The following is a 97,309-nucleotide window of genomic DNA, read 5'->3' on the forward strand; positions in this document are numbered from 1 at the left end:
CGTGTCGGACCATAGCGTGCCGCCGGGAACGGTTCACGCCGGCCCTATCCGATTCCCGCCAACTGTCGACCACGGACAGTCATCAAAAGCCGCTGGACGATGGCATCCCGCATCGGAGCCACCACGCTCCGTGGACGCCGTCGCGCCGGCGCCGATCCCGGAAAGTCCTGCTCGGACAACCCGGGGCGAGCCACCCACCGCCGCGCCGATCAGCACCGCCACCTGCGCATACGCCCCAGGCCACCCGGTACCGGAAAGGCGGCGCCGCCGGCACCGGCCGGCCGCACCATCCGCACCCAACAACCGACACTACGAGTGACCAAAAAAGTGGACCGCGACCTACCCATTTGGGCGCGCCGCGGTCCACCGGAAACGTACGACCGGAAGATCAACCAGCCCGGCGGCGCGCCCGACGCGCCGCCAGCTCGTCACCCACCGACTCCGACGACTCCGACGACTCGGCAGCCGGCTCCCGCGCACCCGTCGACCCCTGTCCACCCACCGGCTCCGCCGGCAGATGCGACAACGAACCCTGGATCTCCTTGAACGCGCCGCCGATCGCGATGCCGAACACCCCCTGGCCGCCCTGCAACAGGTCGACCACCTCCTCCGGCGACCGGCACTCGTACACCGACGTCCCGTCGGAGATCAACGTGATGCCCGCCAGATCCTCCACCCCGCGCGACCGCAACGCCTCGATCGCCTTGCGGATGTTCTGCAACGACACCCCGGCGTCCAGCAGCCGCTTCACGACCTTCAACACCACCAGGTCGCGGAAGGAGTACAACCGGGACGTCCCCGACCCCGACGCGTCCCGCACACTCGGCACCACCAGACCCGTCCGGGCCCAGTAGTCCAACTGCCGGTAGCTGATACCCACCGCGGAACAGGCGGTCACCCCGCGGTAACCCACGTCGCCGTCACCGACCGGCTCAGCGGCCACACCCGGCTGCTGCCGTTCCGAACTCGGACCAGGATCTCGCGGCTCGTGCATCCGGACAACCTCCCCGCCCGTGCGGTGACACGTCGTCTCCCCGTACGTGCACCCCTCGACAACCGCAACCCTATAGCGGTCCCCAGGACTTACCACGCAGGAAGCACCACGACACGCCGCGCAGTCACCAGGAAGATCAACAACAGCGGCCCGCCGCCACCACCGTGACCGCCGCCGCACCACGACCGGGCCCACCAGCCCGACACCACTCAGCCCGCGAAGTCCTCCGGACGCACCTGGTCCAGGAACTCCCGGAACTTCTCCACCTCGTCCTCCTGCTCGTCCGGGATCACGATCCCCGCCTCACTGAGGACCTGCTCAGCACAACGAATCGGAGCCCCGACCCGCAACGCCAACGCGATGGAATCGCTCGGCCGCGCCGACACCCGCACGCCGTCACCGATCAACAGATCGGCGTAGAAGACGTTCTCCTTCAGCTCGGTGATCTCCACCGCTCGCAACGGCGCCTGCAGCGCCGCCAGCACGTCCCGCAACAGATCGTGCGTCAACGGCCGCGCCGGCTTGACCCCCTGCTGCTCGTAGGCGATCGCCGTCGCCTCGACCGCGCCGATCCAGATCGGCAGATAGCGGTCCCCCTCGACCTCCCGCAGCAGGACGATCGGCTGGTTGCTGGGCAGCTCCACCCGAACTCCGACCACGCTCAGCTCGCGCACCGCCGCCTCCGTGTCGTCGTCGCCTATGGCACCGCGCCCTTCCCTGCACGGTACACGGACCGCGACACGAGAGTCCCATGCGCTACGTGCACCACGCCCCGCCGGAAAGGGGTTACCCCGGCAAGCCTACGACACGCTTCCCGGCACAGATCTTTCCGCGCCCACCGACGGCAAAGGGCCGGGCGCCCCCACGACACCCGACCCCACACACCTCAACGACCCAACGTCGACCGCAGCCCCACCCGCACCAGAGCCGCGTGCAACTGCTGCGACAACGCCAGCAACTCCCGCGCCGTCTCCGCCGCCCGGGCCCGCGCCGCCGGATCACTCTGCCGCACCAACGGAGCCACCAACTGCGCGAACAGGCCAACCTCCCGATCGGCCGCCGTCCGGTAGCCCCGCAGATGCCGCGGCTCCAACCCGTACGCCGCCAGACCCGCCACCGCCCCCGCGATGATCAACGCATCCGCGTCGTACCACCCCGGCGGATCGGACACCAGCACACCGAGCCGCTCCAACTCCACCAACGTCGACTCGTCGATGCCGCTCCGGGAAACCAGATCAGCCCGCCCCAGCCGCACCTCCGACGACTCGGCGGACTTCTCCACCTCCCGACCCGGCACCTCACCACCGGGACCCACGGCCACCAACGCCGGCCGCTGCCGCCCCGGCGCCGCACCCGACGCGTCCCACTCCGCCAACTGCTCACGGATCACCCGCAACGGCAGATACTGGTCCCGCTGCGCGGTCAACACGAACCGCAGCCGCGCCACATCGTCCCAGCTGTACTTCCGATACCCCGCCGGCGTCCGCTGCGGCTCCACCAGGCCCTCGGCCTCCAGAAACCGCAACTTCGAGATCGTGACGTCCGGGAACTCCACCCGAAGCTGCGTCAACACCTCACCGATACTCATCAGCGGTGTGGAACGCGCCGCCCCGGGCGGCGTCGAAGCCGCAGGCTCGTTCACCCCCGGCCGGCCCCCTCCTCCGGACGCGGACCGGCGATGAACACCACCCGGAACTTACCGATCTGCACCTCGTCACCATTGCTCAACGTGGCCGCCTCGACCCGTTCCCGGTTCACGTACGTGCCGTTCAGGCTGCCCACGTCCCGCACCGTGAACGTGCCACCGTCGCGGTGGAACTCGGCGTGCCGCCGAGAAACCGTCACGTCATCGAGGAAGATGTCACTGTCCGGGTGCCGCCCGCTCGTCGTCACATCGTGGTCCAACAGGAACCGGGCACCCGCATTCGGACCCCGACGAACCACCAGCAGCGCCATACCCGGCGGCAACGAACCGGACATCCGGCTCGGCACCACATCGGTGTCCGGCCCCTCCAGCACTTCGTCGAGCGAACCGAGATTGAGCGTCGAAGTGACGTCGAGTGGGGGGAACTCGTCGTCTGGCCGCGTCATGGGGACCACCTCACGGATCTGTTCGGTCGGCGTCGGGTAATGGCGGGACTGGCCGCCGGGCAGACACACACCCGGCGGCTGGCTCCCCGGTGCCCGGGAAGGCGCATTCCACAACGCTCAACTATTGGGTTCTCGGTCGACTGGGCGAGCCTAGCCAGCGCCGAAATACAGGGCAACCGGACGCGCGGAAACAGCCCCACCGCCCGGAACGACAAGTCAGCTCTCGGTGAGCTCGCGGTACGCGCCAGCGGTCAACAGACCCTCGACCGCCGCCGGATCCTCCGGGGTGATCTCCAACAACCACCCCGCACCGTACGGATCCGTGTTGATCACCTCAGGGGTGTCGGCCAACGCCTCGTTACGCGCCGCCACCGTGCCACTCAACGGGGCGTAGATCTCCGACACGCTCTTCGTCGACTCGATCTCACCCAGCGGCTCACCCGCCGCCACCACCGCACCCTCGTCCGGCAACTGGACGAACACGATGTCACCCAGGGCATCCTGCGCGAAGTGCGTGATGCCGACCCGGACGGCGCCACCGCCGCCCCCGGCCACCCACTCGTGCTCGGCGGTGTACCGCAGATCCTCAGGAATCACCAGCTGCGTCCTTCATCCATCGGCACCGGAAGACCGGCGCGGCCAGACCGGTCAGGAAACCGGCCGGGCGTGATCCAGCTTGATCGGCGCGTGCAGCTGCGAAACCTCCACAACCTCACGATCCACTGGCGTCACGTTACCGCCGGCCTCCTGCACCGACGCGACCACCCCGCCGGGAATGTTCAACGCCGTACGCATCGTCGCCGGATCCCCGATCACCGTGATCGTGTACGGACCACTCAGCCGCCGCCCGTCCACCACCAGACCACCACCACCCTCGGCGTCCACGAAGTACGTCGACGCGATGATCCGCACCGCAGTCCGGTCCACCCCGGCGATCTGCATCGCCTCCGCACCCGCGCCCCGCAACTCCTGCACCGCGTCCAGGATCCGGGCCGCGGAGATCGCCTTGTCCGGGCCCACCGGGCCGTCGAACCGCACCGACAGGCCCGGCCCTACCGCCGGCAACGTCCCCGCCAGGATGCCCAGCTCGTCCGCCCGCCGCGTCGCCTCCTCCAACGCCGCCTGCCGACCCTGCTCACCCGACCGCAACTGGCGCTGGCTCTCCTCCAGCGCCGCGATCTCCTGCCGCAGGCGCCGCTCCCGCGAATCCAGATCCGACGAGATCCGGACCAGGTCCTCCTCCCGCGTGGCCGCCAGCGTCGGATCCGTCGACGTCGTCTTCAACTGCACCACCAGGGTGAACCCCAGCAACGCCAACAACACCGCGATCATCGCGCCCGCCGACGTCCACCGCCGCGCCGCCGGCGCCTTCTTCGCCGCCGCCGCGGGCCCGTCACCCGCCGACTCCTCGACCTCCCGCTCGTCCGGCTCGGGCTCCGCGGGCGCCAACGGGCTCAACTCGTCCGGATCGGGCGCGTCCGGGCGCGGATCCGGCTCACCCGCCGGACCCGTCGGCCGCCCCGGCGCAGCCGGCGGCCAACCCGTCCCCGTCTCCCTGTGCTCCTCGCTCATCGCCTCGAACCCTACGCCCGGAACAGGTGCCGACGGATCGCCGCCACATTTCCGAAGATGCGCACCCCGAGCACGACGACCACACCGGTGGACAACTGACCACCCACCCCGAGCTGATCACCCAGATACACGATCAGACCCGCCACCAGCACGTTCGAGATGAACGACACCACGAACTGCTTGTCGTCGAAGATCCGGTCCAGCTTCGCCCGCACGCCGCCGAACACCGCGTCGAGCGCCGCCACCACGGCGATCGGCAGGTACGGCTGCAACGCCGCGGGCACAGTGGGGTCCAGATACACCCCGAGCACCACACCGGCGAGCAACGCCAGCACCGCGATCATCGGCCACCTCCGGAGGGGCTGGGAGACGTCCGCGAGCCGGACGGCCCGGGACTGGTCGAACCGGCGACACCCGAACCCGACGACGACGGGCTCGGACTCACCGAGGGCTCGGCGTAGCGTAGCCGCGGCTGTGACGCGGCCGGCAGGGTGAGGCCGTCGGCGTCCTTCACCCCGAAGGACAACCCGGTGGACTTCGCCACCCAACGCATCGAGTTCGCCGCCGAGCTGTCCTCGAACCGGTCCCGCATCGAACCCGGACCGATCGCCGACACCTCGTACGGGCTCGTCACCGGCCGGTAGTCCACCAGGATCGCCTCACCCGCCGACCGGATCGTCGACGTCGCCGTCAACCGCTGCCCGTTGATCGAGACCGCCTCGGCGCCCGCCGCCCACAACGCGTTCGCCACTGTTCGCAGGTCGAAATAGAGCACCCGGGACGGACCGGCGTCCGTGCCCGTCACCGCGTCCTTGCCCGTCACCGCGTCCTTGTCCTGCGCCCGGTCGGCCAACCGGACCACCACGCCGTCACCGCGCACCCGTCCCAGCCCGGTCCCCGCCTCCAGGTTCCGCAACCGGGACGCCTCGGAGCCGCCCAGCGCCGCGTCTCGCTGCCGGCTCACCTCCTCGCGCAGCTCGTCCGCGCGCGCGGACAGCCGGTCCGTCTCGGCCTCGCGCTGCTTGATCTCCGCGATCAGCCCCGCCCGGGCCTTCGCCCGACTTGGCTGCTCCGCAATCGTCTCCCGGTACGCCACAGCGAACAGGAACCCGATCGCCACGACCACCACCAGGCTGACCGGACGGGCCAGCAGTTGCCGCAACCGCGACGGCGGCTGCCTCCGGCGCCGGGCCGCCGCGTCGCCGTAGCCGGGGTCGAGGGGGTTGCGGAACAGTTCGGTGAGAAAGTCCGGCGTGTACACCCGCGCCGACGGGTCACGGCTCTCCCGGGGCGGCGCGCTCACGCCGCCACCCCCGCCCGTCGGGCCCGCATCGCGCGCACCAGGCGGCTGGCCTGTACCACGTACATCGCTCCGGCCACCCAGTAGAGCACCAGGCCCCACCAGGCCAGACCCCAACCGATCGCGCCGGCCACGGTGGCCGCGCCCGGCGCGGCGGCGGCCAGCAGCAGGATCGGGAACGCCGCCAGCAGCAGGAAGGTGGCCGTCTTACCCACGTAGTGCACCGGCGGTGGGCCGTACCCGTAACGACGCAGCACCGCCAGCGACCCGAGCAGCAGCAACTCGCGGGCCAGCAGCGCCGCGGTGAACTGCCACGGCACCACCTCGCGGGCGGTGAACGCCAGCAGCGTGGCCAGGATGTAGAGCCGGTCGGCGAGCGGGTCGAGCAGTTCCCCGAGCCGGCTGACCTGCCGCATCCGGCGCGCCACCCAGCCGTCCACCCAGTCGCTGGTGCCACCGATCGCCAGCACCACGATCGCCGTGACGTCGGCCCGCACCACCAGGAAGAGGTAGAGGAAGAGCGGTACGCCGACGAGCCGGACGAAGCTGATCAGGTTGGGCAGGGTGAGGACACGGTCTCCCACGACCGCCGTCGTACCGCCCGGAGCCGGGTGCTCCGACGGAGCCGGCCGACGCGCCACCGAACCCTCCCTTCGCAGCACGCTCCGGCGGCCGACCGTGATCGGCCGCTCCTCCAGGCTCGTGCGCGTTGCCGGCCGGTCAGCGCCGGCGCCCTCCCCGATGCGGCCCACGATCGAGTCGATCATGGGCCGGCCAGTTGCGCTGCCACTATATCGGGCTGCGCGAAGGCGTTCCTGTCCCGCTTTCGGCGTGGCAGGGGTGTGTGGTGCCGCACACCCCTGCGGGCCGTCCTAGGACACTAGCTGGATGAACGGACCGACGGAACCGCCGGTGCGACGAGGCGCGGGTCAGGCCGTCCGGACGGTGGAGTCGGAACCGGCGGCGGGGGCACCCAGCGCGGCCGCCTGACTGAACGCCACGAGGGCCAGCAACAGCTCGTGCTGCACCCGATTCGGCATCCGGTCCAGCACCGCCTGGACCGCCTGGTGCCGCCGATCCCTCAGCTCCCCGAGCAGGGTCTCGGCGGCGGTCGTGGGGACCAGGCGCACCTCGCGCCGGTCGCGCGGATCGGCCACCCGGCGCAGCAGGCCGACCGCCTCCAGCCGGTCGCAGAGCCGGCTCGCCGAGGACGGTACGACGTCCAGCAGCTCGGCCAGGCGGTTCACGTTGGTGTGCGGGTGGGCGATGACCAGGGAGAGCACCCGCAGCTGCGTCGGCGAGACGACGTTGTGCCGCGCGGTGGCGGAGTCGAGCACACCGACGAGCGCCTCGGCAGCCGTGTCGATGGCCGCGGCAAGATTCGGAGGTCGCTCCACCCGCTGTCCCCTGCGATCGTCCCGCTCGTGTTCCTCGCCGGTCCGGTTACCGCCGGCCCGCGTCGTCGGCTGGGCTGGAACCGCGCCAGTCCAGGCAGACGACGACCGCGTCGTCGCGGAGGTCCGCGTCGGCGTGGTACGCGTGCAGTTCGCGCATCACCGTACCAACTGCTTCGGTCGCCGGCTGCAACCGAGTCGACCGCATCGCTCGCGCCATGGCCTTTTCCCCATACGGTTCCCGGCCGTCCGACTGCGCCGCGTACACCCCGTCGCTCACCACGAACAGCCGGTCCCCCGGCTTCACGGTGAACTCCTGCACGTCGTACCGGGTCTCGGCGAACATGCCCAACGGCAGCTGCTGCTCCAGCGAGATCGGGCTGACCGTGCCGCCCCGCAGCCGCAACACGTGCGGGGAACCGGCGTCCACCGCCCGCACCACACCGCGCCGGGTGTCCAGCTCCAGCAGCAGCGTCGCCACGTGCCGGCCACCCCGATGCTGGTAGAAGATGGTGTCCGAGGCCAGCTCGGCCTGCTCCACCAGGCTGCCGCCCGAGCGCCGGGCGTTGCGCATGGCGTTGACGCTGACCGCGGTGAGCAGCGACGCGGCCAGGCCGCTGCCGGTGCCGTTGAGCACCGTCAGGGTGAGCCGGTCTCCGTCGACCGACCAGTCGAAGTGGTCACCGCCCACCGTGTACGCCGGTTCGAGCTGCCCGGCCAGCACGAAGTCGCCGTGCGTGACGCTGCGGCCGGGCAGCAGGTCCCACTGCATCTCCGCGGCCATGCTGAGCCGCTCCCGCCGGCGGGCGCGCCGGTAGCGGTCGGTCTCGCGGTCCGCGGCCCGCAGGGCCACAGCCAACTCGTCCGCGACGTCCCGGACCATCTGGACGGTCGCCGCGGCCGGGGTGTGCGGCAGCTCGACCAGCAGCACGCCGAGCCGCTCTCCCCAGACCGACAGCGGCAGGTAGACCCGGCAGCGGCCGTCCTCGTCGCTGTCGTGTACCGGCTGTTGGCTGCTGAAACAGCGCTGCGCCACGCCCTGCCCGGTCAGCGAGCCGCCGTCGGCCGGGTCCGGGGCGAGCACCGGCCAGAGCCCGCTGAACCGGTAGTCGGCGATGAACACCTCGGTCCGTGAGGCACCGAGCGTCGTACGGAGTGCCCGGTCGGTGGTCTCCGCCAGCTGGTCGGGCGGCGCCGCGCGCAGGGCGCGCGCCACCTCTCCGGGCCCGTGCGGCATGCTCCTCCTCCGAAGACGACTATTGCTGTAGGGCAAGCATCATACGGAGGACGTGCGACACCCCGACGCCCCGGCTCCGGACCGGCCGGGAAGGCACCGGGCGGGCACCGGCCGGTCGGGCCACGGACCTGCGCGAACGGCCGGTGCCCGCCGCCCGCCGAGACCGGCCGCCGGCCGACCCGGACGGTGACGGGTCGGCTCAGCCGGCCGGCTTCACGGCGACCGCGCCGTAGAAGGCGTCCGGCACCGCCTCCGGCGCAGCCTCGGCGCGCCATGCGGCGACCGGCACGATGCCGTCGGACGTCGGCTGCCAGCGCCCCAGCAACGGCGCGAACGCCGCAGGCGGCCGCATCCGGAACGCCGGCCCCATCATCGCGAGGGCCTCCGGGTAGGCGCGCAACTCCTCGGCGTCGAAGTCGATCGCCAGGAAGCTGCCCGGCGCGACCGCCTCGAACAGCTCGTCGAGAGTACCGGCCAGGGTGGTGTCGTCGAGAAAGGCGGCCAGCCCGAGGAAGACCAGGCCGACCGGCCTCCTCCCCCACCGGGCACGAACCGGTGCAGCTGGGCCGGATCGATCGTGCCGATGTCGGTGGCGTCGCCGAAGCCGTACCCCGCCCGGTCACTGCCGGCGAGCAGGCGCTGGCCGAGCCGGACGGTCACCGGATCCACGTCGGTGTACAGCACCGTGGCGTCCGGGACCACCTCGTGCACGTTGCCGCGGGACGGCACCCCGGCCCCGAAGACCAGGAAGCCGTCCACGCCTTCGTCGGCGATCGACCGGACCGCCCGGCCGAGGAAGTCGCGCAGCGACCGGAAGATCGCCGCCGCACAGGGGCCGTACGCGCCCTCGAAGGCCCGGGCCGCGGCCACGTCGACCGGGAAGTGGTGCTCGCCGCCGAGCCAGAAATCGATCATGCGGGCGGTGCTCGGCTGGTCGGGCTCGACCATCGACGAGGCTCCCTTCCTCGGGCGGTGCACGCCAGCGCACCGACGGGGTCGGCTGCGGCGGTATCGCCCCGGTGAAACCGCGCTGGCCGCGATACTGGCCGCGGGCGGGCGGTCAGGGAGGTACGGGTGAACTCGGCGAACGGCGCGGCGGTGGTGGTCGGCGTGGACGGCTCGGAGCCGGCGCTGCGGGCCGTACGCCTGGCGGCCGGGGAGGCCACCCGACGGCACCGGCCGCTGCGGGTGGTGCACGGGTTCATCTGGCCGTTGCTGCGCGTGTCCGTGCAGGCGCCCGCCGGAGGGCCGCCCGGCGGTGGCCTGCGGCACCAGGCGGAGGAGATCGTCACCGCTGCGGTCGCCGAGGCGGAGGCCGCGGCACCCGGGCTGCGGGTCTCCGGAGAGATCATCGATGGCGAGGCGTCGGCCGCGCTGCTCGGCGAGGCCCCCTCGGCCGCCATGATCGTGGTCGGCGATCGGGGGCTCGGCGGTTTCGCCGCCCTGGTGGTCGGCTCGGTGGCGATCCAGGTCGCCGCGTACGCCGACTGCCCGGTCCTGGTGGCGCGCGGCGCGGGCCGCCCGGCCGGCCCGGTGGTGGTCGGGGTGGACGGCTCGGCGCGGTCCCGCCCGGCCGTGGAGTTCGCCGCCGAGGAGGCGTCCGTGCGGGGCGCCCGGCTGCACGCCGTGCACGCCTACACCCACCCGGTCTCCGTCGGGCCCGGCGACATGCAGCCGCTGGTCTACGAGGAGGGCCAGCTGCGCGGCGAGGAGGACCGGATCCTGGCCGAGTCGCTGAGCGGGTTGGGTGAGCGCTGGCCCGAGGTGCCGGTGACCCGTGAGGTGACGCACGGGCGGCCGGTCGGCGTGCTCACCGAGGCCTCCCGCACGGCCCAGCTGATGGTCGTCGGCGCGCAGGGCCGGGGCGAGCTGACCGGGCTGCTGCTGGGTTCGGTGAGCCAGGGCGTGCTGCACCACGCCGACTGCCCGGTCGCCGTGGTCCGCGCCCCCGGCTGAACGGTTGGTCCCGCGCGGGGCGGGTAGACGGTCGCATAGCCACTGCGACCGGAGGAGGCAGGGATGCCAGGACCACGGCCGGGCAGCAACGCGTACGACAAGGAACGGTCGCGACTGCGCGATCTGATCGAGAATTCCGGGCGCGCCGCCGACCAGGAGGCGAACCAGGTCGCGAACCGGATCCTGCAGGAGGACCGCGGCCAGCGCGGCATCGTCCGGGGCGAGCGGACCTTCGGCCCCAAGGGCGAGCGTGAACCGGGCGACCCGAAGTGAGGGCCGCCCCGGTGGTCGACGGCGCCATCGCCGGCGCCGTCGGCAGCGCCGCGTTGAACATCGTCAGCTACCTGGACATCGCGGTCCGGGCCCGCCCGGTGAGCAGTACGCCGGAGCGGACCGCGGGCCGCCTGGCGGATGTCGCGCACGTTGACCTCGGGCCCGGGGAGCAGGGGGCGAACCGCCGCTCCGGCCTCGGCCCGGTGATCGGTTACGGCATCGGCATCGCCGCCGGCGCCGTATTCGGCGTGTTGGCCGCCCGACGCCGAATACCGCTGGCCGCGGCCATCGGCCTGCTCGGTGGTGGGGTGATGGCGTCGTCCGACGGGTCGCTGGCGGTGCTGGGGGTCAGTGACCCCCGGACCTGGCGGCGATCGGACTGGGTGTCGGACCTCGTACCGCACCTGGCATACGGGATGGCGGCCGCAGCCACCTGGTGGAGGCTGCGGCCGCCGTCGCGGCGGGGCCGTTAGCTTCGCCGGTTGCTCTCGTCCTCGGCCACCGGCTCGCCCGCCGGACCGTACGGCGACACCTGCCCCTTCGGGACCGGCCGGCCGACGTCCGCATTGGACGTCCCGCTGTTGCGCGGGCTCCCGGCCGCGCCGGGACCCTTGCTGTCCTGGCTGGTGGCGCCCCGGTTGTTGCGGCGGAACTCCTGCTGCTGCGGATTGACCACGGGTCTCTCCTTCCCGGTGGGAGCGCACGGCGTCGGCCGCGCACGTCACCCGGGTACCCGCCGCCGCCGGGCACATTCCGACCCCGGGCCGGCGTCTGGACCGGCCTGGCAGGGGTACCCGGCAGGGATGCCGAACGATCGGAACGTGGCGCGGGTGCTGCTCGACCGGCAGGGTCGCACGTACGCGGAGGAGGGCGGGATCCCGCTCGCCGACCGGCCCGGGCCGCTCTACCAACTGCTGGTGCTCAGCATGCTGCTGAGCACCCGGATCCGGGCGTCGGTGGCGCTCGCCGCGGCCCGGGAGCTCTTCACGGCGGGCTACCGCACGCCGCAGGCGATGGAGGCGGCGAGCTGGCAGGACCGGGTCGACGCGCTCGGCCGCGGCCACTACCGGCGCTACGACGAACGCACCGCCACCATGCTCGGCACCGGCGCCCGGCTCTGCCTTGACCGGTGGCACGGGGACCTGCGCCGGATGCACAAGGAGGCGGACGGGGACCGCACCGTGCTGCGCCGGCTGCTGACGGAGTTCCCCGGCATCGGCCCCACCGGGGCGGACATCTTTCTGCGCGAGGCGCAGACGGTCTGGCCGGACGTGCGCCCGTACGCCGACCGGCGGGCCCTGACCGGGGCCCGGCGGCTGGGCCTGCCTGCGAACCCGAGCGGGCTGGCCGGCCTGGTCGGCGAGGGCGAGTTCGGGCGGTTGGCGTCGGCGCTGGTCCGGGTGGCGCTCGGCGAGGAGTCGGCGGGCGAGGTCAGCCGGACGGCGGCCGCCGCCCGCTGAGGGCTACTTGGCCGCCGGCTTGGTGAGGTTCCAGGCCAGCGCCGAGGCGAGCAGCGCCAGCAGCACCACACCGCCGGAGATGCCACCCTCCCCGCCGTTCTGGCGATTCCCGGTGGCTCCGAAGTAGATGACGGCGAGCCCGGCGAGCAAGGTGATGAACGTCCGGAATCCTCGGTCTCTCACGCCCGCACGATACGACCGTTCCGGACGGTTTCGAGCCGTTTCGCGCAAGATTCCCCGACCGGAGCCGGTGTCACCGCTCCGGGCGGCCGGCGGCCGGGCCGCGCGCGGGTCCCCGCCCGGCCAGCCGGACCAGGACGTCGGGGGTCGGCTGAGCAGCCACACCGCCGGCCGGGACAGCCGGGCCAGCCGGTCCAGCAGCGCGGCGCTGAGCAGCGCCCAGCGCCGGACCGGCTCGGCCCAGCCGCCGCAGCTGCCCCTCACGCAACGTCACCAGGGCCATCGCCATCTCGCTGCCGGAGAGCGCCGGGCTGATCAGAACCAGGATCAGCACCAGGGCGAGCTGACCGGCCATCAGTCGTTCTCCAGGTCGTCCAGGGAGATCGCGTGGGTCATCAACCACCGGGCCAGCGCGGACATCCCGAACAGCCACAGCGGCGCGGACTCGGTGGTCCCGTTCGTGGCGAAGATGGCGAACCGCAGGTCCGGTGCCCGGTACGCCTCGATCCGCCACTTGTGGTTCTTGTCCCGCCAGACCGCGGAAGGGTCCATGGCGTCACCGTAGGTGACCGGGTGGGCCGCCGACGCCACTTCCGTCAGCGGGGCGGGGCCACCACCTCACGGGCGTCGTCCGGCAACCGGCGGGTGGCGCCGCGGCGGTCCAGCAGCTCCAGCAGGGGCACCGCCACCCGCCGGGTGGTGCCGAGGGCCTGGCGGGCGGCACTGAGCGTGAACGGCTGCGGCAGCCGGGCGAGCACCCGGACCGCGTCGTCGAGCGCCCCGGGCAGCAGCACCACGTTGTCGGCGAGTCTCAGCAGAGCGCCGGCCCGCACCGCCGCGCCGATCTCCCGGGGGCCGAGACCGAGGTCGATCAGGCGGTGCGCCTCCGGCGCCTGGAACGGCCGGTCGCCGTACTCGGCGCGGACCCGCTCGACGGCGCGGGCGACCGGGTCGGGCAGCGCGTCGGCCACGGCGGCGGTGACCCGGCCGGACCGCAGCCGCAGCGGCGGCCGCAGCAGCGCCTCGACCAGGGCGCGGTCGGGCAGGCCGAGACGCTGGCGCAGCACGTCGACCGGCACGCCCGGTTCGAGGGGGTGCTCCCGGCCGTACCGGGCGACCTCGTCGGTGAGGCGTGCGCCCAGGGCCCGCCAGTGCGCCGGATCGGCCAGCCAGTCCCCGGCGACCGGGGGGCCGGCCACCCTCACCCCCATCCGGGTCAGCTCGCCGGCCCGCACGAGGTGCCGGCGACGCAGCTCCCCGGCGAGGTCGGGCCTACCGTCGAGTCCGGCGAGGACGGCGGCCCGGGCGACGGCGGCGCCCCGCCGGCGCAGCGGCGGCGGGTCCACGTCCAGCACGGTCACCCCGCCGGCCACATGGTGCCGGCCGGGATCGCGCAGCAGGGCCCGGTCGCCGATCAGCAGCGGCAGCGGGCGGGACAGCCGTAGCCGCACGGTGTCCGGGCCGAGCGGGCGGACCCGCACCGGCACGGCGGCGGAACCCACGTGCAGGGTGAGGGTGGCCGGCAGGTCGGCGGCCGGGTCTCCGGCGAGCCGCACGTCGAGCAGCTCCGTCAGCCGGAACCGTCCTGGACTGAGCAGGGCGTCGCCCCGGGCCACCCGGTCCCGCGACACGCCACGCAGATTCACCGCGACCCGGGCCACCGCGTCGACCTCGACCCGGGCGGCGTTCAACGAGTGCAGGCCCCGGACCCGTACCTGCTGCCCGGTGGCGGCCAGTTCGAGCTGGTCGCCGACCCGCAGCCGGCCACCACCGAGCGTGCCGGTGACCACGGTGCCGCTGCCCCGGATGGTGAAGGACCGGTCCACCCACAGCCGCACCGGGGCGTCGAGCGCCGGAGCGGGCAGCCGGGCGACGAGCCGGTCCAGGGCCGCGCGCAGCTCGGGCAGGCCGGCTCCGCTGACGCCGCTGACCGCCACCGCCTCCACCTCGCCGAGGGAGGTCGCGGAGATCTCCTTGCGGGCCCGGGCCAGGGCCGGCCCCGGGTCGGCCAGGTCCGCGCGGGTGACCGCCAGCAGCCCGTACGACACCCCGAGCGCGTCCAGGGCGGCCAGGTGCTCGGCGGACTGCGGCATCCAGCCCTCGTCGGCCCCGACCACGATCAGCGCGGCCGGAACCGGGCCGACCCCGGCGAGCATGTTCGGCACGAACCGCTCGTGCCCGGGCACGTCGACGAAGGCGACGGTGCCACCGGAGGGCAGGGCGGTCCAGGCGAAGCCGAGGTCGATGGTCATGCCCCGGCGGCGTTCCTCCGCCCAGCGGTCGGGATCCATCCCGGTCAGCGCCCGGACCAGGGTGGACTTGCCGTGGTCGACGTGCCCGGCGGTGGCGAGGACCCACACGGTCAGCCCCCCACCCGCAGCACCGCCGCGCGGAGCGCCTCGTCGGCGCCGGCCGGCACGCAGCGCAGGTCGAGCAGGAGCCGGCCGTGCAGCACCCGGCCGAGGATCGGCGGTTCGCCGGTACGCAGCGGCTCGGCGTACCGCTCGGGCAGGCTCAGCGCCCAGGAGTCGAGTTCCACGCCAGGGGCGCCACCCCCGCCGACCACGGCGGCGCTCGGCACGACCTCGGCCTTGCAGCCGTCCTCGCCGAGCCGGTCGCGCAGCCGTTCGGTGCGCTCGCGCTGGGCGCCAGGCTCGGCGTGCAACGCTTGGCGGGTGGGCGTGGTCGGGCCGTGCAGGGTGGCGGCGAGCGCGGCCAGGGTGAGCTTGTCGACCCGCAGCGCCCGCGCGAGCGGGTGCCGGCGCAGCCGCTCCACCAGGTCGGCCGCGCCGAGCAGCAGCCCGGCCTGCGGGCCGCCGAGCAGCTTGTCGCCGCTGGCGGTGACCAGGTGGGCGCCGGCCCGCAGGGTGCTCGCGGCGTCCGGCTCGTCGGGCAGCAGCGGGTCGGGGGCGAGCAGGCCGGAGCCGATGTCGGCGACCACCGGAACGCCGAGGGTGGCCAACTGCCGGACCGGCACGGCGGAGGTGAACCCGCTGACCACGAAGTTCGACGGGTGCACCTTGAGCACGAAACTGGTACGCGGCCCGACGGCCGCGGCATAGTCGGCGAGGGTGGTGCGGTTGGTGGTGCCGACCTCCCGCAGCCGCGCCCCGGTGCACTCCAGCAGGTCGGGCAGGCGAAAGCCGTCGCCGATCTCGACCAACTCGCCGCGACTGACCACGATCTCCCGGTCGGCCGCGAGGGCGGTGGCGGCGAGCACCAGGGCGGCGGCGCCGTTGTTGACCACGTGCACCGCGGGCGCGTCCGGCACGGCGGCGGCGAGCGCGGCGAGCGTGTCCCGACCGCGCCGGGCCCGCCGTCCGGTGCGCAGGTCCAGCTCCACGTCGGTGTGCCCGGCGGCGGCCACGAGGGCGTCGACGGCGGCGGCGGACAGCGGAGCACGGCCGAGGTTGGTGTGCAGCACCACGCCGGTGGCGTTGAGCACCATCCGGGGCGCCGGCGCGGGCAGGTCGGCCAGCGCGGCGTCGCGTACCTCGCCGGGGCTGATCTCGCCGCTGCGGGCACGCTGCTGGGCGCGGACGATGGCCGCCTTCACCCGGTCGCGGCCGAGCGTGCCGACAGCGGCGGCCAGCCCGGGATCGGCGAGCAGCGTGTCGGTGCGCGGCACCCGCCGCCGCGGGTCGGCCTCACGCATCGGGTCAGCCCCCAAAATGTCGCTTGGCGGAGACGGACGGGAATCGAACCCGCCTGGCCCGGGTCCCGGACCACACCGGTTTTGAAGACCGGGAGGGGCACCAGCCGCCTGAACGCCTCCAACCAGCACTTAACCACATGCGGTTTCCGCCCGCCCGCGGAGGGCGCAGCCCGTCCCGGTTCAGGGTCCGGGCGTCTGGAAGTGGGGTCGCGGGCGGCCGGGCGCCGTGGGCAGCCGGGTGATCGGCGGGAGCACCAGCGAGACGAAGGCGAGGATGCCGATGACCGTGAACGGCAGCGTGTAGCTCTTGCCGCTGGCGTCGTACAACACGGCGGTGAGCAGCGGACCCACCACTCCCCCGAGGCTCCAGGCCACGATCATCGCGCCGTAGATGCCACCGGCGTTCGGGGTGCCGAAGTAGTCGGCCGCGGTCGCCGGCATCGTGCCGAAGCCGCCGCCGTAGGCGAGGTACACCAGGGCGGCGAGCAGCGCGAAGAGCCAGAAGGCGGCCGCGTGCGGCAGGATCAGGAAGCAGACGCCCTGCAGCGCGAGCATCCCGAGAAACGCGGGCATCCGGCCGATCCGGTCGGAGAGCCACGCCCAGGCCACCCGCCCGCCGCCGTTGAACAGGCCGAGGATGCCGACCAGTCCGGCGGCGGTGGCGGCGCTCGCCCCGGCGACCGCCTGGGCGGCGTCCGCAGCCTGGGAGATCAGCGCGATACCGCAGGTCACGTTGAGGGTCAGGATCAGGGTGAGCAGGTACCACTGCCGGGTGCGCAGGGCCTCGCCGAAGGTGTAGACCCGGGTGCCGGCGACCGCCCGGCCGCCGACCGCCGGGGTGAAGCCGGGAACCTGGTACCCGGTCGGCGGGTTGCGGAAGAAGGACGCCCCGAGCAGCACGGCAACCAGGTAGGCGACGCCCAGGGGCAGGAAGACGCTGGTCTTGTGGTTGGTCCCGGCGAGCAGCGCCTTGGCCACCGGTGCGGTGATCACCGCGCCGAAGCCGAAGCCGGCCACGGCGATGCCGGTGATCAGCCCGCGTCTGTCGGGGAACCACTTGCTGAGCATCGCGATCGGGGTGATGTACGCGGCGCCGAGCCCGATGCCGCCCAGCACCCCGTAGGTGAGCAGCAGCAGCCACAGCTGATCGCTCGACGACACCAGCGACGCCAGCATGGTGCCGACGGCGTAGAGGACCCCGCCACCGAGCGCCACCGGCCGCGGCCCCCGGCGGTCCTGGATGCGCCCGCCCACCAGGCTGCCGATGAAGATGGTGCCGATCGCCACCTCGAACGGCAGCACCACCTCGGCCTTGCTCCACCCGAACTCGGCCTGCAGCGGCTTGTTGAACACGCTCCACGCGTACACCGCGCCGAGCGCGAGCTGGACGAGCACGGCTGCCAGCACGAGACCCCATCGGCCCCGTGTCGGCTGTCGACCGCGCGAACCCGCGGCTGTTGTGGCCATGAGCGGTACCCCCGTATCGGCTCATGGGCCTGGCGCCTCGTTACGTGTCGACCCCCGGATTCGGGCCGGCGCCCGGCCCGCTGACGTCTGATGTCCCCTGCTCCCGCCGCTTTACGCGTTCGCGCTGCGGGACCACGGTGTACTTCGGGTCCTTCGCCGAGGCGACCCCACCGTGGAAGATGCCGAACCGGGTGCAGACCGAGGCGGCCAGCAGGGCGCCGCCGGACAGCGCCGAGATGACCCGGCTGCGGCGACCGGCGAGCGCCCCGGCGACGCCCGCGGCGGTCAGCGCCCGTCCGGCGCGCAGCAACCTGCCGGCAGTGCCGGTGCCGTACGGCTCGCTGAGCAGGCCGAGCCGGTTCTCGACCCGGTGCGAGCCCCACAGTTCCAGGGCCGCGCCGGCGACGGCGAAGCGCCGTGCCGGGCCAGCCTGCGCGGTGGGCGCGGCGAGCAGGCCAACGCCGGCGCCGCTGGCCAGGGCGCTGCCCGCGAAGATGGTCGGCAGTTCCGGGTACGCCTCGTGCCAGGACGGCACCGCCGTGTCGGCGAGCAGCACGCCGGTGTACGTGGCCAGCGCCGGCGCGGTGGCCGCGGCGAGCAGCCCCGCGGCCTGACCGGCCGGGGGCAGCAGTTTGCGGCCGAGGCCGAGCAGCCCGCGTTCGGGCAGCCAGGGCGCGGCCTCGGCGGCCGCGGCGATCCCGGCGGCCGGGCCGAAGGTGGTGAGGATCCAGGTGCCCACGCTCATCGGTGAGGTCAGCTTCGCCATCCGCAGCATGTGGTGGAACCGGCTCGGCCTGCCCAGGTCGTGGACGAGGAAGTACGCGCTGGCGGTGACCGCCGCCAGCGAGGTGACCCGGCCGGCGCGGCGCAGCGCCGGCCGCCCGGTGAGCTGCCCACCCGCGGCCAGCAGCGAAGACCCGGCGGCGAGGCCACCGGTGAACAGGTACGCGGCGATGTCCCACCGCCACACCGGGGCCTTGAGAATCGGCCGGCCGTAGTAGGAGGTGAACTCGGCCGGCGGCACGGTCAACTGCTCCCCGCCGCCGCCCTTGCGGCCACGCCGTCGGGGCTCGGCCGGCGCGACATCGCGCGGCGGGTACGGGGCCAGGCCGCGGTCGCGGGCACCCCGGTCGGAACGGGCCACACCCGTGCCGGTGCCGGTGGCCCGGCTGCCCCGCTCCGAGCCGGCCGGGACCGGTCCGGTGCCGTTGCTCGCCGGCCGCCCGTTGCGCGGGGCGCCGGGCTCGCCCGCCCGGACGGCGGGAGCGCCACCGGGCGCCGGCGTCATCTTCGGGCCGTGCCCGGGGTGCCGGCCCGGCCCGCCGAAGCGCTCGGGCCCCTCCGCGGCGAGCCGCTCCCGGAACCGGCGGAACAGGTCGCCCACCGGGGCGCGCTCCGGACTCACGATGAACCTCCGACGAACGCGGCGACGGCCGCCGCCGCCATGGCCAGGGCGGCCAGCCCGGCCCGCTTCCACATCCGCGGCAGGTCCCGGGTGGTGACCACCGGGTCCGGCGGCAGGCCGTACACCTCCGGCTCGTCGAGGAGCAGGAAGAACGCGCCGTCACCGCCGACGCCGTCGGTGGGGTCGTGCCCGTAGAGGCGGGCCTCCGGCACCCCCCGCTGGTGCAGCGCGGTGACCCGCTGCGCGGCGCGCTCCCGCAGCTCCGTTAAGGGGCCGTACTGGATGGACTCGGTCGGGCAGGCCTGCGCGCAGGCGGGTGTCATGCCGGCGCCGAGCCGGTCGTAGCAGAGCGTGCACTTCCACGCCCGGCCATCGCCCTCACGCTGGTCGATCACCCCGTACGGGCAGGCGGAGATGCAGTAGCCGCAGCCGTTGCAGATGTCCTCCTGCACGACCACGGTGCCGAACTCGGTGCGGAACAGCGAACCGGTCGGGCAGACGTCCAGGCAGGCGGCGTGGGTGCAGTGCTTGCAGACGTCCGACATCATCAGCCAGCGGAAGTCCGTCCGGGACTCCGCGTCGGTGGCCCGTCCGGGCGGCTGCGCGCCGGGCATGCCGAGGAACTCCGGTCCGGCGGCCATCCGCGCGGCCGCCTCCGACCGACCCGGGGGTACGCCGGGATCGGTGCCGGTGTGGTTCACCGTGCCGGCGGCGGTGGCGGCGCTGGCCGGGCTGGCCGCCGGGCCGGTCGGGTCCCCCTCGAACGGCGGGGTGCGGTGCCCGGCCGGGCGCGGCTGCTCGATGAAGGCGACGTGCCGCCACGAGTTGGCGGTCAACGCGCCGGTGTTGTCGTACGACATGCCGAGCAGGTCGAAGCCCGACTCGGGGACGGCGTTCCACTCCTTGCAGGCGACCTCGCAGGCCTTGCAGCCGATGCAGACGCTGGTGTCGGTGAAGAACCCCATCCGGGGGCCGGCGTCGACCCAGCCGGCGTCCGGCGCCGGGTCGAGCGGACCGTAGAGGCTGTTGGTGTCAGGCATCCCCGCCCCCGTCGTCCCGCGCCGCCTGCTCGGGTGACTCCTCGGTGTGCTCGCCGGCGGCGGGCCCGCCGACCGCGTCGGTGGTCACGACCGGCACCTTCCGGTTCGGTGTCATGCCGGCCCGCCGCTGGTAGTCGCCGACCAGGTCGAGCAGCGCCTGCCCGGTGGGCCGCCGGCCGGGCCGGACGTCACAGGTGCCGACCTTGCTCTCCTGGATGAGCACGTTCGGGTCCAGGGTGATGCCGAACAGGTCGTTGGCCGAGTCGCCGGTGACCAGGCCCTCGGTGCCGAAGTGGTACGGCAGCCAGAGCTGGTGGATCGTCCGGCCGTCCACCCGTAGCGGGGTGAGCCGGTCGGTCACCAGCACCTTCGCCTCGATCACCGCGCGCCCGCTGACCAGGTGCGCCCAGCCCAGGTGCGCCAGCCCGGCCTCGGCGGCCAGTTCCGGGGAGACCTCCACGAACATCTCCGGCTGGAGTTCGGCGAGCGGTCGTACGGTGCGGCTCATCCCGCCGGCGGTGTGGTGCTCGGTGAGCCGGCTGACCGTGAAGACGTACGGGAAGACCTGGGCGTGCGGCTCCGGCGGGCTCGGGTTCATCCGGTTCACCGGGTGCTCGTAGATCTTGCGGGTCGGGTTGGCCTGCTGCCCGTACAGCGGGTTGCGCAGCGGGGACTCGGCCGGCTCGTAGTGGGTGGGCAGCGGGCCGTCCAGCAGCCCACTGGGCGCGTAGAGCCACGCCTTGCCGTCGCTCTGCATGATGAACGGGTCGTCACCGGCGAGGGCCTCCGGGCCGGAGGCGCCCTCCGGCGGCCGGTACGTCGGCGGCTTGGTCTTCTCGAAGTCCGGCACGTCGCGGCCGGTCCACTCGCTCCTGTCCGCGTCCCACCAGACGTATCGCTTCCGCTCGCTCCACGGGCGGCCCTGCGGGTCGGCGGAGGCGCGGTTGTAGAGGATGCGCCGGTTCGCCGGCCACGCCCAGCCCCACTCGGCGGCCACCCAGTCCTGCTCGTGCCGGGACTTGCGGCGGGCGGCCTGGTTGACCCCGTCGGCGTAGACGCCACTGTAGATCCAGCAGCCGATCGCGGTGGCGCCGTCCTCCTTCGCATCGAGGAACGAGGACAGCGGGCGGCCGGTGGCCACCTCGTACCCGTTGATCTCCTTCAGCACCGCCTCGGCGCTCGGCTCGGCGTGCGGACCGTGCGTCGGGTAGTCCCAGGTGAGGTCGAGCAAGGCGCGGTCGCGCGGATTGGTGGAGGCGGCCAGCTTCTCCCGCAGCACCCGGCCGAGGTGGTAGAAGAACCACAGCTCGGACCGGCAGTCACCCGGCGGGTCGAGGGCCTTCTCCCGCCACTGGAGCAGTCGCTGGGTCTGGGTGAAGGTGCCCTCCTTCTCCACGTGCGAGGCGGCCGGCAGGAAGAACACCTCGGTGCGGCACTCCTCCGGCACGATCTCGCCGGTGGCCACCTCGGGGCTGTTCTTCCAGAACGTGGCGCTCTCGATCATGAACAGGTCGCGGACGACCAGCCAGTCGAGGTTGGCCATGCCGAGTCGCTGGGCGCGGCCGTGCGCCGAGCCGACGGCCGGGTTCTGGCCGAGCAGGAAGTAGCCCTTCACGTGGCCGTCGATCATGTTCAGCACCGTCTGGTACGTCCCGTGGTCGCCGGTCATCCGCGGCAGGTAGCCGTAGCAGAAGTCGTTCTCCGGCGTCGCCGCGTCACCCCAGTAGGCCTTGAGCAGACTGGCCGCGAAGGCTCGCGCGCTGCCCCAGAAGCCCTTCTGCCCGGGGTGGCGGATCCGGTTCACCCAGTCGTCGAAGGTCGCGTGGGTGGCGTGGTGCGGCATCGGCAGGTAGCCCGGCAGCAGGTTGAACAGGGTCGGGATGTCCGTGGAACCCTGGATGCTGGCGTGCCCGCGGAGGGCCAGCACGCCGCCGCCGGGGCGGCCGACGTTGCCCAGCAGGGTCTGGATGATCGCCCCGGTCCGGATGTACTGCACGCCGACGCTGTGCTGGGTCCAGCCCACCGAGTAGACCAGCGCGCCGGTCCGCTCCCGGCCGGAGTTCTCCGTCCAGGCGCGGGCCAGTTCGAGGAACTTCTCCTGCGGGATGCCGCAGACCCGCTCCACCATCTCCGGGGTGTACCGGGAGAAGTGCCGCCTGAGGATCTGGTAGACGCAGTGCGGGTGCTGCAGCGTCTCGTCGCGCTGGACGTCCGCCGGCAGCGGCATTCCGTGCGACTCGTGCCGCATGCCCGCCGCGCTGTCGCGCTCCCGGCCGGTTCCCCTGATCCGGGTGCGTTCCTCGTGCCCCTCGTACTGCCAGCTGGTCTCGTTGTAGGAGCCGGTCTCCGGCTGGTAGCCGGAGAAGAGGCCGTCCAGGTCCTCGGTGTCGGCGAACTGCTCGCTGACGATGGTGGCGGCGTTGGTGTACGCCAGCACGTACTCCCGGAAGTCCAGCTCGTTCTCCAGGATGTACCGCACCACGCCGCCGAGCAGCGCGATGTCGGTGCCCGCCCGGATCGGCAGGTACGTGTCGGCGACCGCGCTGGTCCGGGTGAACCGCGGGTCGATGTGGAAGACCTTGGCCCCCCGCTTCCTGGCCTCCATCACCCACTGGAAGCCCACCGGGTGGGCCTCGGCCATGTTCGAGCCCTGGATGACGATGACGTCAGCGTTGGCCAGGTCCTGCTGGAAGACTGTCGCGCCGCCGCGACCGAAGCTGGTCCCCAGACCGGGGACGGTGGCGGAGTGTCAAATCCGGGCCTGGTTCTCGATCTGCAGTGCCCCGGCCGCCGTGAACAACTTCTTGATGAGGTAGTTCTCCTCGTTGTCCAACGTCGCCCCGCCGAGGCTGGCGATGCCGAGCGTCCGGTTCAGCGGCCGGCCCTCGTCGTCGACGTCCTCCCAGGTCTCGTCGCGGGCGGCGAGGATCCGGTCGGCGATCATGTCGAGCGCGACGTCGAGATCCAGGTCCTCCCACTCCGTGCCGTACGGCCGGCGGTAGCGGACCTTGGTCTGCCGCAGCGGGCTGGTGACCAGGCTCTTGCTGGCCGAGCCCTTCGGGCAGAGCCGGCCGCGGGAGATCGGGCTGTCCGGGTCGCCCTCGATCTGGGTGACCTGACCGTCCTTGACGTACACCCGCTGCCCGCAGCCCACCGCGCAGTACGGGCAGACCGAGCGGGCCATGCCGTCGGCGGTCTCGGTGCGCGCGCTCAGGGCCGCCGATCGGCCCGATCGGGCCGCCGCGCCCCGACCCAGCGGGTCCGTGCCGGTGAGCTGCCGGTAGACCGGCCAACCCTGGATGAAGGTCTTCACACCCATCCCGGAACACCCTCCCGTCCCCGCCCGCGGAGCTGACCTCATGAACACTAGGCCAGCCGGTGAAACGGCGCGACCGGAGCCGCCAAACGGCCCGTCCCGGAGACCGGTCGGCCGGTCGGCGTCGGCGCGACGGCCGGACCATGAAGTCGAGACTGTCTTCAGTCAGGCATCCGACAGCAGAAGCCCGACCTGTGGTTGATCATCGACGGCATCCGGTCCGACGGGGAGGTCGTGGTGGCAACCGAGCTGATGCGCGTACGCACCGACGACGGCGACGAGGTCTTCTTCGAGATTCACCGCCGCGAGACCGGGTTCGGCGAGGCCGGTCTCGACGAGGAGAAGATCGTCGAGGCCCGCAAGCGGTTCGAGACCGGCCTGCGGGAGATCAACGTGGCCGCGCAGAAGGCGCTGAACACCTTCCGCGCCGCCGTGCACCGCCCCGACGACATCGAGATCGAGTTCGGGGTGAACTTCACCGCCGAGGCGGGCGCCGTGTTCGCCAGGACCGGGATGGACGCCCACCTGACGGTCAAGCTGACCTGGTCCGCCAGGCCGACCGGGGGCGAGGCCGCCCGGCAGTGAACCACCTACCGCGATGGCACGCGCGGGTCGCGGCCGCGACCCGCGGTAGCGGCTTCCTGATCGACGACCGGCACGTCCTCACCTGCGCGCACGTCGTCGGCGACCGGCCGGCGGCGACGGTGTCGTTCCTGGCCCTGGGCCGCGATCACAGCGTGCCCGGCACCGTCGTGTACCGCGGCCCGTGGACGCCCGGGGCCGGGGAGGGCGACGTCGCGGTGGTCCGCCTCGACGAGCTGGTCGGGCTGGAGCCGGCCCGGCTCGCGCCGCTGCACGCCGTGGAGATCTTCGCCGAGCAGAAGCTGGCCGCGTTCGGCTTTCCCAGCGGGTACACCGGCAGCGGCCAGATCTCCTACTTCCGCGCCGACCCCCATCCGCGACTGGCCGGCCGGGCCTGCCAGACGACGCCCGTCGACGACACCGGGTTCGTGCTGCGGGAGGGCTACAGCGGATCGGCCGCGTACGTCTGCGGCACGGACGAGGTGATCGGCATGGTGATCTCCGCGGACCGCGACGGCACGAGCGGAAGCGGCGTGATCCTGCCCGTGGACGAACTCCACCGGCAGTGGCCGCAACTCGCCGAGCGGATCCCGCTCGGGCCGTTCGGCCCGGCGCCCTACCGGGAGCTGCGCGACATCCTCCACGACGTCCACCTGCCGGAGGCGCACGCGCTGCTTTTGGACGTGCTGGCCGGGCACCCCGCGCCGCCCGCCCCCCGCCGCCGGCTGCCCTCGGTGCTGGCCGTGGCGGAATTCCTCGCGGTCATCACGACCTACACCGACGAACAAGTCCGTGATCTGGTCGTCGGGCTGCTCCGGGAGGTCGGCAAGCGGGTGCCCGAACGCCGAGAGGCCCTGCACGGCTGGACCGGCCAACACGGCTGGGGCACCGACCGCACACCGGCGGCCGTGGCGCTCGCCGACGAACCGGCCCGGCAGGGCTGGGTGGTGGTGCGAATCGCTCCTACCGGCGGCTCCCGCCGGCTGTGCCACCTCACCATCTGGACCGCGACCGGCCCCGACGGCGAGCTGGACGAACCGGTCCTCGACGAGGAGGTCCCGCGGGCGAAGGTCCGGGCCGCCGTCGAACGGTCGCTGCCCGGGGCGTACGCCCGGCTGCCCCTGTCCTGCGAGACGATCGGCGTCGAGTTCGTCCTGCCCCGGGGCCTGCTCGGCTGGGAGGTGGACACCTGGGCCGGCGGGCTGGACGTGCCGCTGGGCTGGCAGGGGCCCGTCGTGGTGCGGGACCTGGAGTGGTTCGACTCCCCGGCCCCGCACGAGATCGAGAAACGGGCGCGGCGCCTGCGCGACGACCCCGGCACGTTGGACACCATGATGCGGTGGCTGGAATGCTCCACGCCCACCCTTGAGCCGCAGAAGTTCCAGGCGTGGCTGTGGGTGAACCCCCCGCCGGTCGCGCTCGGCCTGGCCGGGCCGTGGGCCGCCGACCAGCACATCCACCGGGCAGTGGCCAGCGGGGTGCCGGCGCTGCTGTGGCGGCGCGCCGCCTGCGACGTGCACATCGAGGCGACGACGGCGTGCGCGGGCACCCGGTTCCGGGCCGAGATGGTCGAGCGGCTGCGCGGACTGCGCGGCGACGACCTGCCCACGCAGATCCGCGATCTGCGCGCCGAGGCGGGGCTGAGCGACGATCCGGAGCACTGTGGGCGGGACGTGACACTGCTGTGGGACGAACCGCGGCGGAGGCCCGCCGCGCTGGGCTTCGCGGAGTGAGGAGCGGACGTGTCCGAGCGACCGGGCTGGTGGATCTACGAGGGGACCGGCGTCCCGCACGACGGCATCGAGCGGCTGCCCGACCCACCGCCCTGGCGGGTGTTCGACGCCGACGCCACACCCACCGCCCCGCAGGTCGACGAGACCCCTGCCGACGCCCTGCGCGGCGACCGGTACCGGCCGGACCGGGAGACCGTCGAACTGGTCAACGCGGCGGTCTACCTGCGCCGTCCGCTGCTGGTCACCGGACGACCCGGCACCGGGAAGTCCACCCTGGCGTCCGCGATCGCGCACGAGCTGAGACTCGGCCGTCCACTGCGCTGGAACATCACCAGCCGGGTCACCGTCAAGGACGGCCTCTACCAGTACGACCCGCTCGCCCGGCTGTACCAGACGAAACGCGGCGACGCCGGGACGGAGGACCTCGGCCGGTTCATCCGCCTCGGCCCGCTCGGTACCGCCCTGCTGCCGGCGGACCGCCCCCGGGTGCTGCTCGTCGACGAGGTCGACAAGGGTGACCTGGACCTGCCCAACGACCTGCTGACGATCTTCGAAGACGGGTCCTACGAGATCCCCGAGCTGGTACGGCAGGCCGACCACTCGCCCGACGCGTCGGTGATGACCGCGGACAGCACCGTGCGGGTACCCGTGCACAACGGCCAGGTGCGCTGCCGGGCCTTTCCGATCATCGTGATGACCAGCAACGACGAGCGCGAGTTCCCGCCCGCGTTCCTCCGCCGCTGCATCCAGGTGACCCTCCCTCAGCCCGACGCCGAGAAGCTCTCCGCGATCGTCGGCGCCCATCTCGACGACCTCGCCCAGAGCAGCGCCGACCTGATCCGGCGTTTCCTCGACCGCCGCGACCCGGGGGATCTGGCCACCGACCAGCTGCTCAACGCGATCTACCTGACCGACCAGGCGGGACGGTCCGGTGGGGTGGACCGGCTCCAGCTCGCCGAGAAGGTCATGGCTCACCTGTCCCGCCGGTCCGATGACGGTTGACCGGCTCCTTGCCGCGATCACCGCGGTCGGTGGCGACCCGACCGGCCGGGAACTCGCCGAGGCGCTCTGGCTGAGCCACCACCTGCGCCCGCGGGGCCCCACCGTCGCGGCGTCGCCGGACACCGCCGACCACGCGGAATTGCCGGAACCCGGCGAGGTCGCGCCGGAGCCGCCGGCCCCGGTCGCCGACGCCGCGCCGGAGCCGCCCCCCGTGCCCGCGCCGCCCCGGCCGGCGCCCACCAGCCTGCACGTGCCCCCGGCCGAGCCGGGAACCGTCCGGGCCAGCGAAATCACGGTGCCCGGATCGATCGCGCTCGCCGACCGCCTGGGCCTGCAACGGGCGCTGCGCCCGCTGACGCGGCGGGTCCCGTCCTCACGCGAGCACATCCTCGACGAGGAGGCGACGGTCCGGGCCGCCGCCGAGCACCTGCTGATCGACCGACCCTGGCCGGCGGTCATGGTTCCGGCCACCGAAAGGTGGCTGGACCTCGCCGTCGTGGTGGACACCAGCGCGTCGATGGCCATGTGGCGGGAGCTGGCCACGGCGGTGGCGGGCACCCTGGCCGGGTCGGGCACGTTCCGGCAGGTCGGCCGATGGCGCCTGAACCGTGACGACGCCGGCCGGGCGGTGCTGTCGACCTGGCAGGGCGAGCCGCGTCACGCCGCCGAACTCGTCGACCCGAGCGGCCGGCGGGTCGTCCTCGTGCTGAGTGACTGCGTGGACCGGTCCTGGCACACCGGCGACGCCGGTGCCCTGCTGCACCGGTGGGCCCGGCACGGTCCGGTGGCCGTCCTGCAACCACTGCCCGAGCGGATGTGGTCGCGTACCGCCGGACGCACGGTGGCGGGCCTGCTCAGCGCGCCCCGGCCCGGTGCGCCCAACACCGACCTACGGTTCAGCCCGTTCGACGGGCTGCCGGCACCGCGCGGCACCGTGGTGCCGGTACTGGAGATCGCTTCGCCCTGGGTGGGCCGCTGGGCCCGGCTCGTGGCCGGCGCCCCGGCGGTCACCGCGGCCGTCACCGTGGTCACCGGCGAACCGGAACACGCCGGCCCGGCGCGGCCCGGCGCAGCGCCGACGCCGGCGCAGCGGGTACGCCAGTTCCGCGCCGCCGCCTCGCGCGAGGCGTTTCAGCTCGCCGGCTACGTGGCGATGAGCGAACCGGTGCTGCCCGTGATCCGCTACATCCAGCAGGCCATGTTCCGCCGGTCCACCCCGGCTCAGCTCGCCGAGGTGCTGCTCAGCGGGCTGTTGCGGGTGGTCGACGCGCGCGCCGGCCGGTACCGGTTCGTCGAGGGGGTGCAGCCGTTGCTGCTGGACACCCTGACCCGGCCCGAGCTGTTCCGGGCCGGTGAGCTGCTGGAGCAGCTCTCCCGGTCGGTACAGGCCCGGATGGGCGTCGCCCGCGACCACTTCACCGCGCTCAGCCCGGGACCCGGCAGCCCCGGCGTCGCCTCCGACAGCCGCCCCTTCGCCGTGGTCAACAGCGTCGGGCTGGCCCGCCTCGACCGGTCCGGGTCGCGTCCGGGCGAGCCCGGGCCGGACCCGACCGACGACACACCTTCCGCCGCGGACCCCGACGACGGCACGCCGACCGGTGCGGAGAGCCCCGCCGACAGGGCGGCCGTCCCCGGATCCGAGCAGGCCGGTCCGGGTGCCACCCCGGGCGACCTGCTTGCGCCGCAGCGACGGGTGGTGCGCTGCACCGGCCGGGCGACGGAGCTGGCCGAACTGGACCGCTGGTACGACGCCCGGGGCACGTCGGTGCGGGTGCTGACCGGTGGACCGGGCGTCGGCAAGACCAGGCTGGTGGTCGAACTGCTGACCCGGCACGACGCGGCGTGGCCGGCCCGGGCCCACCCCGGGGCGGACCTCCACTGCACGCTCCCGCGCGCCGACGGTGCTCGGATGGTCGTGATCGACCGGGCCGAGACCCGCGCCGACGTAATACGGCGGGAACTGGCAGCAGCCGCCGCCGGCACGCCGGTGCGCCTGCTTCTCGTCGCCCGGGCCACCGGCGACTGGTGGCAGGAGCTGCTGCGGGCCGACCCGACAGGGCTGGTCCGCGACGCCCCCGTGCACCGGCTGGCCCCACCCTGGCCGGCCGGCCGGGAGCGGCAGGACGCGTTGCGTCACGCATTGACCGACCTCGCCACCGCGCTCGACAGCGCCGGCGGCACCGACCACTGGCGTCCGCACGCCGAGGGGTTGCGGCTGCCCGATGTGAGCGACGACCGGTACGCCGCGCCGGTCACCCTGCACCTGGCGGCGTTGCGGATGCTCGTACGCACGCTTCCCGGGCCGACGCCGGCCGTCCTGTCCCGCGCCGTGACCTGGGCCCTCACGCAGGAGCGCCGGTACTGGGAGGCCACCGCGGTCGGCGCGCAGATCTCGTACGCCCGGCCGGGTGAACTCGACGAGTACGTCGCAGCCGCCGCACTGTACGGCGCCGCCACCGCCCGCGACGCCCACGAGGTGATCGGCCGGCTGCGCCCGGAGCAGACCGCGGACCGGGCAACCCTGCACCGGTTGGCGAACTGGCTGCACGAGCTCTACCCCGACGGCGCCGGCGGCTACTGGGGAACGGTCAAGCCGGACGACCTCCGGTTCGAGATCGCCGTACCCGCCGTCCGGGCCAACCCCGCCGTCGTCACCGACGTCCTCGCGGATCGTCCCACCGACCAGCTCCGCCGGGCGATGCAGGTCCTCGGCCCGGGGTGTCACCGGGAGCCCTGGCTCGCCGAACCGCTGTGGCGGGTGGTGGGCGACCGGCCGGCGCTGCTGCTCGCCCTGCTCGAACAGACCCGGTCCCGGACCTCGGTGATCCCGCCCGCGCTGGTCGACCGGCTGCGCCGGTTGGTGGCGGACCCGGCGACCCCGGAGTCCGCGCTGCGGGCCGTCGCCGACGGCCTGCCCGATCCCGCGGTCCTCTTCGCCGACCAACCCGCGCCGGTGTCGGAACGACTCGTCGCGGGCATCCGGCGGCTGGACGGCTGGGACCGGCAGCGGCCGTGGCTGGCCGAGGCGCTGACCCGGCACCGGGAGCGGCTGCTGGCCGACGGGTCCTTCAGCGAGATGACCGCCGTGCTCGCCGAGGAGGTGGAGCTGCGGGCGCGCCTGGCCGACCGCGCCCGGCCGCCGGCCGTGGAACGGCTCGGGCGGCGGCTGGCCGGCACGCTGGACGCGCAGGCCGAGCACCTGTTCCACGCCGGGCTGACCGTGCAGGCGCTGAGCGCCGCCAACCGGGCGGTCGCGCAGTACCAGCGCCTGCCACCGCGCGCCGAGGACGGCTCCCTCGCCCTGCTGTGCGCCGCCGAGGTCCGGCGGGCCCGTCTGCTGCACGAGCTCGGGCGTACCGAAGAGGGCCTGGAGGCGGCCCGCGCGGCGGTGACGCACGGCCGTGAGCTGGCCGCGGCGGAGGCGCGCCCCGGCCCGGCCTCGCTGCTGGCCGGCGCGCTCGCCGCGCTGGCCGCGCTGCACCGGCTGCGGGGTGAACCCGCCGCCGCCGTCGCCGCCGAGAACGACTGCGTACGCCACCGGCGGGAACTGCACGCCGCCGATCCGGCGTCGCACACCGTGGCACTGGGTCGGGCCCTGCTCCGGCAGGCGCTGGACCTCGCGGACGTCGGCACGCCCGAGCAGGCGCTACTCACCTGCGACGAGGCGGTTACCCTGTACCGGGCCGCGACCGACACCGGGTTGCCGGTGGCCGAGCTGGCCAGGGCCCGCTACTGCCAGGCGCTGCTCCTGCGCGACCTCGAACGGCGGGGCGAGGCCGTGGTCGCGCTCCGCGAGGTGGTCGTCCTGCACCGGCGCCTGGCCACCGCCGACCCGGGCCGGTACGGTGCCGACCTGGCCGAGGTGCTGCGTCAGCAGGCGCGGGTGCTCGCCGAGACCGGCCTCGCGGACGCCGCCATCGAGGCAATGACCGAGGCGTGCGACGTGCTGGCCCGACTGTTCCGCGACAACCCGGCCGACGATGCCCTGCGCGCCCGGCTGGTCCAAGGGCACCAGGAGCTCGCCAGGCTGTGGGAGCGGGTGGGCGACCGGACGGCGGCCGAGCGGCACCGGGTCCGGGCTCGACTGTTGCGCGAGGGCCCGGGCACCGGCGGGCGACCCTAACGGGAAACGCCGAACTCGCCCCAGGCTTCCGCGGACACGTCGTTGCCCCAGAGGGCCCGGCCGGCGCCAGCGGCGATCGTCGCCACGGTGCGCACGTACGACAATTCGTCATCCGTGAAACCGTCACGCTTGCGCCGGTCGGTCATCGTGGCGAATGCGGGCTCGTACCGGGGCAGGTCCAACCGGTCAAGCTGCACCGCCAGCTCCGCGGTTTCGGCGGCCGCCAGCCAGCCGTGGATGCCCTCGGAGACACCGAACTGGTAGCCAGCCCGGGAAGCTGGCTCACGACTGGCCAATGGACCAGCCGAACACCTTCCACACCGCCCAGCAGGCGTCCAGCACCTGCGCGGCCCACCGGCCCGCCCCCTGCGGCAGCCCCACCCACGCGGCCCAGGCCGCCAGCGCGATCGTCGCGGCGCCGGTCACCCCCAGGATCACCAGGCGGTACGCCCGGTACGACGAGGGCAGGTCAGCGGAGCGCACGAAGGGCCTCCCCCCGGATCAGGCGGTCGCCGCGCAGCAGCCACCGCAGCGGCTCCGCCGAGTCCTGATCACCCCGGCCGGCGAGAAAGAACCCCACCTCGGCGAAGTCCCGGGTGGCCGCGACCACCAACTGGTCCAGACCCTGCCCGTCCAGCCACGGCCGGAGGTGATCGCGCTCCGGCCGTGCCGCCAGGGGCAGCCGGTCGGCCCCGGTCACCACGACGGCCAGCCGGCACCGGCCGGTGTCCATCCCCCGGTGCCGCAGGCCGGCCACCACCACCTCGTACGCGTCGACCGGATCGGACCGGGGCGGCGCCGACCCGGCGCCGGCACTGGTGACCACGGAGAACGCGTCCAGAACGAACACGAAGTGACGCGTCTCGTGCAGGTACGCGTACGACCGGCAGACCACCGGGTCGTCCAGCCCACGGCCGGGCGCGTCGAAGAGCTGGATCCGCTGGTCCGCGCCGTGGCTCCGAAGGGTCACGGTCACCACCTCCGGCCGGAGCCGGTCACCGCCGCCGGTTCGCCGACTGACCGTGCGCCGGTCAGGTGGAAACCGTGCGACCAGCCCGGTGACCATGGCTTCGACCAGTGTGGTCTTGCCGGCGCCGGCCGCGCCGAACAGCGCGACGCGGACCTCGGTGCTCCGTCCGCTGCCCGCCGCGAGGCGGGTGCCGCACTTGGGACAGGCCGCGGCCAGCCGGGCGCCCGCGGCCGCCGCCCGTACCGGTAGCAGGGTCCCGCAGCCGCACCGCCGGCGCCACAGCCCGCGCAGGCCGGGGCGCAGCATCCGGTGCCGGTCGGCACCGGCCGGCGTCTCCTGCGGGTGCTCACCGGGGCACCGGTACTCCGGCAGGTCGATGAGGAAATAGCAGCGTGGACAGCAGATCTCCGTGCCGCGCCGCAGCTGCCTGCGGTGGTCGGCCACCCGCAGCAGCCCGGTGCCGGCCACCGCCACCAGCCAGGCGGGCACCGCGACCAGCACCACGACCAGGCTGAGCAGGAGCAGGGCGGCCACGGCGCCGACGGTGAGGCCGGCGAGCCCGGCGGCGGGCAGCGTGAGCAGCGGCCAGCTGAGGATGACCGTCCAGGTCCGGGACCGGGCCGTGGCGTGCGGGCTGTCGGGGTCGAGGTCCGGGTCGATCAGGCGGAGATGGTAGCGGCGCATCCGGGGCAGGGCCCGCCAGCTACGACTCCACAGCCCGGCGACGTGATCGCGGCAGCGCTCGACGACCTGCCGCAGGTCGTAGCCGGCCTGCCGGTGGGCGTAGTGGACCCAGGCGTAGTCCTGCCGGTACCGCCCGAACCGGCCCCCACCCTCCCCGGTGAACTCGTCACGCGGGGTGCGGACGCGGGGCGGGTCGGTCAGCCCGCCCAGTACGCGCGTCGCCTCGACCAGGCCCAGCACCAGCCCGGCGAGGCCGCCGAGGAGGAGGGCGAACAGGGCCAGCGGCGCCACCGTCACCGCGGCCAGAAGGTAGCCGGTCAACGCCAGGCAGGCGGCGAGCATCAGCAGGACCGCGGCCGGGGCGGACACCGTTCACCGCCCGTCCGGCCGCAGCCGGCGGAACAGGCCCCGTCGGGTCGAACGCACCAGCGCCTTCCACCGCGCCGACCACATCGGTCCCACCCCGTCGACCTGCGTCGTCATCTCGTCCAGCCGCTTCTGCGAACAGCGGGCCACCACCACCCGAACCTGCCGGTCCAGCTCGGCGTGGGTGCCCGCCTGGATCATCGCGGCCATCTCCGCAGACTGCCGCTCGACGTTGACCAGGACGAACGCCAGCGCCACGTGGGCCGGCCGGGAGTTCGCCATCAGTTCCCCGCGGAGCTTGCGGGAGCACGCCTCGGTGAGCTGGGGCGCGTGGGTGAGGACGGCGAAGGCCGCGGCGGCCATCGGCGCGCCGACGATCGCCTCGCACAGCTCCGGCATCCGGGCGTCCACCAACGGCGGCGGCACCCGCACCGCCGCCAGGTTCAGGATCCCGACGTCAGGCCGGACACTGAGCACCTGGTCGAGCACCGCGGACAGCGCCAGGTGTCCCTGCACGGCGCGATCCACCTCGGGTGGCACCACCCAGAGGCCGTGGGCCGCCAGGGCCCGCACCGCCTCCACGTACTCGGGGTCGGCGCGGTAGCCCAGCACCGCGGCGCCCAGATCGGCGAAGATGCGGGGGTCCAGCGGGGCGCGCGGAGGCAGCATGCGGCGCAGCAGGTCGGCCTCGGCCAGGTTGACCGGCCGGCCGGTCCAGATCACTGCGGCGGTGCGGTTCACCATCGCCACCTGGTGCCGCGCCTGCAACGCGGTGCGCAGGCACTGTTCGATGAGGTCGTACTGCTGCGGCGGGGGCAGGTGCCGCAGGGCGGCGGCCACCACCGCGGCGTCCAGCGGCTGCTCCAGCCGCATCGGCTCCCGCAGCAGCACGTCCCACCACTGGTCGCCGAGCGTCTCGGCGATCTGCGGTTCCGCCGTCAACCGCTGGCCCAGTTCGTGGCGCAGCACCCGCAGGATCTCCTCCGCGCAGGCCCACAGCTGCGGCTGGTACGGGTGCTCCGGATGGTCGGCCCAGTCGAGGACGAAGCGCTCCACGCCCGGGCGCAGGTCGGCGACGAACGGCCGCAGCCCGAAGCGTCCACACAGCCGCAGCAGCGCGTCGAACCGGGCGGGCCGGGCCGCGCGGAGCGCCTCGGCGAGCGGGGCGACCGCCCGGGCCTCCTCCACCCCGGACCAGCCGTCGGGTGCCGGCGGGGCCGGCTCGGCGAGCACCCGGCCCGTCGCCAACGCCTCGCGCCGTTCCGCGTCGATCAGCGCGGCACGAACCGCCACCCCCCGGTGCGGGAAGGTGACCGCCCGGCTGGCCCTGTCGAGGTCGCGCAGCACCGCGGCCGGCCACTGGTCGGCCGCCTCCACGAGCAGGTCCACGATCCCGCCGCCGTACCGGCGGACCAGCGACGGTGGCCCTTCGCGCAGCCAGGTGACCAGCCGCCCGACCTCCGGCCGCCCGGGGCGGCGGTGCAGGATGGCGGCCAGCGCCACCGCCATGCCGGCCTCGCCGGACAACCCGGAGGCGGCCGCCACCTCCACCGCATCGACCACGTCCAGCGGGTCCTCGGTGAGAAACAGCTCGGTCCAGCGCCGCGCGGCGGGATCCTCGACGGACCGGCTCCACGCGTGCCGGACCAGGTCCACCACCAGGTATCCCTGGTCGTTGTCGAGGCCGGCCGCCGGGCCGGCCCAGTCGGGGTGCACCGCCAGGATCCGCTGCGGTGCGTACGCCGGGTCGAGGGTGAACACCTTGAACCCGATCCGCAGCGCCTCCTGTTGGGGCAGCAGCAGGGTCACCGCGGTCACCCACCGCAGCACCACCGCCGGCTCGGGTGCCACGAAGAGGATCCGCCGGCCCGGCCCGTCCGCGTTCAGCAAGGTCGACAGCAGGGCGGTGAGCAGGTTGTCGCCGTCGGCGGCCGCCCGGACGAACGCCTGCGCCTCGGCCGCGCCGAAGGAGCCCGGCTGCCAGCCCGCCTCCAGCGGCGGACACCGGGTGCCGGCCGCCGGTTCGGTGGTCCAGAAGGGCGCCTCGAACAGCTGGGCTGGCCGCACCAACCCGTACGAGGCCGGGTCGCCGGTCACGACGGCATGGGTGAGCTGGTTGCCCTCCCGGCCGCCGACGCTCTCCCGTCCCAGGTAGACCCCCATCGCGGTGGCCAGCAGCCCGTCCCAGACGTGGGCGAAGGACACCGGGTACGCGCTGACCGGCCGCCGCTCCCGCATCCACCGTGGCGGCGGCTCGTACAGGAGGTTGCGTTGCACCACCGACTCCGCGCCGCGGTCCGCACCGGCGGACCGGGACTGGAACTGCAGTCCCGGCGCGCCGCGCAGGCCCTGCCCCTCGCGGCAGTCGGTGTAGATCAGGGTTTCGAAACGTCCGGTCATTCCGCCCTGCCGCAGGGCACGACGCCGAAGCGGCGGAGGCTGAGCAGCCAGAGCAGCGGCTCGTCGACCCGGTACGGGCTCACACCCCCGCCCTCGACGAGGGCATTGTCGTAGTCGGGCGGGGCACCCAGGGCGGACACGAAGAAGTACCGGAAGGTCCGGTAGTTCTGCCGCAGGTGCTGCTCGATGTCCCCGCCCTGCCACTTGTCCAGCAGCGCGGCGACCTGCTCGTGGGTGGCCCGGCCCAGGCGCTCGTCGTACAGCGGAGCGCGTCGTGGCTCCTGGCACAGCGGGTGGTCGCGTCCCAGCACGTCGAAGAAGGCGTCCATCTTGGCGAATGCGACCGCGACGGGCTTGCTGATCCGGTCGCTGCCGCCGACCCCGTTGCTGGCCCGCAGGCTCTGGGTGAGCCGGTCGACCACGGCCATGGTCTCCTCGGTCGAGCGGATCGCCGACGCCGGCAGCCGCAGCCGCTCCCGGGCGTCCGGCAGCATGAACGGGTCGAGCAGCAGGATCAGGCCGTCCGCCGCACCGATGTACGCCAGGTCCTGCGCCCCGCTGAGGGTCCCGACGTCCTCCCCCGCCGTGTCGTGGAAGGAGAGGTAGCTCGTGCGATAGGAGGTCCGCCCCCAGCGGCGACGCTCCCCCCGCCACTCGAACACCAACGGCTCGCGCCGCCCGTCGACGCTCTGCGGGGTCGCCTCGAGCAGCTTGTGCTCGGTGAACATCCGCTCCACGTTCTCCGCGAGCCACTCCCTGGACGACTCGAACCCGCCCTGGCGGTCGCCGGTCATCCGGATGTCCGCGCCGAACCGGCGACGCAGGTGGGCGGAGCGCAACTCCTTGGCCAGCACGGTCAGGTAGACGCTCTTGCCGGTGCCCTTGCCACCGAACATGGCGATCATCGGGCTGAACGAGTCCCCGAAGTTGGGCGGCAGCGGAGTGTGGCACTCGGGGCACGCCCGCACCCCGGTGCGGCCCCGGCAGTCCGGGCACCAGGCGAGCCGCACCGGTCGGACCCGTTGGCTGCGTGGCGGCGGAAAGGTGGGCAGCACGGGCTCCTTGAACCCGGTCATCCGCCTCCGGGCGTCGTCGACCCGCTTCCGGCACCCGTCATGGTCGGCATCCCCCCGTCCCAGGCACTGGAACCACAACGCCGCGCCGTCGATGCGCTGATAGCAGTACGGGCACGCCACCTTGGCCAACTCAGGTCACCTTCATCGATTCGACAGCGGGAAGGGCGACCACGATCGGCACCGGGCCGCGGACGAAACACCGGATCCAGTGCGGGTGCGCCCGCCGAGGCAACGGCGGCACCAGCACGCTCACGTCGTACGGCTCACCGGGGCGCAGGTCCACCGGCCCACGCTCGGTGAGCACGGTGCCCTGCGCCGCGTCCTCCGGCATGGTGGGCTCCGCGCCGAGCACCACGGTCGCCACGACATCGCTCAGCTCGGCCTCCGCCCGGAGCCGGACGGTGACTTCCCGCCGCCCCACGTACCAGCGCCAGTGCCGGTTCAGCGTGTACGAGACGGACACCGGCCGCGGCGGCAGCATGACCTCCCGCGGCGGGGACAGCACCTCGTCGCCGGCGACGTCGGTCATCACCGTCACCCGGAAGGCGACGGGCTGGGTGACGGCGGGCACCCGGAAGCCGTTCGCCCCGGCGTACGCGGACCGGCTCACCTCCCGTCGCTGCACCCCGTCGGGCGCGGGCCACTCGACGACCGCGTACCGGGACCCCCGGGGCCAGATCCAGGTGACCACGACGTCGTCCCCGCGCCGCTCGGCCCGCAGCCGCCGGACCGGCTCGGCGATCCCGAGCGCGACGAACCGGCCCACGGTCACCCACTCCCGGTCCACCCGGAACGGCACGTAGAGGTGGTAGCCGACGGGCACCTCCGCGGTGAGCCGTACCTCGCCGTCGCCGTGCTCCATGCGGCCGGCCAACTCCACGCCGAACTCGTCCAGCGCCGCCCGGGGAAGGGCCGTTCCGGCGGCCCATGGCGGGGGCGTGCCGGAGCGGCGGATCCGCACCCGGTCGCCGCCGGAGTCACGCCACGACACTCGCACCCGGCACCGGTCGTCCCGGGCGCCTAGCGCCGCGACGGTCACCTCGGGCACGAGGTGCGGTGGCCCGGAGCGCTCGACGGCGGGCCACGCGGACCCGGCCGCCACGACATCGGGCTGCCCCGGTGCCGATGCGGCCGTCGCCGATCCGGCGCCCGGGCGCCGGACGCCACGGCGGTCCCCGGGGACGGCCGTGGTGGTCGCGGTCGGGTCGTCGAGGCGCGCCAGGAGGAACTGCCGGGCCTCGGCCCGCCAGGACGCGTCCACCGCGTCGGCCTCGACCGCCCCCGACGCGTCCGGCATGCGCTCCACCGCCGGCGTCGCCCGACTCCCCGCGTCCCGAACCCGGTTGCGCATCGCCGTTGGCCCGGTCTCGGTGCCCGAAGTGGCTACGCCCTGCTCCTGCCACCAGGCGGGGTCGTTCATGAGGTCACCGACGGTGCGGGCCAGTTCCTCGTCCGCCCGGATCAGCAGTCGGCAGATCTCCGCCCGGCTGTCCGGCCCGACCGCGCGGTCGTGCCAGAACCGACGGATGACGGCAAGGTGTGCGGCCAGCTCGGCGGCTGTCCATCCGGGCTCCACCGCGTAGCGGACGGCGAGGTTCCCGGCGGGGAGACGCCCGTGCTGGCCCCGCAGCGGCTTGATGACCTCGCGGTCGTAGCGGTCGGCGTCGAACGCCATGGGCTCAGCTGGAACTCGACGGCCACGGACCGAAGCGCGGTGATGTGCCGCCACGGTTCACATCGGACCCCCACCGACATCCCTGCACGTCAATGAGATCATCACAATCGCGAGGCTGATCACAAGCAACTGTCGGCGGCTGGACAGTGACCGCGACGGCTTCCCGCTCTCCGGCGGCTGCGCAGACAGTTCCGCCCCCGGCCGGAGCCGGGGGCGGAACTGAGGTCGGTGTGCAGGTCGCCTCTCGGCGAGTGGCGCGACGCGGCTCCAGCCGGACGGTATTCCGCGAAGGCAAATTGGGTGAGGCCCGGGGACACTGGACACACCGACGCTCTGCACAACGACCGGCCACGGCCCGGTGTTCCTGGCCGCCGCGTGTCCGCCGTCACCCCACCACCGGGCGGACGCGGTGACGTTTGACCGATTCCGGCCCGGGTAGCTGACCGGCGTGACCGACGACGCGCCCGTGACCGAGCCGCCGGGCACCCGGCCGCTCGACGAACTGCTCGACGACATCTACCACGGCCAGGAACGAATCAGTCAGGCGGACATCTACCGCCGGGCGGTAGCCGCGGAACTTCCCGCGGAGCTGCTCTCCCGGATCGCCGCGCTCCCCGAGGGCGAGTACGCGGTCGACGAGGCGGCCGACCTGCTGGGCGGAACGGTCGCCTGACCGTACGACGGAGAGGACAGTGGGATGACCGACCGCGGTCAGGAGCAGCGGCACCACATCGAGGCGCTCGGTGAACCACCGTCGGCGCCGGACCCCTTCGACGACCCGGACTTCGCCCGCGAGCACTCGGAGACCGCCGTCGCGGACGAGATCATCACCGGCGAGGACCAGGACGAGCGGGAGCCGGAGGCGTCCCGCGGCTGGGCCGGCGAGGACGGCGGCACCACGCCCACCTGATCCACCGGTGGTCGGCGACACCGGCCCCGCTGCACGTGGTCACTCCTCGTGATGTCCGCCCTCGGCCGCCTGCTGGGCCACGGCGTACCCCATCTGGAGGAAGTCGGAGGCGGCCACCGCGGTCAACGCGGTGGCGACCAGCCGGGTCAGCCGGGGGGCCAGGACCAGTCCCGCGGTGAGCCCGGTGGCGATCCAGACCGCCAGGCAGAACGGGCAGCTCACCAGCTCGCCGAGCGCGTGCCGGGTCGGGCTGCCCTGGTCCCGGACCTGCTCCATCACCTCGCCGCTGCCGATCGGGTGGTCGTAGCGGGTGAACGGCGCGCGGAGCGGGCTGGTGATCGCGTCCTTGGACAGCATCCGGCTGAGCTTGTGGGTCGCGACGGAGAGCAGCACCACGTCACCCGGCGACGGCCGCTCCGGTACCGGCCGCCCGGTCGCCCTGACCAGGCCCACCAGGGACGCGGTGACGGTCGCGTAGGTGCCCATCGCCTTGACGTACCCCTCCAGCGGCCGCTGCTCGTGCGGCGCGTACGCCTGGCGCAGACGCGCCAACTTCTGCTTCAGGCCACTCCCGGTCACCCGGCCTCCTCGGTTCTCGTCACGGAGCCGGCTCAACCGGCGGTCAGGTTGTCGGCCACCTCACGGGCGAGGTTGGCCAGGATCTCGTCGGCCAGTCCGTGGCCCGCGCCGGACAGGTCCAGCCGGACCCGGGCGCCGCCGGCATCGGCCGGCTCGACGTCGATGTCCGCCGCCCAGCCGGCCGCGGCGCAGCTCCAGCGGGCTCGCATCTCCTCCGCGTCGACGACCTCAACCTGTTGCGTACCGGTGTGCCGTAGCGGCTCGGGCAGCCAGGCGGCCACCCGAGCCGGGTCGGTGGCGGTGTTGAACACCACCTCGGGCGGCGCGGACATGCCGCGCTCGGCGTGCGTGCCCATCAGGCTTCCCGCAGTCGGCTCGGGTCGACCTCGCGGCCCGGGTGCCGGGCGAGGTATTCGGTCTCCAGCTCGGCGGTGCGGCGCAGGTGGTTGGCGAGCGCGGAGTCGGTGGCGTGCCGCAGCGTGTCCAGCCGGGTCCGGTGCAGGCTCTGCATCTCCCGGATCAGGTCCTCGTCGCCCAGCTCGGCCGGGTCCACCCCGAGCAGTTCGCCGTCGACGTCGCCGGTCCGGGCGTGGTCGCCGTCCCACTCGGGCATCCGCTGCTCCGGGCTGGCGTCGCCGGTCCAGCGTACTGATTCGGTCATCGTCGCCCCCTCGTCTCGTTCGGGCTGGCGTCTAGACGGATGCCCACCGCCGGTGCCACCAAACCCCGCCACCTACGACACCGCGTCGGAGACGGCGGCCGGCCCCGGTACCCTCGATGGCATGAAACGGCTCTGGACACCGGCGTGGATCGCCCGCCACGTGGCCATGGTCGTGCTGGTCGTGAGCTTCCTCGGGCTCGGTTGGTGGCAGGTCGCCCGGGCCGCCGGGGGCAACACGCTCAGCTTCGGGTACGCGATCGAGTGGCCGGTCTTCGCCGGCTTCGTGATCTTCGTCTGGTGGCGTGAGGCGCGGCACGCGCTGCGGGACAGCCCCGACCGGCCGGCCACCCCGGCGCCGCCGCCGGCCGCCGGGCCCGGGCCGGCCACCGCCACCCCGGCGGTACGCCGACCCGTGCGGGTCAGCCGGGTGCCGGCCGCCCCGGCGGCGGAGGACGGCGACCTCGCCGAGTACAACCGCTACCTGTCATGGTTGAACGCCAACCCGGGCGCGAGGCCCGGCGACTATCCCGGCTGACGCCGGCTTCGGAAGGACGGACGACGGTGGGCGGAGCCCTTACCCGGTACCGCGTGATCGCCTGGATCGTGGGCGTGGCGCTGGTGGTGCTGGTCCTGATCGGCATGCCGCTGAAGTACTTCTTCGACAGCCCGACCGTGGTGGCCGTGGTCGGCACGGCACACGGCTGGCTCTACATGATCTATCTGGCGCTCACCTTCGACCTGTCGCGGCGGGCCGACTGGCCGCTGAAGCGGATGCTGCTGGTGATGCTCGCCGGCACGGTGCCGTTCGTGTCGTTCTACGCCGAGCGCCGGGTAAGCCACTGGCTGGCCGATGCCGACCGGCCCCGGACCCCGGAGCCGGTCGCCGGCTGACTCAGCGGTTCGGCCGCCATATCCGGGCCGAGGCCAGCGGGTCCTCCCAGCCGCCCAGCCGCACCCCCTCCCGGGCCCGCTGGAGCGCCCGGGTGACCTGGCCGAACTGCCGCTCGTCGTCGCTGGTGAACAGGAGCACCTCGGCGCCCCGGTGCAGCCCCCACAGCTCGTACGCCGGGGGTCGCCAGCGGTCGCCGATCAGCACCAGCAGCAGCGGCAGCAGGCCGACCGCGCCGAGCATCAGGTACGCGCTCGCGGTGAGCCGTTGCAGCCCGCCGGTGAACCCGAGCAGCACCCCGACCGCGCCGATCAGCGCGGCGCTCACGCCCACCGCGCGCAGGGCGAGCCGGTCGTGCGGCCCACGGGTGGTCCAGACCTGGGCGAGTTCGGCGACCGGCCAGCTGGACCGGCCGACCGTGAACCGTTCGGCGGTGACCACGATGCCGGGTTGGGCGTAGAGGAGGGTCGGGTTGGCCGCCCGGCGTGGTGGGCGGGTGGTGGAGCCATCGGTCTGCACGGCGTCCTCCCAGGGGTCGCGCGCCGGGTGCTCGCGCCACCGCTGACCTGTATCGATTGCCGTGGCGGGATTCCCGGCTCCGCGCCCCATTGTGTGGCGCACGCGCCACCCCGGTCGGGCGTTTTCCCTGGCCATCGAGGCCCACCCGGTCGACGATGCCGCCCCGAAAATAGAGCCGATTTCAGCTCTTATTCGGATATAGCACTGCGGGCTATGGCGACATCCGCCTGGAACGACGAATCGGGCCAGCCACGCCAACCACCCATCCGGCGCGCACACCACCACCCTTCATCGACGAAACGGTCACGAGGTGTCACTGTCACCATGTTCACTTTCTGACCCTTTGCCAACATTCGCCCCTGCTTCAACTCCCACCCGCTCCCGTCTCGGGTTAGGTTGTGCAGGCCGGTCCGGTCGACCGCCATCCACCGGGGTGGCCCCGGGCCGGTGTCGCCGGGGGACCGCACCGCGGGGCCCGATGACCGTGGGAGAGGAGCTTTCCGCTCTTGTCGTCCTTACGGATTCTGCTGCGCACGCTGGCGGTGATCGGCCTCTCGGCCGTGCTCATCGCCCCGGCGTCGGTGGCTCGGGCCGAGCCCACCCCCGCCGAGCTGACGAAGCAGATCGAGAAGTCCTCGACTGAGCTGGAGCGAATCGTCGAGTCCTACAACAAGCTCAACGAGGAGATCAAGGCCAACAAGGCCACCGCAGCCGGCCTGCAGGCCAAGATCGGCCCGTTGCAGGCGCAAACCGAACGGAGCCGCGCCGACGTGGGGCTCCTCGCCGTCACCGCGTACAAGACCGGCGGGATGCGGACCGCCCGGGCGCTGCTGGAGCCGGGTGGGTCGACCTCCCTGCCGGAGCGGCTGGGTGCCCTGGACCAGTTGGGCCGGCAGCGCCAGGAGACGATCAACGGCTTCACCGAGAACCAACGCCAGCTGATCGACCAGAAGACCGACCTGGACACCACTCTGGCCCGGCAGGCCGCGCAGGCGAAGCAGCTCGCCGCGGGCAAGAAGAAGATCGAACGCGACCTCGCCAAGCTGTACGAGCTGCGTCGGCAGGCGTACGGCCGGGCCACCGAGGCACCGGCGAGGTCCAGCTCCGCCGGGAGCGCACCGGCCATCTCCGGCTCGGCCGGCGTGGCGGTGAAGTACGCGTACGGGGCGATCGGCAAGCCGTACGTCTACGGGGCCGACGGCCCGGACGGCTACGACTGCTCCGGGCTCACCCTGGCCGCCTGGCGGGCGGCGGGCAAGTCGCTGCCGCACAACGCGGCGATGCAGTGGGACGCCACCGCCCGGATCAGCCGAAGCTCACTGAAGCCCGGCGACCTGGTCTTCTATTCAGGACTCGGGCACGTGGCGATCTACGTGGGCAGCGGCCAGATCATCGACGCGCCGAGCGCGGGCCGCAACGTCAGCAAGCGGGACATGAACATCATGACCATCGCGGGCTACGGCCGGGTCGGCTGACCCCCTCGCACACGGCGAACGGCCGGCGTCCCCCTATCGGACGCCGGCCGTTCGTGTGTCAATTGATACCAGCTCAGGCCGCCTGCAGCCCCTCGGCGCGGGCCAGCTCGCGGAGCCGGCCGAGGGCCTGGATCTCCAGCTGACGGATCCGCTCCCGGGAGAGCGAGAACCGCGAGGCGACCTCGGTCAGCGAGTGCTCCCGGCCGTCCTCCAGGCCGTACCGGGCCCGCATGATGCCGGCCGAACGGTCGTCGAGGTGGTTGAGCAGCCCCTCGATCCGCTGCCGCTCCAGCCCGGTGAGGACGATCTCCTCCGGCGACGGGGCGTCACTGTCGGCGACCAGGTCACCGAGGTTGGTGTCGCCGTCGTCGCCGACCGGGGTGTCCAGCGAGACGGTGTCCTGCGACCAGCGAACCAGCTCGTTGACCCGCTCGACGGTCACGCCGAGCGCCGTTGCGATCTGCTCCGGCTCCGGGTCGCTGCCCAGCTCGCGGGTGAGCTGCCGGGCCACGTTCCGCATCCGGTTGACGTCCTCGACCAGGTGCACGGGCAGCCGCACCGTCCGCTCCTGCTGGGCGATCGCCCGGCTGATGGCCTGGCGGATCCACCAGGTCGCGTAGGTGGAGAACTTGTAGCCGCGCTCGTAGTCGAACTTCTCGACCGCCCGGACCAGGCCGGTGTTGCCCTCCTGGATCAGGTCCAGCATGGGCATGCCCGAGCGCACGTAGCGGCGGGCGATCGACACGACCAGTCGCAGGTTGGCGCGGATGAACAGGTCCTTCGCGCGCTCACCCTCGACGACCAGCCGCTGCAGGTCCTCCCGGTCGACGCCGGCGGGGACGCGGTCCTCGCCGAGCAGGTGCTCGGCGTAGAGGCCGGCCTCGATCGCCTTGGAGAGGTCGACCTCCTTCGCGGCGTCCAACAGCGGCGTCCGGGAGATCTCGTGCAGGTAGACGCCAACCAGGTCCCGCTCCTCGGCGACCTCGTCGGTACGCATGCCGATGTTCTTGTCCACGATTGCCACGGTCCCCTCGCTCGCGCCGGTTGCCCGGTTCCTTGCCATCCCCACGTTCATCAGCCTTCCCCGTAACCTCCGCTGTGCCCGTAGGTGCTGACACCTACACAACAGATGAGACGCGCCGGGGATTCCATGTCGTGAGTCGAAACTGTCACGAATGCCTGAGTAGTAGCTGAGAGCCCGGTCCATGTTCGCTGTCAGGGCCCCTGCTCGGGTGGCTCGCGTACGCCCTGGTGGGCAGGGCGCAGGAGCAGCGGAATCAGCGTCCGCCCATGGAATCGCACCATTGCGAAATCCATGAACACAGCGATCCGCGTCACCGCGTCATTGCGACCCTGGTCACTGCCAGATACGCGTCCGCGGACCGGTCGGTTCAGCCATGGTTGAGGATTACCCCACGCCTGGATGAACAATCCGCAGCCGCGAGGACGTCCCGGAAGACAGCGTGACGCGCGTCGCACCCCGGGCGGGGGCGGTGGGGTGGGTGGAGCGGTCGGGACGGCTGCGGACCGACCGGCGGGGCCCGCTGCGGGGCGGGGAGGTCAGGAGGCCAGCAGGGCCAGCGCGCCGCGTACCTGGTCGGCGGAGCGGGCCAGCGCGGCCCGGGCGGCGGAGACCCCCGCCCCGGAGACGAGCGAGACCAGGGCGGTCTTGAGGTCGCCGTCGGCCTCGTGCAGCGCGGCCTGGCAGACCTCCTCGGCGCAGCCGGTGGCCTCCATCAGGATCGAGATCATCCGCCCGCGCAGCTTCGCGTTGGTGGCCACCATGTCGATCATCAGGTTCGAGTAGACCCGACCGAGGCGCACCATCACGGCCGTGGAGAAGGTGTTGAGCACCAACTTCTGCGCGGTGCCCGCCTTCATCCGGGTCGACCCGGTGACCACCTCGGGGCCGGTGTCGACCCCGATGAAGACGTCCACCGCCGACGCGGCGTCGGCCTCCGGATTGGCGCAGAGCAGCACGGTCGAGGCCCCCTGGGCCCCGGACGCGCGGAGCGCCCCCAGGACGTACGGGGTGCGCCCGCTGGCGGCCAGGCCGACCACCAGGTCGCCGGGGCGTACGCAGTCGGCGGCCTGGGTGGCCCCGCCGCGCTCGTCGTCCTCGGCGTCCTCGACGGCCCGCCACATCGCCTCCGGCCCTCCGGCCAGGTGGGCGCAGAACCAGTGCTGCGGCGAGTTGAAGGTCGGGGCGAGTTCGGCGGCGTCGAGCACGCCGAGCCGGCCGGAGGTGCCGGCGCCGAAGTAGTGCACGCGGCGCCCGCCGCGCAACGCGGCCACCGCCAGATCGACGGTCTCCGCGATCTCGTCGAGGACGGCGGCCACCGCGGCCGGCACCCGCCGGTCCGCCTCGTTGATGACGGTGAGCACGTCCCGTGTCGACATCAGGTCGAGATCGACGCTGTGCGGGTTGCGCCGCTCGGTGGGCGCGCCCACCCGCACGGCGGGCCGCACCGCGGCCGCCTCGTCTGGCTCCACCGTCATGCCCGCCTCCGCCCGGCGCCCACCCGGTGCGACTGGACCGCTTCGGCCGTCGCCTCCAGGGCCTTCTTGGCCCTGGCCCGGCTCCGGGCGGCCACCCCGACGAAGAGGCAGTCGACCACGGTGAGCTGGGCCAGCCGGCTGGCCATCGCGCCCGAGCGGTAGGTGGTCTCGCGGGCGGCGGTGGTGAGCACGTGGTCGGCCACCTCGGTGATCGGCGACCGGGGGAAGTTGGTCAGGGCGACCGTGGTGGCGCCCCGGGCACGGGCCTGCTCCAGCACCTCGATGACGTCGGAGGTGGTGCCGGTGTGCGAGATGCCCACCGCGACGTCACCCCGGCCCAGCAGGGCCGCCGAGGTCAGTGCGGTGTGCACGTCCGGGAAGTAGAAGGCGGTCCGGCCGATCCGGTGCAGCTTCTGCTGGAAGTCGGAGGCGACGAAGCCGCTGGCACCGGCTCCGTAGACGTCGATCCGGCCGGCCGCGGCGATCGCCTCGACCACCTGCTCGCAGACCGCCGGGTCGAGCTGCTCGGCGGTTTCCTCGACGGCTCGGGCGTCGTTGAACGCGATGGTCGCGATGATCTGCGCGAGGTCGGCGCCGGGCGGGATGTCGCCACCGACCACCCGGGCGTCCGGCGGCTCGATCCGGCGGGCGGCCTCGGCGGCGAGCCGGATCCGCAGCTGGGGGTAGCCGTCCATGCCGACCGACCGGCAGAACCGGATGACGGTGGCCTCCGAGGTCTCGGCGGCGGTGGCGAGGTCGGTGATGGTGCGCCGGGCGGCGTCCGCCGGGTCGGCGACGACCAGCCGGGCGACCCGCTGCTCGGCCGGGGACAGCGACGGGAGCAGGCCACTGATGTGGACGATCAGTCCACCGGGCTCGTGACTCGCAGAAATCTTCGGACTCTTCGCCACGGATGAAACTTACTTTCACGAGGCGTGACCGTCAACCATGACGGCGCGTATCGGGAAAAGTACCGCCTTCCGCGCGGGCCCCACGCGGCAAGGGTCCCATTCCCGCAGCCCGGCCGCCTCCTCCGGTCCGGTCGACTCGACCACGCCGGCCCACCACCGGGTCGGCCGACGTCCACGCCGCACCGGCCGGACGGCCGGGCTCGGCCGCCGGACGGCCGGTCCGATCGGCCGGGCCCGGACGGGGGGGCATCCACCAGGCCGAACCGACCCCGGCCACCGCCGCGCCGGGCGGGCCGCTAGCGTGTGGCCATGACGGAGCGCACGGTGCTGGTGACCGGGGGCACGGGTGGGCTGGGTGGGGCGGTCACCGCCGCCTTTCTACGGGCCGGCTGGCGGGTGGTCGCACCGGGACGGGAGAACGCCGGGACGGCGGCGTCGTCCGGACCGGCCGCGGTCCGGCGGCAACTCCAGCTCGACGGATCCGAAGCCGCGCCGCGACCTCAGGCCGCCGCAGAAACCGTCGCCGCGGACCTGCTGGAGCCCGCCGGGGCGGCGCGGGCCGTCGAGGCGGCCACCGCCGACCCGGCGGCACCGCTGCGCGCGGTGGTCAACCTGGTCGGCGGGTACGCCAGCGGCGGGCTGGTGCACGAGACCCCGGTCGCGGAGTTCGAGCGGATGCTGCGGATCAACCTGCGCCCGACCTACCTGGTCACCCAGGCGGCGTTGCCGCACCTGGTGGCGGCCGGCGGCGGCGCGGTGGTCTGCGTCTCGGCGCGGGCGGCGGTGGCTCCCTTCCCCGGCGCGGCCGGCTACGCCACGGCCAAGGCCGCGGTGCTCGCGTTCGCCAACACGGTCGCGGTGGAGTACCGCCCGCGCAGGGTCCGGTGCAACACGGTGCTGCCCAGCGTCATCGACACCCCGGCCAACCGGGCCGCCCAGCCGGAGGCCGACCACCGGCGCTGGGTCCCCCCGGCCGAGATCGCCGCGGTGATCCGCTTCCTGGCCTCCGACGAGTCGGCGCCGACCAGCGGCGCGAGCATCCCGGTCTACGGGCGGGCCTGAACCGGAACCGGGCCGCCCCGCCCCGCCCCACCCGCGGGCGGCCGGGTGCCGCCGGCCGACGCCGACTCGTCGCCGGGAAACCACCCGGTGAGATGGGCGCGGATCCGGCCGGACACCTCCTCCGGCGAGCCGTTCGCGTCGACCACCACGAAGCCGGCGTACTCGGGCAGCGTCCGGTAGGCGGTGGCGGCGGCGGTGAGCCAGCGCATGCTCTCGTGATCGGTGCCGCGCCGCTCGATCCGCCGGTACGCCTCGGCGGGGTCGACGGTGAGCAGGAAGGTGACCTGGGGGGCGGGGAAGACCCGGTAGCCGGCCCGGGCCAGCCGTTCCCAGCGCTGCCCCCCGTGCGCGCGGATGCTGGCGTACTGACACGCGGCGTAGCGGTCCATCACCGCGGTCCGGCCGGTGACCAGGCAGGTCAGCAACGCCAGGGCGATGGCGAGCCAGCGGAGCACGGACTCGACCGCGAGCAGGCCGTCCCGGCCGACGAGGCGTTGAGCGTCCCGGCGGCCGAGCCGGTGGGCGACCCGGCCGAGCCAGCGGCGGCCGCCGGCGTTGCGGTGGTAGGTGGCGGGGTGACCCGCGGCAGTCAGTGCCTCGGCGAGCCGCTGCGCCTGGGTGGTCTTGCCCGATCCGTCGATGCCGATCAGAGCGACGGCGCGCAGTCGGGCCCTGCCGCGCCGCACCCGCAGTGACCTGGCCACCACCCGGAGGCTAGCCGAACAACGCTCCTCCTCGGCGGTTTGTCCGCGTATGCCCCCTCCCCGCCGGGCGCGGGGACAACAGGTGTGGCCGACCGGTTCGCCGGGTACGCAATTTCATTCCCACCGCCACCCACGACGACGGGAGATCCAGATGGCCGAGCGCGGGGACGAGACCCTGGTACACACCCTGAAGAAGGTCGCCGCCGTGCTCAAGCAGTCCGAGATCCCCTTCGCGCTCGGCGGCAGCTTCGCCGTGTACGCCCACGGGGGCCACTCCAGCGAACACGACGTGGACTTCCTGATCCGCGAGCAGGACGTGGACCGCGCGCTGGAGGCGCTGGTCGAGGCCGGTTTCACCGCCGAGCGCCCGCCGGAGGACTGGCTGGTCAAGGTCTACGACGAGGGACGGATGGTGGACCTGATCCACCGGCCGATCGAGACGCCGGTGACCGAGGAGACCTTCGCCGACACCATCGTGCGGCCGGTCGACGCGATCCACATGCCGGTGCTCTCGGCCACCCAGCTCATGGTGCACAAGCTGCTCAGCTTCTCCCAGCACTACTGCGACTTCGCCCGCGCCCTGCCGCTGGCCCGCTCGCTGCGGGAACAGATCGACTGGGAACGGGTACGGAAGGACACGCAGCACTCGCCGTATGCCGAGGCGTTCCTGGTGCTGCTCGACCGGCTGGACGTGCTGCCCGGCGGCGCGCCCGGAGGAAGGGAGATCCCGTGACCGGACAGCCCGGCGAGGCGCCGCCCGACGAGTACGTCGAGGCGGAGATCCAGAGCATGCTGGCCGAGGACCCGTCCGTCGCCGAACAGGGCATCACCGTGGTCCGCCGCGAGCGTGGCCTGGTGCTCTACGGCGAGGTGGAGAGCCCGCACCGACGCGAGGAGATCCTGCGCCGGGTGGCCGAGCGGTTCCCGGACGTGCCCATCACCAGCGACATCGGGGTGATCCGTACCCAGGCGCCGACCCAGGTGGAGGAGCTGCCGTGAGGGAGGTTCGAGGGTGATCCGGATCGCCGCCGTCGGTGACGTGCACCTGGACGAGGACGTGGTGGGCCGGTTCCGGCCGGCGCTGGAGGAGCTGCCCGACTGCGCGGACGTCCTGCTGCTCGCCGGCGATCTGACCCGGCACGGCACCGAGGCCGAGGCGCGGTGCGTCGCGCGGGAGTTCGGGAACCTCGGGGTGCCGGTGATCACCGTGCTGGGAAACCACGACCACCAGTGCGATCAGGTGTCGCAGGTGGTGAAGGTCCTGGAGGACGTGGGGATCACCGTCCTGGAGGGGACCGGGATCGTGCTGGAGTGCGCCGGGGGGCGGCTCGGCGTGGCCGGGGTGAAGGGCTTCGGCGGCGGTTTCGCCGGGCGCTGCGCCAGCGACTTCGGCGAGCCGGAGATGAAGGCGTTCGTCCACACCACCAAGGAGAGCGCGGACGCGCTCGGCGCGGCGCTGCGCGGGCTGGAGTGCGACCTGCTCGTCGCACTGACCCACTACTCCCCCGTGCCGGACACGCTCGCCGGCGAGCCGCTGGAGATCTACCCGTTCCTCGGCTGCTACCAGCTCGGCCAGGCGATCGACTCGGCACCCACGTCGCTGGCCCTGCACGGCCACGCCCACCACGGCACCGAGCGCGGCACCACCCCGGGTGGTGTCCGGGTGCGCAACGTCGCCCACCCGGTGATCAAGCAGGCGTACAGCGTCTTCCACCTGGGTGATCACCTCGACCGCTCAGGAGGTTTTGAAACGACGCACGAAGGGAATTGATGAGCGCATGTTGAGCTTGCTTCTTTGGATTCTCGCAGTCGTACTGGTGGTCGCCGGCATCCTCGCGCTGTTCCGCCGGCAGATCCTGTGGGGCGTCGTCCTCATCATCGTCGGCCTGCTGGTCGGCCCGGGTGGCGTCAGCATCTTCACCTGATCGCCTGTTCCTCGTACCCCCTGACCCGCCGGGGTCGTCGGGCCCGAAGTTCCGTCCTCCCAGACCGGAACCTCCGGCCCGACGACCCCGGTGTTTCACGTTGCGTGGACGTTTGCCGGGTGAAAGCGCCGGGCACCCGGCGGCATGAGTGTCTCGGGAGGCGTCCGCCGGTTCGGCCGGGCGCGGCGCTGGTGGGTCCTGCTCGGCTTCGGCGCGGCGGTCACCGCCGCGGCGGCCGTCGGCGGGCTCGGCGTCCGGGGCGCGCGGCAGGAGTACGCCGGCCTCGAACAGCCCGCCTGGGCACCCCCGTCCTGGGTCTTCGGCCCGGTCTGGACCGTCCTCTACGCGCTGATCGCGGTCGCCGGCTGGCTGGCCTGGCGCCGGGTCGGCTGGGGGCCGGCGCTCTGGGCGTGGAGCGTCCAGCTCGCCCTGAACGCGCTCTGGACCCCGCTCTTCTTCGGCGCCGGGCGGTACGGCCTGGCCTTCGCCGAGCTGGCGCTGCTGTGGCTGGCCGTCGCGGTGACGGTGGAGCGGTTCCGGAGGATCTCCGGGCCGGCCGCCGGGCTGCTGCTGCCCTACTGGGCGTGGGTCACCTTCGCCGGCGCGCTCAACCTCGCCATCTGGCGGCTGAACGGGTGAGCCGCGCGGGATCCCGCGGCGGGACCCCGCGCGCTCGGGTCAGCAGCGTGGCACGCCGGGGATGTAGCCGTCGTAGCCGGTGTAGACGTACGCGTCGGAGACGTACCACCCGGTGCCGATCCGGTCCCAGATCGAGCTGGTGCCGTAGGTGCCGGTGACCGTGGTGCCGCTGGTCTGGCAGTAGATCGTCACCTTGGCGCCGTCGGCGACCGAGCCGACCGCGGTGTAGTTGGTGCCCGGGCCGGAGCGGATCGTCAGGCTGACCCCGGAGGTGGTGTTGACGGTCCCCTCGGCGGTGTTGGTGCCGGAGCAGCCGTTGTCGCTGGTATAGGTCTTGGTGCCCCAGTAGAGGGCGAGTGACCCGTTGAACCGGACCTGGATGTCGCTGCCGTTGAGCCGCTGCTCGTAGTGCAGGTGGGGCCCGGTGGAGTTGCCCGTGCTGCCGACGTAACCGATCACCTTGCCGTAGCCGACGGTTTGGCCGACCGAGACGTTGAAGCCGTTGAGGTGGGCGTAGTAGGTGGTGTAACCGTTGCCGTGGTTGATCCGGACGTACTTGCCGTAGCTGGTGCTGCCCAGGTTGGTCACCACGTCGACCGTGCCGGGGGCGCTGGCCACCACCGGGTCGCCCAGGTCGTCGGTGCGGTTGAAGTCGACCGCGTACGCCGGACTGTGGTCGGACCGGGTCTGGCCGGACCAGGACTGGTTGCACGGGAACGGGACCTTGAAGGTCGGCGCCGCCATCGCCGGGGTCGCCGGCACCAGGGTCGCCGCGAGGACCGGCCCACGGTCGCGAGACCGAACCACCGCTTACGCATCCACTGCCTCCTATGTTGAAAGTTTTCGATTACATGCGGCCAGCGTGACAGAAACCTCCATCGATGGGAAGAACCTCCCCGCAGGTGGGACGAACGGAGCGTGGGAGCGCACCCACGGCCGGTGAGCGGGTTTCGGGATTGTTACCGGCCCGTGTCCCGCAGGGGGTGGACCGCGACGGGATGCAAGCGCTTACATGTGGAGACGACCATCGGACCGGCGCGGTTTCGATCCCTCCACGCGCCGGCAAGGAAGGAGATCGGCATGGCGTTTGCCAGATCGCGCCAGGCGCTCGCGATCGCCGGCGTCCTCGGGCTGGCGCTCGGCGTCACCGCCTGCGGCACCGGCAACGACAAGAAGAGCAGCAAGGCGGACTCCCCCGAGTGCGCCACATACGAGAAGTACCAGGGCCACGACGGCAAGAAGGTCACGATCTACTCGTCGATCCGGGACATCGAGGCCGACCGCCTGGCGCAGTCCTGGAAGCAGTTCGAGGACTGCACCGGCATCACGATCGACCACGAGGGCTCCGGCGAGTTCGAGGCCCAGCTGGGCGTCCGGGTGGACGGCGGCAACGCCCCCGACCTGGCTTTCATCCCCCAGCCGGGTCTGCTCAAGCGGTTCGCCGACGCGGGCAAGCTCAAGCCGGCCGGCGCCGACACCAAGGCCATGGCGGAGCAGAACTACTCCCCCGACTGGCTGAAGTACAGCACCGTGGACGGGAAGTTCTACGGCGCCCCGCTGGGCTCCAACGTGAAGTCCTTCGTGTGGTACTCGCCGAAGATGTTCCAGGAGAAGGGCTGGACCGTCCCCACCACCTGGGACGACCTGATCGCCCTGAGCGACAAGATCGCGGCGACCGGCATGAAGCCGTGGTGCGCCGGCATCGAGTCGGGTGACGCCACCGGCTGGCCGGCCACCGACTGGATCGAGGACCTGATGCTGCGGACGACCTCGCCCGAGGTCTACGACCAGTGGACCACCCACGGCATCCCGTTCAACGACCCGCAGGTCGCGGCGGCGGTCGACAAGGCCGGCACCATCCTCAAGAACGACAAGTACGTCAACGGCGGCTTCGGCGGCGTGAAGAGCATCGCGACCACCTCCTTCCAGGAGGCCGGCACGCCGATCACCACCGGCAAGTGCGCGCTGCACCGGCAGGCGTCCTTCTATGCCAACCAGTGGCCGGAGGGCACCAAGGTTGCCGAGGACGGCGACGTCTTCGCGTTCTACTTCCCGTCCGTCGACCCGGCCAAGGGCAAGCCGGTGCTCGGTGGTGGCGAGTTCGTCGCGGCCTTCGCCGACCGTCCCGAGGTCCAGGCCGTGCAGACCTACCTGGCCTCCGGCGAGTACGCCAACAGCCGTGCCAAGATCGGCGACTGGGTCTCGGCGAACAAGAAGCTGGACATCAACAACGTCCCCAACCCGGTGGACAAGCTGTCCGTGCAGATCCTCCAGGACCCGAAGACCGTCTTCCGGTTCGACGGCTCGGACCTGATGCCGGCCGCGGTCGGCGCGGGCACCTTCTGGAAGGGCATGGTCGACTGGATCAACGGCAAGGACACCGCCACGGTCCTGAACGGCATCGAGAGCAGCTGGCCGAAGTGATTTCCGCCCGGTGGCCCGGTCCGTACTGACGGACCGGGCCACCGGCCCACTCAGACCCCGAAGGAGGGTTGATGGACTTCGACTTCGCGGCGGAGCAGCCGAAGCTGCTCATGCTGATGTACGGGCTGATCGCGTTCGTCCTCGTGGTGGGTGGCCTGCTGCTCCTGCTCGACGTCGTGCCGGCCTTCTTCGCCCGCCGCCGCGAGGCGCGGCTGATCGCCGCGGCGACGAGCGGCGCGTTACCGCCCGCGCGGCCGCGCAAGCCGGCGGAGGGACGTTTCGCCCGCCTCCTCGACGTCGTGCCGGCCTTCCTCGCCCGTCGGCGGCAGGCGCGCCTGGTCGCGCGGCGGCGCAAGCCGACGGAAGGGCTCTTCGCGCTCTTCTTCCTGCTGCCGACGGCGCTGCTGCTCCTGATCGGGCTGGTGGTGCCGGCGATCCGGACCACCCTGCTCTCGTTCATGGACGGGCACAGCGAGAACTTCGTCGGCTTCGACAACTACACCTGGATGTTCTCCGAGGACTCGATCGTCCGGGTGCTGATCAATACCCTGGTCTGGGTGCTCCTGGTACCGCTGGTGGCCACCTCGATCGGCCTGCTCTACGCCGTGATGGTGGACCGGGCGCGGTTCGAGGCCGTGGCGAAGTCACTGATCTTCATGCCGATGGCGATCTCGTTCGTCGGCGCCAGCATCATCTGGAAGTTCGTCTACGCCTTCCGCGGCGCGGAGCAGGACCAGATCGGCCTGCTGAACCAGATCATGGTCAGCCTCGGTGGCGAACCGCAGCAGTGGCTGCTGAACTCGCCGCTGAACACCCTGCTGCTCATCGTCATCATGGTCTGGATCCAGGCCGGCTTTGCCATGGTGGTGCTCTCCGCCGCCATCAAGGCGATCCCGGCGGACATCGTCGAGGCGGCCCGCCTGGACGGGGTCACCCCGTGGCAGATGTTCTGGCAGGTCACCCTGCCGAGCATCCGGCCCGCGCTGATCGTCGTGGTGGTGACCATCACGATCGCGACGTTGAAGGTCTTCGACATCGTCCGCACCGCGACCAACGGCAACTACGACACCAGCGTCATCGCGAACGAGATGTACAACCAGGCGTTCCGGTACGGCCAGAGCGGGCACGGCTCGGCACTGGCGGTCTTCCTGTTCATCCTGGTCATCCCGATCGTGATCTACCAGATCCGCAACCTGCGTCAGCAGCGGGAGGGCTGAGATGACCACAGCGACGCCCACGATGCCCGCCGGCGCCCAGCGCACCGGCGACACGAAGACCCGAATCGGGCGGGTACGCAAGCGGCTGAACACCCCCACCGCCACACTGGTGTCGATCGTCATCGCGGTGGTCTGGACCGTCCCGACCTTCGGCCTGCTCATCTCCTCGATCCGGCCGGAGAACCAGATCAAGACCACGGGCTGGTGGACCTTCTTCACCGACCCGCAGTTCACCCTGGACAACTACCAGCAGGTGCTGTTCGGCAGCTCCTCCTCGGCCGGCCAGCTCGCCAGCTACTTCATCAACTCGATCGCGATCACCATCCCGTCGGTGCTCTTCCCGCTCGCCTTCGCCTCGCTGGCCGCGTACGCGCTGGCCTGGATCAACTTCAAGGGGCGGGACTGGGTCTACATCGCGATCTTCGCGTTGCAGATCGTGCCGCTGCAGATGGCGCTGGTGCCGCTGCTCAAGTTCTTCTCCACCGGCGTCACCATCGCCGGGGTGCAGGTGCTCCCGGCCTGGGACCTGGTGGACGAGCAGCGGTTCGCGCAGGTGTGGTTCGCGCACACCTGCTTCGCCCTGCCCCTGGCGGTGTTCCTGCTGCACAACTTCATCTCGCAGCTGCCCAAGGACCTGATGGAGGCGGCCCGGGTCGACGGGGCCACCCACCCGAAGATCTTCCGCACCATCGTGCTACCGCTGATCACGCCCGCGCTGGCCGCGTTCGGCATCTTCCAGTTCCTCTGGGTCTGGAACGACCTGCTGGTCGCGCTCATCTTCGCGGGCGGCGGCGACGAGACCGCCCCGCTCACCGTCCGGCTCGCCGAGCTGGCCGGCACCCGGGGCAACGAGTGGCAGCGACTGACGGCCGGTGCGTTCGTGTCGATCGTCGTACCGCTGATCGTCTTCCTGTCCCTCCAGCGCTACTTCGTGCGGGGCCTGCTCGCCGGCAGCGTCAAGGGCTGATCCGCTGCGCCGCCGCCGCCGGACAGCGGCGGCGGCGGACGCGGGTCGGATCGGGGAACAGCGATGACCAGGATTGACGACGTCGCCCGGCTGGCCGGGGTCTCCACGGCCACCGTCTCGCGGGCGCTACGCGGCCTGCCCACGGTCTCGGCGGCCACCCGGCGGCGGGTGCTGGCCGCCGCCGAGCAACTCCAGTACGCGGTGTCGCCGAGCGCCTCCCGGCTGGCCGGCGGCAGGACCGGCACGGTGGCGGTGGTGGTCCCCCGGATCACCCGCTGGTTCTTCGCCACGGTCGTCGAGGCGGTCGAGGACCACCTCCACGAGAACGGCTACGACCTGCTTCTCTACAACCTCGGCGGACGGGAGCAGATCCGCCGTCGGGTGCTGCGTACGGCCAGCCTGCACAAGCGGGTCGACGCGATCATCCTGGTGGCCACCCCGCTGCGCCCGGCGGACGTGACCGCGCTGACCAAGCTGGAGCTGCCGGGCGTGACGATCAGCTCCGGCAGCGGCGTCCCCGGCTGGCCGTGCGTGCGTATCGACGACGTGGCCGCGGCCCGGACCGCCACCCGCCACCTGCTCGACCTGGGCCACACCCGGATCGCGCACATCTCCGGCGACCCCGACGACGAACTGGCCTTCACCACCCACCTGGACCGCCGTCGCGGCTACCAGGCGGCGCTGCGCGCGGCCGGCATCCGGCCGGACCCGAGCCTGGACGTGGAGTCCCGGTTCACCATCGACGGCGGCACCCGGGCCACCGCCGAGCTGCTGGCCCGGGGCGAGCCGCCGACCGCCATCTTCGCCGCCTGCGACGAGATGGCGATGGGCGCGATGACCGCGCTGCGCGACGCCGGGCTGCGGGTGCCGCAGGACGTCAGCGTGATCGGGGTCGACGACCACGACCTGGCCGGGGTGCTCGGCCTGAGCACCATCGCCCAGCCCGCGGCGGAGCAGGGCCTGCTCGCCGCCCGGATGCTGCTCGACCCGCTCGGCGTCCAGGCCGCCGAACCGTACGCCGGGCTGGTGCCCGCGCCGCGCGGCGCGGAGGCCGACGACGACTCGCCGACGCCGCCGGTGATCCTGCCCACTCGCCTGGTGGTGCGGGAGTCGACCGCGCCGCCCCGGGCACACTGAACAGATCCGGCCGTCCCGGTGGCGGCCGGCAACGACCGTCCGGCCACCGGACGGCCGCCGCACGACACAGGGGAGAAGGCTCTGAACACCGACGCTACGCAGCAGGAAGCGGCCGGCGCCCCGGCCACCGGCTGGTGGACCGAGGCGGTCATCTACCAGATCTACCCGCGCTCGTTCGCCGACTCGAGCGGCGACGGCATCGGTGACCTCCCCGGCATCACCGCCCGCCTCGGTCACCTGGCCGAACTGGGGGCCGACGCGGTCTGGCTGTCGCCGTTCTACCCGTCGCCGCAGGCCGACGCCGGGTACGACGTGGCCGACTACCGCGACGTCGACCCGCTCTTCGGCACCCTCGCCGACGCCGACAAGATGATCGCGGAGGCGAAGGCGCTCGGCCTGCGGGTGATCGTCGACCTGGTGCCGAACCACACCTCGTCGCAGCACCGCTGGTTCCAGGCCGCGGTCGCCGCCGGCCCGGGCAGCCCCGAGCGGCAGCGCTACGTCTTCCGCGACGGCAAGGGACCGCAGGGCGCCGAGCCGCCGAACGACTGGCAGAGCGTCTTCGGCGGTCCCGCCTGGACCCGGCTGCCGGACGGGCAGTGGTACCTGCACCTGTTCGACACCGGGCAGCCGGACCTGAACTGGGACAACGCCGACGTCCGCGCCGAGTTCCTGGACATCCTCCGGTTCTGGCTGGATCGGGGCGTGGACGGTTTCCGGGTGGACGTGGCGCACGGCCTGGTCAAGCAGGCCGACCTGGCCGACTGGGAGGAGCCGCAGGAAATCCTCTCCGGCAGCGAGGTGGAGAAGCCGCGCCCGCCGATGTGGGACCAGGACGGCGTGCACGAGATCTACCGGGAGTGGCGCCGGGTGCTCGACTCCTACGACGGGCAGCGGATCCTGGTCGCCGAGGCGTGGGTCGAGCCGGCCGAGCGGCTGGCCCGCTACGTCCGGCCGGACGAGATGCACCAGGCGTTCAACTTCGAGTATCTGCTCGCCGCCTGGACCGCCCCGGCCCAGTACGCGGTGATCACCCGCTCCCTCGAGGCCACCGACTCGGTCGGCGCCCCGACCACCTGGGTGCTCTCCAACCACGATGTGGTCCGGCACGCCTCCCGGCTCGGCCTGCCGGTCGGCGGCGGCCGGCCGAACGGCATCGGCATCGGCGACCCGCAGCCCGACGCCGCGCTCGGCCTGCGCCGCGCCCGCGCGGCCAGCCTGCTGATGCTGTCCCTGCCCGGCTCGGCCTACCTGTACCAGGGCGAGGAGCTGGGGCTGCCCGAGCACACCACGCTCCCCGACGAGGCCCGGCAGGACCCGACCTGGGAGCGCAGCGGTCGCACCCAGCGCGGCCGGGACGGCTGCCGGGTGCCGATCCCGTGGGAGGCGGACGCCCCGTCGTACGGCTTCGGGCCGGCCGACGCGAGCTGGCTCCCCCAGCCCCCGAGCTGGGCCGAGTACGCCCTCGACCGGCAGCGCGGGGTGCCCGGCTCCACGTACGAGCTGTACCGGACGGCGCTGCGGCTGCGTCGCGAGCACGGCCTGGGCCGGGGCCCGCTGCACTGGCTCACCTCCGGCGACGAGGTGCTCACCTTCACCAACCGGGGCCTCACCGTGCTGACCAACTTCGGCGCGGAGCCGGTGCCGCTGCCGGCCGGCGCAGAGGTGCTGGTCGCCAGCGCCCCGCTCGACGACTCCGCCGTCCCCACCGACGTCACCGTCTGGTACCGCGCCTGACCGTTGCCCGGGCCCACTTCGGGCGCGGCGGTCGCCAGCGCCAGGATCCGCGCGCTTCCCCGAAAGTTGCGCGGATCCTGGCCGGTCCGGCCGCCGGCGGCGGCGGCATCGTTCTGCCGCCTTTGGAGTCGATGTCGCGGACGACTCACCCCCGTCGGCGCCCGGGCAGACTCCGCGTGGGTCGTCCACGCCACCAGCTTCTAAGCAGGCGGCGGCCCGGTGCCCGCAGCGGCTGACCCGGGTGACCCGGGGCCGACGGACCCGGCCCGCGGCGCCACCGGGGCGAGGCGCCGTCAGAGCCGGTCGGCGCGGCTGTGCAGAAGGTCGTGGACCGACTCGATGTCGCCCGGCGAGGTCCGGGCGGCCAGCCAGTACATCAGCCCGGTCGGGATGAAGAAGAGCTGGAACACGGCCAGCCCGACGGCGTAGTTCAGCGGGGGTGGGAAGGCCGCCCGCAGGCCGTGGAAGGCCACCCCGACCAGCCCGTTGCCGGCGGCCCGGCCGACTCCGTTGACCAGGTTGCCGAGGCTGTAGACGGTGCCCCGGTGCTCGGGCGGGTTGACGTCGGCGATCAGCGCGAACCAGTTGGGCGAGTTGGCCGACGTCAGCGCGAGGGCGAGCAGGGCGGTGAGCAGGCTCAGCCCGACCGTCGGCTCGGTGACGACGCTGGCCAGCACCGCGCCGACCACCGCGCCGGAGCTGCCGCCGTCCGGCACGTCGATCCGGATCGGAACCAGGAACAGGACCAGGTAGAACGGCACGGCCGCGAGGATGCCCACCGCCGCGACCAGCGCCCGCCCGCTCGGGGTACGCCGTTGCAGCGCGTCGCCGGCCAGACCGCCGAAGATGGAGAACACCCCCCCGAGCTGGAACAGGGTGGCGAAGACGCTGCCCACCACGACGGCGGTGGCCGCCGAGTAGCCCTGCGCCTCGGCCCGCTGGGCGAACAGCACCGGCAACCAGACCAGCGAGCCGAACGCCGCCTGAGCGGTCAGCCCCTGCAGGATCAGCCAGCGGTTGGTCCGCCGGGCCAGGATCCGGGGCAGGTCGGCCCGGCTGATCCGGTAGTCGTAATCGGCGCCCGCGTCGAGCGCCGCCGCCAGCTCCGGCTCGCTCTGGCCGCGCCGGATGTCGTACGTGAACAGGTAGGCCACGGTGGCGACCAGGCCGACCACGGTGAGCAGCAGGAACGGCCGACGCCAGTCGGTCGCGCCGAGGATGCCACCGGCGAGCGTGCCGGCCAGCGTGCCCACCCCCTGCGACAGCCCCCAGAAGCTCATCACCAGCCCCCGGCGCCGGGGCGAGATCAGATCGGTGACCACCGAGAATCCCACCGAGCCGACCGCGCCCAGCCCGACCGCGGCGACCAGCTGGGCGAGCAGGAACGTCGGGTACTGCTGGGCCAGCGCGCTGCCCCCGGTGCCGGCCGCCCAGATCAGCGTCCCCACCATCAGCAGCGGCTTGCGGTTCGTCCGGTCGCCCACGTACGCCCAGGCGACGGCGGCGACCGCGCTGACCAGGAAGCTCACCGCGGTGACCAGCCCGAGCAACCGCTGCGGCACGCCGAGCGCCCCGGAGATCGGCCCGTACAGCGGGGGAACCAGACCGATCGCCACGTTGTCCAGCGAGGCGAGCACCACGAACACCGCGACGCTGTAGAACCGGTGGGCCGCTCCCCCGCCGCGGATCGCCCGCCCGGTACGCATGGTCATCTGTGGCACCCAACCAGGATCTGCGGGCGGCCGCCAGCCGCCCGCCGGCGATCCACGCTACGCCATCCGGCCGCGTTGTTCCTCGGGCGACGCCGCGCCCCGACTCAGCGGCGGCAGCGGGAGCCGGTCGGCCAGTCGCGAGTCGGCGTCCCGAGCGCTGGGGTGGGCGACGCCGTGAAGCAGGTCGGCGGCTTCCCGCCACGCGGCCAGCGCGCCGTCGTGGTCGCCCTGCTCCTCGCGGACGTCGCCCAGCGTCAGCAGCGTCTTGCCCAACCACCGCTCGCCCTCGTTGCGCCCGACGCTGATCGCCGAGGTCAGCAGCTCCACCGCCGCCGCCAGCCGCCCCGCCCGGCGCCGCGCCGCGGCGAGCACGCTCAGCGCCTCGGCGGCGGCGGTCGAATATCTCATCGCCTCGGCGATGGCCAGGGCCTGCTCGGCCGCCACCACGGCCTCCGCGTCGCGCCCGGCCGCCAGGTAGATCCCGGCGAACCGGTACAGGGTTATCGCCTCGCCGTACGGGTCCCGCAACTCGCGAAAGATCGACAGCGTGGTGGTGAGCAGTTCGATCGCGTCCGTGATCCGGCCGGCATCGTGGTAGACGCGGGCGAGCCCGTTCATGGCGTCCGCCTGGCTGCTCCGGCTGTCGCAGGCCAGGTAGAGCTCGAGTGCCCGTCGCAGCTGCTGCTCGGCCTCCTCCAGCCGGCCGTGCTCGCGTTCGATCGCACCGAGGTGCTGCCGGGCGCGAGCCGCACACCACAGGCTGCCGACCCGCTCGGCCAGCACCAGAGCCCGCTCCGCCGCCTGCCGGGCCTGCGGCAGGTGCCCCTGGTAACCCCGCAGGTAGGTCAACCGGTTGAGGGCATGCGCCTGGCCGCAGTCGTCGTCGAGCGCCTCGAACAGTTCCGCCGCGGTCTCCGCCGAGCGGGCTGCGTCGGGCACGGCGCGATACTCGTCGGCCCGGCTGCGGTACAACATCGCCAGCGCCTTCAGCCGCCGGTCGCCGGACCGTTCAGCCGCCGCCTCGGCGAGCGAATTGATCGACCGCCAGACGTCGACCGATCCGCGCATCTCGAGGAACGGCCCGAGCACGTGCGTCAGCGCCCCGCACAGCTCGTCCAACCCCAGGTCGTACGCCTGGCGTACGCCGGCCAGCAGCGATTCGCTCTCCGCCTCGTACCAGCCGACGGATTCAGCCGCCGCGACGGACCGCACGGCCGGGTCGAGGAGAGCGGTGCCCCGCAGCGCCGGCTCCAGCCCCGGGAACTGCTTGTCGGGAAGGCGGCGCATGGCCGACAGCGCGTAACCGAGCCAGGCGTTGAGGCCCGCCACCACCGCCATGCGCCGGTCCGCCTCGTCGATCCGGGCCGCGGCCCGTTCCCGCAGCAGTAGCCCGACCAGGTCGTGGAAGCGGTACCGGTCCTGCCGGGCGGCGTCCTGACCGGCGTACTCGATGATGTGGTGCTGCACGAGCTGGTCGATCAACGCCTCGGCGACCGCGGCGGGCCGCCGCAGCACCGCCGCGGCCGCCCAGATGGGAAAGCTCGGTGCGGCCAGCAGTGCCAGCCGCTGCGCGGCGGCATCGGCGTGCGGATCCAGGCCGCGGAAGCTGAGTTCCAGGCTGGCCCGTACCTCGAGGTCACCGTGGTTCAGCTCGTCCAGGCGGTGCTGGTCGGCCAACCGGTCGGCCAGCCTGTGCAGGGACCAGTGCGGCCGGGTGGCCAGCCGGGCCCCGACGATGCGGACCGCCAGCGGCAACCACCCGCACAGCTCGACGAGCTGCGCGGCGACCGACGGCTCGGCCGCCACGCGCTCCGCGCCCGCCGTCGCCCGCAGCAGCGCCAACGCGTCCTCGTCGGGTAGCACGTCGAGGTCCAGGTGGGATCCGCCCGCCACATCCGCCAGGTCGGAGCGGCTGGTGACGAGCACCGCGCAGCCCGACCCGCCGGGCACCAGCGGACGCACCTGGGCCGCGCTCGCCGCGTCGTCGAGCACGACCAGCACCCGGCGTTCCGCGGTGACGGAGCGGTAGAGCAGGACCCGGTCCTCGACGTCGTCCGGGACCGCGGCGCGGTGGGTCCCCAACGCGACGAGTACCCGGCCCAGCACCTCCGCCGGCTGTTGCGGCCGGTCGTGCATCCCGTGCAGGTCGACGTAGAGCTGGCCGTCGGGAAAGTCGCCCCGCAGCAGGTGGCCGACGTGAACGGCGAGTGCGGTCTTACCCACCCCCGGCTTGCCCGTGACGACCGCGACCGGGACGGCGGTAGCGGTCGCCGCCGCCGCGGTCAGCCGGCGGCGCAGCTCGTCGACCTCGGATTCGCGCCCGGTGAAGTCGGCGACGTCGGCGGGAAGCTGGGCCGGGCGGGCCACCGCCGCGGGCCGGGGTGGCGATCCGGGACCCTGTTCCGGAGCGGGCGCCGGGTCCGGGCCGGGCAGGGACAGCGGCGCCGGCTGACCGGCCTCGCCCCGATGCCGGGCGCCGGCCAGAATCGCCCGCTCCAGCCGCTGTAACTCCGTGCCGGGCTCGATACCGAGCTCGTCGGCCATCCGGCGGCGGCCGTCGCGGTAGACCTCCAGGGCCTCGGCGGTACGCCCGACGGCGTCCAGCGCGGTCATCAGCTGCCCCCGCATCCGTTCACGCAGCGAGTGTTCCGCGACCAGCCGGGTCAGCTCCGGCACCAACGCCGCATGCCGGCCCAGGGCGAGTTCGAGGTCGATCACCCGTTCAACGATCGCCAGCCGCAGTTCGGCCAGCCGGTGGGCCTCCACGGCGGCGAACGGGGCCGGCACGTCGGCCAGCGCCGGCCCGCGCCAGAGCGCCAGGGCGGCCCGCAACGCCTCCGCGCTCACCTGCGGCGCCAGGTCCTCCCGCTCCGCCCCGCGGATCAGGCGCTCGACCCGCGCGACGTCGAGTTGCGCGTCCCCGATCCGCAACAGGTAACCGGGACTGCGGGTGACCAGCAGCCGGCCCTCCCCCGACCTGCCGCTGTCGCCGAGCTGGCGGCGCAGTGACGACACCACGATCAGCACCTGCTCCCGGGCGGTCGCCGGGGGACGCTCCGGCCACAGCCCGTCGATGAGTTCGTCGACCGAGACCACCCGGTTGCGCCGCAGCAGCAGCGCGGCCAGCACGGTCCGCTGGCGGGCGCCCGGCAACGGGATCGGGGCCGACCGCCCCCGCACCTCCAGCGGGCCGAGGATGTTGAACGCGAAGTCGGGTGTGCCCGTGTCGCCCTGCTCGCCGGCGGTCTCGCGGTCCACCGGGTCGGTCCGGGAAGTCACCGCGCCCCGGATCCGCGCCACGGCCGCGTTCCGCGCACCCGCTCGTCCGGCATCGTCCACATCACGCACCTGCCCGTCCCCAGAGGAGCCGCGTCAGCGGAGACCGCCCCGTCCGGGCGGGGCGATACTCCAGACGATATAGACCGATGCGTCTACCGAGGCCGGGCGTCTGGTCACGGGGAGATAACGCGCCGGATGCGGCCGGCGGCTCTGCCGCCGGCCGCATCCGGCCGTTCCGGTCAGGCCCGTCGCGACGAGCTGGACCGGTTGTGCTGATCGTCAGGATGCCCGCGGAAGCTCATTGGCAGTCTCCTCGTCGGCAACTGCTCCAGAGGGTGGTGCTGTAGCTGATGCTGCCGGCCCCGATGCCCCGGCTCTCGGTGCCCAACAAACCGCCCGCCGGGTTGGTGCCGACCGAGAAATCCCAGTCATCCCGATCGATCGTCCCGTCTGGGTTGACACCGAAGCCGACTCCGTAGCGCCCGACCGAGGCGGACGTGCCATCCTTCTCCCGGCCGTGGGAGCGATGGCTGAACGAGACAGAGGGGAAGAGGTTGCCCACGCTGGGCATACCGGCGCGGCTGCTGCTGTAACCCAGGATGAGGCTCGACCGGCCGTTACTCATCTTGTATTTGAGACATTCATGCCCACCCGGCACGCAGATCGACCACGTCACGCCCACGTGCTTGTAGAGATAGTCGCCGAGGCCGCCCCGTCGGGGCATGGGGTCCTTGCCGCAGCGATTGATGTACCCCATGTTCTGGGCAATGCAATGCATCCACTGGTCCTTTTTGGCCTTCAGCGCGGCCAGCCTGGCCTTCCTGGCCATCTCCTCGCGGGCCTTCTTCGCCGCGTACTCGCGAGCCAGCCGGCGGCCCTCGGCCCCCGTCTTCATATAGTCGCAGCCGTCGCAGAAGTGCCGTGCCGGCTTCGGGTTTATGGGACGGGTGTAGTTACAGCCGTCGCAATAGTGGTGCGCTGCCGCGGAGGACTTCTTGTGCTTCTTCTTGGCCTTCTTCGCGGGCTTCTTCTTGGGTGGCGGCGGGTTGTTGTAGCCGCCGCAACCGTCGCAGTAGTGACCCCCGGGCAGGACCCGCCACTTCCCGTCCGGGTCGCTCATCGTCACCGGGGTGTTGTCGGCGTACGCGTACCCGTTCATCTGCTGCGGTTCTTTCGGGTCGATGATCGGGTCCACCGAGATGAACCGTCCGGTGTCCGGGTCGTACTCCCGGGCGCCGAGATGGGTCAACCCGGTGGAGACGTCGATGGTGCCACCGACGTACCCCTTCTGGTCCGGCCAGCTCGCGGGAGCTGCCCCGCGCTGCTCGCCGAAGGGCAGGTAGCGGCGTTGGGTCACGGACAGGTCGTCGGCGTCGATGGCCAATTGCGCCGTGCCCTGCTGGTTCTTCGCCTCGAAGGACAGCCCGTCGGTGCTGCTCCGCACCGCCGTTGCGGTGCCCAGGTCGTAGGACCGGGTCGCCGTCACCACGCCGGTGGACCTGGTGAACTTCAGCTCAGTCTTGTCGAGGTAGAGCGTGACCGTGTCCGGGTCGCGGCGGATCATCCGGTCCCCGCCGGCGTCGTACAGGAATTCCGTGACCTTGCCACCCTCGGTGACCGAGGCCAATTTGCCCTCGGCGTCCCAGACCAGCGTCTGTGCGGAGCCGCCGACCGTGCGCCCCGTGGTGTTGCCGGTCGCGTCGTAGCTGTAGCTGTTGGTCAGGCCGCCGGTCGTCACGCTGGACAGCGCGTGCGGCCGGGCCGACCCGGCGCCCGAGTAGGTGGAGGTGCTGGTGGTCCCGGCACCGGTCGTGGTGTCGTAGTTGGTCTCGGTGAGCCGGTTGCCGGTCTTGTCGTAGGTCCAGGACTGCCAATAGGGTGCGGGACCGCCGAGGACGCCCACCCCGGGCGCGGCCGCGCAGTTGTCGGTTGCCGTCCACGCGGTGGTGAGCCGGCGCAGGTCGTCGTACCGGAAGCACTGGGTGTCGTCCGTGCCGCCGGCGGGCGCGTCGGCGATCCGGGTGACATTGCCGACATCGTCGTAGGTGTAGTTGACGTCGGCCAGGTGCAGCGGCGAGACGTTGCGGTCGACCATCGAGCGCGTGAGCTTGCGGGTCGCGTCGTCGTAGAAGAACGTCTGCGCGACCTGCTTGCCCGACACCGCCTGCACCATGTATTGCAACGGCTCGTCGTACGGGCTGTAGGTGGCCGAGACGAGCAGCGTGGACAGGCCCGTCTGTGCCGTCTGCAACCGGCCGTCCGCGTCGTAGCTGTAGCGCAGGGTCTCCGGCGAGAGGCCCCCGGCCGGGGGATACGAGACCAGCAGCGGCTTGCCGGTCGCGGTGTACCCGGTGTTCACCCGGTAGCTGCCGGCCAGCTTGCCCTCCGCCGCCGGGATGGTGACGGTGCTGCCCAGCGAGCGGTAGCGGACGTCGTAGCCGTTGACCGCCGTGGTGTAGGCGTTGCCGTTGACGTACCGGGTGGACGAGGCGGGTTGCCCCTTCACCACGGTGCCGTTGGTCAGGGTGTCGTAGGTCCAGGCCGCCAGCTTCGGACCGGACGCCGACCCGGCGTACATGGCGGTCTTGCGACCGAGCACGTCGTAGGTGTAGGCCAGCGTGGTGCCCCGCGCATCGGTGGAGTTCACGATCTGGTCGGCGTTGTCGTAGGTGTAGCTGGTGGTGCCCTTGTCCGGGTCCTCCTCCTGCACTTTCCGGCCCCGGAGGTCGTAGGTGTACCGCCACACGTTGCCCACCGGGTCGGTGACGCTCGCCAGGTCACCACCCTGGGTGTACGTGTACCGGGTGGCGTCGTAACCGCCGCTCGGCGTGCCGCCGGAGTGCTGGCGCAGCTCCACCGTCCGGCCTTCCGCGTCGGTGACGGTGGTGGTGGCGGTGCCGCCGGCGGGAGGAGTCACCGAGACGCGGTCGCCGCCGTAGCTGGTGGTGGTGCGCCACTTCTCCGCCCCGAAGGAGAGGAGAATCTCCGCCGTCCCGCGTTCGTTGCCGTCGTAGACCTTGCGGGTCTGGGCCGGCACCGCGTTGTCGGCGACGATCAGCAGGGTGGTCCCGGCGATACCGTCGTTCCAGTAGGCCCTGTTGCTCTTCACCTCCAGCCCCCGGGAGTCGTAGAAGGTGTCGGTGACGATCCGGCCGCCGCCCGCGGCGGGCTGCTGCGTCTGGCGTTTCCGCAGCTGGCCGTCGTAGAACGCGTACACCGGGTCGTATCCGCCGTCGTCGCGGATCGTCTCGGTGGTGACGACGTTCGGCGCGTTCGCGCGGATCAGGTAGGAGAACTTCAGGTTGGGGGTGGCGCCGCCCGCCTTGGACCGGTCGGGAAGCCAGGCCGCGGTGGATCGGCCGAGCGGGTCGTAGGTCAGGTCCGTACGCCGGCCGTTCGGATCCACGATCGCCGTCTGCACGCCCCACGCCGGCTCGAACGTGGTGGTGGCGGCGTGGCCGAGCGGGTTGGTGACCGTGGTCGCGGTGACCGGGCCGGTGGTCGGGGTGAAGGCGGTGCTGATCCTGCGATCCAGTTCGTCGTACGTGTCCAGTGTGCGCCCGTAGCTGTCGTACGTCGCCCGCGAGGCCTGCACGTACACCGGCGTGCCGTTCGAGTATGACGCCAGCTCCTGGGTCAGGGTCTCGTCACCCTTGGTCGGCGCCGTGCCGAACGTGGTCGACCCGTCATAGAACGTGCGCGTGTCGGAGATGACATCCGCCGGGCGGGACGGGGTCACCGTGCAGGCCACGCCGACCCGTTCCACCCGCACCTCGTAGTCGATCATCCACTTCCCGGTGTCGCGGGCGTACGTGGTGCGGTTGCACTCGTCGTCGGCGCTCGTCGAGGTGTCGCCGAGGTCGTTCACCACGGTCGGCAGCCCGTACGAGTCGTAGCTGGTCCGGACCTCGGTACGCCGCCAGCCGCCGGAGGAGAGAGCGAGGCGGCCACGCTTATTCCCGACGCCGGTCAGGTACGCCTTCGTCGAGCCGTGCGTCGCGGTGGCCGCCGAGATCCAGGGGTCGTTGATCTCGCCGTCCAGCACGCTCCCGCCGACCCCGTCGTAGGTCATGCTCTCCCGGGCGAAGCCGGCCAGCGCCGGATGGTCGGCGATCGACCCCCCCTCCGAGTCGGCCACCGACACGCTGCGGGTGCCGCTGGACAGCTTGTCCCCGTCCATCCCGCGCAGGTACCGCGTCTCGCGCTGCGAGCGCACCCCAGCGGTCGAGCCGTGGGTCACCCGGACCCGCCCGTAGCCGCGCCACTCACCCCAGGTGCGGTACTTCGCCGGGGTCAGCTCGTTGTCGTCGTGGTGCCAGGCGCCGCCGCCGAGGTACTCGTAGTCGGTCTGCTCGATCCCGGCCACGCCCGACTGGTCGTCCTCGAGGACCTGGACCGGAACGTACTTGTGGAACCAGTCGAGCTGCGGCTCCAGCGCGCCCTCCGGCAGCCAGTACTGCGGGAAGCAGCGCCTGGTGTTCGTATCCGGGGTCGGGGCGGCCGCCCGGGTGCAGTCCCTACCCGAGTAGTTGACGTGGACGTGCCCGCCGGACTCGTCGTAGACGTCGGTGACCCGCCACTTGTACAGCGGCGGGATGCCGTCCGTGGTCGCCGCGTCCACCCGGTTCTCCAACTGGATGCCCTCGAAGGTCACCGCCGGCAGCGCCAGGCTGCCGCCGACCTTGCCGGTGCGGTTGATGGAGCCCAGCCAGAGCGAGGGCGAGGTGCCGTCGCCCGGGTCGCGGAACTGGTAGCCCAACGCCCAGGTGTTCACGTCCCGCCCCGACACCCGGGTGGTCACGCTCGCCAGCCGCTTGCGGGTCCAGAAGGTCGGGGCGTACTTGTCGGTGCAGGTCGCTCCGGAATCGCAGTTCTGGTCGTACGGCACGTCCGGCCAGTTCTTCGCGGTGGTCGCGGTGATCGTCCCGGTGCCGCAGGTCGCCCCGTCGGCGCACCGCTCCGCCACGCTGAAGACCACCTGCATCGGGGCCGTCGCCGAGTAGATGGTGTCCGACCGCTGCCCGTAGTCGATCCAGCTCAGGTAGCCGCTGCGGACGTACGCCGTGCCGGCCGTCGCGGTCAGGTTACGGCCATAGTAGTTCCACTCCTTCGTGTACCAGTACGACATCGCGTTGCCGTTCGGGTCCACGACGTAGTCCAGGTTCCACCGCCACGCCTGGTCGCAGTACGACGCTGCGAAGGTGCTGGCGTGGCACGGCTCACCGGCGTCGTCGCCGAACACCGGCACCGTCCACACCGACTGCGTCACGGCACCGTTGGAGGTCCATCCCGGCAACCGGTGCAGCCCGTAGAAGTACTGGGTGCCGTCGCGGGCCGTGATCTTCCAGTACTCCCCGTTGTTGTCCCAGTTCGTGGCGCCGGTCAGATGCTCCACCCGGGAGCCGTCGTCGTTGCGCAGATGCCACGCGCCGGCGGTGTCGTCCTTCACCAACTCCACCGTGCGACCGCCCATCGAGAGAAAGGCGTTGTCGGTCTGCCAGCACAGGTCGTACGGCTTCGGGGTGAACGACACGTCGTCCGAGCACGACCCGTACCGCCGCTCGATGAAACCCTCGCTGAGGTCCCAACCCTCACCGACCCAGGAGGACTGGTTGTTGGCCGACACGGTGCGCCCGTCCACGCTGCTCGACGAGTATCCCAGGGTCAGGTCGGGCTCCGGGCCGCCGAACGCGGGCACCTCCTCCAGGGGATACGACCAGGCGAAGTCGCCGGCCGAGCCGCCCGCCTCCCAGGACGACGACGCCGACAGGGAGCTCGCCTTGTAGTCCCCCGCGCTACCGGACGCGGTGGCGGTGGCCGCCAGCACGGTCGCGGTGGTGCCCACCGAGACGTCGGCGGTCAGCCGCCCGGAGCGGGCGTCGTTGCGGGTCGGCAGGACGGTGGCTGCGCGGCAGTCCGGGCGCTCCGGGGTGGTCAGCACACACGCCGGGAGCCTCACCAGACGCAGCCGCGATCCCCAGTCGCCGCCGTACGCGTCGCGGAACCCGGAGTAGTCCACCTCCATCGAGACGCTGGACGAGCCGGCCGCCGCCACCCCAGTCGTGCCGGTGGCGGCCACCGTGAGCAGCAGGCCGCGCAGGTCGGCCCGGCGCGCGGCATCCTGGCCGAGCACCGCCACCCGCAGGCCGTTCGGCCGCGCGGTGTCGGCCGCGCCGACCCGCACCGGCAGGGTGCCCGCGGGGACCCGGCGCGTCCGGGCCGACGGGGGCAGGCCGCCGGCCAACGCGTCCTTGCGGTCCGCGGTGGACAGCCCGGACAGGTTCGCCGGCAGCGCCACCTCGGCGACGCCGGGGGCCGGCCAGGACGCCGCGGGCGCGAACCGCCGCGCCGCGGTGGACGACCGCGCCGGTGATGGTGGTACGAAGTCCCGGCCGGGCACCGACCGTTCCCGGGCCACGTCGGGCTTCCAGCGCAGTGGTGCCGCCTCGGCGGGTTTCGCCGGAACCGCCAGGGCTCCCGCCGCCAGCACGGACGCGAGCGTCCCGGCTAGCACCCCCGCCAGTCGTCGGGTCCCCGGGCGCATCCGTCGCCGGCGCGCACGGCTTGTCACGATCGTTCTCATCGCCGCTTCCCTCCCGTGTCGTGCGACCGGCCGTCTCACCCAGCCTGCGCGGTGTACAGATCCCAGATGGCCTGGTCGCCCAGCGGCCCCGCGTACGTCCGGGCGTCGTCCACCGCACCGGTGAGGTACTGGTAGAACGTCACGCCGGCCCGTCCTCGGCCGATCCGCACCGCGCCGCCGGCCTGCCAGGTGCCCGCGAAGTACGTTTCGGCGACGAACTGGCCGTCGACGTAGAGCCGCAGCGCGTGGGCCTTGGCGTCGTACACCCCGGCGAGGAACGTCCAGGTGCCGACGATTGGGGTGTCGAACTGGTCCACCGCCTCGCTCAACTCGGCAGAGGCCGAATCACCCGTCGGGGTCCGGATCGACCAGCGGTACGACGCCGTCAGGGCGTCCCAGGACCAGCCGAGGTTGACGCCCCCGACGTTGCCGCCGTCCTGGCTGAGCGCGATGCCGTTCTTGGTCAACGCGTCCGGCCGGACCCAGGCGGTCACGGTGTAGCTGCCGTCGGTCCGGATCGCCGGGCTGGTGGTGCTCAGCACTCCGTCGGCCAGCTGGACCGCGTTTCCGTTGACCCCGGCGATCCGGGTCACGCCGGTCGACGACCAGGTGGCCGGGTGCCCGCCGACGGAGTCCGCGGCGGTCGTGCCGGAGGTCTCGTCCAGCTTCCACCGCCCGGCCAGGTGCGGCACCTGCTGGATCTCACCGGGCATCAGCATCCGGTCGTAGAACCGCACGGTGTCGAAGTCCCCGGGCCAGTAGTCGGTGTAGTTGCCCTTCCACTTCGACCGGCCCAGTTGCACCGGCCCGGTGCTGTTCCACGCCAGGCTGTACGTCGCCGTGCCCTCCAGCACGCCGTTGACGTACAGCCGGAGCTGCTGGGCGGGGGCGTCGTACGCCCCGATCAGGTGATACCACTGGCCCGCGACCGGCGTCGTGGTCGACACCGCCTGGTACGTCGAGACGGTGTCGCTGTCCGCGCTCATCCGCTTGAATTCCCAGCGCTGGTATGTCGAGGAGTAGTAGAGCAGGAACGCCGCGCCCCGGTTGCCGGGTTGGGAGATGATCGCCCCGTTCTTGGTGGTCCGGTCCAGCCGGGCCCAGGCGCTGACCGAGAACGACGTGGTGGTGTCCGGGACCAGGTCGGTCGTGCTGGCGTACCCGGTGGAGCCGTCGAGGTTCAGCGCGCCCCCGGTGACGCCCTCGGTCCAGGAGGCGCCGCCGGCGAGGGTGGCGTCGTGCCCACCGCCCGAGACGTCCGCCGCGACGGTGCCGTCACCGGTGTAGTCCAGCGGCCAGTCGGCGATCGGCCCGGAGGGCTCGGTGGCGTAGAAGACCACGCTGGCGACGTCGGACCGGTTCCCCGCCTTGTCCACCGCGCGGACGTGCATCCAGTTGACGAACCGGTCGGGTACGACCGTGACGTCGACCGGCGTGGTCGATCCGGACGGCGTCGCCTTCTTGTCCAGCGCGGTGGCGTCCCCGCTTACCGTGTACTCGTAGTACGACACGTCGGTCCCGCCGTTGGGCCCGAGGGTGACGGTCAGCCCGGTACCCATGACGGCGTTGGACGCGCCGTTGTCGGGGAACCCGCTGGAGGTGACGGTCGGGATCGGCGGGCGGGTGGTGTCCACCTGGAACTCGCAGAACTTGCTCCACGCGCTGGCGTCGACCCCGTCCTCGGCCCGGACCCGCCACTTCGCGATCGAGCCGTTGCTGAACGCGCCGCTGGGCACGGTCACGGCCACCACCGTCGGCGTCTTGCCGGCCACCGTCGCCGACGTGTAGCTGCCGACCGGTGCCGTGCCGCTCGCGTTCCACCACTCGAAGTGCGCCTTGACCGCGTTGTCCGCGTCGCTGACCGTGGCCCGCAGCGTCGGCGTCGCGGTGCCCAGCACCAGCCGGCCGGAGCCGGTGGTGCAGAGCGACGAGTTGTCGGTGGTCAGGTTGGTCGGCGCGTTCGGGACCGTGTTGTAGCTGATGGTGAAGGTCGGGTTGTTCCGGAACTTCTTCCACGACAGGGTGTCCTTGTTGGACTCGGCCGTCGACGACGCCCGCAGGCCCTCGGTGATGTGGCTCCAGCTGTTCTTGGCCGCCTTCTGCACGTGCGCGGTGACGTTGAACTCGACGCCGCCGGCCGGGCAGCTCGACGAGTAGCCCTTCGCCAGGCTCTTTTTGTCCAGGAGGGTGATCCAGCTCGGCTGGTTGTTCCAGGTCGTCGACGACGAGATCCCCCCGGTCTCCCACGCCTGCACCTCGCGCGCGGTGCAGGACCGCGACCACGTCTCGTACGTCTGCAGCGTCGCCTTCAGCACGTGCTTGCCCTTCACCCCGGAGGTGTCGATCCGGAAGAACGAGCGCGTCTTCTTGTTGTCCGTGGCGTCGTAGCCGACCCGGGCCACGTTCTCCGAGGAGCCGAGGTTGGCGCCGTTGTAGAAGGAGGTAGTCGAGTAGTTGCTCCACACCTGGGTCCAGGCCAGCCGGCTGCCCGACCAGGACGGGTCCAGGTAGACCGGATACCGGGTGTCGGGACTGGCCAGCAGGTCACGGTCCGGCACCAGGGTCAGCGCGTCGGCGGTGAGCGCCACCCCCATCGACCGGACCCGGCCGCCGGGCACCTCGGCCGCACTCGGGCGAGACTGTCCCGGCTCCGCCGCGGCGGTCACCTCTCCGGAGGAGTCCCACATGTACGCCGCCGGGGCCCGGAACACCACCTGCCCCGCCGCGTCGACTGCCGCCAGGCTGCCGCCTTCTCCGGTCCGGACCGACAGGCCGGAAGCATTCACCGGAAGCCGCAGCCGGCGCAGGGCCGGATTCGCCGCCGCCTGCGCGGACCGGACGACCAGCAGTTGGGAGAAGCTCTCGACGTCCGCCCGCAGCAGCAGGTCGACGCCGGGCAGCACCTCGCGGTAGGTGGCGGTGTCGCCGGCGAGGACGGGCGCCGGCAGCCGGCCCGGCCAGGCCAGCGCCAGTTCGTTCCCGTCGCGGCGCAGCCGCACCATCGGCCCGTGGCCGCCGCCCGAGAACGTCATGTCCAGCGTCGTCGCGGCCGGCGCCACCGTGCCGTCCGCGCGGGCGTGCAGGCTGGTGTCCACCGGCACCCAGTCGGCGCCGCGCCGCACCCGCTCCGGGACTACGGTCTGCCGCATGGTGAAGGTGCCGTTCGGATTCGCGAAGACCTGGGTGGTCTCGGTCCGCAGCGCGGTCGCCTCGACCTGCTGGTGCGTGGCGACGGCGACGGCGCGGGCGGCCTCCTCGCCGAGCGCGGACGGCCCGGGCGGGGCGGCCGGCGCGGCAGCAGGCGCGGTCAGTAGGCCGCCCACGACGGCGAGCACCGCGGCAAGGGCGGTACGGCGTGGACGGCGGGTCACGGAGGCTAACAGGTTCCCGGCAGACATCGACGCCCCTCCCAGGCTTTTCCAAGGTTCCTGGAGGGTCATGCACCGGCCTATCACCGGACTACTCGCCGGCTATCGCCGTGACATCGTTTCCGTGCCGGGTGCCGCTGCCGCGGGCAGCCACGTCAGCCGCGCTGGTGCCGGATCCGTACCGCGTCGGCGATGACGTACCCGTCGGCGTCGGCGGACAGCTCGGCGTGGCCGTGCCGGCGAGCGCGACGCCTCAGGTCAGCGCCCAAGCCGGCGTGCTGGAACCCGGGACGGCGATACGACAGCTGGCTCAGCCCGCCTCCCGCTCGGTGATCAGGTTCCGCGCCCGGGCGTAGCGTGCGCGGATGGCGGGGACGAGCTGCCCGACGTACTCCTCGGGCTCGCCGAGCGTCCACGGTGGTGGCTCCGCGCCGCCAAGGGCGATCCACGCGGCCTGGCGGGCGGCGCCGTCGGCGACGTACTCCCCGGGCGGCGGCACGACCACGGGCCGGCCGAAGACCTGCGGGGCGATCCGCCGCACGGCCGCCGAGCGGGCCCCGCCGCCGACCAGGATGATCCGGCGGGCGGTGGCGCCCTGCGCGGTCAGCGCGTCGAGCCCGTCGGCGAGCGCGCAGAGCATCCCCTCGACGGCGGCCCGGGCCAGGTGGGCCGGGGTCGAGGTGCCGAGGGTGAGCCCGTGCAGCGCGCCGGTCGCGGTGGGCCGGTCGGGGGTCCGCTCCCCCTCCAGGTACGGCACCATGACCAGGCCGTCGGCGCCGGGCGGGGCGGCCAGCGCCAGCTCGCTCAGCTCGTCGAGGTCGACCCGCAGCAGGGTCGCGGCGGCGTCCAGCACCCGGGCGGCGTTGAGCGTGCAGACCAGCGGCAGGAACCGCCCGGTGGCGTCGGCGAAGCCGGCCACCGCGCCGGTCGGGTCGGCGGCGGGCGCGTCGGCGACCGCGAAGACCGTGCCGGAGGTGCCGATCGAGACGACCACGTCGCCCGGGCCGGCCCCGACGCCCAGCGCCGCGGCGGCGTTGTCCCCGGTGCCGGGGCCGAGCAAAATGGTCCCGGCTCCCGGCACCGCTGCCGGGTCGAGCTGCCCGGCAACCTCGGACGGGCCGAGCACGACCGGCACCCGGACCTGGCGTCCGAGCGCCTGTTCCAGCAGGTCGAGGCGGTACGCGCCGGTTCGCGGTGACCAGTAGCCGGTGCCGCTGGCGTCGCCCCGGTCGGTGCGCAGCGCGTCCAGGCCGGGGGCCCCGGCGAGCCGCCAGGTGAGCCAGTCGTGCGGCAGGCAGACCGCCGCGACCCGCTCGGCGTTCGCCGGCTCGTGCCGGGCCAGCCAGCGCAGCTTGGTGGCGGTGAAGCTGGCCACCGGCACCAGGCCGACGCCGTCGGCCCACCACTGCCGGCCGGCCTCGCCGCCACCGGCCTCGGCGATCAGGTCCTGTGCGGCGTCGGCGGAGCGGGTGTCGTTCCACAGCAGCGCCGGGCGGACGACGTCTCCGGCCGCGTCCAGGCAGACCATCCCGTGCTGCTGGCCGGCGACCGAGACGGCGACGACGTCGGCCAGGCCGCCGGCCTCCGCGACGGCCGCCTGCACGGCCTCCCACCAGGCGTGCGGGTCGACCTCGGTGCCCTCCGGGTGCGGCGCGCGGCCCTGGCGGACCAGCGCGCCGGTCTCCGCGTCCCGGACGACCACCTTGCAGGACTGGGTGGACGAGTCGATCCCGGCGACGAGCGGCATCGCGACCCGCCTCAGCGCGCGCCGAGCAGGTGCTCGACGGCGAGCTGGTTGAGCCGGACGAAGCCGAAGCCCTTCGCCCCGGCCGCGTCCGGGTCGAACTCCTCGAACGCGGTGCGGTCGGCGAGCAGCTCGGCGTAGCCCTCACCGGTGCTCAGGGTGGGGGTGGCCAGGTCGGTGACCTTGCTGGCGGCGAGCGCCTCGGCCACCTCAGGGTCGGCGCGGAACGCCGCGGCCCGCTCCTTGAGCAGCAGGTACGTGCGCATGTTCGCCTCCGCCGACGCCCACACCCCGGTCATGTCCTCGGTACGCGAGGGCTTGTAGTCGAAGTGCCGCGGCCCGTCGTACGCGGGACCGCCGTTCGGGCCACCGTTCTCCAGCAGGTCGACCAGGGCGAACGCGTTGAGCAGGTCGCCGTGGCCGAAGACCAGGTCCTGGTCGTACTTGATCCCGCGCTGCCCGTTGAGGTCGATGTGGAACAGCTTGCCCTGCCAGAGCGCCTGGGCGATGCCGTGCGCGAAGTTCAGCCCGGCCATCTGCTCGTGGCCGACCTCCGGGTTCAGGCCGACCAGCTCGGGGCGGGCCAGGGTGGAGATGAAGGCAAGGGCGTGCCCGACGGTGGGGAGCAGGATGTCGCCACGCGGCTCGTTCGGCTTCGGCTCGAGGGCGAAGCGCAGGTCGTAACCGCGGTCGACGACGTACTGGCAGAGCAGGTCGACGGCCTCCCGGTAGCGGTCCAGCGCGGAGCGGACGTCCTTGGCCAGGTCGTACTCGGCGCCCTCCCGGCCGCCCCACATCACGAAGGTGCGGGCGCCCAGCTCGGCGGCGAGGTCGACGTTGCGCAGCACCTTGCGCAGCGCGTACCGACGGATGTCCCGGTCGTTGCTGGTGAACCCGCCGTCCTTGAACACCGGGTGGGTGAAGAGGTTGGTGGTGACCATCGGCACGACCAGGCCGGTCTCGTCGAGGGCCTTGCGGAACCGGGCCAGCTGGGCGTCGCGGGTGGCGGCGTCAGCGCCGAAGGGGACCAGGTCGTCGTCGTGGAAGGTGATCCCGTACGCGCCGAGTTCGGCGAGCCGGTGGACGGCCTCCACCGGGTCCAGCTCGGGGCGGGTGGCGTCGCCGAACGGGTCACGGGCCGGCCAGCCCACCGTCCAGAGACCGAAGGAGAACTTGTCGTCGGGGGTGGGACGGGGAGCCATGGCAGACCTCCAGGTGGTGGTGTCGTCCACAATTTGTTCAACGGTTGAATTAAATGGCCCCGATGTGGCAGTGTCAAGTGGTGACCAGCACCAGCACCGGGGCGGTCCGGCAGGGCAGCCTCCGCGAGCTCAACCTGGCGGTGGTGCTCCGGCGGATCGCCGCCGCCGACCGACCGCCCTCCCGCGCCGAAATCGCCGCCGCGACCGGGCTGACCCGGGCCACCGTGTCCGCCGTCGTCGACGACCTGATCGGTGGCCGGCTGGTTGTCGAGGCGGAGCCCGCGCCGCGCAACGGGGCCGGGCGGCCGGCGCGCGGGCTGGTGCTGGCCGCCGACGGACCGGCCGGGCTCGGGCTGGAGGTCAACGTCGACTACCTGGCCGCCTGCGTGGTCGACCTGACCGGCGCGGTCCGCCAGCACCTGGTGCGCCGGGCCGACCTCCGCCCGGTCTCCCCCGCTGACACCCTGGACCGGCTCGCCGCACTCGCCGCCGAGGCCCGGGCCGCGGCGGTACGCGAGGGGCTGACCCTGGCCGGCGCGGCGCTCGCGGTGCCCGGCCTGGTCGGCGAGGGCGGCCTGGTGCGCCTGGCGCCGAACCTCGGCTGGCGGGACGTGGACGTCCCCGGGCTGCTCGCCGGGCACCCGCTCGCCGAGCCGGTGGACGGCATCCCGCCGCTGGTCGTGGACAACGAGGCGAACCTCGCCGCACTCGGCGAGCTGCACGCCGGCCCGCCCGGTTCGGGCAGCTTCCTGCATGTCTCCGGGGAGATCGGCATCGGTGCCGGGATCGTGCTCGACGGGACGCTGTACCGGGGCGCGCGGGGCTGGAGCGGCGAGATCGGTCACATCCCGGTCGACCCGCGGGGCCGCCCCTGCCGCTGCGGCGGGCAGGGCTGCCTGGAGCGGTACGCGGGCCAGGAGGCCATCCTGGCCGCCGCCGGACTGGCCGGCGCGGAGTTGCCCGCGGACACCGCCCCGACCCGGTTGGCCAACCTCGCCGAGGCCGGCGACCCGGCCACCCTGACCGCCCTGACCGACGCCGGCACCGCCCTCGGGGTGGCCGTGGCGGGCGTGGTGAACCTGCTGGATCTGGACACCGTGGTGCTCGGCGGCGGATACGCCCCGCTCGCCCGGTGGCTGTCCCCGCCGGTGGTGGCGGAGGTCTCCCGTCGGGTGCTCACCGCCGCGTGGTCGCCGGTCACGGTCCGCCCGGCGGCGCTCGGCGCGCAGTCCGCGGCGGTCGGCGGGGCGGCCTCGGTGGTCCGCCGGATCGTCGAGCGTCCGGTCGGCTGGCTGGCCCGCACCGGCTGATCCGGCGTCTCTCGAAGGGCGAGCACCTACCCCGGCTCGGTACGCTTGCCAGAAGGCAATCGACCCGCGACCGAGGAGTACACCGACACCATGCGCACAGGTCGACCGGCTGGGGCACCCGGCGAGCAGCGGTGACGACCGCCCGACGAGGTGGTCTCACCGGGCCGGTGAGCGGCGGCGGCCAGACCTCCCGAGCCCGGGTGCGGCGCACCGCCGACACCGCGCTGCCGGCCGACACGCACCTCGCCCGTGAACTCCTGGACGGGCTCGCCGAGGCGGTCGTGACCACCGACCGGGCCGGCATGGTGACCCTGGCCAATACGATGGCCGCGGAACTGCTCCCCGAACTCCGCCCCGGCGCGGACCTGGCCCGCTGCGCGGTGCCCGCGCTGGCCCGCGCGGTCCAGGAGGGCACCGAGACCTTTGACGCCGAGCATCACGGCCGGCGGCTGCGCGGCGTGCGACGTGGCCTGGCCGGTGGTCGCCACGCCTGGTACGTACGGGACGTCAGCGAGGAGCGGGAGCGCGCCGACGCCCTGCTGGCCGAGCGCTCCCGGACCGCCTTCCTGGCCCAGGCCGGCAGCCGGCTCGGGCTCTCCCTGCACCGCGACCAGACGCTGCGGGCCGCCGTCACCCTGCCGGTGCCCTACCTCGCCGACGTCGCGGTGCTCGTGCACCGCCCGCCGCCCTCGACGGAGGACGAGCCGCGCTGGATCCGGTACGCCGAGGGCGACCCGGGCCCGGCCACCGGCATCGGCGACTGGGGGACGCTGGAATCCGTTCCCGGGCTGATCGAGGCGCTCGAGGGAAAGGCCACCGAGCCCAGCCCGCGGCTGAACGCGGAACTGGCCGAGCTGGCCGACGTGCTGCCCGAGGGCTTCGGCCGGCCGGGCACGCTGTTGATCAGCCCGATGCTCAGCGCCGGCGGGCTGGCCGGCGCACTGGTGCTGGTCCGCCGGGCTGACCGGGCCGGCTTCGACCAGCGGGAGATCGAGCTGGCCCGGGAGTTCGCCGCCCGGGCGGGCGCGGCGCTGGCCGCCGCCGAGCTGTACGGCGAGCAGGCCCACCTGGCCCGCGTCCTGCAGAACAGCCTCCTCCCGCCGGATCTCCCTTCGGTCGACGGCATGACGCTGGCCGGCGGCTACCGCGCGGCCGGGGACAGCCTGCGCATCGGTGGTGACTTCTACGACCTCTTCCCGACCGGCGCGGGCGCGCTCTTCGCCCTCGGCGACGTCTGCGGCAAGGGCGTCGGAGCGGCCGTGCTGACCGGCCGGGTACGCCAGTCGCTGCAGACCCTGCGCCTGGTCGAGCAGCGCCCGCTGGAGCTGATGAGGCTGCTCAACCGGGCGCTGGTCGACGCGCCGGACGCCGCCCGGCGGGCCCAGTTCACCACCCTGCTGCTGGGCACCCTCACCCGTGAGCCGGACGGTGGACTGCTGGCCCGGATGGCCGGCGGCGGGCACCCGGCACCGCTGGTCGTCCGGGCCGACGGCACCGTCGAGCAGGTCAGGATGGGCGGCATGCCGGTGGGCGCGCTGGCCGCCGCCCGCTTCGTCGAGGCCGAGGTGCGGCTGTACCGGGGGGACCTGCTCCTCGCGTACACCGACGGGGTGACCGGTGCCCGGGGTGGCCCGAGCGAGCTGGAGATGTTCGGCGCGGCACGGCTACGGCAGGCGCTCGCCTCCGGTGCCGGCCTGCCACCGGCCGCGCTGGTGGACCGGCTGCTCCAACGGGTCGACGAGTGGCTGGACGGGCAGGTGCACGACGACATCGCCATGCTCGTGGTGACGCCCGCGTGACGGCCTCGTCCGGGATCGGGCCGGACACAGTCGCGGCGTACCCCGACCGGCTGGACCGCGCCGACCCGGCCGGCGCCGTACGGCTGGCCACCGGGCTGCTGGACGGCGGCTGCCCGCGTGGGCGCACACCGGTCCCTCGCCGCCGTGCGCGCCCCGGCCGACCACCTGCGGGCGGCCCGCGCCACGGTCCCCGCCGGCTGAGTTCAGGCGGTACGGGCGGCCGGCGGCTCCCCGGCTGCCGGCTCCCCGGCCTCCGCCCGGTCCGCGAGCGATTCGCCGGACGGCTGCAGCCCCGCCCAGCCCTCGGTGGCGGCGGCCTCACCCTGGCGCGCCACCTCGTCGAACTCGCGCATCCCGCGCAGCAGCGCCGCGCGCCCCTCCGGAGTCATCCCGGTCAGGATCTGGTCCAGCCGGTACCGCCGCTCGGCACGCAGTTCGGCCAGCAGCCGGTTCGCCGCCGGGGTGAGGTGCAGGGAGATCTCCCGCCGGTCGTACCGGCCCGGCTCCCGTTCCAGCATCCCCGCGGCCACCAGCCGGTCGCAGAGCCGGCTGGCGGAGGAGAGCAGCATGTCGGTCAGCGTGGCGAGGCGGCGAAGGTTGATCCCGTCATACTGTTCGACGACCATGACCGCACGTAACTGGGCGCCGGAGAGTCGGCTCGTCGTCCGCTCCCTGGCCGCCTCCCAGACGGCCAGCAGGGTACCCGCCGCCTCGTCCAGCGCGGCGGCCATACTCGCTTCAGGTCCGTGGGGACCGAGTTGTTCGGCCATGGTGCGCCCGAGACTACCCGGCGTGCCGGGGCGACGACCTGTGCAAAGGAGCAAAGATGAGCGGACCGGAGGATCGGGCGCGCCGGACCCTCACCGAGGCACCGGCGGACCTGCTGCTCGACCGGCTCGGCGTCGACCTGGAGCAGTCGTACGGGATCACCCACACCGAGCTCTACCAGGTCGACTACCGGTTGTCCGGGCTGCTGCCGCTGGGTGACGGCGAGCCGATCACCGCTCCGGGCCATCCCGCCTGGCGCTGTTTCGACCATCAGGAGCCGGTCGTCGCCGACGGCGCCGGCTGGTTCCCGGTCGGCATGCGCGGGGAGCGGCGCGGGGTGCTCCGGGTCTCGCCCGTGCCGGCCGACCCGGACGCGCTCCGGGAGCTGGACACGATCTCCACGGTGCTCGGCCACGAGCTGTCCGCCGTGATGGCCAGCACCGACATCTACCTGACCGCCCGGCGTACCCGCCGGTTGACGCTGGCCGCCGAGATGCAGTGGGAGCTGCTGCCCGGCCGCAGCCGGATCCGCCCGTCGTTCAGCCTCGCCGGCCAGCTGGAGCCGGCGTACGCGGTGCGCGGCGACAGCTTCGACTGGTCCGACGACGGCCACCGGCTCTGGCTGTCGGTGGTCAACGGTTCGGGCGAGGGGGTGGCCGCGTCCATGCTCACCTCGCTGGCCACCCATGCGCTGCGCAACGCCCGCCGCGCCGAACTGGGACTGGCCGACCAGGCCGCCCTGGCCGACCAGGCGATCTACGCGCTGCACCGGGGCGGGCAGCACCTCTCGGCGCTGCTGCTGGAGCTGGACCTGGCGACCGGCACGATGACCGTGGTCGACGCCGGCTCGCCCCGCCTGGTACGGCTGCGCGACGGTGAGGTGAGCGAGCAGGTCCTGGAGAAGCAGTTCCCGCTCGGCATGTTCGAGGGCACGGACTACCGGGAGCAGCAGTTCCAGCTGCGGCCCGGGGACCGGCTCTTCGTGGTCAGCGACGGGGTCGTCGACGCGACCGCGAAGCGAATCCGGTACGGCGAGACCGCGCTGGACCGCTTCCTGCGGCGCACCGGGCCGATGGAGCCGCTGGACGCGGTCCGCTCGCTGATCGGTGACCTGCGGGCCTTCGTCGCCGGGGACCTGGTCGACGACGCCGTGGTGGTCTGCCTGGACTGGTTGGGCCCGCAAAACTGACCAACCCCGACCGTGGTGCTCAGTACGCGCCGCGGCTGCGGACCACCGCGCCGAACGTCTTCCAGAGGATGGTCAGGTCGGCGGCGAGCGACCAGTTCTCGACGTAGTACAGGTCGAGCCGGATGCCGTCCTCCCAGCTCAGGTCGGACCGGCCGCTGACCTGCCAGAGGCCGGTCATGCCGGGCTTGACCAGGAGCCGACGGGCCACGTCGCCGTCGTACCGGGCCACCTCGGTGGGCAGTGGCGGGCGGGGACCGACCAGGCTCATCTGGCCGAGCAGCACGTTGACCAGCTGGGGCAGTTCGTCGAGGGACCACTTGCGCAGCAGCCGGCCGACCCGGGTGACCCGGGGATCGTCGCGCATCTTGAACATCAGGCCGTCGGTCTGGTTGCGCGCGGCCAGGTCGGCCAGCAGGGCGTCGGCGTTGACCACCATGGTGCGGAACTTGAAGACGCAGAACTCCCGGCCGCCCTGCCCGACCCGGACCTGCCGGAACAGCACCGGCCCCCGGCTGTCCAGCTTGATGGCGAGCGCGAGGACCGCCAGGACCGGCAGCAGCAGGAGCAACGCCACCAGCGCGATCGACCGGTCGACAAGCCCCTTGACCAGCTTCCGGCCGCCCCGGAACTCGGGCGCCTCGACATGGATCAGCGGCAGCCCGGCGACCGGGCGGGTGTGGATGCGCGGGCCGGCGACGTCGGTCAACGCGGGGGCCACGACAAGGTTGACGCCGGTGCCCTCCAGCTGCCAGCCGAGCCGGCGCAGCCGGGTCGCGGTCAGCTCGCCGGAGGCGGTGACCGCCACGGTGTCCGCACCGATCGCGGTGGCCGCCTCGGGGATACCGCGGAACGAGCCGACCACCGGTACGTCGTCCAGCCGCTGCGGCACCGGGGCGAGCAGCGCGTCCGGGATGCAGGCGCCGACCACCTGGTAGCCGGCGTACGGCTCGCGGCGCAGGGTGTGCACCAGCTCCAGCACGTGCGCGGTGTCGCCCACCACGAGCACCTTGCGCGACCAGCCGCCGCCCCGGCAGCGCGCCTGGTGCAGTTGCTTGCGCGCGGCGAACCGGGCCAGCTCCAGGCCGATGGTGCCCACCCCGAAGGAGATGGCCAGGAAGCCCCGGGAGACCTCCACGTCGACGATGTAGCCCACGATGGCGGTGCCCCCGGCCAGCCGCAGGCTCGCCGAGCTGACCCGCCGGTACTCGTCGGCGCCGTAGCCGAGCACGCGGTCGTCGTAACACCGCATCGCCCGCAGCGAGACCAGCCAGACCAGCAGCAGGCCGGGCGCGACCACCGGGTACGGGATCGCCGAGCCGACCGCCTCCTGCTCGCCGAAGCGGCCGACGTAACCCAGCAGGATGGCCGCCGCCAGCACGGTCGTGTCCAGCACCGTGAGGGCGCGGACGTAGGTCCGCTCCGCGGCCCGCGTCGCCGGGCCCGGACGACGGTCCCTCGGCCCCGCTGCCGCTGGGGCGGGGGTCAACAGCGTCGCCGACGTCACCGGCCCTCCCCACGTCACACCGGACGGCCCCGCACCGCACGGCCCCGCTGGCGAGCCGGCGACTCAGAGCACCCGGACATCTTGCCTCGGTAATTGTGGACACCGATTGCTTCGGACGTATTGCCGTCAGTTTTCCCGCGCCCGGACGGCCCGGATAGCATTCCGCCGTACCGGATTTCCCGATACGGCGGAATTCTTACGCTGACTGTCGACTCAGCGAGGGGCTGGCGGCCGCAGGGCGATCGCCTGGAGGAAGATCTCGCCGATCTTGGTCGGGTCGATGGTTACGAAGGTCCGTCCGCCGGTGACCTCGGTGATCGGGTCGAGTTCCGCCTTGCTGACGTCCTTCCCGATGCCGATGATGATCACCTGCACCGGCTGCTCCGGGTCGCGGAGCTTCTTGAGCTGCTCGATGAGCTTCTTCTGGCTGATGCCGTTGTCGTCGTCGTTCTCGCCGTCGGTGAAGAGCACCACCGAGTTGACCTTGCCCGGCTCCCAGTCCTGCTGGACCTCCTTGTAGGCGGCCAGCAGCGTGTCGTAGAGGCCGGTGTTGCCGCGCGACGGCGTGACTGACGCCAGGCCCTGCTGCAACGCACGCCGGTTGCTGGACAGCGGCTTGATCGGCACGATCTCGCGGTAGTCCTGCGAGCCCTGGAGATTGGTGGAGAAGGTCCAGAGACCGATCGACCAGGAGTCGTCGAAGAGCGACAGGCCCTGGCTGGCGGCAGCCACGGTGACCTGCTCCCGGCTGGCGCCGTTGGCGGTGGCCACCGGCGACTTCATCGAGCCGGAGACATCGATGACGCTGAGCATACGGCCGGACTGGGTGGCCACCGCCCAGGTGCTGGTGGCCTTCTGGATCTGGATCGGGTCCAGGTCGGCCGCGCCGCCCTGGCCGGTGGGCGGGACGGCGGTGCCGCCGTTGGCCGGGCTCGGCGCGCCCTGCGGCGCCTTGAACCCCTGGCCCCAGTTGCCGTCCGGCGCGCGCAGCGACTGTGCGGCCAGGCGATTCTTGAAGCCGGGAGTGGTCAGCACCTCGAAGAGCACCTTCGCGGCCGACGCCTTGGCCGGCTCGATGCCGGGCAGCACCGCGAACGGATAGTCCAGCGGCATCGGCGACGGCTCGAGGTAGAGCGCGGCCAGCGGAATCGGCGGCTCGGTGCTGTTGTAGGCGATCACGTCCTCCTCGGACAGCGCCGCCGCACCCAACCCGTTGGCGATCGCCGTCGGGTCCTTCGAGCGCGGGAAGCGGGCGAGGAGGTCCTGCCGCAGGGACGAGCGGTTGGTCGCCAGCGCCCGCAGCGCGCCGATCATGGCCTCCTGCGCGTCCGGGGAGCCCGAGTTGCCGGTCGAGCTGGCGGCGGTGGTCAGCGAGAGCAGCCCGGACAGGCCGGCCGCGTCCTGGGTCGGCTCCACGATGCCGGCGTGCAGCCCCCTGTCACTGGTGACCTGCTTCAACAGGTCGGTCCAGGAGAGCTTCTTGTTCGGCCAGCCGAACCGGGTGGCCACCGGCTCGGGCACCGCGATCACCACCGGGCTGCGCGCGACCGAGGCCCCGTTGGCCGGGGCGAAGGCGGTGGCCCCGCCGGACTTGAGGCGCAGCAGCCAGCTGGACGAGTCCGGCACCCAGATGTCCGGCGTCACCGCGGTGCCGCTGGCCTGACCGACCCCGGCGAGGGTGGCGCCGTGCTTGCTCGCCACGGCGGCGGCCACGTCGACCGACTCCGAGCCCGTGACGTTGACCGCGATGCAGGTCCCGCCGACCGCCGCCCCGTCGGCGACCCACTGATCGGCCGCCCCCTTGATGGCGGGGGCGATCTCCGGAGCCGCCGCGAGCGTCAGCTGGATTTTCCCGGAGCAGGACGGCCCCGCCAGCTGCTGGTAACCGAACCAGGAGCCGGCTACGACGAGGACCAGGGCGGTGGCCGCCGCGGCGGCACCTGCCCCACGGAGGCTTGAACGCATGCGATGGCGGCCAGACACGGTGACCATCTTGCGTATCTCGTGGGGTTACTGCCACGTCCGTTCGGACGAAAGTTACGCAGGAGAAACAGTTGATCGCCAAAAAGTCACCTTGAGTGACTGATCAGTCATCGGACGTGACGCGGCTCCACTGGGGACAGCGCCCGAGCGCCTTGATCCGTTACGGCCGGACGCACGTCGGACTCGCCGCCGGCACCGGCTCGCCCACCGGCTCCGGCACCCCGGTGGCGGGATCCACCCGAAAGATCCTGATCATGTCGGCCCGCTCGTCGGCGACGTACAGGTGTTCACCCGCGAGGGCGAAGTGCCGGGGCCACTCCCCACCGGTGTCGACCTCGGTCACCAGCTCGGGGGTCTCGCCGGAGATCGCGAAGACGGCCACCGTACCCACCCCACGATTGGCGACGTAGAGATGACGCCCGCCCGGGCCGACGGTCACCTCGGAGGGCTGGACGTGCCCGGCCCGCCCGCTGGCATCCACCCGGACCCGCTGGTGCAGCGCGCCGTCCCCGGTCAACTGGTAGCCGGTTACCGTCCCGTCCAGCTCGCCGACCAGCCAGCAGCGCCGCCCGTCGGGGTGCCGGGCCAGGTGCCGGGGACCGGTGCCGGCCGGTGTCCGCACCCGTGGCGCCCGGGGCACCAGCCGCCCCGAGGCGTCGTCGAGGTCGTACCGGTAGACCGAGTCGGTGCCCAGGTCGACGGCGAGCAGCGGGCCGCCGTCCGGACCGGGCGAGACCATGTGGCAGTGCGCCTTCTCCTGCCGCTGCGGGTCGGCGCCGTGCCCCTCGTGCCGGACCAGGTCGCTGCGGTCCCCTGGCACGCCCTCGGCGTCGAGCGGGAAGACGGCCACGCTGCCGCCGCCGTAGTTCGCCACCATCAGGTGCCGCCCGTCCGGGACCACCGCCAGGTGGCAAGGCTCGGCCCCGCCGGTGTCGCGGACGCCCAGCGGCTCGAGGCCACCGTCCGGCGCCGTCCGGAACGCGCTGACCCGACCGTCGGCCCCCTCGTTGACCGCGTACAGCACGGGCAGCGCCGGGTGCCGGACCAGGAACGACGGGGACGGCGTGACCGCCACCGTGCCGAGGGGGGTCAACGCCCCCGTCGCCGGATCGCGGCGGGCGGCGGCGATGCCCTCGGCCCGCCCGCCCATCTCCGCCGTGTATCCGCCGATGTGGACGATCGTGTGCTGCCCGGTCATCGGTCCCACCTTCCGCCGCCACCTGCGTAGATCCAACCAGAGGCTTCCCCGGGAGCCGGGCGGTTAGCCTTCTTTTCCCGGACCGGTTTCGCACGACCGGCGCGCCTCGGGCGGGCGGGGCCGGATCAGCCCACCGGCACCGGCTCGCCGCGCTGCCGGGCGACGTGCTCGACCAGCGAGATCAACACCAACTTCCCGGACTGCCGGTCCCGGGCGTCGCAGAGCATGAGCGGCACCTGCTGGTCCAGGTCCAGCGCGGCACGAACCGCCTCCAGGCTGAACCGGCGGGCGTCGTCGAAGCAGTTGACCCCCACCACGAAGGGAATGCCGCGCTGCTCGAAGTAGTCGATCGAGGGAAAGCAGTCGGCCAGCCGCCGGGTGTCCGCGAGCACCACCGCGCCCAGGGCGCCGAAGGCCAGCTCGTCCCAGAGAAACCAGAACCGGTCCTGGCCCGGGGTGCCGAAGAGATAGACCTGAAGGTCGTCGTTGATGGTGATCCGGCCGAAGTCCATCGCCACCGTGGTGGTCGACTTCCCCTCCACCCCGGAGAGGTCGTCGGTGCCGACCCCGGCGTCGGTCAGCACCTCCTCGGTCTGCAGCGGCCGGACCTCGCTCAACGCGCTCACCAGCGTCGTCTTGCCGGCCCCGAATCCGCCGGCGATGAGGATCTTCAGGGCCAGCGGGAGCCGCGCGGCGGGCGCCGACCGGTCAAAGCGCACGGAGTCCACTGACCACCGCCTTGAGGATGTTGTCGTCGGGCAGATACGCGGCGGTCGGCGGCTGGTGCACCGCGACGAGCCCACGGGCGACGAGGTCGCCGAGCAGCACGCGGACCACGCCCACGGCGAGGTCCAGGTCGGCGGCGAGGTCGGCCACGGCGACCGGACGCCGGGCCAGGTCGACCAGGCGGCGGTGCTCGGGCTGGAGGCCCGGCTGGCCGGTCACGTCGGCCGCCGGCCCGGCCAGCACGAACGCCACCAGGTCGAAGCCCGCGACCGACGGTCGCACCCGACCCCCGGTGAGGGTGTACGGCCGCACGACCGGCCCGGCGTCACCGTCGAGCCACTCGTGCTGCGGGCCCGGCGACTCAGCCCGCATTACCGACCTCCGTCGCCGTCCGGGCGGGAGCGCTGAGATTCTCGCCGACCCGGATCACCAGCATCGCCATCTCGTACGCCACCAGACCGATGTCGGCGTCGGCGTCACTCGCCACCGCCAGGCAGGCCCCCTGCCCGGCGGCCGTCACAAAGAGGTACGCCGACTCCATCTCCACCACTGTCTGGCGGACCGCGCCGCCGTTCAGGTGGCGGGTGGCGCCCTTGGCCAGGCTGGAGAAGCCGGAGGCGAGGGCGCAGAGGTGCTCCGCGTCGTCCTGGCCCAGCTCGGCGGACGCACCGAGCAGCAGCCCGTCCGCCGACAGCACCACCGCCTCGCGGGCGGCCGGCACCCGCTCCACCAGGTCGTCGAGCAACCAGTCGAGATCGGCGTTCTGCCGCGTCGTGTGCACCACTAGGCGTCCTTCTCAGTCTCGGTCGGGGGTTCCGGAGCCGGAGCCGGCGCCGGCGCCGGCGGGGAGGGGTCGGCGGCGGTGCGGGCGCCGTCACGGCGGCCCTGGGCGGTGCCGGCCTGGAGCGCGGACATGGCCCGGCGCGCCTCCTCGGGCGAGCGCGGCGCGGCAGCGTCCGCGACGAGCGGCCGGGGGCGGTTGACCGGTCCCCGCCGACGGACCCGACGCGGCAGTCCGTCGCCGTCGGCAGGAGCCTCCACCGCGGAGGGCCGGCCGGCCGGCAGCGGCACCACGGCCGACTCAGGGCGGTCCCGACCGGGCCGGACGGCCCGCGGCCGCGGCACCGTGCTCAACCGGGTCACCTTCGCCATCCGCCGCTCGTCGGGCGACGTACCGGCGCCCGGGCCGGTCGAGACCAGCGCCGGCTCCTTGGTGATCAGGTCGGCCGGGATGAGCACCACGGCGGTGACCCCGGCCGGGGCGACCACCCGCAGCTCGACCCGGACACCGTGCCGGGCGGCGAGCCGGGCGACCACGAAGTGGCCCAGCCGGGCGCTGTCCGCCGGGTCGAACTCGGGAGACCGGGACAGCCTGCGGTTCGCCTCCGCCAGGGCCTGCGGCGACATGCCCAGCCCGTGGTCGGTGATCTCGATGGTGTACCCGCCGGGCACGGTTCGCCCGGTGATGTCCACCCGGCTGCCCGGCGGGGAGAAGGAGGTGGCGTTCTCGACCAGCTCGGCGAGCAGGTGGATGACGTCGCCGACGGCCCGGCCGAGCATCCCGGCCGGCTGCACGTCCCCCACGTCCACCCGGTCGTACGCCTCCACCTCGGAGATGGCACCGCGGATCACGTCGACGGCGGCGACCGGGTTGCGCCAGCCCCGGCCCGGAGCCGCGCCGGCGAGGATGACCAGATCCTCGGCGTGCCGCCGGAGCCGGGTGGCCAGGTGGTCGACCTGGAAGAGCCCGGCCAGCTCGTCCGGGTCCTCGGTCTGCCGCTCCAGCCGGTCCAGCAGGGCCAGCTGCCGGTGCACCAGGCCCTGGCTGCGCCGGGCGATGTTGAGGAAGACCTCGTTCAGCCCGCGCCGGAGGGTGACCTCATCGACGGCGGACTTGAGGGCGGTGCGGCGTACCTCGTTGAAGGCCCGCCCGACCTCGCCGATCTCGTCGCCGCCGTGGTCCAGCTCGGGCGCCTCCCGGGAGAGGTCCACCTCCTCACCGCGGCGCAGCCGGGCGACCACGTCGGGCAGCCGGTGCTCGGCCATGTCCAGCGCGGCGGTGCGGACGCCGGTGAGCCGGCGGGCCAGCGACCGGCCGACCCGCAGCGCGATCAGGACGCAGATGACGATGGCGAGCAGGCCGAGCACCCCCGCGGCGGCCAGCCGGACCAGGATGCCGATCGCCATCGGCACGGACCGCTCGGCCAGCCCGTCGGCGCCGCGCAGCTCGAAGTCACGCAGGCCCTGCCAGGCCCGGGCCTGGCTGTTCTCCCAGGCCCGCACGTCCAGCCTGGCCGGCAGTTCGGGGCTGCGGATCAGGGTGTCCTGCAGGGCACGCAGCCGGACGAAGTCCGGACCCTCGGTGAGTCGCTGGTACGCCGCCCGTTCCGACCCGGGCAGGTCGGCCACGGCGGTCTCGGCCAGGAACCGCTGGTTCTCGATGGTGCGCACCAGCTGCTCGTGCTCCCCCTCGCCGTACCGGCCGGCGGTGATCGCGCCGGCCAGCAGTGCGTCGGCCTGGCCGAGCAGCTCCCGGGACCGGCCGAGCGCGGTGAGCGCCAACGCCTCCCGGTTGAGCTGGACATCGGGCATCGCGGCCATGGCGGAGAACGCCTGGAAGGCGGTGTTGATCATTCCGCTGTAGAGGCCGATCGCTCCGGCACGGTCCACCTTGCCGGCGTCGATGAAGCCCCGGCCCGCGGGTAGCGCGTCAAGCGCGGAGACCAACTGGTCGAGGCGGGCGTCGAGCAGGTCGTCGGCGGCGTCGCGCAGGTCGTCACCGTCGACCCGGCGGCGCAGTTCGGCGACCGCCCGGTCGGTACGGGCCCGCTGCTCGGCCAGGGCGGGAAGGGTCGTGTCGCCGGCGAGCTGGACGACCGAGAGCCGGCGTTCCCGTTGCAGCTCGGCTACCACCGTCTCACCCGGACGGCCCAGGTCGTAGAGGTAGGTGCGGGCGGCCAGCAGGTTGAGCGCCGGCCCGAAGGTCAGCGTGGTGGCGAAGATCCAGAGCGCCAGCAACGCGGTCACCGGACCGATGACCAGCGCGGTCAGCTTGGCGCGGATCGGCCAGTCACGGGTGTTCATCAGACCTCGCCCGGAAGGTGTCGCAGGAGTGGCGCCGACATCTTCCGGAAGCTGCCCGGCCACGACGCCGGCCCCCGGCTCAGGCGCCTTGGGCAGGATACGTAATCACCGACGGATGCACTACCGGCCGTCTCGCCGGGGACTACCGTCCGAGATGGTCCCGTGTGGACGCCGTTCGACGCGGGCGGACCACCGAAAGCGGCCGGCGGAGCGCGCGCCTGGTCGTGGGACCGGGTGCCGGCCTTCGGGTGCCCCGGCGGCACCCCACGGCGGTCCCCTTTTCTGGAATCAGCCAAGTTCTCCCCGGGGTCGCCCGGCCGCCCGGAGGTTTCACCCGGGGAATCGCCGACGGAAAGTCGGCCGGATCGGGATTGGCGATCACCACACGGAGGGAATACCAGGCGGCGAAGGAGGAGCCATGTCGCCCACGCAGGTAGTCGTCACAGTCATCGTCGTTCTCATCATCGCGGCGCTGGCCGCGATCGCCGTCGTGGCCAGCCGCCGGCGGGCTCTCCGGCAACGCTTCGGCCCCGAGTACGACCGGGCCGTCGCGGAGCAGGACAGCCGGTCCGCCGCCGAGCGGGAGCTGCGCGATCGGGAGCGCCGCCACGCCGAACTGGAACTCACCCCGCTCAGCCCGGAGTCCCGGGCGAAGTACGCCGCGGCCTGGGAGGAACTCCAGGTCCGCTTCGTCGACTCCCCCACGGAGACCGTGGGCGAGGCCGACGAGCTGGTCAGCCGACTGATCGCCGAGCGCGGGTACCCGACCGGCGAATTCTCCGAGCAGGCCGCCCACCTCTCCGTCGAGCACGCCCGCACCCTGGACCACTACCGGGACGCCCACGAGATCCGGCTGCGCAACGAGCGCGGCGAGGCCAGCACCGAAGACCTCCGGCAGGCGCTCGTGCACTACCGGGCCCTCTTCGCCGACCTGCTCGGCGAGGACCCGGTTGCTGCGGAGCCCCCGGAGCAGCGCCACCCCGACCACGAGCACGAGCAGGACGTAACGAGCCGCTGAGGAGGCCGCCGCCATGCGCCAGGAAGAGCAGCAGATCACCCAGGAGCACCCCGAGGCCGTCCGGTCGGAGCCGGTGGCCGTACCCCCGCCCGGTGAGGTCGACGAGAACGGCCACCGGAGCGACCGGGACGACGTACCCGAGGACGCGCTGGACGACCGGGGCACCTTCGACGACCCCGCGGTGAGCGGCGATCGTGCCGACGACCGCAACGCCGACGATCCGGACGAGCTGGACGAAACCCGGGACACCCGGGACGCGGAAGCCGCCGACGCCGACGGGGACGGCCGGACCGAGTACCACGATCCGGCGCCGCTGCCGACGGCGTTCGGGGCGACCACGGTGGGCGACGCGGTGGCCGCCTCCGCGATGGCCAGCGGTCGGCCCGAGGACGAGCGCGACCCGCGCGGCGAGGACACCGCGGTGCCGGGCGACGGCGCTCCCGGGCGGACCGACGCCCTCGACGACGAGCGGGCCGACCCGACGGCCGGCGACCGGCTGCACGACCCGGACCGCTGGGCGGACGAGGACTCCGGCGCGGCGCGCGACGACGCGCCGGAGGCCGGCGCGGTCGGGTACGGCAGCGCGGAGCCGGAGATGGTCGACCCGGACGCCAGCGCCGCCGCGGCCGGCGCGGGCGCGGCCGGCATGGCCGACGCCGCGGCCTCGACGGCCCGCCCCACCCCGGGCGCGGTGCCTTCCGACGCTGCCACCCTCTTCGCCCCCGAGGCCGCGCAGGGCTTCCGGGACCGCTGGCGGGATGTGCAGCTGCGCTTCGTGGACGACCCGAAGGCCGCGGTCGGCGAGGCGCAGTCGCTGGTCGACGAGGCCATGGAGGCGCTCGCCGTCGCGCTGCGGGAGCAGAAGAGCAAGCTGGGCGGCTGGCAGGAGTCCGGCTCGACCGACACCGAGCAGCTCCGGGTGGCCGTACGCGGCTACCGCGACTTCCTGGACCGGGTCCTGGGCCGCTGAAGCCCTCCACCACGGAGCCCCGGCCGGTTCGCGGCCGGGGCTCCGGCGTGTGGAGCAGATCGCACTTCCCGGCATGAAATTTCGCAAACCGGGTACCTGCGGGCGCAGCACCGCGCTACGGAGGGAGGCCCGGCATGGGTGGCGGCCTACGGCTGAACATGAACGCCTTGGACTACCTGATCCTGGCGCTCTACTTCGTCACGGTGCTGGGCGTCGGTTTCGCGGCCCGGCGCGCGATCCGTACCAGCGTCGACTTCTTCCTCTCCGGCCGGTCCCTGCCCGCGTGGGTGACCGGCCTGGCGTTCATCTCGGCGAACCTGGGCGCGCTGGAGATCATCGGCATGGCCGCCAACGGCGCCCAGTACGGCGTGATGACGGTCCACTACTACTGGATCGGCGCCGTCCCGGCGATGGTCTTCCTCGGCATCGTGATGATGCCCTTCTACTACGGCTCCAAGGTCCGCAGCGTCCCCGAGTACCTGCGGCTGCGCTTCAACCGCCCGACGCACCTGCTCAACGCGATCAGCTTCGCGATCGCCCAGGTGCTCATCGCCGGGGTGAACCTGTACGCGCTGGCCCTGATCATGGAGGCGCTGCTCGGCTGGCCGCTCTGGGTGGCGATCGTGGTGGGCGCGCTGATCGTGCTCGCGTACATCACCATCGGCGGGCTCTCCGGGGCGATCTACAACGAGGTGCTCCAGTTCTTCGTGATCGTCGCCGGGCTGGTGCCGATCACCGTGCTCGGCCTGATCAAGGTGGGCGGCGTGTCCGGCCTGATGGACGCGGTGCGCGGCTCCAAACTCGGCGACGCCGGCCTGCACGCCTGGCAGGGCACCGGCAGCTCGGACAACCCACTCGGCGCGCACTGGCTGGGCATCGTCTTCGGCCTCGGCTTCGTGCTTTCGTTCGGCTACTGGACCACGAACTTCGCCGAGGTGCAGCGGGCGCTGTCCGCGCGCAACATGAGCGCCGCCCGCCGGACGCCGATCATCGGCGCGTACCCGAAGCTGCTCATCCCGGCGGTGACCGTGATCCCCGGCCTGATCGCCCTGATCACCGTCAAAGGGCTGGGGGCTGACCAGGGCGCCCTGGTCTACAACAACGCCATCCCGCTGCTCATGCGCGACCTGCTGCCCAACGGGGTGCTCGGCATCGCGGTGACCGGTCTGGTCGCCTCGTTCATGGCCGGCATGGCCGCCAACGTCAGCGGCTTCAACACGGTCTTCACCTACGACATCTGGCAGGCGTACTTCCGGCGGGACCGCTCGGACGAGTACTACGTCAGGGTCGGCCGGCTCGCCACCGTCGCGGCGGTGGTGGTCGGCATCGGGACGGCGTTCATCGCGGCCGGCTTCAGCAACATCATGAACTACATCCAGGCCCTCTTCTCGGTGTTCAACGCGCCACTGTTCGGCACCTTCATCATCGGCATGTTCTGGAAGCGGATGAGCGCGCTGGCCGGCTTCTGGTCCCTGCTCTCCGGCACCGTGGTGGCGATCGCGACGTACCTGCTCTACCGGGCCGGCGTGATCCACTTCAACTCCGACCTGGAGGAGAGCTTCTGGGGCGCGGGCCTGGCCTTCGTCACCGTGGCGGTGGTCGCCGTGATCGTCACCCCGCTGACCCGGCCGAAGCGCGACCACGAGTTGGAGGGGCTGGTGTACGGCCTGGCCGACACCACGCTGACGGACGACTCGCTGGCCGGCGACGCCGCCTGGTACCGCTCGCCGGTGCTGCTCGGCGTGGTCGCCCTTGTCCTCGCCGCCCTCTTCTACCTCCCGGTCTTCTGAGAGGGGACGCCCGATGTCCGACCACCGCGAGCACCACCACTACGACCGCGAGTCGTACGACCCGCTGGTCGAGGAGACCGAGGAGGAGCGGGACCGCTCCGCGGCGGCCCGCCTCTTCGATATCCGCCGGGTGATCGGCGGGCTGTTCGTCGCGTACGGGCTGATCGTGGGCCTGATCGGGCTCTTCGACTCGGCGGCGGAGATCGACAAGGCGCAGGGCGTCCGGATCAACCTGTGGGCCGGCCTGGTCATGCTGGTCTTCGGGCTGGCGATGCTCGGCTGGCAGTGGGTCAGCCCCAACCGGCCACCGAAGCCGCACCACGGCGAGGAACGCTGAACCCGACGCCGGGCCCGCATGCCCCGGCTCCCAGGGGGTACCCCGCATGGATCACGGAACGGGACAGGAGGGCAGCAGCATGACGGATCGTGACCGCTACGGCGGACGGCCGTTGGAGGAGACCCCCGAGGTGGCCGCGGCGGTGGACGACGACAGCACGGTGCCGCAGCTGCGGAGCGGCGGCACCGACCCGGACAATCCCGTCTTCACCGAGCCCGACGGCGCGGTGCCCGACACCGGGTCCCCGGACCTTCTCGGCGACCCGTACGCGGCCGGGACCGGCGCCACGGGCACCGGCACCGGGGCGGGCGGGGACAACATCCGGACCGGCGCGGAGCAGCCGTGGGAGCCGGAGGACCTGGTGATGGCCCGGGGCCAGGACCTCACCCCGGAGAACCTCGAACGGGCCCGCCGTGACCTGGCCGAGCTGGGCCGGGCGGCGATCGAGAAGACGGTCCCCTGACGCGCTGACCGCCGAGCGCGGGTCGGGCGCCTCCCGGACAGCCGGGGGCCCCTGGCCGACGTGGGCGTCGGCCAGGGGCCCGGGGAACCCGCGCGGCGGTGCCTCACTCCCGCCGCTGCGGGTGGGCCGGCCGCCGGATCAGGAGAGCGGCGGGTAGGCGTTCTGCATGAGCTCCTGGAACTGGGCCGGGAACCACGCACCGGAGATCGGGGCGTTCGGCAGGGCGCCGGTCAGGCTGTTGCCGTTGCGGGCGTTGCCGGTGTACGTCGGGTCGCACATCCGGTCGAAGCCCTTGCCCTCGTCGTTCGGGATGGCGGTGCTGGAGCCGTCCGACTCACCCGGGGGCTTCACCCAGACGTACGCGTCGATGCCCGACTCGGGGTTCGCCCTGGGACGCTCGCCGAGGCCCGCGCCGGCCTGGTTGCACCAGTTGCCGGCGTGGATCCGCCGGTCGATGCGGCCACCGTCGACGTAGGTGTCGACGCTGGTCGTCGCGCCCGGGCCGGTGGGCCGGGCGGAGCCGCCCCAGCCATTGCGGGAGGTGTCGATCAGCATGCCGATGTTGCTCTCGAAGCCGACCGAAACCAGCTTGTTGCGGAACGCCTGGGCGAAGGAGAGTTCGTCCACGTACTGGTTCCAGTCGATCCACTTGGACTGCCGGACGCTGGTGCCGTTCACCGTGTCGGTGATCTTGATGTACAGCTCCTTGAGCGCCGAGTAGTTCGCCGTGTTCACGATGAACCCGGTGACGTTGTGCACGGTGCTGCCGGAGGCGGTGGCCGCGGTCTTGAGGATGTCCGCGGTCGGGCCGAAGTTGCTGTCCCAGCCGATCCAGCCGTGGTGCGCCGCGTCGATGTAGTTGTAGACGTTGCCGATCGCGCCCAGCTTGGCCAGGGCGTAGCCGACGCCGTTCACGTACGCGCCGTTGGCCTTGACCGTGTCGCACATCGCGGTGCCGCCGGCGTTGCCCGAGGTGTTGGTCACCAGGTTGGGCAGCGAGTCGATCTCGATGATGTTGACGATCCGCAGGTTGCTGTACTTCGCGTCGCCCTGGATCGCCGCGATCGGGTCGATGTACTCGGCCTTGTAGCGGGGCAGCTCGTCCGGGCCCAGCTCACCGTTGGAGGCCAGCGCGGCGCAGTCCCGGCCGGGCAGGTTGTAGATGACGAACTGGATGTAGCCGGCACCCTGGGCGAGCGCGGCGTCCAGGTGGTCCCGCACGCCCATCGAGCCGTTGGAACTGCTGTTCGGGGTGCCGTTGATCGCGGCGATCCGGTCGAGCCAGACCGCGGTCGGGTTGTTCGACACCCGACTGCCGCCGGTCACCGACTCGGCCTTGGCCTTCCACTCCGGGTTGACGTACCCCTTGACCCCGGCGTACGGGTTGTCCGCCTTCTGTCCCGGCGGCGGGGTCGTCGGCGGGGGGCTCGACGGCGGCGGGCTGGAGGGCGGCGGGCTCGACGGCGGGGGAGTGGACGGCGGGGGGCTCGACGGCGGGGTGCCGCCGTTGCAGACCGTGCCGTTCAGGGTGAACGAGGTCGGCTTCGGGTTGCTGCCGCTCCACACGCCGTTGAAGCCGATGCTGACCGTGGTGCCGGACGGCACGGACCCGTTCCACGACTCGTTCTGGGCGGTGACGTTCTGGCCGCTCTGCGACCACTTCGCCGACCAGCCCTGCTGCACCTTCTGGCTGCTGTTCGGGAAGGTGAAGCCGAGGGTCCACGAACTCAGCGGGTCGCCGAGGTTCTTGATGTTGACGGTGGCGGTGAAGCCGCCGGGCCAGTCGCTGGTGGTGTAGTCCACGCTGCACTGGGTCGCGGCCTGCGCCGCGGTGACCGGGAGGGTCACCAGCCCACCGGCCACCAGGACGCCGGCGCTGGTCAGCGCGAGCGTCCGGCTCCGGCCGGACAGCCTTCTCCACAGATTCATGCCACTGATCTCCTTGGGCGAGACCGGATCCGCGTACGGCCCGGCGAAACGGCCCTCGGGACGTCCGCGAGGGACGACCGTCGGCGCCACGGGTGTCTTCGGGGGTGCCCGACCCGGACGGGCGTGGTGGTGGTGTGCGCAGCCGGCGTACCGGCCGGCCATGGTGTCGGACGTCGCCCGGTGGACCCGGTTGCCCTCGACGTCTGCGCTCGCGGTGTGGCTCCCGAACCGCGTGCAGCGATTCTTGCATGGGAGCGCTTCCATGGCAACGCCTCGATGCGCCGGAGGAACGCGCGGGGCGAACGGCGCGAGGCGGGACGGTGTGGCCGGGCGCCCCAGACAGGCCCTGACAGGTGGGGCCCGGCAGGGCGATGTCGCGGCGGGACGTCGGGGCGCAGGCACGCCACGGGGGTCGAGCCGGCCCGAAGACCGCAGGGGTCGCACTGGTGCCGCCATTGCCCTTCTAACACCCCGATGCCAACAAGAGCCAGCAAACTCCTAAACGCGAATCTTTCCTCGGATAACTCGTGAAACGGGCTAACGTCGGGCGTAGCTCGACTGTCGTCGGGTTCAGGACAAAGAGGGATGGAGTGACGCGGGTCATGGGAAAGAAGATGCTCGGGAAGGTCGTTGCGGGTGCCGCTCTCGGCGGCGCGTCCCTGCTGCTGTTCTCGCCCGGGGCGGCGAACGCGGCCGGACCCAGCGCGTACGTGGGCAACGCCGTTGCCAAGCCGCAGGTCAGTCTTCCTGAGACCTGCCCTGGGGACCACGGGGACTGGGACCACAAGGACTGGGACCGGAAGGACTGGGACCGGAAGGACGAGGACCGGAAGGACTTCGACTTCAAGAAGGACGGCAAGGACCGGGACGGCAAGGACCGGGACGGCAAGGACAAGGACCGCAAGGACCGGGACGGCAAGGACTGGCAGGGCTACGACACCTGGCAGCCGGAGGCCGACGGCCAGGGCGGGGGCATGGCCGACGACCAGTCGGACAAGGACCGGGACCGCAACGACCGGGACAACAAGGAGCACGACGGCAAGGACCGGGACCGCAAGGACCGGGACCGCAAGGACCGGGACCGCAAGGACCGGGACAACAAGGACCGGGACAACAAGGACCGGGACAACAAGGACCAGGACAACAA

The 97,309-nt window shown here is 72.9% G+C and carries 83 protein-coding genes, 1 tRNA gene and 2 pseudogenes; 33 read left to right on the forward strand and 53 right to left on the reverse strand.

The features are described from left to right. Positions 1-388 precede the first annotated feature (388 nt). The 12 genes and pseudogenes from ACL02O_RS03530 to ACL02O_RS03585 all read right to left on the reverse strand — a co-directional run bounded on the left by ACL02O_RS03530 (position 389) and on the right by ACL02O_RS03585 (position 9,536). Positions 389-994: a MerR family transcriptional regulator gene (locus ACL02O_RS03530; RefSeq protein WP_412816473.1), complete on the reverse strand. Its 606-nt coding sequence runs from the start codon at positions 992-994 to the stop codon at positions 389-391. Positions 995-1,203: 209 nt separating this feature from the next. Continuing rightward, entirely contained in the window at positions 1,204-1,668 is a 465-nt protein-coding gene (locus tag ACL02O_RS03535; protein WP_320068752.1) for a bifunctional nuclease family protein, read from the reverse strand. A gap of 212 nt (positions 1,669-1,880) precedes the next feature. Next, entirely contained in the window at positions 1,881-2,582 is a 702-nt protein-coding gene (gene ftsR / locus ACL02O_RS03540; RefSeq protein WP_412816474.1) for a transcriptional regulator FtsR, read from the reverse strand. Positions 2,583-2,632: 50 nt separating this feature from the next. Continuing rightward, positions 2,633-3,085 carry an oxoglutarate dehydrogenase inhibitor Odhl gene (gene odhI / locus ACL02O_RS03545; RefSeq protein ID WP_089000305.1) on the reverse strand — a complete coding sequence of 151 codons (453 nt, stop codon included), beginning with the start codon at positions 3,083-3,085 and terminating at the stop codon, positions 2,633-2,635. Between the two features lie 216 nt (positions 3,086-3,301). Next, on the reverse strand, positions 3,302-3,682 hold the full coding sequence (gcvH, locus tag ACL02O_RS03550) for a glycine cleavage system protein GcvH (RefSeq protein ID WP_412816475.1): 381 nt from the start codon (positions 3,680-3,682) through the stop codon (positions 3,302-3,304). A 51-nt stretch (positions 3,683-3,733) separates the two neighbouring features. Next, positions 3,734-4,657: a DUF881 domain-containing protein gene (locus ACL02O_RS03555; RefSeq protein WP_412816476.1), complete on the reverse strand. Its 924-nt coding sequence runs from the start codon at positions 4,655-4,657 to the stop codon at positions 3,734-3,736. A gap of 11 nt (positions 4,658-4,668) precedes the next feature. Continuing rightward, on the reverse strand, positions 4,669-5,001 hold the full coding sequence (locus ACL02O_RS03560; protein ID WP_007071104.1) for a small basic family protein: 333 nt from the start codon (positions 4,999-5,001) through the stop codon (positions 4,669-4,671). Next, a complete protein-coding gene (locus ACL02O_RS03565; RefSeq protein ID WP_412816477.1) occupies positions 4,998-5,960 on the reverse strand; it encodes a DUF881 domain-containing protein in 963 nt (320 codons plus the stop codon). Before ACL02O_RS03565 ends, ACL02O_RS03560 begins: the two co-directional genes overlap by 4 nt. Continuing rightward, positions 5,957-6,598 carry a CDP-alcohol phosphatidyltransferase family protein gene (locus ACL02O_RS03570; protein WP_412816478.1) on the reverse strand — a complete coding sequence of 214 codons (642 nt, stop codon included), beginning with the start codon at positions 6,596-6,598 and terminating at the stop codon, positions 5,957-5,959. Before ACL02O_RS03570 ends, ACL02O_RS03565 begins: the two co-directional genes overlap by 4 nt. Positions 6,599-6,886: 288 nt before the next feature. Continuing rightward, entirely contained in the window at positions 6,887-7,354 is a 468-nt protein-coding gene (locus ACL02O_RS03575; protein ID WP_412816479.1) for a MarR family winged helix-turn-helix transcriptional regulator, read from the reverse strand. A 46-nt stretch (positions 7,355-7,400) separates the two neighbouring features. Beyond that, positions 7,401-8,588 carry a PP2C family protein-serine/threonine phosphatase gene (locus ACL02O_RS03580; protein WP_412816480.1) on the reverse strand — a complete coding sequence of 396 codons (1,188 nt, stop codon included), beginning with the start codon at positions 8,586-8,588 and terminating at the stop codon, positions 7,401-7,403. Between the two features lie 199 nt (positions 8,589-8,787). Further along, positions 8,788-9,536, reverse strand: a pseudogene (locus ACL02O_RS03585) (SAM-dependent methyltransferase). A 126-nt stretch (positions 9,537-9,662) separates the two neighbouring features. Between ACL02O_RS03585 and ACL02O_RS03590 the strand changes: the two are divergent. From ACL02O_RS03590 to ACL02O_RS03600, 3 genes are all read left to right on the forward strand, one after another. Continuing rightward, on the forward strand, positions 9,663-10,544 hold the full coding sequence (locus tag ACL02O_RS03590) for a universal stress protein (protein ID WP_412816481.1): 882 nt from the start codon (positions 9,663-9,665) through the stop codon (positions 10,542-10,544). Between the two features lie 63 nt (positions 10,545-10,607). Beyond that, entirely contained in the window at positions 10,608-10,817 is a 210-nt protein-coding gene (locus tag ACL02O_RS03595) for a phosphatidylethanolamine-binding protein (RefSeq protein WP_412816482.1), read from the forward strand. Beyond that, positions 10,814-11,290, forward strand: coding sequence for a hypothetical protein (locus ACL02O_RS03600; RefSeq protein WP_412816483.1), 477 nt, complete (start codon positions 10,814-10,816; stop codon positions 11,288-11,290). Before ACL02O_RS03595 ends, ACL02O_RS03600 begins: the two co-directional genes overlap by 4 nt. Here the strand turns inward: ACL02O_RS03600 and ACL02O_RS03605 are convergent. After that, complete coding sequence (locus ACL02O_RS03605; protein ID WP_412816484.1) at positions 11,287-11,493, reverse strand: hypothetical protein; 207 nt, start codon at positions 11,491-11,493, stop codon at positions 11,287-11,289. The genes ACL02O_RS03600 and ACL02O_RS03605 overlap by 4 nt on opposite strands. Before the next feature lie 127 nt (positions 11,494-11,620). Between ACL02O_RS03605 and ACL02O_RS03610 the strand changes: the two genes are divergently transcribed. Then, entirely contained in the window at positions 11,621-12,277 is a 657-nt protein-coding gene (locus ACL02O_RS03610) for an HhH-GDP family DNA glycosylase (protein WP_412816485.1), read from the forward strand. A 3-nt stretch (positions 12,278-12,280) separates the two neighbouring features. On the opposite strand, the gene ACL02O_RS03615 is transcribed toward ACL02O_RS03610, so the two are convergent. The 10 genes from ACL02O_RS03615 to fdh all read right to left on the reverse strand — a co-directional run bounded on the left by ACL02O_RS03615 (position 12,281) and on the right by fdh (position 23,343). After that, positions 12,281-12,460, reverse strand: coding sequence for a hypothetical protein (locus tag ACL02O_RS03615; protein ID WP_412816486.1), 180 nt, complete (start codon positions 12,458-12,460; stop codon positions 12,281-12,283). 70 nt (positions 12,461-12,530) lie between these two features. Next, positions 12,531-12,812 (reverse strand): hypothetical protein, encoded by a 282-nt coding sequence (locus tag ACL02O_RS03620; protein ID WP_412816487.1) that lies wholly within the window; start codon positions 12,810-12,812, stop codon positions 12,531-12,533. Further along, entirely contained in the window at positions 12,812-13,009 is a 198-nt protein-coding gene (locus ACL02O_RS03625; RefSeq protein WP_412816488.1) for a hypothetical protein, read from the reverse strand. Before ACL02O_RS03625 ends, ACL02O_RS03620 begins: the two co-directional genes overlap by 1 nt. Positions 13,010-13,053: 44 nt before the next feature. Continuing rightward, positions 13,054-14,817: a selenocysteine-specific translation elongation factor gene (gene selB, locus ACL02O_RS03630; protein ID WP_412816489.1), complete on the reverse strand. Its 1,764-nt coding sequence runs from the start codon at positions 14,815-14,817 to the stop codon at positions 13,054-13,056. 2 nt (positions 14,818-14,819) lie between these two features. After that, positions 14,820-16,112: an L-seryl-tRNA(Sec) selenium transferase gene (selA, locus tag ACL02O_RS03635; protein ID WP_412816490.1), complete on the reverse strand. Its 1,293-nt coding sequence runs from the start codon at positions 16,110-16,112 to the stop codon at positions 14,820-14,822. A 24-nt stretch (positions 16,113-16,136) separates the two neighbouring features. Beyond that, positions 16,137-16,232, reverse strand: a tRNA-Sec gene (locus tag ACL02O_RS03640). 60 nt (positions 16,233-16,292) lie between these two features. Beyond that, the gene (locus tag ACL02O_RS03645) at positions 16,293-17,579 is read right to left on the reverse strand and encodes an L-lactate MFS transporter (RefSeq protein WP_459560880.1); all 1,287 of its coding nucleotides are present in this window, start codon (positions 17,577-17,579) and stop codon (positions 16,293-16,295) included. 40 nt (positions 17,580-17,619) lie between these two features. Next, positions 17,620-18,984 carry an NrfD/PsrC family molybdoenzyme membrane anchor subunit gene (nrfD, locus tag ACL02O_RS03650; RefSeq protein ID WP_412816492.1) on the reverse strand — a complete coding sequence of 455 codons (1,365 nt, stop codon included), beginning with the start codon at positions 18,982-18,984 and terminating at the stop codon, positions 17,620-17,622. Beyond that, positions 18,981-20,024, reverse strand: a complete 1,044-nt coding sequence (locus ACL02O_RS03655; protein ID WP_412816493.1) for a 4Fe-4S dicluster domain-containing protein — start codon at positions 20,022-20,024, stop codon at positions 18,981-18,983. Before ACL02O_RS03655 ends, nrfD begins: the two co-directional genes overlap by 4 nt. Next, complete coding sequence (gene fdh / locus ACL02O_RS03660; RefSeq protein WP_412816494.1) at positions 20,017-23,343, reverse strand: formate dehydrogenase; 3,327 nt, start codon at positions 23,341-23,343, stop codon at positions 20,017-20,019. The genes ACL02O_RS03655 and fdh overlap by 8 nt, the downstream gene beginning before the upstream one ends. Before the next feature lie 234 nt (positions 23,344-23,577). Between fdh and ACL02O_RS03665 the strand changes: the two genes are divergently transcribed. From ACL02O_RS03665 to ACL02O_RS03680, 4 genes are read left to right on the forward strand one after another with little or no spacing between them, the layout of a single operon-like run. Beyond that, positions 23,578-23,925: a CU044_2847 family protein gene (locus ACL02O_RS03665; protein WP_412816495.1), complete on the forward strand. Its 348-nt coding sequence runs from the start codon at positions 23,578-23,580 to the stop codon at positions 23,923-23,925. Further along, entirely contained in the window at positions 23,922-25,655 is a 1,734-nt protein-coding gene (locus ACL02O_RS03670; RefSeq protein WP_412816496.1) for a VMAP-C domain-containing protein, read from the forward strand. The genes ACL02O_RS03665 and ACL02O_RS03670 overlap by 4 nt, the downstream gene beginning before the upstream one ends. A gap of 9 nt (positions 25,656-25,664) precedes the next feature. Next, a complete protein-coding gene (locus ACL02O_RS03675; RefSeq protein WP_412816497.1) occupies positions 25,665-26,657 on the forward strand; it encodes an AAA family ATPase in 993 nt (330 codons plus the stop codon). Further along, positions 26,647-30,780 carry an SAV_2336 N-terminal domain-related protein gene (locus ACL02O_RS03680; protein WP_412816498.1) on the forward strand — a complete coding sequence of 1,378 codons (4,134 nt, stop codon included), beginning with the start codon at positions 26,647-26,649 and terminating at the stop codon, positions 30,778-30,780. Before ACL02O_RS03675 ends, ACL02O_RS03680 begins: the two co-directional genes overlap by 11 nt. Here ACL02O_RS03680 and ACL02O_RS03685 read toward each other — a convergent pair. The 6 genes from ACL02O_RS03685 to ACL02O_RS03710 are packed head-to-tail and all read right to left on the reverse strand — an operon-like array spanning position 30,777 to position 37,951. Next, on the reverse strand, positions 30,777-31,076 hold the full coding sequence (locus tag ACL02O_RS03685) for a hypothetical protein (protein WP_412816499.1): 300 nt from the start codon (positions 31,074-31,076) through the stop codon (positions 30,777-30,779). The genes ACL02O_RS03680 and ACL02O_RS03685 overlap by 4 nt on opposite strands. Next, entirely contained in the window at positions 31,063-31,263 is a 201-nt protein-coding gene (locus ACL02O_RS03690; RefSeq protein ID WP_412816500.1) for a hypothetical protein, read from the reverse strand. The genes ACL02O_RS03685 and ACL02O_RS03690 overlap by 14 nt, the downstream gene beginning before the upstream one ends. Then, complete coding sequence (locus tag ACL02O_RS03695; protein WP_412816501.1) at positions 31,250-32,803, reverse strand: GTPase domain-containing protein; 1,554 nt, start codon at positions 32,801-32,803, stop codon at positions 31,250-31,252. Before ACL02O_RS03695 ends, ACL02O_RS03690 begins: the two co-directional genes overlap by 14 nt. 3 nt (positions 32,804-32,806) lie before the next feature. Next, positions 32,807-35,200: a GTPase-associated protein 1-related protein gene (locus ACL02O_RS03700; RefSeq protein WP_412816502.1), complete on the reverse strand. Its 2,394-nt coding sequence runs from the start codon at positions 35,198-35,200 to the stop codon at positions 32,807-32,809. Next, entirely contained in the window at positions 35,197-36,405 is a 1,209-nt protein-coding gene (locus ACL02O_RS03705) for a hypothetical protein (RefSeq protein WP_412816503.1), read from the reverse strand. The genes ACL02O_RS03700 and ACL02O_RS03705 overlap by 4 nt, the downstream gene beginning before the upstream one ends. Position 36,406: 1 nt before the next feature. After that, positions 36,407-37,951 (reverse strand): hypothetical protein, encoded by a 1,545-nt coding sequence (locus ACL02O_RS03710; protein ID WP_412816504.1) that lies wholly within the window; start codon positions 37,949-37,951, stop codon positions 36,407-36,409. 448 nt (positions 37,952-38,399) lie between these two features. Between ACL02O_RS03710 and ACL02O_RS03715 the strand changes: the two genes are divergently transcribed. After that, positions 38,400-38,624, forward strand: a complete 225-nt coding sequence (locus tag ACL02O_RS03715) for a hypothetical protein (RefSeq protein ID WP_412816505.1) — start codon at positions 38,400-38,402, stop codon at positions 38,622-38,624. A gap of 24 nt (positions 38,625-38,648) precedes the next feature. Further along, positions 38,649-38,861 carry a hypothetical protein gene (locus tag ACL02O_RS03720; protein ID WP_412816506.1) on the forward strand — a complete coding sequence of 71 codons (213 nt, stop codon included), beginning with the start codon at positions 38,649-38,651 and terminating at the stop codon, positions 38,859-38,861. Positions 38,862-38,900: 39 nt separating this feature from the next. Here ACL02O_RS03720 and ACL02O_RS03725 read toward each other — a convergent pair whose 3' ends face one another. From ACL02O_RS03725 to ACL02O_RS03735, 3 genes are read right to left on the reverse strand one after another with little or no spacing between them, the layout of a single operon-like run. Next, entirely contained in the window at positions 38,901-39,440 is a 540-nt protein-coding gene (locus ACL02O_RS03725) for a DUF1360 domain-containing protein (protein ID WP_412816507.1), read from the reverse strand. Between the two features lie 32 nt (positions 39,441-39,472). Continuing rightward, complete coding sequence (locus tag ACL02O_RS03730) at positions 39,473-39,796, reverse strand: SRPBCC family protein (RefSeq protein ID WP_412816508.1); 324 nt, start codon at positions 39,794-39,796, stop codon at positions 39,473-39,475. Beyond that, a complete protein-coding gene (locus tag ACL02O_RS03735; RefSeq protein WP_412816509.1) occupies positions 39,796-40,101 on the reverse strand; it encodes a DUF6158 family protein in 306 nt (101 codons plus the stop codon). The genes ACL02O_RS03730 and ACL02O_RS03735 overlap by 1 nt, the downstream gene beginning before the upstream one ends. 121 nt (positions 40,102-40,222) lie before the next feature. Here ACL02O_RS03735 and ACL02O_RS03740 point away from each other — a divergent pair, with 121 nt between their 5' ends. Then, on the forward strand, positions 40,223-40,636 hold the full coding sequence (locus tag ACL02O_RS03740) for a hypothetical protein (protein ID WP_412816510.1): 414 nt from the start codon (positions 40,223-40,225) through the stop codon (positions 40,634-40,636). Positions 40,637-40,662: 26 nt separating this feature from the next. Next, the gene (locus tag ACL02O_RS03745) at positions 40,663-40,992 is read left to right on the forward strand and encodes a DUF3817 domain-containing protein (RefSeq protein WP_412816511.1); all 330 of its coding nucleotides are present in this window, start codon (positions 40,663-40,665) and stop codon (positions 40,990-40,992) included. Between the two features lies 1 nt (position 40,993). On the opposite strand, the gene ACL02O_RS03750 is transcribed toward ACL02O_RS03745, so the two are convergent. Further along, positions 40,994-41,509 carry a DUF6232 family protein gene (locus tag ACL02O_RS03750; RefSeq protein ID WP_412816512.1) on the reverse strand — a complete coding sequence of 172 codons (516 nt, stop codon included), beginning with the start codon at positions 41,507-41,509 and terminating at the stop codon, positions 40,994-40,996. 506 nt (positions 41,510-42,015) lie between these two features. On the opposite strand from ACL02O_RS03750, the gene ACL02O_RS03755 reads away from it, so the two are divergent. Further along, positions 42,016-42,984 (forward strand): C40 family peptidase, encoded by a 969-nt coding sequence (locus ACL02O_RS03755; protein WP_412816513.1) that lies wholly within the window; start codon positions 42,016-42,018, stop codon positions 42,982-42,984. Between the two features lie 73 nt (positions 42,985-43,057). On the opposite strand, the gene ACL02O_RS03760 is transcribed toward ACL02O_RS03755, so the two are convergent. The 3 genes from ACL02O_RS03760 to ACL02O_RS03770 form a co-directional block, all read right to left on the reverse strand. Next, on the reverse strand, positions 43,058-44,047 hold the full coding sequence (locus ACL02O_RS03760; protein ID WP_412816514.1) for a sigma-70 family RNA polymerase sigma factor: 990 nt from the start codon (positions 44,045-44,047) through the stop codon (positions 43,058-43,060). 497 nt (positions 44,048-44,544) lie between these two features. After that, a complete protein-coding gene (gene murQ / locus ACL02O_RS03765) occupies positions 44,545-45,483 on the reverse strand; it encodes an N-acetylmuramic acid 6-phosphate etherase (RefSeq protein ID WP_412816515.1) in 939 nt (312 codons plus the stop codon). After that, a complete protein-coding gene (locus ACL02O_RS03770) occupies positions 45,480-46,394 on the reverse strand; it encodes a MurR/RpiR family transcriptional regulator (protein WP_412816516.1) in 915 nt (304 codons plus the stop codon). Before ACL02O_RS03770 ends, murQ begins: the two co-directional genes overlap by 4 nt. A 309-nt stretch (positions 46,395-46,703) precedes the next feature. On the opposite strand from ACL02O_RS03770, the gene ACL02O_RS03775 reads away from it, so the two are divergent. Further along, positions 46,704-47,456: an SDR family NAD(P)-dependent oxidoreductase gene (locus ACL02O_RS03775; RefSeq protein ID WP_412816517.1), complete on the forward strand. Its 753-nt coding sequence runs from the start codon at positions 46,704-46,706 to the stop codon at positions 47,454-47,456. Here the strand turns inward: ACL02O_RS03775 and ACL02O_RS03780 are convergent. After that, positions 47,441-48,160: a dTMP kinase gene (locus ACL02O_RS03780; protein ID WP_412816518.1), complete on the reverse strand. Its 720-nt coding sequence runs from the start codon at positions 48,158-48,160 to the stop codon at positions 47,441-47,443. The two genes, ACL02O_RS03775 and ACL02O_RS03780, sit on opposite strands and share 16 nt — an antisense overlap. A gap of 151 nt (positions 48,161-48,311) precedes the next feature. On the opposite strand from ACL02O_RS03780, the gene ACL02O_RS03785 reads away from it, so the two are divergent. From ACL02O_RS03785 to ACL02O_RS03805, 5 genes are all read left to right on the forward strand, one after another. Beyond that, on the forward strand, positions 48,312-48,893 hold the full coding sequence (locus tag ACL02O_RS03785; RefSeq protein ID WP_412816519.1) for a nucleotidyltransferase: 582 nt from the start codon (positions 48,312-48,314) through the stop codon (positions 48,891-48,893). Positions 48,894-48,949: 56 nt separating this feature from the next. Beyond that, complete coding sequence (locus tag ACL02O_RS03790) at positions 48,950-49,159, forward strand: hypothetical protein (RefSeq protein WP_412816552.1); 210 nt, start codon at positions 48,950-48,952, stop codon at positions 49,157-49,159. Positions 49,160-49,172: 13 nt separating this feature from the next. After that, positions 49,173-49,931 carry a metallophosphoesterase family protein gene (locus ACL02O_RS03795; RefSeq protein WP_412816520.1) on the forward strand — a complete coding sequence of 253 codons (759 nt, stop codon included), beginning with the start codon at positions 49,173-49,175 and terminating at the stop codon, positions 49,929-49,931. 10 nt (positions 49,932-49,941) lie between these two features. Continuing rightward, on the forward strand, positions 49,942-50,085 hold the full coding sequence (locus ACL02O_RS03800; protein WP_412816521.1) for a GPGG-motif small membrane protein: 144 nt from the start codon (positions 49,942-49,944) through the stop codon (positions 50,083-50,085). Between the two features lie 144 nt (positions 50,086-50,229). Further along, entirely contained in the window at positions 50,230-50,724 is a 495-nt protein-coding gene (locus ACL02O_RS03805) for a TspO/MBR family protein (protein ID WP_412816522.1), read from the forward strand. Positions 50,725-50,763: 39 nt separating this feature from the next. Here the strand turns inward: ACL02O_RS03805 and ACL02O_RS03810 are convergent, their stop codons facing one another. Further along, the gene (locus tag ACL02O_RS03810) at positions 50,764-51,531 is read right to left on the reverse strand and encodes a peptidoglycan DD-metalloendopeptidase family protein (protein WP_412816523.1); all 768 of its coding nucleotides are present in this window, start codon (positions 51,529-51,531) and stop codon (positions 50,764-50,766) included. Positions 51,532-51,804: 273 nt separating this feature from the next. Between ACL02O_RS03810 and ACL02O_RS03815 the strand changes: the two genes are divergently transcribed. The 5 genes from ACL02O_RS03815 (at position 51,805) to ACL02O_RS03835 (ending at position 58,206) form a co-directional block, all read left to right on the forward strand. Continuing rightward, on the forward strand, positions 51,805-53,148 hold the full coding sequence (locus tag ACL02O_RS03815; protein ID WP_412816524.1) for an ABC transporter substrate-binding protein: 1,344 nt from the start codon (positions 51,805-51,807) through the stop codon (positions 53,146-53,148). A 71-nt stretch (positions 53,149-53,219) separates the two neighbouring features. Next, positions 53,220-54,365, forward strand: coding sequence for a carbohydrate ABC transporter permease (locus tag ACL02O_RS03820; RefSeq protein ID WP_412816525.1), 1,146 nt, complete (start codon positions 53,220-53,222; stop codon positions 54,363-54,365). A 1-nt stretch (position 54,366) separates the two neighbouring features. Further along, the gene (locus tag ACL02O_RS03825; protein ID WP_412816526.1) at positions 54,367-55,332 is read left to right on the forward strand and encodes a carbohydrate ABC transporter permease; all 966 of its coding nucleotides are present in this window, start codon (positions 54,367-54,369) and stop codon (positions 55,330-55,332) included. Between the two features lie 63 nt (positions 55,333-55,395). After that, positions 55,396-56,469: a LacI family DNA-binding transcriptional regulator gene (locus tag ACL02O_RS03830; protein ID WP_412816527.1), complete on the forward strand. Its 1,074-nt coding sequence runs from the start codon at positions 55,396-55,398 to the stop codon at positions 56,467-56,469. A gap of 81 nt (positions 56,470-56,550) precedes the next feature. After that, positions 56,551-58,206: a glycoside hydrolase family 13 protein gene (locus ACL02O_RS03835; RefSeq protein WP_412816553.1), complete on the forward strand. Its 1,656-nt coding sequence runs from the start codon at positions 56,551-56,553 to the stop codon at positions 58,204-58,206. 293 nt (positions 58,207-58,499) lie between these two features. On the opposite strand, the gene ACL02O_RS03840 is transcribed toward ACL02O_RS03835, so the two are convergent. From ACL02O_RS03840 to xylA, 6 genes are all read right to left on the reverse strand, one after another. Further along, the gene (locus ACL02O_RS03840) at positions 58,500-59,918 is read right to left on the reverse strand and encodes an MFS transporter (RefSeq protein WP_412816528.1); all 1,419 of its coding nucleotides are present in this window, start codon (positions 59,916-59,918) and stop codon (positions 58,500-58,502) included. Positions 59,919-59,975: 57 nt separating this feature from the next. Continuing rightward, on the reverse strand, positions 59,976-63,266 hold the full coding sequence (locus ACL02O_RS03845; RefSeq protein WP_412816529.1) for an AfsR/SARP family transcriptional regulator: 3,291 nt from the start codon (positions 63,264-63,266) through the stop codon (positions 59,976-59,978). A 229-nt stretch (positions 63,267-63,495) separates the two neighbouring features. Then, positions 63,496-69,687 carry an RHS repeat-associated core domain-containing protein gene (locus tag ACL02O_RS03850; RefSeq protein WP_412816530.1) on the reverse strand — a complete coding sequence of 2,064 codons (6,192 nt, stop codon included), beginning with the start codon at positions 69,685-69,687 and terminating at the stop codon, positions 63,496-63,498. Between the two features lie 128 nt (positions 69,688-69,815). Further along, positions 69,816-73,151 (reverse strand): LamG-like jellyroll fold domain-containing protein, encoded by a 3,336-nt coding sequence (locus tag ACL02O_RS03855; protein ID WP_412816531.1) that lies wholly within the window; start codon positions 73,149-73,151, stop codon positions 69,816-69,818. Positions 73,152-73,458: 307 nt separating this feature from the next. After that, complete coding sequence (gene xylB / locus ACL02O_RS03860; RefSeq protein ID WP_412816532.1) at positions 73,459-74,895, reverse strand: xylulokinase; 1,437 nt, start codon at positions 74,893-74,895, stop codon at positions 73,459-73,461. 11 nt (positions 74,896-74,906) lie between these two features. Further along, positions 74,907-76,094: a xylose isomerase gene (gene xylA, locus ACL02O_RS03865; protein ID WP_412816533.1), complete on the reverse strand. Its 1,188-nt coding sequence runs from the start codon at positions 76,092-76,094 to the stop codon at positions 74,907-74,909. 53 nt (positions 76,095-76,147) lie between these two features. On the opposite strand from xylA, the gene ACL02O_RS03870 reads away from it, so the two are divergent. Both ACL02O_RS03870 and ACL02O_RS03875 read left to right on the forward strand, forming a co-directional pair. Next, a complete protein-coding gene (locus ACL02O_RS03870; RefSeq protein WP_412816534.1) occupies positions 76,148-77,404 on the forward strand; it encodes an ROK family transcriptional regulator in 1,257 nt (418 codons plus the stop codon). A gap of 131 nt (positions 77,405-77,535) precedes the next feature. Then, entirely contained in the window at positions 77,536-79,203 is a 1,668-nt protein-coding gene (locus ACL02O_RS03875) for a PP2C family protein-serine/threonine phosphatase (protein WP_412816535.1), read from the forward strand. Positions 79,204-79,406: 203 nt separating this feature from the next. Here ACL02O_RS03875 and ACL02O_RS03880 read toward each other — a convergent pair whose 3' ends face one another. Next, on the reverse strand, positions 79,407-79,934 hold the full coding sequence (locus tag ACL02O_RS03880) for a MarR family winged helix-turn-helix transcriptional regulator (RefSeq protein WP_412816536.1): 528 nt from the start codon (positions 79,932-79,934) through the stop codon (positions 79,407-79,409). A gap of 95 nt (positions 79,935-80,029) precedes the next feature. On the opposite strand from ACL02O_RS03880, the gene ACL02O_RS03885 reads away from it, so the two are divergent. Then, on the forward strand, positions 80,030-81,160 hold the full coding sequence (locus ACL02O_RS03885; protein WP_412816537.1) for a PP2C family protein-serine/threonine phosphatase: 1,131 nt from the start codon (positions 80,030-80,032) through the stop codon (positions 81,158-81,160). 19 nt (positions 81,161-81,179) lie between these two features. Here the strand turns inward: ACL02O_RS03885 and ACL02O_RS03890 are convergent, their stop codons facing one another. The 7 genes from ACL02O_RS03890 to ACL02O_RS03920 all read right to left on the reverse strand — a co-directional run bounded on the left by ACL02O_RS03890 (position 81,180) and on the right by ACL02O_RS03920 (position 89,655). Continuing rightward, positions 81,180-82,664, reverse strand: a complete 1,485-nt coding sequence (locus tag ACL02O_RS03890) for a sugar transferase (protein ID WP_412816538.1) — start codon at positions 82,662-82,664, stop codon at positions 81,180-81,182. Between the two features lie 213 nt (positions 82,665-82,877). Beyond that, complete coding sequence (locus ACL02O_RS03895; protein ID WP_412816539.1) at positions 82,878-84,629, reverse strand: substrate-binding domain-containing protein; 1,752 nt, start codon at positions 84,627-84,629, stop codon at positions 82,878-82,880. Positions 84,630-84,807: 178 nt separating this feature from the next. Beyond that, the gene (locus tag ACL02O_RS03900) at positions 84,808-85,845 is read right to left on the reverse strand and encodes a lactonase family protein (RefSeq protein WP_412816540.1); all 1,038 of its coding nucleotides are present in this window, start codon (positions 85,843-85,845) and stop codon (positions 84,808-84,810) included. Positions 85,846-85,970: 125 nt separating this feature from the next. Next, positions 85,971-86,573 carry a GTP-binding protein gene (locus tag ACL02O_RS03905; protein ID WP_412816541.1) on the reverse strand — a complete coding sequence of 201 codons (603 nt, stop codon included), beginning with the start codon at positions 86,571-86,573 and terminating at the stop codon, positions 85,971-85,973. Beyond that, positions 86,554-86,943, reverse strand: coding sequence for a DUF742 domain-containing protein (locus tag ACL02O_RS03910; RefSeq protein WP_412816542.1), 390 nt, complete (start codon positions 86,941-86,943; stop codon positions 86,554-86,556). The genes ACL02O_RS03905 and ACL02O_RS03910 overlap by 20 nt, the downstream gene beginning before the upstream one ends. Beyond that, complete coding sequence (locus tag ACL02O_RS03915) at positions 86,933-87,355, reverse strand: roadblock/LC7 domain-containing protein (RefSeq protein ID WP_412816543.1); 423 nt, start codon at positions 87,353-87,355, stop codon at positions 86,933-86,935. Before ACL02O_RS03915 ends, ACL02O_RS03910 begins: the two co-directional genes overlap by 11 nt. Further along, complete coding sequence (locus ACL02O_RS03920) at positions 87,355-89,655, reverse strand: sensor histidine kinase (RefSeq protein WP_412816544.1); 2,301 nt, start codon at positions 89,653-89,655, stop codon at positions 87,355-87,357. The genes ACL02O_RS03915 and ACL02O_RS03920 overlap by 1 nt, the downstream gene beginning before the upstream one ends. Before the next feature lie 418 nt (positions 89,656-90,073). Between ACL02O_RS03920 and ACL02O_RS03925 the strand changes: the two genes are divergently transcribed. The 5 genes from ACL02O_RS03925 (at position 90,074) to ACL02O_RS03945 (ending at position 94,233) form a co-directional block, all read left to right on the forward strand. Beyond that, positions 90,074-90,673 (forward strand): hypothetical protein, encoded by a 600-nt coding sequence (locus ACL02O_RS03925; RefSeq protein WP_412816545.1) that lies wholly within the window; start codon positions 90,074-90,076, stop codon positions 90,671-90,673. Between the two features lie 13 nt (positions 90,674-90,686). Beyond that, positions 90,687-91,643, forward strand: coding sequence for a hypothetical protein (locus ACL02O_RS03930; RefSeq protein ID WP_412816546.1), 957 nt, complete (start codon positions 90,687-90,689; stop codon positions 91,641-91,643). Between the two features lie 134 nt (positions 91,644-91,777). Further along, positions 91,778-93,433: a sodium:solute symporter family protein gene (locus ACL02O_RS03935; protein ID WP_412816547.1), complete on the forward strand. Its 1,656-nt coding sequence runs from the start codon at positions 91,778-91,780 to the stop codon at positions 93,431-93,433. A gap of 13 nt (positions 93,434-93,446) precedes the next feature. Beyond that, positions 93,447-93,770 carry a hypothetical protein gene (locus ACL02O_RS03940; RefSeq protein WP_412816548.1) on the forward strand — a complete coding sequence of 108 codons (324 nt, stop codon included), beginning with the start codon at positions 93,447-93,449 and terminating at the stop codon, positions 93,768-93,770. Positions 93,771-93,849: 79 nt separating this feature from the next. Then, positions 93,850-94,233 (forward strand): hypothetical protein, encoded by a 384-nt coding sequence (locus ACL02O_RS03945; RefSeq protein ID WP_412816549.1) that lies wholly within the window; start codon positions 93,850-93,852, stop codon positions 94,231-94,233. Between the two features lie 138 nt (positions 94,234-94,371). Here ACL02O_RS03945 and ACL02O_RS03950 read toward each other — a convergent pair whose 3' ends face one another. Further along, complete coding sequence (locus tag ACL02O_RS03950; RefSeq protein WP_412816550.1) at positions 94,372-96,162, reverse strand: glycoside hydrolase family 6 protein; 1,791 nt, start codon at positions 96,160-96,162, stop codon at positions 94,372-94,374. A gap of 602 nt (positions 96,163-96,764) precedes the next feature. On the opposite strand from ACL02O_RS03950, the pseudogene ACL02O_RS03955 reads away from it, so the two are divergent. Continuing rightward, positions 96,765-97,309, forward strand: a pseudogene (locus tag ACL02O_RS03955) (hypothetical protein); the annotation flags it as partial.

Source organism: Micromonospora mangrovicola, assembly GCF_047200535.1.
In the GTDB taxonomy this organism is placed as follows: domain Bacteria; phylum Actinomycetota; class Actinomycetes; order Mycobacteriales; family Micromonosporaceae; genus Micromonospora.

Bases quoted from the DNA above. Each gene is read 5' to 3' on its own strand.
- ACL02O_RS03840 (WP_412816528.1), bottom strand. From the start codon at position 59,918: ATGACCATGCGTACCGGGCGGGCGATCCGCGGCGGGGGAGCGGCCCAC.
- ACL02O_RS03920 (WP_412816544.1), bottom strand. From the start codon at position 89,655: ATGAACACCCGTGACTGGCCGATCCGCGCCAAGCTGACCGCGCTGGTC.
- ACL02O_RS03700 (WP_412816502.1), bottom strand. From the start codon at position 35,200: ATGACCGGACGTTTCGAAACCCTGATCTACACCGACTGCCGCGAGGGG.
- ACL02O_RS03790 (WP_412816552.1), top strand. From the start codon at position 48,950: ATGCTGGCCGAGGACCCGTCCGTCGCCGAACAGGGCATCACCGTGGTC.
- ftsR (WP_412816474.1), bottom strand. From the start codon at position 2,582: ATGAGTATCGGTGAGGTGTTGACGCAGCTTCGGGTGGAGTTCCCGGAC.
- ACL02O_RS03885 (WP_412816537.1), top strand. From the start codon at position 80,030: ATGAGCGGACCGGAGGATCGGGCGCGCCGGACCCTCACCGAGGCACCG.
- ACL02O_RS03740 (WP_412816510.1), top strand. From the start codon at position 40,223: ATGAAACGGCTCTGGACACCGGCGTGGATCGCCCGCCACGTGGCCATG.
- ACL02O_RS03595 (WP_412816482.1), top strand. From the start codon at position 10,608: ATGCCAGGACCACGGCCGGGCAGCAACGCGTACGACAAGGAACGGTCG.
- ACL02O_RS03555 (WP_412816476.1), bottom strand. From the start codon at position 4,657: ATGAGCGAGGAGCACAGGGAGACGGGGACGGGTTGGCCGCCGGCTGCG.
- ACL02O_RS03910 (WP_412816542.1), bottom strand. From the start codon at position 86,943: ATGCGGGCTGAGTCGCCGGGCCCGCAGCACGAGTGGCTCGACGGTGAC.
- ACL02O_RS03775 (WP_412816517.1), top strand. From the start codon at position 46,704: ATGACGGAGCGCACGGTGCTGGTGACCGGGGGCACGGGTGGGCTGGGT.
- ACL02O_RS03895 (WP_412816539.1), bottom strand. From the start codon at position 84,629: ATGCGTTCAAGCCTCCGTGGGGCAGGTGCCGCCGCGGCGGCCACCGCC.
- ACL02O_RS03820 (WP_412816525.1), top strand. From the start codon at position 53,220: ATGGACTTCGACTTCGCGGCGGAGCAGCCGAAGCTGCTCATGCTGATG.
- ACL02O_RS03645 (WP_459560880.1), bottom strand. From the start codon at position 17,579: ATGGCCACAACAGCCGCGGGTTCGCGCGGTCGACAGCCGACACGGGGC.
- ACL02O_RS03870 (WP_412816534.1), top strand. From the start codon at position 76,148: ATGGCCCCGATGTGGCAGTGTCAAGTGGTGACCAGCACCAGCACCGGG.
- selA (WP_412816490.1), bottom strand. From the start codon at position 16,112: ATGCGTGAGGCCGACCCGCGGCGGCGGGTGCCGCGCACCGACACGCTG.
- ACL02O_RS03930 (WP_412816546.1), top strand. From the start codon at position 90,687: ATGCGCCAGGAAGAGCAGCAGATCACCCAGGAGCACCCCGAGGCCGTC.
- ACL02O_RS03655 (WP_412816493.1), bottom strand. From the start codon at position 20,024: ATGCCTGACACCAACAGCCTCTACGGTCCGCTCGACCCGGCGCCGGAC.
- murQ (WP_412816515.1), bottom strand. From the start codon at position 45,483: ATGACGGTGGAGCCAGACGAGGCGGCCGCGGTGCGGCCCGCCGTGCGG.
- ACL02O_RS03830 (WP_412816527.1), top strand. From the start codon at position 55,396: ATGACCAGGATTGACGACGTCGCCCGGCTGGCCGGGGTCTCCACGGCC.
- ACL02O_RS03805 (WP_412816522.1), top strand. From the start codon at position 50,230: ATGAGTGTCTCGGGAGGCGTCCGCCGGTTCGGCCGGGCGCGGCGCTGG.
- ACL02O_RS03935 (WP_412816547.1), top strand. From the start codon at position 91,778: ATGGGTGGCGGCCTACGGCTGAACATGAACGCCTTGGACTACCTGATC.
- ACL02O_RS03950 (WP_412816550.1), bottom strand. From the start codon at position 96,162: ATGAATCTGTGGAGAAGGCTGTCCGGCCGGAGCCGGACGCTCGCGCTG.
- ACL02O_RS03710 (WP_412816504.1), bottom strand. From the start codon at position 37,951: ATGGCGTTCGACGCCGACCGCTACGACCGCGAGGTCATCAAGCCGCTG.
- ACL02O_RS03900 (WP_412816540.1), bottom strand. From the start codon at position 85,845: ATGACCGGGCAGCACACGATCGTCCACATCGGCGGATACACGGCGGAG.
- ACL02O_RS03825 (WP_412816526.1), top strand. From the start codon at position 54,367: ATGACCACAGCGACGCCCACGATGCCCGCCGGCGCCCAGCGCACCGGC.
- ACL02O_RS03940 (WP_412816548.1), top strand. From the start codon at position 93,447: ATGTCCGACCACCGCGAGCACCACCACTACGACCGCGAGTCGTACGAC.
- xylB (WP_412816532.1), bottom strand. From the start codon at position 74,895: ATGCCGCTCGTCGCCGGGATCGACTCGTCCACCCAGTCCTGCAAGGTG.
- ACL02O_RS03620 (WP_412816487.1), bottom strand. From the start codon at position 12,812: ATGGCCGGTCAGCTCGCCCTGGTGCTGATCCTGGTTCTGATCAGCCCG.
- xylA (WP_412816533.1), bottom strand. From the start codon at position 76,094: ATGGCTCCCCGTCCCACCCCCGACGACAAGTTCTCCTTCGGTCTCTGG.
- ACL02O_RS03530 (WP_412816473.1), bottom strand. From the start codon at position 994: ATGCACGAGCCGCGAGATCCTGGTCCGAGTTCGGAACGGCAGCAGCCG.
- ACL02O_RS03610 (WP_412816485.1), top strand. From the start codon at position 11,621: ATGCCGAACGATCGGAACGTGGCGCGGGTGCTGCTCGACCGGCAGGGT.
- ACL02O_RS03945 (WP_412816549.1), top strand. From the start codon at position 93,850: ATGACGGATCGTGACCGCTACGGCGGACGGCCGTTGGAGGAGACCCCC.
- odhI (WP_089000305.1), bottom strand. From the start codon at position 3,085: ATGACGCGGCCAGACGACGAGTTCCCCCCACTCGACGTCACTTCGACG.
- ACL02O_RS03560 (WP_007071104.1), bottom strand. From the start codon at position 5,001: ATGATCGCGGTGCTGGCGTTGCTCGCCGGTGTGGTGCTCGGGGTGTAT.
- ACL02O_RS03680 (WP_412816498.1), top strand. From the start codon at position 26,647: ATGACGGTTGACCGGCTCCTTGCCGCGATCACCGCGGTCGGTGGCGAC.
- ACL02O_RS03580 (WP_412816480.1), bottom strand. From the start codon at position 8,588: ATGCCGCACGGGCCCGGAGAGGTGGCGCGCGCCCTGCGCGCGGCGCCG.
- ACL02O_RS03785 (WP_412816519.1), top strand. From the start codon at position 48,312: ATGGCCGAGCGCGGGGACGAGACCCTGGTACACACCCTGAAGAAGGTC.
- ACL02O_RS03760 (WP_412816514.1), bottom strand. From the start codon at position 44,047: ATGGCAAGGAACCGGGCAACCGGCGCGAGCGAGGGGACCGTGGCAATC.
- ACL02O_RS03625 (WP_412816488.1), bottom strand. From the start codon at position 13,009: ATGGACCCTTCCGCGGTCTGGCGGGACAAGAACCACAAGTGGCGGATC.
- ACL02O_RS03880 (WP_412816536.1), bottom strand. From the start codon at position 79,934: ATGGCCGCCGCGCTGGACGAGGCGGCGGGTACCCTGCTGGCCGTCTGG.
- ACL02O_RS03925 (WP_412816545.1), top strand. From the start codon at position 90,074: ATGTCGCCCACGCAGGTAGTCGTCACAGTCATCGTCGTTCTCATCATC.
- ACL02O_RS03815 (WP_412816524.1), top strand. From the start codon at position 51,805: ATGGCGTTTGCCAGATCGCGCCAGGCGCTCGCGATCGCCGGCGTCCTC.
- ACL02O_RS03735 (WP_412816509.1), bottom strand. From the start codon at position 40,101: ATGACCGAATCAGTACGCTGGACCGGCGACGCCAGCCCGGAGCAGCGG.
- ACL02O_RS03720 (WP_412816506.1), top strand. From the start codon at position 38,649: ATGACCGACCGCGGTCAGGAGCAGCGGCACCACATCGAGGCGCTCGGT.
- ACL02O_RS03730 (WP_412816508.1), bottom strand. From the start codon at position 39,796: ATGGGCACGCACGCCGAGCGCGGCATGTCCGCGCCGCCCGAGGTGGTG.